The sequence below is a fragment of the Amycolatopsis silviterrae genome (assembly GCF_042684085.1).
Taxonomy (GTDB): domain Bacteria; phylum Actinomycetota; class Actinomycetes; order Mycobacteriales; family Pseudonocardiaceae; genus Amycolatopsis; species Amycolatopsis silviterrae.
Window position 1 is genome coordinate 1 of the sequence record NZ_JBHUKS010000026.1, and the last position, 113,541, is coordinate 113,541.

Sequence of the window (113,541 nt, forward strand, 5' to 3'; positions counted from 1 at the left end):
ATACAACCAACACACTCCCCGCCAGCCGGAACCAGATTCCCAGTCCAACTTCCGGGGCGCAGTTCATTCCCTCAGGGTTCCCCTCACGTACCTTGGCGCCCGGCTGTCGGGCTGGGCCGCTGACGGGACGGGTTTCCGTTCCCCGAATTGCCGCTTCGGAGATTCCGAATTGATTCCCGCCGGGTGACCTGCCTAGCATCGAAACCGCAGCAAGAAATCTGTGACTTCGCATTTCACGGCACTCGCGAGTGCTGTTTCGTGCTGCCGGAAACAGGAGGCCGAAAACGATGAACGCACATCGGGGTGCGGTGGTCGGGTGCTGACCCGCGGAGCGGTGCTGCGGGAAACGCCGGGCCGGTACGAGGTCGTGGAGCTGGAGGTCGAGGACCCGCGACAGGGCGAGCTGCGGGTGCAGATGGTCGCGAGCGGCCTGTGCCACTCCGACGACCATTTCGCGACCGGCGACCAGACCCCGCCGATCCTGCCGTTCGCCGGCGGGCACGAAGGGGCCGGAATCGTCGAGGCGGTCGGGCCGGGAACGACGGGCTTCGCCGAGGGCGACCACGTCGTGTTCTCCTTCCTCCCGGTCTGCGGCCGGTGCCGGTTCTGCGCCCGCGGCCTGCAGAACCTCTGCGACCTCGGCGCCTCGCTCGGCACCGGCGCGCGGCCGGAGGACCCGGCGTCATTCCGGCTCTCCCTCGACGGGCAGCCGGTCGGCCAGATGGCCGGGCTCTCGACCTACTGCGAGCACACCACGGTCTCCACCTCGTCGGTGATCAAGATCGATCCGGACATCCCGCTCGAGGTCGCGTGCCTGACCGGCTGCGGCGTCGGCACCGGATGGGGAGCGGCGGTCAACTCCGCTGCTGTCCGCCCCGGGCACGTCGTGATCGTGATGGGCATCGGCGGCATCGGGATCAACGCCGTTCAGGGTGCCGCGCACGCCGGCGCCGCCGCCGTGATCGCGGTCGATCCCGTTGCGTTCAAAAGGGAATCCGCGCTGAAGCTCGGTGCGGCCCACGCGGTCGCGGACATGGACGAGGCCACCGAACTGGCCCGGTCGATGACCAACGGGCAAGGCGCCGATGCGGCGATCGTCACCGTCGGCGTCGTGACCGGCCGGCACCTCGGCGAGGGACTCGAAGCGGTCCGCAAGGCCGGCACATGCGTCGCGGTCGGGCTGGGCGAGAGCTTCGTCCGCGACGGCGATTTCAACCTGCACGAACTCGTCCTCTACCAAAAGCGTCTGCAAGGTTCGCTGTTCGGCGCGAGTTCGCCGACTGCGGACATCCCGGCGCAGCTGGAGATGTACCGCCAGGGCGCGCTGAAGCTCGAAGAACTGATCACCACCCGCTACGCCCTCGACGACGTCGCCGCCGGGTTCGACGACCTGAAAGCGGGCCGGAACCTCCGCGGCGTCATCGTCCACTCCGCCTGACGAACGAAAGGACAACGATGTCCGCACAGGTTTCGCCCCGGGAAACGATCGCCGTCGGCGACATCAGCATCACCTACCTGCCCGACGGAGAGGCCAGCGTCTCGGAGACCGCGCTGTTCCCGGCCGGCACTCCGGAGCTGTGGAACGCGCACCGGGAACTCTTCGACGCCGACGGCAAGCTCCTGCTCTCCCTCGGCACGTTCCTGATCCGCACGGGCGATCGCAAGATCCTCGTCGACCTCGGGTTCGGCGACCACACCGTCGACTTCCCCGCCGCGGACGGCGTGTTCCGCTCCGGGCGGCTGCTCACCAGCCTCCGCGAGGAGGGTTTGGCTCCCGAAGACATCGACACGGTTTTCTACACGCACCTGCACATCGACCACGTCGGCTGGACCGCTCAGGACGGGAAACTGACCTTCGGCAACGCACGCCACCTCGTCGGCGAACGCGAAGTCGAGTACTGGCAGTCCCTCGGCGACCACCCGATGGCGGCAGTCGGCCCGGGCGGCGCGCTGGATGCGCTCGAAGGACGGGTCGACGCGGTTTCGGACGGCAGTGTCGTCGCGCCCGGCGTATCCGTTGTCGCGACGCCCGGCCACACCCCGGGCCACTGCTCGCTGGTGGTGTCGTCGGGACACCAGCGCGCGATGATCCTCGGCGACGTGCTGCACTGCCCGGCGCAGCTCACCGACAACGAGGTTTCCTTGGTCTTCGAGGTGGACGCCGAACTGGGCGTCCGCACCCGCGACCGGATCATGGGCGAACTGGAGGGCGACCCCGACGCGGTCGCCGCGCAATGCCATCTCACCGGCTCGGCGTTCGGCCGGGTGCTGCGCGGCCGAACGCACCGTACGTGGACCGCGCTGAACGCCCAGGGAGTCTCGTGACGATGCCCGCCGAGTACTTCGAGATCGACTCGGCCGCGGTCGGCGCCCGGTTCGCGGTGAGCGTCTTCTTGCCGCGCGGTTACGACCGCGGCGGGGATCGGCCGCTGGTGTACGCCACGGACGGCAACATCGTCGGGCCGCTCACCGAAGGCCTGCGCGGCGCGCTCGCCGACCGGCAACAGGCGCGCCCGGTCGAGCCGTATGTCCAGGTGAACGTCGGCTATGTCGCGGAGGACGCGCCGAATCAGCTGGTCTTGCGCAACCGCGACCTGGTTCCCCCGGGCGAGGGCGTGCCGGACTTCATGCGCGCGCACATCCGAGGCCGGCTCGGCGTCGACTCGGGCGCGGTGCCGGAATCGGTGTGCGACGACTTTTTCGCGCAGCAGAAGAACGCTCGCGCGGACAACTTCCTCGCGTTCCTGGAGACCGAACTGCATCCGGAGATCAAGTCCCGTTACCGGTTCCGCCCCGACGACGTCGGACTGTTCGGCTACTCCTACGGCGGTCTGTTCACCCTGTTCGCCTTGACCTCGGGTTCCGCCCTCTTCACCCGGTTCGGCGCCAGCAGCCCCGGAGTAGTCGTGCCGGACAGCCGTATCTACGAACGCTACGAAAACCTGCACCGGCTGCCCCGGGAAACGTTCCTGCACCTGACCGTCAACGCGTACGAAATGCTCGGCCCCAGCCAGTTCTACCGGCACCTGGCGATCGAATTCCTGCGCTTCCTCGACGTGGTGACCGAGCGCCCGCTGCCGGGTCTGCGAGTAAGCACCGAGCTGATCGCGGGCGAATCGCACAGTACCGGAATGGCTGACGCGTACCGGAGTTTCCTGCGTGCTTGCTACCCCGGAGGTGCTTCATGAAGACGACTGCCGCGCTGCTGTGGGAGGCGCCGGGGACGTGGGACGTGCGCGAGGTCGACCTGGATCCGCCGAAGGCGGGCGAAGTCCTCGTGCAGATGATGGCGTCCGGTCTGTGCCACTCCGACGATCACTTCGCCCAGGGCGACATCCCGTTCCACTCCTATCCTGCCTGCGGCGGCCACGAGGGCGCGGGCATCGTCCGCGAAGTCGGGCCAGGTGTCACCCGGGTCGCGCCGGGCGACCACATCGTCACGTCGTTCATCCCGGCGTGCGGGCACTGCCGGATGTGCGTGGCCGGGCGGCAGAACCTCTGCGACAACGGGGCGCTGATCACCGTCGGCACGCAACTCGACGGCACGTTCCGGATGCACGCCGACGGTCGCGGCGTGGCACAGAACGCGTGCCTCTCCACGTTCTCCGAATGGACCGTCATCCCCGAGGTGTCCGCGACGCCGATCCGCCGAGACATCCCGTTCGAGGTCGCCGCGATCGTCGGCTGCGCGGTCCCGACCGGCTGGGGCTCCGCGGTGCGCGCGGCCGGGATCGCGGCCGGGGACGTGGTGATCGTGATGGGCACCGGCGGCATCGGGATGAATGCGGTACAGGGCGCGCGGTACGTCGGGGCCGAGCACGTCCTCGCAGTCGATCCGCTGGCGATGAAACGCGAACTCGCGCTGAAACTCGGGGCGACGGAGGCGTTCGCGGACATCGGCGAGGCGACCGAACGAGCCCGTTCGCTGACGAACGGCCAGGGCGCGGACTCGGCGATCGTGTGCGTCGGCGTGCTCGCCACCGAGCACCTCGCGCAGGCGTACGCGGCGATCCGCAAGGGCGGCACGCTCGTGGTGACCAGCGCGGCGAAGCACGATCTCACCGGGATTCCGGTGCCGCTGCTCGAATTCACCATGTCGGAAAAGCGGATCCAGGGCGCGCTCTACGGAATGGGCGGCCCGGCCCGGGAGATCCCGCTCATGCTGGACCTGTACCGGAACGGCTCGCTGAAACTGGAGGAGCTGATCACCCGGACCTACGACCTCGAACAGGTCAACGAAGCGTACGTGGACCTGCACGACGGGCTGAACGTGCGCGGAGTGGTGAGTTTCGCGAACCGGCACGGAGGATCCTGATGACCACGTTGGACGGAAAAGTCGCCCTGATCACCGGTGGCACCGGCGGGATCGGCCGCGGCGTCGCGCGTCGGCTGGCCGCCGCCGGGGCGACGGTGGTGCTGAACGGGCGGGACGAGCGCAAAGCCGAGGCCGTGCTGGCCGAGTTGGACGGCAAAGGCCATTTCGTGGCAGGCGATGTCCGGTCCGCCAAGGACATGGCCGCGGTGGCGGCCGAAACGGCCGAACGATTCGGCGGCATCGACATCGTCGTGCCCAGCGCGGGCGGCAACGACGACGAGGCCCGCACCACCGCGGTGCGCGGGCCGTTCGCGGACATCGATCTGGAACGCGCCACCGCGTTCATCGGTTCGGCGGTCGCGGCGAAGCTCAACGTCGTGCAGGCGGCTGTGCCGTACCTGCGGGAGCGGGGCGGCGGCAGTGTCGTCTTCGTGACGTCGGAGGGCGGCCGGGTCCCGACGCCCGGCCAGACCGCCATCGCCACCTTCTCCGGCGGCTTGATCATGGCGAGCAAGGTGCTGTCGAAAGAGCTTGCGCGCGACCGGATCCGGGTGAACTGCGTCTGCGTCACGGTGGTCCGCGACTCTCCGTCGTGGACTGCCGCGTTCGAATCGGAAGGCGCGGTGAGCGACCGGCACCGCAGGCAGTACGAGAAGATCATCGAACGCAGCCCGCTCGGGGTCGCGGCTCCCGACGACATCGGCGACGTCGTCGCGTTTCTGGCTTCCGGAGAGTCCCGGTACCTCACCGGCCTGGTCGCCAGCCCGACCGGCGGCCTCACCATCCACTGAGGAGGTCCCGTGATGCTGCCGGACGCGCTGAGCGGGCGCTGGTACAACTCGCGGACGTTCGATCCGGACGATCCGTGGGCCGATTTCGCCCCGCGCACGACGGCGGTGGTGCTGGTCGACCTGATCAACTGGCAGGCGCACCGCGACGGGTTCAGCGCGAGGGTGGCCTCCGGCGATTACAAGACAGCGCGGTGCGAGGAGGTCGTGGTCCCGGCGCTCTCGCGGGTGCTGGCCGCGGCCAGGGATGCGGGCGCGGTGATCGTCCATTCGAAACTGGCCAGCCGGGCTGCCGATTGCGCGGACATCGTCCCGGCGTTGCGGGCGTATGTGCGGGCGGCGGAGGCGTGGGAAGGAAACTGGGCCGCGGAACCTCTCGACGGCCTTCACGCGCCGGGAGACCTGCTGGTCACGAAGTCCGGCTCGGGTGCGTTCGGCAGCTCGGATCTCGACCAGGTGCTGCGGAACCTCGGCGTGCGGACGGTGCTCTACGCCGGCGTGGTGACCGACCGGTGCGTCCTGCTCACCGCCGCGGCCGGGTTCGACCTCGGCTATCAGCAGTACCTGCTGACCGACTGCACGGCCGCCTCGACCGCCGGGGACCAGGCCGCGGCGGAGCGGCTGATCAGCGGGTACCTGGCGCGGCCGGTCACCTCGGCCGAGGCGGTCAGGGCGTTCGAGGCGGGCTGACGGACGGGTCCGCGGCGGGTTCCGCGTGGGTCTTGGCCCAGCTGGCGAGCAGAAGGAGGGCGTCGTGGGCGGTGTGGTCGCCGGGCGGGGCGAGGTAGCTGTAGAGGCTGAGCCCGTCGGTGCCCGGGATCGCGAACCCTTCGTAGCGCAGGGTCAGGTCGCCGACCACCGGATGCCGGAACTGCTTCTCGCCGCGGTCGTGGGTCCGGACGTCGTGGCGGGCCCAGCGGGTCTTGAACTCGTCGCTGCGGGTGGCCAGCTCGCCGATCAGTTCGGTGAGCTTCCGGTGGTAGGGCGCGCGTCCGGCTTCGGCGCGCAGCAGGCAGACCGCGTAGTCGGCGATCAGGCCCCAGTCCGGGAAGAACTCGGCCGAGCGGTCGTCGAAGAACACGTACCGGGCGAGGTTGGGCGTGCCGGGGGAACGGTCGTAGACGTCCGAGTACAGCGCGCGGCCGAGGTCGTTGGCGGCGACCAGGTCGAGGCGGCCGTTCTGCACCAGCATGGGCAGGTCGGGCACGCTGTCGAGCATCGTGCGCACGCCTTCGGGGACGCGGTCGGGGGCGCGCTGGGCGCCGGTGCGGGGCCGGGCGCGGGCGAGGCCGAACAGGTGCGCCGTCTCGACGTCGTTCAGCAGCAGTGCCCTGGAGATCGCGTAGAGCACCTCGTCGGAGATGTCGCCGGCGCGGCCGCGTTCGATCTGGACGTAGTAGTCCGGGCTGACCCCGGCCAGCGTCGCGACCTCCTCGCGCCGGAGCCCGGGCACCCGGCGGCGTCCGGACGAGGGCAGCCCGACCTGGTCAGGCGTCACTTTCGCCCGCCGGGAGACCAGGAAGTCCTTGAGGTCGCTCGCCACGCTCACCCTCCACACGGTAGGCGGCCCGGCCGGTCCGGGGGAGGGGACGGCAGCACCCCCTCCGGACCGGCGGCGGGTCAGAGGTTCTCGCGGTAGAACGGCACGAGCCGCTCGAGCGCGATCTTCACCGGTTCGGGCTTGTCGTAGAGGTCGTAGTGCGACCAGCCCTCGGCGACGACGAGTTCCTTCTTCGCCGACCGGGCGCGGCGGACGATCTCCAGGCCGTCCCGGTAGGACCCGAACGCCCCCGGCTTGTCGCCGACGACGACCATCAGCGGCTGGGTCAGCAGCACCTCCGCGCGGTTGAACGCGTCCCAGCCGACCGCGGTCGCCTGGTGCGAGAACAGCGCCCGGTTGAGCCCGTGCGGCTTGCGGCCGCGGTCGCTGCGGTAGTACTCGGTGGCCTCGTACACGTCGATCTCGGTCAGACCGAGTTCCTGGGCCTTCTCCGGCGACGGCGGCAGCAGGTCGTCCACGCGCAGTTCCGCGCCGCGGGCTTCGGCGGTGCGCTGCGCGGCCATCGCCTCCAGCGCGGCGATCGGGTCGTAGTTCGTGAACGACTCGTGCATCAGCCGTCCGTAGTTCGCGCCGGCGACGGTGCCGAGCGCCTTGATCCGGCGTTCGGTCATGGTCGCGTTCACCGAGTAGCCGCCCGCGCCGCAGATCCCCAGCACACCGATCCGGTCCTCGTCCACATAGGACTGATTGACCAGGTAGTCGATGACGTAGCTGAAGTCCTGCACGCGCAGCGTCGGGTCTTCGATGAACCGCGGTTCGCCGCCGCTGGCGCCCTGGAAGCTCGCGTCGAAGGCGACGGCGACGAAACCCGCGTCGGCGAGCGCGGTTCCGTAGACATTGCCGGAGGTCTGCTCCTTGCAGCTGCCGATCGGATGCGCGGTGATGACGACGGGGTATTTCTTGGTTTCGTCGAACTCCGGTGGGAAGTACACGTCTGCCGCGATGTCCCAGTAGAGCGCTTTCACGCTGACTTGCTCGATTTTGCCCGGCACAGTCTCTCTCGCTTCCTTGGTCGGTTCCCTTCGGTGCTTCCCACGCTACGAACCTCGGCGGCGGTGAGGGAGGGGCTGAGAGCACCCCTTGCGCGCCCGCTGGCCAGCCTGCCGCCGAGGCGGGGGAACCGAATCGGCCTGGCACCAGGGAGATTGCCACGATGAGCGACCACCGCGACCACCACATCGGCGGGGCGTCGGGCCAGCGTCGGCGGCACCGCTCCGGCTGCGGATTCAGCCACCCAACGGGGTTGCCTTCTCCGGCGTGAATCTCCGGGGCAGGCGGAGGCTGTTGAAGGATCGTCAGCACCGGCAGGCCACCTGCGCGGCGACCGAGCTGGGCTCGGCCATCGCGCGGATTGCGCCGCGGGTGCGCGAACGGCGTGACGCGCTGAGCGCAACAACCCGTCCATGACAACGGTGCAGCGGAGGCTTGGGCGGACCTTCACTCGGGAGTGTCAGCGATGGCGATCGCACACGACGTCAGGCTGAGCGCATCGCATCCACGTCTGGAGGCTCCTGTGCGGTCGGCGAGGCCGATCGTTTCCAGGGTGGTGTCGCGGTGAGCGGAGACGGTCCCACCCAGTCGCCGGTCACCTTGTCTCTGGGGGCCGTCCCGAGTAAAGCGCGGAAGCCTGCTTCGGTTGCGCATTCGCGGGCAAGTTTGGCGATGTAGGCCTCGGTGTAGCCGTAATCGCCGTGTGGCTCGTCGTAGAGACAGTAGCTTTCGATCGTCCTCTCGGGATGCGGATCTCCGACCAACGGTCGCACACCGAGCTTCTTCCAGGCTGTGGTGAATAGATTTGTGTTGAATATGAACGGTATCCGGTCCTGGATCGCTCGTGCGGCCTGTGCCGGCCGGAGCAACCCGTGTCCGACGACGGGTCGTTTGTGTTCGCGGACGACGACGTAGCCTCTTCTGCCGATCGCCTCGACGGTGGCTCGTTGTTCCTCAGTGAGGTCGTCGTAGCGGGTGAACTGGACCGCGAGTGCGTCCGGGTCTTTGGGCGCGAGTTCCTGGAGCACTCGCAGCCGGAAGTCGTATCGCGGGTCCTGAGTGACGGAGGCATCGAGGCCGGCGTCATAGTCGGCGATGAAGGTCCGCAGTGGTGCGGGCAGCCGCGAGCGCAGCCGTCGCAGGGTACGCTCGCCCTCGTCAGTGAAGCTTCCGACAAAGACCGGGAACCGCAGGCGGGTGGCGAGGGACGAGCCGGTTCCGAATTGGCCAGTGAGCTCCTGCTCGTAGTTGAGCAGAAGCGCTTGGCTCTGGCCGCTCACGGAGACCGCGAGCGCTTGCTGTTCGCGGGCGTACCGGTGTTCGATCTTGTTGCGCAGGGCGACGAAGAATTCCAGGTTGGCCCGTTCCGGAGCGGCTTTGTCAGGCCAGCGGTGCCGCACACAGGTGGCCAGCTCCCAGCGCTTCGGTTCACCGTCGACCCGTTCCAGCCGTTTTGCCCGTCCCCGCATGCGCCAATACCGGAAGTCGATGCTGTCCCGGGTGAGTTCGGCGTGCAGGAGGTAAAGCCAGGCAAGGTGCATGTGAACGACGAAGCCTTCGAAGGAACGGACCTCCGAGGAGTCGTTGTACAAGCGCACGGCGAGCTGGGCTTCATCGCGAGAAGCGTCGACCATGTGCAGGTATCGCGGTCGCGGTGGCATGCGATGAAGGTCGGGATTGTGTCACCGGCTGTTACTGGGCTGCCGTATTCGTGGCCCGACGCGGCCGGCTGGCTGGGTCAGGCGACCTGCCGTCCGTTGGGCCGGTTGAGTTCCCAGTCGTCAGGGTCGTGGTTGACCCAGACCGTGGTGTCCGGCCTGCTGGCGAGCAGTTTCAGCTTGCGCAGGCCGGTTTCCTTGTCGGGGTTGGAGACGTCCAGCGGCATGCCGGTGGTCTGGTCGATGTTGCTGCGCAGGTGGGCGGCGTCGCTGCTCAAGACCATCTGCTTGCCGTCGGGCAACCGCACTTGCAAGCCGAGCGTGCCGGGGGTGTGGCCGGGCAGGGACAGGATTGTCACGCTGCCGTCGCCGAAGACGTCGTGGTCGTAGCCGCGGGGGACTTCGAGCCAGTCGATCCGGCTCGCCGCGTCTAGGTCGTGTTCTCGGAACATGGCGGCGTCGAGTGCGCGTGGCGTGCGGGCGTAGCGCAGTTCGTCGGCTCCGAGGAAGCCTTGCGCGCCGGGGAACAGGTCGAGGCCGCCGGTGTGGTCGAAATGCAGGTGCGAGATGACGACCTGCCGCACGTCCTTCGTGGTGAAACCGATCGACTCCAGCTGGGTGTCCAGCCGATGGTCTTTGGGGAATCGGATGTCGAAGGCTTCGGCGAGGGGGCCGTAGGCGCGGGCGGGGTCACCGGCGGCGGTGCTGTCTAGTCCGGAGTCGAACATGAGCAGGCCGAGGTCGTGCTCGATCAGGAACGTCGGGATCGGTACGGCGAGCGGGGCGCCGCCGGTGCCGAGCTGGAACAGGCCGCAGTCGGTGGCGATGGTCGGGGCGTCGAGCGCCCAGAGGTGTTTGACGGTGCCGGACACGGAGGTCTCCTTCGGGCTGTTCAGGCGAGGACGACGGCGCGGGCGCCTTGTTCCGCGGCGCAGTAGTCGACGGCTTTGGCGATGTCGGTGAAGGCGAAGGTCTCGGTGACCAGCTGGTCGAGGAGCAGGGCACCGCTGCGGTAAAGCTCGACCAGGCGCGGGATGTCGCGTTTGACGTGCGCTGAGCCGTACAGGCAGCCCTTCACCGTCTTGCCCGCCATCACGACGTTGCCGAAGACCTCGTCGATGCCAACGCCTGGTCCGGCGCCGACGAGAACCGTCGTGCCGCCGCGGCGGGACATGGCGATCGCCTGCTGCACGGTTTCCGGTCGTCCGGCCACCTCGATGACGACGTCCGCGCCGCGACGTCCGGTGAGGGCTTGCACCTGCTTGACGACGTCGGGGCCCGCGGTCAGGGTGTGGGTGGCGCCGAGTTCGGAGGCCAGCGCCAGGCGGTCTGCGTGCACGTCGATCGCGATGATGGTGGTGGCTCCGGCGATTCGGGCGCCTTGCACCGCGTTGAGGCCGACACCGCCACAGCCGACAACGGCGACGGTGTCGCCCACACGCACTTCGCCAGTGTGCACGGCGGCGCCGAATCCGGTGAGGACACCGCAGCCGAGCAGGGCGGCGGAGGCGATCGGGATGTCGTCGGGGATCTTGATCGCGGCTCCGGCGGGCACGACGGTCCGTTGCGAGAAGCTGCCCAACCCGCAGAACTGGCGGACGGCGGTGCCGTCAAGGCTCATCCGCGTGCTTCCATCGACCATGGTGTGCGCGCCGAGCATGGTGCGGGGACGGCCGCACAGGTGCTGTTCGGCTCGCTGGCAATAGAAACAGCTGCCGCAGCTGGCCAGCCAGGACAGCACTACGTGGTCACCGGCTTTCAGGTCCTCGACGCCGGCACCGACCTCGACGACCACGCCCGCGCCTTCGTGGCCGAGGACCAGCGGTACCGGCGCGGGGAGCTTTCCGGTGAAGACGCCCACGTCGGATTGGCACACGCCGGTGGCGCGTACTTCGACGACGACCTCTCCGGGGCCTGGATCGGCCAGCGTGATTTCGGTGATCCGGAGGGCGGAGCCCGCCTTCTCGAGCAGCGCGGCTTCAGTCATTTCGCTTGCCTCCATAAGTTGTGCGGAGAACGCTCTTGAGGACCTTCCCGCTGGCGTTGCGCGGCAGGTCGTCCACGAAGTGGAAGTGTTTGGGGACCTTGTATTTGGCCAGTCGTTCCGCCAGCCACCGGCGTACGTGCTCGGCGTCGACCGGGCGGCCTTCGGCGGGCACGATGATCGCGGCCCCGGTCTCGACGTACCGGGGGTCGGGGACGCCGATCACCGCGGCGTCGGCGACATCGCGGTGTCCGGTCAGGACCATCTCGACTTCGGCCGGATACACGTTCTCGCCGCCGCTGCGGTACATGTCCTTGGCCCGTCCGGCGATCGTCAGGAAGCCGTCTTCGTCGATGCTGCCCAGATCGCCGGTGTGGCACCACCCGTCGACGAAGGTTGCTTCGGTGGCGTCCGGAAGGTTCCAGTACCCGATGCTCACCCCGCCGCTGCGGACGCAGATCTCGCCGACTTCTCCGCTGCCGGTGGGAGTTCCGTCCGGCCTGATCACCTTCACCTCGGTCATGGCCTGCGGGCGGCCGATGCTGCTTTCGCGGCCGCGCGCCACCGCGAATTCCAGGCTGGTGCTCACGGCGCCGCCTTCGGTGAGGCTGTAGGACTGCACCAGTTCGACGCCGGGGAGCCGACGTTCCATTTCGTCGTAGATCCACGGCATGACGACGTCGCCGCCGGTGACGATCCGGCGGAGGGCGGCGGGGACGAGAGTTTCGATCGCGTCCATGTGCAGCAGGTCGGCGAGCATGAAGGGGTAGAGGAGCATGGACGTGGTGCCGTTGTGCCGGGCGACTTCAAGGAACCGTTCGCAGGTGAAGTTGCCGGAGGGGAAGGTGACCGCCGTGCCGTGCGCGAGCAGCGCGGGCAGCAGCAGCACTTCGAAGCCGCCCGCGTGGAAGAGCGGTCCGCTGGTCTGTGCGACGGTGCGCTCGTCGATGCGCCACCGCTGCGCCTGGACGGAGCCGATCCACAACGCGTTGCCGTGGGAGAACAGCACACCCTTCGGCCGCCCTGTCGTACCAGACGAGTACATCAGCGAGACAGGGTCGTCGGCGTTCAGTTCGGGGAAACCGGAGGCGTCGGACTCCTCGGCGGCGAACATCGGCAGGGGAGTGGCCCAGTCCGGGCCAGCGCCGGTCGAGGAGCGCGAAACATAAGTGGTGACCGCGATGCCGTCGCGGATGTTCTCGATCACCGGCGCGAACTCGGCGTCGAACAGCAGCAGGCTCGCGCTCGAATCGCTCAAGGCGAACTCGAGTTCCGGGCCGGTCAACCGCCAGTTGAGGCGAACGGCGATGCCGCCCACCCGGCCGATCGCGAGGTACAGCGCGATGTAGTCGGCACAGTTGCGCAGCAGGAGCGCGACCCGGTCGCCTTTCCGCACGCCCGCTCGTTGCAAGGCACGGGCATAGCGCAGTTCCCTCGCCCGCAGTTCCGTCCAGGACACCGCGGGTTCGCCGCCCAGGACGACGGCCGGGCGGCCGGGGTCGATCGGCGGCAGTTGGCCCGCGATCGAATCGGTGACGTAGTTGAGGCTCATCCCCATCGATGACTCCCGTGTCTCGCGTCGGACGGCTAAACGATCGCTCCGGATGCCCGCAAAGCGGTCACCTCTTCCGCGGTGAGGCCCCAGTCGAGCAATGCGGTGCCGGTGTCGGCCCCCGCGGGAACCGCCGGGCCTTGGACCGCGCCCGGGGTTCGGCTGAACCGCGGCGCAGGGGCGGGCTGCAGCACGCCGTCGACCGGAACGAAGCTCTTCCTGGCCGCCGCGTGTTCGTGACGCAGCGCCTCGTCCAGTTCGAGGACCGGTGTCGTGCACGCTTCCCGGCCTTCGAACCGGGCTTCCCACTCGGTGCGCGAACGAGTGCGGAAGACAGCGGCGATCGTCGCGTGCAGCGACGGCCATTCGGCGCGGTTCCATTGGCGCGCGGCGAGTTCCGGTGCCAGCTCGAGGACAGCGAGCAGCTCGGCGAAGAACTTGGCCTCGATCGCGGCGACAGCCATCCAGCCGCGGTCGGCGGTCTCGTAGACGGTGTAGAACGGCGCCCCGCCGTCGAGAGTGTTGCTGCCTCGCCCGGGCGTGAGCATCCCGGCTTGGTGCTGTCCGTAGAAGACGCCGCCGAGCAGGGCGATTCCGTCCAGCATCGACGCGTCGACGACCTGGCCGGGTCCGCCGTCGCGGGCTTCCCACAGGGCGGCCACCAGGCCCATGGCGAGCATCAGCCCGCCGCCGGCGTAGTCGCCGAGCAGGTTGAGCGGGATCGCCGGCGGTCCGCCCGCTGGTCCCATCGTCGCGAGCAGGCCGGACGTCGCGAGGTAGTTGAGGTCGTGTCCGGCGGTCTGGCTCAGGGGACCCTCCTGGCCCCAGCCCGTGGCCCGCCCGTAGACCAGGCTGGGGTTGCGGGCGAAGCAGTCCTGCGGGCCCACGCCAAGCCGCTCGGCGACTCCCGGGCGGTTGCCCTCGATGAGGACGTCGGCCTGTTCAACCAGCCGTAGCACCACATCGACGCCTTCGGGGTGCTTGAGGTCGACCGCGATCGAGCGCCGCCCGCGGTCGTTGACGAAAGCCGGTTCCCGCCCGTTGGCGGCGCCCAGATCGGTGCGCATCGTGCCCACGGCAGCCGGCCGGTCCACCCGCAGCACTTCGGCGCCGAGGTCGCTGAGCAGCATGCCGCACCACGGACCCGGCCCGATCCCGGCGAGTTCGATGACTTTCAGCCCCGCCAGCGGTCCCGCCCTCACGCGGCACCGACGAGGATCTGCTTGAGCTCGGTGAAACCGAGAATCCCTTCGGGGCCGGACTCACGACCCCAGCCCGAGGCCCCGACCCCGCCGAACGGAGCGCTCATCGCCGGACCGAAGGAATTGACCGCCACCGCCCCGGCGCGAATCCGGCCCGCGATTTCGATCCCTGCCTCGATGTCAGCGGTGTACACCGCACCCGACAGCCCGAAATCGGTGGCGTTGGCCAGCCGGACGGCGTCGTCGATGTCGCGGTACACCTGCACCGCGGTCACCGGCCCGAACACCTCGCGCCGCACCAGTTCGGCGTCCTCGGCGACGTCGGTGAAGATCGTGGGCTGGTGGAACCACCCGGTCTCCAGTCCGGCGGGCCGTCCGCCGCCGGTGACGAGCCGGGCGCCGTCCTGTCGCGCGCGGGCGACGAAACCTTCGGTGCGGCGCAGAGCAGCCTCGTTGACCAGCGGGCCGATGTGCGTCGCCCGATCGAGCGGATCACCGATGACGAGGCCTTCCCAGGCGGACTTCAGCCGCGCGACGACCTCGTCGTGCCGACGTTCGGAAACCAGGATCCGGGACAGCAGCGCGCACACCTGGCCCGCCCCGTTGGTGGCGCCGGGCACGAGCGCCCGGAGCACCTTGTCCAGCGGCGCGTCGTCCAGGATCACCGCCGGCGACTTCCCGCCCAGTTCCAGTTGAGTGCGCGCGTACCGGCCGTTCGTGCTCGCGAGGACGTCCTGCGCCGCCGCGTGCCCGCCGGTCAGCGAAACCAGATCCACCCGGGAGTCCCGCGTCAGTGCCTGCCCGACGGTGACCGGTCCCGACACGAAGTTCACCACTCCGGCGGGAAAACCGGCCTGCTGGGCGCATTCCGCCACTAACGCCATCGTCAACACTGATTCCGGTGCTGCCTTGACGATCACGGGGCACCCGGCGAGCAACGCCGGAACGACCTTGGACGCCACCGTCACCACCGGACCGTTGTAGGGCAGCATCGCCGCCACGACACCGGCGGGCTCCCGCCGCAGGAGGACATCGCCGAGTTCCGAGGGCCGGCGTCGTTCCCGCAGCATCTCCTCGGCGCCGTCGAGCGCGGACCGCCACGAGGCGAGAGTCCCGAACCGGTGCAGCGCCTTGCCATGCCGCAACGGCATTCCCGCCTCGACAGCCCAGGTCACGTCCAGATCGGCCGCACGCCGGTCGACGTTGTCCAGCCAGTGGGCACACGTCGCGACCCGGTCGGCCAGGGGAGTGGCGGCCCACGCTCCACGGGCGGAGAAGGCGGCATCGACCGCCGCGGTCGCGTCCTCCTCGGAAGCCTGTCGTGCCGTGCCGACCGGCTTCGCGTCCGAAGGTGACACGATGGTGTGCCCGTCTCCGGTCGCCGGCCTCCATTCGCCGCCGACGAAGACGTCGTCGGTGTGCGGTACCCGTACGCCTGCCGCTTCCACGATTCTCCTGACCGCTAGATTCCCTACGAATGAATAGATAATATATTGTGCGTTCAGATCGGGCAAGCGAGGAGGCCGGGTGAAGGACGCGAGCGGCGCCGAGACCCGCGCGACGCGCAAACGCGCCGAGCGGGTCCGGCTCATCGAGCACACCGCGGCCCGGCTTTTCGCCGAGCGCGGCTACGAGGCGACCAACTTCGAGGACATCGGCGCGGCCTTGGATCTGCGCGGACCCAGCCTCTACCACTACTTCTCGTCGAAGGAAGAGCTGTTCCTCAGGTGCATGGAGCACGCCGCCGCGGAGGTGTTCCCCCGGCTCGTCGCGATCGCGGAGTCGGAACACCCGCCGCGGGAAAGGCTGCGGCTGATGTTCCGGGAGGAAGCCGTGATCGCTCTTCGCGAGTACCCGGAGTTCATTCCGCTCTTCCTCAAGGTGCGCGTCCCGGTCGCGGCGCTGGAGTCCCGTCGCGACGAACTCCGGCGCGAGCAGACCATGATCTTCCGGGCCGTGGCGGACGAGCTGGCCGAGGACCTGCACCTGACCTTGAATCTGGCGCTGGGCGGACTGGCGCTCATCGGCGAATGGTTCGACCCGGAAGACCGGCTCGGCGTGGACGAGTTCGCCGAGTCGGTGTCCCGCACTCTCGTCGGGCTGTTCGGGGGCGATGGGTGAGCCGCGTCAGGCAGCCTGCCCCAAGTGCTTGCGGTAGAACGGGATCAGCGCGTCGAGCGCGATCTTGACCGGCTCGGGCTGGTCGTAAAGGTCGTAGTGCGAGTAGCCCTCGGCCACGACGAGCTGGCGGTCCCGCGATGCCGCGATCCGGCCGTACAGCTCCGTCCCGTCGCGGTAGGAACCGAACGCACCCGGCTGGTCTCCGACGACGATCAGCGCCGGCTGCGTCAGCATCGTCTCGGCGCGAAGGAACGCGTCCCAGTTCAGTGCCTGGTTCAACGAGCCGAAGTTCATCCGGGCGACGCCGTTGGGCTTCCCGCCCCGCCCGGTCTTGTAGTAGTCCGTGGCTTCGACGACGTCCCGGTCCGTAGCGCCTGCTTCGCGAGCCGCTTCAGGGGAGGCCGGCAGCAGTTCATTGACCTGGACGTCGCCGCCGCGGGCCTCCTTGGTGCGCTGTTCGCCGACCTGTTCGAGCAGCTTGACCGGGTCGAACTCGCTGAAGCCCTCCTGCATGAGACGGCCGTAGTTCACCGGCACGACCGCGCCGAGCGCCTTGATCCGGCGTTCGAGCATCGTCGCGTTCGTGGCATACCCGCCACCGCCGCAGATGCCGAGGACGCCGATCCGGTCCGCGTCGACGTAGTCCAGCGTCACGAGGTAGTCGACGACGTGGGAGAAGTCGGCCACGCGCTGGGTCGGGTCCTCGGTCCAGCGCGGCTCGCCGCCGCTGTCGCCTTGGAAGCTCGCGTCGAAGGCGATGACGACGAAGCCTTCTCGCGCCAGCACCGGGCCGTAGACATTCCCGGCGGTCTGTTCCTTGCAGCTGCCGATCGGGTGGGCACTGATGACGGCAGGGTAGGTTTTGCTCGCGTCGAAGTCCGCCGGCAGCAACAGGTTCGCCGCGATGTCCCAGTACGGGGCTTTGACGATGACTTGGCGGGTCTCGATCTCGCTCATGAGCCTCTTCTCCTCGGCAGTGGCTTCCGTGAGTTCGAGCTTGCCCGGACTCGCCTCGCTGAGGCAGATGCTCCTGTCAGGGGGTACTGGCGACCCCTGGCTGAGAGTGCGGCTACAGGATCAGATCGCCGCCGTTGATGTCCACCGTGGCCCCGGTGATGTAGTCCGACTTCGGGGAAAGCAGGAACAGCACCAGTTCGGCGATGTCGGAGGTCGTGCCGATGCGCCGCAGCGGAGTGGCCGCACGGGCTGCTTCCCGTTTCCGCTCGTCGACGGAACCGCTCAGCATCGGGGTTTCCACCAGCCCGGGTGCGATCGCGTTGACGTGCACGTTGTCCGGTGCCGCTTCCAGCGCGACTTGGCGGGTGAGGCCGAGCAACGCGGCTTTGGACGCGGAATAGTGCGCGCCGGCGAAGTTGGCGAGGGTCCGCCCGGCTCGCGAGGAGACGTTGACGATCTTGCCGGATCGCCGCGCCTTCATTCCGGGCAGTGTCTCGCGCATCCAGTGGAACGCGCCGGTGACGTTCACCCCCATCAGCCGTGCCCAGTCGTCGTCGGAGATGGTCTCGACCGGCCGGGTGACGCTCACCAATCCCGCGCCGTTGACGAGCAGATCGATCTGCCCGGCGTCCGCGACGACGGAGGCGGCTGCGGCGCGCACGGAGCGGGGGTCGGCGACGTCGCACTGGACCGGGACGATGCCCGGCGCGGATTCCGAAGCCGGTTTGAGGTCGACCGCGAAGACGGACGCTCCCGCCTGGGCGAGCCGGGACGAGATTTCCGCGCCCATGCCCCGGCCCGCTCCGGTGATCACGGCGACTTTGCCCGCGAATTCTTCTGTCATGAGTCCGTCAGTCTTCCGGTGTCAGGGGCAGCAGCAAGGCCGCCATCACGTCGTCGACCTTTTCCAGCGCCAGAACATCTTGGATCATCCGGTCAGCCGTCGCATCCTCGAGCGGCAGCACCGAGAACGGCAGGCACATCCGGAACTTGTCGATGAAGTCCTGTTCGCTGAAGGGGTTCTTCGGATGCCCCTTCACATAGACGTGTTCGGTGGCGATCACCCGCCCGTCGCGCAGAGTCGTGGTCAGCCGGGCGCCCCAGTCGGAAACGGACGGATCCTCGACGGCGGAGATCCGGGTCATCAGCTCGCGCACCTCCGGACGCCGCCGCGCTTCGTCCGAATAGGACTGCACGAACACCCGTCGGTCGAAGGCGGCAGTGGCCACGGCGTAGGGAAGGCTGAACTGGCATTCCGGGACGGTTTGCGGATCCCACTTCTTCTCGGTCGGCTCGCAGACCGCCCGCCAGCCCGAGGTCGAGACTGCGATGTGGACGCTCGCGATGTCGGCGGCGGCGAACTCGTGCGTGCGCATCTGCTCGATGATGCCGTCGATCGAAGAGTGCGAGAAATAGCAGGCGCTGTAGCCCTTGGTGGTGATCTGAGTCGCCGTCCAGTCCTTTCCGAGACCGCGGGTCAGCGCGTCCGGATCGGTTTCCCAGCGCGCCGTGCGCAGAAAACCGTTGGGTCCGGTCAGCACTTCCTGCCGGGGTCCGGTGATGCCGCGGCGAGCGAGCAGGCACGCGGTGATCGCGGATTGGCACACGAGCCCGTGGTGCACGCGCACCATCAGCGTCGCCGGTGCGTAGATGCCCATCGTGTGCGGCTGCGTCATCGTGCGGGCGATGCCCTGGGCGTTCTCCAGCTCCTCCTGGGAGAATCCGAGCAGACTGCCGACCGCGGCGACAGCTCCGAAGATGTAGTGCCCGCCGCAGTCGTTGTCCTTCACCGCTTTGCTGATCACCCGGTACGCCGATCCGATGCGGATCAAGGTCTCCTGGCCGATCACCAGCGCGGTCAAGAACTCCGCGCCCGTGACGTCCGACCGCAGCCCGGTGGCGGCGAGCAAGCTCGCGACGATGTACTCGCTGACGTGCCCGGCTTCCTCGTGCAGATCGCCGCAGTCCATCGCCCTCGGCATCGGGCCGATGGCCAGCGCGGCTTCGGCGGCGGGCACGCGTCCGCCGTAGAACGGCAGGGGCGTTTCCGGTTTGCCGCCCTTGTCCCGCACCAAGTCCGCGATGGCCGGGATGCCGTCCATTCCGGACCCGCCGATCAGGACCGCCATGCAGTCGAGCAGGGTATGTTTCGCGTGCCGGACGACGTCTTCGGGAAGGTCGGCGTAGGTCGTCCGCGCTGCGAACCGGCACAGCGCGCGCATGGGGTCCTCGGTCATTTCAGCGTCTGCCCCGCGTCGATCTTCAGCTCGAGCCCGGTCACGTAGCGCGCTTCGTCGGAAGCGAGGAAGGCCACCGCGTTGGCGACGTCCTCAGGTTCGACCCATGGCACGTCCATCACCGGGATAGTCGCGAACCGGTCCTTGACCCGGTCGGCGGTGCGTTCCGCTTCCGGGAGGTCCGGTGCGAACAGCGCGTACGTTTGGTCGTTGTGGATCAGTTTCGTGTTGACCGATGTCGGCGCCACGCAGTTGACCCGGATCCCGAACGGGGCCAGCTCCAGTGCTTGCGTCTTCATCAGGCCGACCACGCCGTGTTTGGCCGCGACGTACGGCGAAAGGTTCTGCATTCCCTTGATCGCCATGGTCGAGCTGGTGAAGATCATCGATCCTCCCGAGCCCTGGTCCTTGAGGATCGGGATCGCCGCTTTCGCGGTGTGCCACACGCCTTTTAGGACCACGTCCTGAGTGGTCTGCCATTCGAGGTCGGAGATCTCTTCGCTCAGCCCGTACGACCAGATCCCGGCGTTCGCGACCACCACGTCGAGGCGTCCGAGCTGTCGCACCCCGTCCTCCAGCGCGGCCTTCAGCGCGGCGTAGTCGCGCACGTCGACCTGCGCGGTGACCACCGAGCGTCCCAGACCTTTCACCCCGCGCGCGGTTTCTTCGAGGTCCGCGGGCGTCGCTGGCGGCGCCACGTTCGTCTCCACCGGTGCGGCGATGTCCACGGCGATGATGTCCGCGCCGTCCCGCGCCAACCGCAGCGCTTCGGCGCGGCCTTGCCCGCGCGCCGCTCCGGTGACGAACGCGACCTTGCCTGCGAGTTTTCCTGGCATGCGCCCAGCTCCGTTCTCGACTCCGTTGTCCGGCCCCGAGATTCGTCCGGTTCGGCCGATGCGGGAAGGGTGTTTCTCGGCTGCCGAGAAACAGCCGGTGCGATGAGTCTCAGCCGAGTTCGACGGCTCGCCGGATCTGGCGCAGGAGCGAAGCGATCCGCGGGTCGGGCGAGTGGAGCCGGTACGCGCGGGAGATGCCGCGGGCAGTGGTGTGCAGCGCGGGCAGCAGTTCGGCGGCCGCGTCGGCGGCGAACGGGACGGTGACGGACAGCGCGGCGAGCGCGGTGCGGTCGTCGGCGAGGATCGGGACGGCGATGCCGGTGGAGTCAAGGGAGATCCAGCGGCGCGCGACGACGTGCCCGACCCGGCGGGCCTCGTGCACGATCCGGGCCACCTCGGCGCGGTCGACGACGCTGTGCTCGGTGAAGCGGACGATCTTGGCGGAAGAGAGGATCTCGTCGCGCACGCTCGGCGGGGCGAACGCGACGAGCACGATGCCGGGCGACGAGGACAGCGCGGGCAGCCGGACGCCGGGCTGGGTGACGTTGGTGGCGCCGGCCTGGCGCGCGGACAGGGTGTCGACGTTGAGCACGTCGTTGTGGTCCAGTACCGAAAGCAGCGTCGGCGCCTGGACGACGGCGCGCAGATCCTCCAGGTAGGGGAGAGCGCTCTCGCGCAGCGTCGGCAGCCCGGCCGAGCGGGCCGCGATCTCCCACAGCCGCACTCCGATCCGGATCCGCCGGTCGGCGTCGCGCTCGAGGATTCCCAGCCGGGTCAGTTCCGCCACGATGCGGTGCGCGGAAGGCACCGGAATGCCGGTGCACCGGGCGATCTCGGACGCGGTGCGCGCGCTGCTCGTGTCTTTGACAGCCTCGAGCACGCGCACGACCCGCTCGATCATCGACTCGCCGCGCGGAGACATCCGCCCCGCCTCCTTCCGTGCGCGGGGGCCGGGCGCGCTGGTCCGACGGCGACCGGGGTCATTCGTCGGCCCAGGTCACCACTTCCTCCAGCGGCGCGCGAGCGGTGCGGTAGCTGTTCGTCGGATGGTCCTCGTCGGGGTAGCCGAACGAGATGCCGAGCAGGATCTTCCGGTCGTCCGGGATGTCGAAGTGCTGCCGGATCAGCGTGGCGTGCCCGGCGAGGGCGGCCTGCGGGATCGCGCCCAGCCCGAGGCTTTGCGCCGCCAGCAGGAAGGTTCCGACGTACAGCCCGCTGTCGACGGCGCCGTAGAGGTCGTGCACGGCGTCGGTGGTGACGATCGCGACGTGCGGGGCGCCGAAGAAGCGGAAGTTCTCGAACGCTTGCCGGGCGGATGCTTCCCGGTCGCCGCGTTCGATGCCGACGGCTTCGTACAGCTGCCAGCCGCTGGCGCGGCGCCGGTCGCGGTACACGCCGCGGTATTCGGCGGGCGGGGCGAAGTCGAACTCGGCCGGGTTCTCCCGCGCCCACTCGGTCATCGCTTTCCGGAACCGTTCGGTCGCCGCGCCGCTGGTGACGATCACCTGCCAGGGCTGGGTGTTGCACCACGACGCCGTCCGCTGCGCGAGCGACAGCAGTCGCTCGACGACCGGCCGGGGCACCTGCCGGTCCTGGTAGGCGCGACAGCTCCACCGTGTGACCAGCAGATTCTCGAGTGCCTCGTCAGGGGTCATGCCCACCAGTCTAGCAATAATATAAAAAATATTTCCAGCTCGGCGCAGAGTGCGATGCGGTGCCGGGCTCGATCGGAGAGTGCGGGCGGTCGAACGGTTCGCGCCGCCCGGCGGACGGGCGGCAAGGCGGTCATCGAGTCCTGCGGCAGGCAAGCGAAAAGCGGCGGCGGAGGCCCGCCGCCGCTTTTCGCCGATTCAGGCCCGCAGCAGCTTGGCGAACTCGGCGGCCGGCTGGTCGAGATCGCCGTCCTTGATCGCGTGCAGCAGTGCGGCCCGCTGGTCCTCGCTCAGCGCCGAGGACAGCACGTCGTGGAACTTCGCGTCCAGATCCGCCTGCGACATCGGGTTTTCCGCCGTCCCGGCGGGGTTGTCCACGAACACGTGCTCGCCGGTGCCGTCCTGATAGGTCACCGTCAGGTCCGCGACCCAGCGCCCGGGGTACTGCTCGTCCAGGTCCGGCCGCACCTCGATTTTCACCTTCCGGGCCAGCGCGGCGACGTCGCTGTCTTCGCCGAGGTCCAGTTTCCCGGCCAGGTACGCCTGATGCGTCGAGAACCCGTTGCCGCGCCCCAGCGCCGACAGCGCGAACTGGAACGGCAGGCTGTACTGGAGGTGTTCGATGATCTTCGGCGCGTACGCGTTGCGGTTCTGGTTGCCGATCACCACGTCCCCGCCGGTCTGGATGCCCAGCAGCACCGACTCGATCCGGTCCGCGTCTCCGGTCAGCTGCCGGGCGCCGTCGATGTAGGCGTGGTTGATCCCGCAGCAGCAGTAGGGCTTGAGCCAGATGCGGGAGATCTCGAAGGTCTCGCCGAGCCCGAAGGCGGCCGCGTCCTCGTCGCCGACCTCCACCGCGGCGAAGGTGCGGAGGAAGCCCTTCGAGCCGGTCAGGAAGGTGGTCGGCCCGGTGATCCCGGCCCCGGCGAGTTCCGCCGCGCGGATGCCGCCGCGGGTCCCGATGCCCGAGTGCACGCGTTTGATCGAACCGCCGCCGGAGGTGTACTCGGTGGTGCCGGAAGCGTGGCTGAGCGCGATCGAGAGCGCGTGCCCGGTGGTCTCCAGGTCGAATCCGCGCAGTTTGGCGACCACCGCGGCGGCGCCGAAGGTCGACAGCAGGCCGTGCGGGTGGAACCCGCGCACGAGGAGGTCGGGGTTCGCCAGCTTGCCGATCCGGGTGTAGACCTCGTATCCCGCGACGATGGCGGTGAGCACGTCGCGCAGGTCGGAGCCGAGTTCTTCGCCGACGGCCAGCGCCGCGGAGATCACGCAGCTGCCCGGATGCGCGGAACTGGACCGGTGCGCGTCGTCGTACTCGAAGCCGTGGCCGAAGGTGGCGTTGAGGAACGCCGCGTCGGCCGCGCTCATCGCGTCGCCGGTCGCGACGACGTGCGCGTTTCCGGGGACGTGTGCCGCCCTGGTCATTTCGAGCACGGTTTGGCTCCACGGCAGTGCCGCGCTGCCCACCTGGAGGGCGAGCTGGTCCTGCAGCAGCCGACGGGTCCCGGCGACGGCTTCGGCCGGGATCGCGTCGAAGGTCAGGTCGGTGACGAGCCGCGCCGCGGCTTCTTCGACGGGGGAGAAGGTACCCACAATGGTTGCCTTTCCGATCAGGAGAGAGGGAGGCCGTAGGACTTGAGCTCGACGTAGGCGTCGAAGCCCTCGGGGCCCGCTTCGCGGCCGATGCCGCTGTTCTTGAATCCGCCGATCGGCGCGGTGAAGCCGACCGGGTTGCCGTTGACCTCAACGGTGCCGGTGCGGATCCGCCGGGCGACCGCCAGCGCGTGCTCCGGGTCGGCGGAGAACACCGAACCGTTGAGGCCGTAGTCCGAGTTGTTGGCGATGGCGACCGCCTCGTCCTCGGTGTCGAAGGTGTGCACGGTCAGGACCGGGCCGAAGATCTCCTCCTGGGCGATCTTCGCGCCCGGATCGACGTCGGCGAACACGGTGGGGGAGACGTACCAGCCGCGCTCCAGCCCGTCCGGCCGTCCGCCGCCGATCAGCAGCGAAGCGCCGGATGCCTTGCCGTCGGCGAGATAGCCCTCGACCCGGGTGCGCTGCGCCGCGCTGGCAAGGGGGCCGATCTCGGTCGCCGGGTCGAACGGATCGCCGACCGGCATCGACCCGATCAGCTCCACCAGCCGGTCGTGGAGTTCGTCGCGGCGCGAGCGGGAGACCACGATGCGGGTCTTGTTGCTGCACACCTGGCCGGTGTTGCGCAGCGACACGGCGCGGACGGCGGCGATCGCGGCGTCCAGGTCGGCGTCGTCGAGCAGTACCGCCGCGGACTTGCCGCCCAGTTCGAGTGTGCAGCGGCGCAGGTCCTGGCCGCACAACGCGCCGATCCGCCGCCCGGCCGCGGTGGAGCCGGTGAACGACACCTTGTCCACGCCGCGATGCCGGACGAGGTATTCGCTGACTTCCCGCCCCGCCGGAACGATGTTGACCACTCCGTCGGGCAGCCCGATTTCTTCCAGCAGGTGGCCGAGGAGGTAGGCGTCGAGCGGGGTTTCCGGCGAGGGCTTGAGCACCATGGTGCAGCCGGCCAGCAGGGCGGGCGCGAGCTTGATCATGGTGATCAGCAACGGCGCGTTCCACGGCACGATCGCGGCGACCACCCCGACGGGCTCCCGCGTGACGAGCGCGTGCCCGGTCGCGGACCGGCGGGTGCCCTGCCACGGGTAGTCCGGCGCGAGATCGAGGAACGCGTCGAGCAGCAGCCGCGGCCCGATCGCCTGCATCTTCGTCGACAGCGTGATCGGGCAGCCCATCTCGGCGCTGACCAGCTGCGCGATGTCGGTTTCGCGCTCGGCCAGAGCGGCGCTGAGCTTGCGCAGCACGGCGATCCGCTCTTCGAGCGGCAGGCGGGGCCACGGGCCGTGGTCGAACGCATGGCGCGCCGCGGCGACTGCCGCGTCCATGTCCGATTCGACGCCCTCGGCCACCCGAGCGAGGACTTCCTCCGTGGAAGGGGAAACCACGTCGAAGCACCGGCCGGACGCCGGGGCCGTCCACCGCCCGCCGAGGAAAAGCTTGTCGTAGTGGCCTTGCCACAGCTGGGGCTGTGCGGGCATCGGGGCACGCTCCTTGGTCGTCCGGTGGAGGGCTGAGTCAGCATACAGAATATAAAATATCTGGACCAGGGCAAGAAGCGAACGGACGCGCCTTGACTCGCCTCGGGCTAGATAATATAAAATATTATCGCAGTGCACCCTCAGCGAAGGCGGGCGACATGCAGCACAAGCCACTCGACGGCATCCGGATCCTGGAGATCGGGGGCTACATCTCGCTCCCGTTCGGGACCTCGATGCTGTGCGGCCTCGGCGCCGAGGTGGTGAAGGTGGAGAAGCCGGTGGTCGGCGAGGACTTCCGGCGCCGGATGAACAACGAAAGCCCGTACTTCCGCCAGTACAACGCCGGCAAGCGCAGCCTTTCGGTCGACCTCAAGACCGCCGAAGGGATCGGCCTGATCAAGGCGCTGGTGCCGCGCTTCGACGTGGTGCTCGAGAATCTCCGCCCGGGCAAGCTCGCCGCCATGGGGCTCGGTCCCGAGGAGTGCCGGGCGCTGCGCCCGGACGTCGTCTACGGCTCGGTCACCGGGTTCGGCTCCACCGGCCCGCTGGCCGATCGGCCCGCCTACGACACGATCGGGCACGCGTTCGGCGGGCTGTACTCGCTCTTCAGCGACGACGGGCGGCCGCAGCTCGCGGGCGGGCTGAGCGCGGACCTGGTGACCGGGCTGACGACGGCGGCGGGCGTACTCGCCGCGCTGGTCGGCAAGCTGAAGACCGGGCAGCCGCAGCGGATGGAGACCTCGATCATGGAGGCGGTCAGCGTGCTCACCGCCGACGGCATCACGCAGGCCTTCGAACTCGGCCGCGATCCCAGCCGCACCAGCAGGCACCCGCAGGCGCAGAACTTCTGCGTGCCGACCTCCACGGGCGAGTACCTCGCGGTGCACCTGTCGTCGTCGCAGAAGTTCTGGCAGGCGCTGTGCCGCGCGCTGGAGCGCACCGATCTGCTCGAGGACCCGCGCTTCGCCGAGTACCGCCCGCGCGAGGCGAACTACTTCGAGCTGGTGCCGATCGTCGAGGCGGAGTTCGCGCGCAAACCCAAGGAATACTGGGAGCGCGTGCTCACCGAACACGACGTGCCGTTCGCGCCGGTGCTGTCCATGACCGGCTACCTCGACCACCCGCAGGTGCGGCACCTGGACATCGCCGACCATCAGCCGGACGGTCTCGCGCTGCTCCGTCCGCCGTGGACGTTCGACGGCGTGCGCCCGGACCGGTCTTCGGTCGCGGCGACGGTGGGCGCCGACTCTCGTGCGGTCGCGAGCGAGGTGCTGGCGGCCGAAGACGTCGAAAAGCTGTTCGCGACCGGCGTCCTGTACGAATCCTGAACGATTACTGGAGAACTTCGATGAAGCCGTACCGTTCCATGCTCTTCGTCCCCGGCCACAAGGCTTCATGGGCCGACAAGGGCCTCGCATCCGGTGCCGACGCGCTGATCCTCGACCTCGAAGACTCCGTCCCGGTCGTGGAAAAGGAGAGTGCGCGCCCGGTCGTCGCGGAGACGATCGACCGGCTGCACGCGCAGGGCGTGCGTCCCGACGTGTGGGTGCGGCCCAACGCGTCGGTCAGCGGCATCCAGGGCGCGGACCTCGAAGCGGTCATCCGGCCCGGACTGGCCGGGCTGTTCCTGCCGAAGGTGTTCGACGCCGAGGAACTGATCCGCATCGACGCGGTCGTGTCGCACATCGAGGCGCGCGAGGGACTCGAAGCGGGCAGCGTCGGGCTGATCGTGAGCTTCGAGACCGCCGTGTCGATGGCGCACTGCGAGGAGATCGCCGCCGCGACGCCTCGGGTGTCCAGCCTGCTCGGCGCGACCGGCCCGAGCGCCGACGTCGGCCGCGAGCTGGGCTTCGAGTTCACCCCGGCCGGCCTGGAGACGCTGTACCTGCGCAGCAGGCTCGTGCTCGCCGCCCGCGCGGCCGGACTGCACCACCCGGTGGCCGGGGTGTGGCAGGACATCCGCGATCTCGACGGCGCGCGCCAGTTCTGCGCGGACAACAAGCAGCTGGGCTACCGCGGCATGGTGTGCATCCACCCGTCGCATGTGGCGATCGCCAACGAGGTGTTCACGCCGGCACCGGAGGCGGTCGATCACTCCCGACGGCTGATCGAGGCGTTCCGCGCGGCGGAGGCGGCGGGCAGCGCGGCGGTGGACTTCGAGGGCCAGCACGTCGACATCGCGCACGTGAAGACAGCGGAGGGGATCGTCGCGCAGGCGGACGCGATCGCGGCGAACGCTTGATCTGTTCCCGGCTGCTTCCGGGGCGGTCCGCCTCGGCCGTTTCGAGGATTGTCGTGCGGGCGGAGACTAGCGCGGCGAATGCCCGAAAAGCACCAATGCCAGGAACTCAAGGCGGCGCTGCGGGTGCCTTCGAGCCGCGTCCGCCCAGGTCGATAGTGTCGCCTGGCCTGGGATGCGGGGCGTGCGGTCCGTGAGGGGAACCCTGAGGGAATCTGATTCCTTCAGGGTGGCCCTCACGGACCGCAAGACATGGTCAGGCGGGGAGGAATCGGGCATTTCGGTGGCGGTGGCGTCTCTTGTAGACGGTCAGCGAGACTGAGACCACGCGGCTTAAGTTCCTGGCATTGCCGAAAAGCACCGGCTGGGTCACCTCGATCGAGGTGACCCAGCCGGTTTGTTCTGTCAGCGGCGGGCCGCTCAGTCGCCGTCCGGTGTGGACTATTCCGTCTCTTCCGCCCAGAGACCGCGCTCCTCGAGCATCCGGACGACGTTGTCGGCTCCGTCGAGGATGTGCCGTTCGGCGATCGTGCGCGCCTTGCGGGCGTGGCGGCCGCGCAATGCCTGCAGCAGTTCGGCGTGGTCGGCGAGGGTGTGCTCGACGTGGCCTTCGATCGTCGCGTAGAAGCGGTTCGGCAGGTGCTTGACCACGGAGCTGAGCAGCAGCGTCAACCGGTGGGAGTCGGCGGCCAGGTTGAGCTGGCGGTGGAACTCGTGGCCGAGCCGGGTGATCGCTTCCTGGTCCCCGGCTCCGGCGGCCTTCTCGAAATCCTCGTTGATCGCTTCGAGGCGCGCGACCTGCTCCGGCGTGATCTTCTTGGCGGCGCGCGCGGCCAGTTCGGCGGAGAACTGGGCCTGCGCCCAGAACAGGTCCCGCACGTCCTGGCGCGACACGGGGGCCACGACGAACCCGCGGCGCGGCACGAGTTCCACGAAACCCTCGCTGCGCAACGAGAGCAGCCCTTCGCGCACGGGCGTGTTGCTGACCCCGACCGCCTCGGCGATGGGTTCGGTGCGCAGGAATTCGCCCGGCTTGACGTCGCCGGACATGATCAGCTCACGGACGTACGTCGCGACTTCCTCGGGCAGCTGCTGACGGCGGTCGCCGCTGCGCAGCCGGGCCAGTTCGTCGGCCACGGGCCACCTCCCCAACGCCTCGAAGCGGTTTCGAGGATCTGATGTTCAGCAAAGAACATGATATATCGACGGCAGGAGATTATGGCACGGCCGGCAGGCTCCCGGGCGCGCCGACCCGCCGGGGATCCACCGGCGCGGCGGCGAGCAGCGCGGTTCCGCTGACCGTGCCGAGGGGCCCTTCGCGGTCGAACACGGTCGCGGTCGTGACCGCGACGCCGTCGTGCTCGACGCGGTGGTCGGCGGCGAGGCCCAGCTGCAGGTCGCTCGCGGGCACGCGGCCGAGGGTGAGCGTGAGGTCGGCGTTGATGAACTCCAGGCCGGCGTCGCCCCAGTTGGTCACGAGGTTGACCAGGTCCGCGGCGGTCGCGGCGTGCTGGAACGGCGTGGGCCGCTCGCCGCGCACGATGTCCTGCGGGAACACCCAGACTGTCTTGCGCGAGGCGTTCTGGTGCGGTTCGGGCGATCCGGTCCAGCCGACGCCCTCGCTGTGGAACACGCGCGGCTCTTCGGTCTCGGGGAGCACGTCGGGCGGCGGGGGCACGGGGAAACCGGACGGGGCCCAGGCGCTGCCGACAGCGGGGGAGCCGGCGGCGAGGAACAGTCCGGAGCCCTTGCCGACAAGGGTTTCCCCTTGCCAGAGCGTCGCCTCGACGAGGCAGAGGCGACGTCCGCGGCGCACTACCTCCGTCCGTACGGCCGAGGGCGCGAACGCCGCCGGGCGCAGCAGATCGACAGTCCAGCGGGCCGGGCGGAACACCTCCGTCCCGGCCGCCCGCTCCGCGGCGCGAGCGAGCGCTCCGCTGGTCGCCATGCCGCGCAGCTGCTTGCCGTCGCTCCAGCTCGCCCGTGCTTCCGGCAGCGGGTGCAGGAGTTCGCCGTCCGGGCCCGGCGCCGCGGTGAAAAAGGCCATCGTCACCTCCCGAATATAACATTTTATATGTCATAGGAAGGAGGCGGCCGCGGTCGGCGTCGTCAGTTTTCGGCGGGCATCGGCAGCACTTCGTCGTTGTGCTGCCCGACTTCCGGCGCGGGGCACGGGGCGAGCCGGGCCCCGTCCACTTGGATCGGCGACTTCGGAGCCTGATGCGGGCCCGCGCCGGGCTGGTCGACCTCTCCGAACAGCGCCAGTTCGCGCAGCGCGGCCCCGCCGTCGCGGCCGAGTTCGGCGAAACTGCGGTAGCGCTCCCACAGAATCCGGTGCCGTGTCAGCGTTTCCGCCGCTTCGGCGTACGGCGTCCGCCTGAACCACCTCGCGAGCAGCGGCGTGATCACGTCGCGGTGCCGGTAGCGGTCGGACTCGGTGGCGAACGAGATGCCCAGCGCCTCGGCCAATCCGGCGAAGGCGGCCGCCAATCCGGTCGCGGCGAGCATTTTCGCCCAGTGCCGTTCGGTGAGCAGTACGATCATCACCCGGACGCCGTCGGCGGTCACGAAATCGTGGCCGTAGGTGCCGTAGACGTCGTTGCCCGACTTCGTCCGCTCGTGGCCGGTGAGCTGTGCTTCGGCGAGGTAGCCGAGGTTCCCGGCGGTGGCGAGGGCGACGTCTTCGAGCGCGACCCGGATCGACCGGCCCCGGCCGGTGACCTGGCGGTGCCGTTCGGCGGCCAGCAGCCCGACCGCGAGGTACAGCCCGGCGCAGACGTCCCACGCGGGCACCACGTGGTTGACCGGCGCGGGCGTCTCGGGGGCACCGGTGAGCATCGGGAATCCGGTCGCGGCCTGGACCGTGTAGTCGACCGCCGCGCCGCCGTCCGCACGCCCGGACAGCAGCACGTGGATCAGGTCCGGCCGCCGCGCGCTGAGTGTTTCGTATCCGAGGTCGGCGTGCCGTTCGGTGTTCGTCACGACGACGCACGGGCCGCCGCCGACGATCAGGTCCGCGACCCGCGAACGGTCCTCTTCGGACTCGAGATCGAGCGCGATCGCCCGTTTTCCCTTGTTCAGCCCGGACCAGTAGAGGCTGGTGCCGTCGTCGGACAAGGGCCAGCGGGTGCGGTCGGGTGCGCCCCCGAGCGGTTCGACGCGGATCACGTCCGCGCCGAGCTGGGCGAGGGTGAGCCCGCACAGCGGGGTCGCGACATAGGCGGACAGCTCGACGACCCGCAGCCCCGCCAGCAGGGCCGGACCGGTCACGAGTCCTTCTCGTGCACCCGGGAGAAGTCCGGCTGGCGGCGTTCGCGGTGCGAGGCGAGGCCTTCGTGCACCTCGGGCCCGCCGAAGCCGTAGAACTCCAAAGCGAGCGAGGAATCGAAGATGGCACCGGCGAGCTGGCGGTACCAGAGGTTGAGGCTCTGCTTGGTCCAGCGGATCGCGGTGGGCGCGCCGTTCGCGAGTTCGTGCGCGATCTCGCGGGCGGTGGGCAGCAGCTCGGCTTCCTCGTCCACACACAGCGACACCAGGCCGATCCGTTCGGCCTCGGCTCCGTTCAGCGGGCGGCAGGTCATGAGGTAGTACTTGGCCTTGGCCATCCCGCACAGCAAAGGCCAGCACACCGCTGCGTGGTCGCCCGCCGCGACGCCCAGCCGGGTGTGGCCGTCGATGATCTTCGCGTTGGCGGTGACCACGGAGACGTCCGCGAGCACTCCGGCGACGAGCCCGGCACCGACGGCTGGGCCGTGGATCGCCGAGACAATCGGCTTCGAGCAGTCGATCACGTTGTAGACCAGGTCCCGCGCCTCCCGCATGGTGCGGGAGCGCGCTTCGAAGTCGGTGGCCAGCTTCTCGACCAGGTCGAACGACCCGCCAGCGGAGAAACCCTTGCCTTCGCCGCGCAGCAGAACGGCTTTCACCCAAGGGTCGCGGTCGAATTCGCGCCAGACGTCGGCGAGATCAGCGTGCGCGGCTTCGCTCACCGCGTTGAGGTTCGGGGCGTCGAGGACCAGTTCGAGGACGCCGTCCTCGTCCGGTCCGTCGATCCGCAGGTTCTCGAATCGTGCGTAGCGGCTCATGCCGCTCCCTTCTTGCCGTCGCGGAGGAACAAGCCCTCGCGGTCGTACTTTCGCAGCTGTCGTACGTCTTCTTCGGTCACCTCGGGCAGTTCGCGCAGGTCGTCCGCGACGGTGAGGTCCCAGCCGCACCGCGACCGGACGTAGGCGATGCGTTCGGCCAGTGGTTCCGGCCCGGGTGCGATCGCGGTGAGCACGAGTTCGCCGTCGCGCTGGGTCAGGACGCCGAGGTCGGTGACCACTGCCCGCACCCGTGCGCCGGGGCTGGTGACGTAGCTGCAGTTTTCGATGAACCGCCGCGGGCTCATCGTCCCGACGACGTACGTCTCGTCGGCACCGGTCACGACGTCGTTCCCACCGCCGGAACCGACGAGATACGGGCCGCCCGCGATCCGGGTGGTGTTGATGTTGCCGTGACGGTCGATTTCCGCCGCCCCGACGCAGGCGATCGAGCGCGTCGCCGGGCCGTTCACGAGATGCCCCAGCGCCTGTTCGGTGTCGAGCAGCATCGAGGACGACGAGAAGTTGGCGAAGCTGAAGATGAACGGGTCGCCAGGCGTCGGCGAGTAGTCCCACAGGCCGAGTTCGGCCGCCAGCGCGACCTCGTGCCCGTCCGCCTTGGCCTGTTCGACGGCCACCCAGGCGGCGAGGTTCGCCAGCCCGGCACCGGCGAGCACGCCGTCGGCACCGGTTTCCGCGATCCGCGACCGGACCAGCGCGGCGAGCCAGGTCGCCGCCCGTTCCGGGCGGGTCACTGGCCCGGTGTGTTCGCCGCGGCCGGTGGGCGGAGTCGGCTGCCCCAGTGTGCGGGTCAGGTTGCTGAGCCGCGCTTCGCCGAGTTTCGCCAGGTACGTGTCGTGGTCGACGAGGATCCATTCGCGGATCCAGTCGTCGAAGTCCGCCGAGCGGCTGGCTTCCCGTGCGGCGATCCAGAACTCCACGTCCTCGGCGTAGCCGTCAACCGGCAGCCGCGCGCCCTCGGTGCCGGGGAAGACCCCGCCGGGATGGGCACCGAACGGAGCCTCGACCACGGCCAGCACCCGGTGCGCCGGGACGCGGACGAACGACGCCCACGGACGCAGGTCGTCCACGACTTTCTCCACCGTCGCCAGCACTCCGCGCCGGGCGGCGAACGCGCCGATCGAGCCTTCGAACATCGGCGGTGCGATCGCCAGATTGCCCTGCCGGTCGGCGACCGCGGCGTGCAGGATCGCGACGTCCGGGGTGAGCGGCGCGACCAGTCCGACCTGGCCGAACGGCGTGTCGACCTCCGCGTAGCCGGGGTTTTCGGTCATGGACGAGTCGCGCACCGAGCCGGTGACCACGGCGGGCACGCCGGTCGCGGCGGCGCGCAGGCCTTGGATGTAGCTGAGGAACGACCAGTTCTCGACCTCGACCGTGCCGTCCGCGTAGGACTGCTGGAACACCGGATTCGGGGTGAACACGGGAAAGGAGTCGCCCGAGTAGACGGTCACGACCTTCTCCAGGCATCCGGAGCGGAACAGCGCCGCGCCGAGCGACGAGAGGCTGGCCATGATCAGCGTGAACCGCGACGGCCGGTGCCAGTGCTGCCGCGCGATCTCGCGCACGAGCGCGCTCCAGCGGCTGTGTCCCAGGATGACGTGCAGCCCGTCGCCCTCGCGGACATGGCGGGCGACGGCTTCGTCGAGGCGGCAGAACTCGGTCATCCGGCCACGACCACCAAGGTTTCGGCGACACACGCCGGCTTCGCCGCGCCTTCGAGTTCCACGGTGTACCGCGTGGTGACGGTGACCCCGGCGGCGCTGTCTTTCGCCTCGGCGAACGTCGCACGGGCGCGCAGCCGGGACCCGACCGGGACCGGGGACGGGAAGCGGACCTTGCCCAGCCCGTAGTTGATCCGCGCGGACCCGAAGTCCAGCCGGACGAGCTGCGCGCTGAAGTACGGGATCAGTGACAGGGTGAGGAAGCCGTGCGCGATAGTCGCCCCGAATGGCCCGTTCGCGGCCCGTTCGGGATCGGTGTGGATCCACTGGCGGTCGCCGGTGGCCTCGGCGAACGCGTCGATCCGCGCCTGGTCCACGGCGAACCAGTCGGTCGGCCCGATTTCCTCGCCGATCGCGGCCCGGACTTCGTCGGCCGAGCTGAATACGCGGGTCATGCAGTCACCCGCTCGAAGACTGCGGCGAGGCCTTGCCCGCCGCCGATGCACATGGTTTCGAGTCCGTAGCGGGCTTCGCGGCGCTGCATTTCGCGGGCCATTGTGGCGAGGATGCGGGTGCCGGTGGCGCCGACGGGGTGGCCGAGGGAGATGCCGGAGCCGTGGACGTTGAGCCGGTCGAAATCCTTTTCGCCGAAGCCCCATTCCCGCGTGCACGCCAGTGCTTGCGCGGCGAATGCCTCGTTGAGTTCGATGAGGTCGATGTCGGAGATCTTGAGTCCGGCGCGTTCCAGCGCGAGCGCGGAGGCGGGCACAGGTCCGATGCCCATGATCTTCGGCTCGACTCCGGCGACGCCGTGGGAGACCAGCCGTACGAGGGGGCGGAGGCCGAGTTGGTCGGCGCGTTCGCGGGTGGTGACGATGCAGACGGCGGCGGCGTCGTTCTGGCCGCTGGCGTTGCCTGCGGTGACGGTGGCTTCCGGGTCTTGTTTGCCCAGTACCGGTCGCAGCTTGGCGAGCGTTTCGACGGTGGTGTCGGGCCGGGGGTGTTCGTCGGTGTCGACGACGGTGGTGCCTTTGCGGGTCTCGACCGGCACCGGGATGATCTCCTCGGCGAAGACCCCGGATTGCTGGGCGGCGACGGCCCGTCGGTGTGATTCGGCGGCGAGCCGGTCCTGCTCTTCCCGGCTGATGTTGTACTGGCGGCGGAGGTTTTCGGCGGTTTCGAGCATTCCGCCGGGGACGGGGTAGTGCTTGCCGCCGGGGGTTTGGCGGCCGCGGGTGAGGGAGTCGTGGAGGTGGACGCCTGCGCCGGTGGCTCCCCAGCGGATGTCGTTGGCGTAGAAGACGGTGTTGGACATGCTTTCCGCGCCGCCCGCGACGATCAGTTCGCTCGCGCCCGCCTGCACCTGCAGTGCGGCCAGCAGCACCGACTGCAGCCCGGAACCGCACCGCCGGTCGACCTGCATGCCCGGCACGGTGACCGGCAACCCCGCGTCGAGCGCGACGACGCGGCCGATGGCGGGGGCTTCGGCGGTGGGGTAGCAGTGGCCGAGGATGACGTCGTCGATCGCGTCGGCGGGCAGGCCGGTGCGTTCCAGCAGGCCTGTGAGGGCGATGGTGGCGAGGTCGGCTGCGGGGACGGTCTTGAGCGCTCCGCCGAAGCGGCCGATCGGCGTGCGGACGGGTTCGCAGATGACGGCGTCACGCATGGGGAGTGCCTTCCTCGTGGTAGTCGGCTTCGAGGCTGGTGCGCGGTCCGGCGGCACCGATGAGGGTCAGGGTCGCGCCGCCGGGCCGGGGCTCGGTGCGCAGCTGCGCGGGCTGGCCGCAGAACAGCGGGGCCAGGTTGCGGTGCGCCAGCCGCGTGACCCGCGCGCTGGGGGAGTCCAGGCGCAGCACTTCGGCCAGTGCGAGAGACATCAACGGGCCGTGCACGACCAAGCCCGGGTAGCCCTCGACCCGCGTCGCGTAGGGCCAGTCGTAGTGGATGCGGTGCGCGTTCGCGGTGGCCGCGGAGAAGCGCATCAGCAGGGTGGGGTCGGTGGCGAAGCCCCAGCCGTTTTCGCTCCGGCGGAACGGGGCGCCTGCCAGGTCGACGGGTTCCACCGGAGGCGCTTCGGAACTCCCGCCTGCCTCGCGGTAGATGAGGTCCTGCCGTTCCTCGACGAGCGGTGAACCGTCCACACCGGACAGCACGGTCCGCACCACGACGATCACCAGCTTCCCGGAGCGACCGGATTTCTCCGTCACCGAGTCCACAATGGACCGGCGGGTGACCGTCTCGTCGATCTTCGGCGGCCGGTGCACAGTCACCTCTCCACCAGCGAACATCCGGCGCGGCAGGTCGGTCGGCGGCAGGAAGGTGCCGCGCGCCGGGTGCCCGTCGGGGCCGAGTTCGGCGGAACCAGGCCAGCGGGGGAGTGCGACCCAGTGCCACAGCGGCGGCAGATCCTCGCCCGGCCGCGGTGCGGGAAGTCCGTTGTCGAAGAGCGCGGCCAGTGCCGCGACCGGGGCGGGGTCGACCAGTTCCGCAGTGGTGACGGCGTGCGGTTCCCAGCCGGTCACATGAACCGTCCGCCGGTGACTTCGAGCACCGTGCCGGTCATGTACGACGAGAGGTCGGAGGCGAGGAACAGGGCCACCGAAGCGATTTCGCCGACCTCGCCCGCCCGGTGCATCGGGATCTCGGCCATCTTCTGGTCCCAGGCTTTCTGCGGCATGGCTTCGGTCATGGCGGTGCGGATCAGGCCCGGCTGGATCGCGTTCACGCGGACGCCGTGGTGCGCCATCTCCTTCGCCGCGGCTTTGGTGAGCCCGACGATCCCGGCTTTGGCGGCGGAGTAGTTGGTCTGCCCGACCATGCCGACCTTGCCCGACAGCGACGACAGGTTCACGATCGCCCCGCTCTTGCGTTCGCGCATGATCGCGGCGGCTTTGCGGGTGCCGTTCCAGGTGCCTTTGAGGTGCACGTCGATGACCTGGTCGAAGTCGTCCTCGGTCATGGTCCGCATGGTCGCGTCGCGGGTGATGCCCGCGTTGTTGACGAACACGTCGACCGGGGAAAACGCGTCGGCAGCGGCGGTCAGGAGAGCGTCCACATCGGATGCTGTGGTGACGTCGCAGCGGACGCCGATGGCGTCGCCGTTGAGGCTGTGCGCGGCTTTCTCGGCGGCGTCGGCGTCCAGGTCGCCGATCACCACTCGCGCTCCGTGGGCGGCGAACAGTTCGGCGATGGCGAGTCCGATGCCTTGGGCGGCTCCCGTGATGACGGCGGTCCGGCCGGTGAGCAGAGTCATGGGGTTCCCTCAGATCTTGTTGCGGGCGACGAGTTGGGCGGCGATGACGTTGCGCTGGATTTCGTTGGTGCCTTCGCCGACGATCATCAAGGGGGCGTCACGGAAATACCGTTCGACGTCGTACTCCCGGGAGTAGCCGTAGCCGCCGTGCACGCGGATGGCGTCGAGCGCGACCTGCATCGCGGTCTCGGACGCGAACAGTTTCGCCATCCCGGCTTCCATGTCGGCCCGTTCGCCCGCGTCGAGTTTTTCGGCGGCGTCGAGGGTGAGCAGCCGGGCGGCGCGCATTTTGGTGGCCATGTCGGCGAGGAGGTTGCCGACGGATTGGTGTTTCCAGATGGGTTTGCCGAAGGATTCGCGTTCCTGGGCGTAGCGGACGGCGTCGTTGAGCGCGGCCTGTCCGACGCCGAGCGCGCGGGAGGCGACCTGGATCCGGCCGACTTCCAGCCCGCGCATCATGTGCGACCAGCCCTGGTTCGGTTCGCCGCCGAGCACCGCGTCCGCAGGAACCTGCTGTCCGTCGAAGACGAGTTCACACGCTTCGACCCCGCGGTAGCCGAGTTTGGGCAGTTTCTTGGAGACGATGAGGCCGTCGCCGGGTTCGACCAGCAGCACGCTCATCCCGCGGTGCGCGGGTTTCGCGTCGCGGTCGGTGATGCACAGCAGCCCGATCAGGCCGGAGTGCGCGGCGTTGGAGATCCACGTTTTCGACCCGGTGATCGTGTAGCCCTCGTCGCCGGGAACGGCCTGGGTGCGCATCGCCTGCAGGTCGCTGCCGCCGCCGGGCTCGGTCAACGCCATCGTCGCCCGGATCCGCCCCTCGGCCATCGCGGGCAAGTACTTCTCACGCTGCTCCGGGGTGCCGAACGTTTTGATCAGGTACGTGATGACGGAGTGCCCGCCGATCGCCCCGGCCAGGCTCATCCAGCCGCGGGCGAGTTCTTCGGTGACGCGGGCGAAACAGGCGGTGCTGACGTCCACCCCGCCGTACTCGGCCGGGGCGAGCAGTCCGAAGAACCCGAGCTTCTTCATCTCCTCGATGAACTCGGCCGGGTAGACGTCGTCGGCCTCGAATTCGCGGACTCGGGGCCGGACCCGTTCGTCCACGAACTCCGCGACCAGGGCGACCATCTGCTGTTCGTCGTCGGTGAGCGTCATCGCCCGTTCCCTTCCCGTGCCTGCCGGAGGACGCGCTGGGCACGCTCCAGCACCGGCTTGTCGACCATCTGCCCGCCCACCGCGACCGCGCCGCCCGCACCGGCGGAGTCGAGGATCGAGTGCGCCCAGCGGACTTCCTCGCGCGTCGGGCGCAGTGCAGCAGCGGCGACGGGTACTTGTTTCGGGTGCACGCACAGCTTTCCGGTGAATCCGAGCCGCCGTGCGTAGCGGACTTCGTCGGTGAGGTGCAGCTCATTGTCGAGATCCGCGGTGACGCCGTCGATCGGCCCGGGCAGCCCGGCCGCCGCCGACGCGAGCACGAGTGCGCCCCGCGCGGCGACGAACGCGTCCCGATCGGCCGGATCGGCACCCAGCTCCGCGGCCAGATCGAAGCTGCCGAACGCCAGACGCTGCACGTTCGGCACGGCTGCGGTCTCCCGCGCGTCCAGGATGCCTCGTGCGGTCTCGACCAGCGCGATCACCACCGGCAAGACCCCGAGCTGTTCGCCCGCGGCACGCGTCGTGACCGGTTCGGCTTTCGGCAGCATCACGGTGCACCGGCGCCGCCTGAGCACGGCGAGGTCTTCGTCGTGCCACGGGGTGCCGGCGGCGTTCACCCGCACCGCGCACTCGGGGTTCTCCTCGAGCCACGCGACGACCTGTTCCCGCGCGTACTCCTTGCGCTCCGGCGCGACGGCATCCTCCAGATCCAGCACGACCAGGCTCGGCTTGGCGGCCATCGCCTTGCCGAACCGCTCCGGCCGGTCGCCCGGGACGAACAGGAGGGTCGCCGCTTCCCTCGCCCGGTTGGTCATTTCTTCGCCTGGCGCACGAGGCCGCCGCCGATGATCAGCCGCTGGATCTCGCTGGTGCCTTCGTAGAGCCGCAGGAGCCGGATGTCGCGGTAGATCCGTTCGACGGGGACGTCGCGCATGTAGCCGGTGCCGCCGTGGATCTGCACCGCGAGGTCGGCGACCTTGCCCGCCATCTCCGTGCAGTACAGCTTCGCGGCCGACGGCCCGATCCGCCGGTCTTCACCGGATACGTAACGCGCCGCGGTCTCCCGCACCAGCGCGCGTCCGGCCATCACACCGGTCTGCTGATCAGCCAGCATTGCTTGCACCAGCTGGAAATCGCCGATCGGCTGACCGCCCTGGGTCGCCGAAGCGGCGTACGTGACGGACTCGTCCAGCGCCCGCTGCGCCGAACCTACAGCCAGCGCGGCGATATGCACGCGACCCCGCGCGAGGGAGGTCATCGCGGCGCGATACCCGTCGTCCTCGTTGCCGCCGACAAGAGCGGACGCAGGCACCCGGACGTTGCTGAAGGTGACGTCCGCGGTCCAGGCGCCTTCCTGGCCCATCTTCTTGTCCTTGGGCCCGACCTCCAGCCCCGGCGTGTCCGCGGGCACGAGGAACACCGCGATGCCCGGCCCGGAGTCGTCTGCGGGACGGGTGCGGGCGAACACGACGAACAGATCCGCGATCGGCGCGTTGGTGATGAACCGTTTCTGCCCGTCGAGCACCCACTCGTCCCCGTCGCGCACCGCCTTGGTGCGCAGTCCCGCAGGATTGGACCCGGCACCGGGCTCGGTCAGCGCGAACGACGCGACGACCTCGCCCGAGGCGATGCGCTCCAGCCACTGGCTCTTCTGCTCGTCGGTGCCGAAGCCGACCAGCACCTGTCCGGCGATGCCGTTGTTGGTCCCGAACATCGACCGCAGCGCCAGCGACGTGTAACCGAACTCCATCGCCAGCTCGACATCCTGCGTCAGATCAAGACCCAGCCCGCCCCACTCCTGCGGGATCGCGTACCCGAACAGGCCCATCTCCGCCGCCTGCGCCCGCAGGTCGTCGGGGATGGCGTCGCCGTCCATGATCTCCTGCTCGCGCGGAACGACCTTCGCCCGGACGAAGTCGCGCACCAGCTCCAGAATCGGCCGGAAGTCCTCGGGAGTAACCGCTGCTGCCATGCCGTCCACTATGACCCAGACCGCCGACGCAGGAAATACTTTATCAGAAATCATCGAATGGCTCACACTGCCGGGCGACGCTCGAGACACATGATGTCGCAGGTCAAAGGCAGGTTCTGGACGCGGCAGACGGTTCCGGCAGGAGCGACGCGGCCGCCGGAACGTGCCTCGGTCGTGTAATACTTCATCCGATACGTCGCCGACGCACGGATCGGAGAGAGTCGTGGCGATGCCCGAAACCGCGAGTGCCGGACCGCGCCGCACCGGCCCGGCGAACCTCAACGCGATGGCCGCCCAGGAGATCCGCCGCCGGGTCTTCTCCGGCCAGCTGCGCGCCGGGGCGAAAATCGACCAGGAAGCCCTCGCCGACGAACTCGGCATCAGCAAACTCCCGATCCGCGAAGCGCTGATCACCCTCGACCACGAGGGCGTGGTCGAGCACATCGCCCGCCGCGGCGCGTTCGTCGCGCAGTTGACCCGCGACGACATCCGCGACCACTACCGGGTGTTCGGCGTCGTGTCCGGACTGGCCGCCGAACGAGCAGCGAAGAATCTGTCGCCGGCAAGCCTTCAGGCGCTGGAAGATCTCGCCGACCGGATGGAACAGGAGCCGGATCGGGCGGAGCTGGAACGGCTGAACTTCGAGTTCCATCGCCGGATCAACCACGCCTCGGGCTCGCGCCGGCTGGTCTCGATCCTGGCGATCCTGGTGAAGACCGTGTCGCACGGGTTCTACGAGGCGCATCCGGACTGGCCGGACAAGGCGGCCGGCGACCACCGGCGGATCCTGCGCGCGCTGAGCAGCCGTTCGGGCGCTCGGGCGCGGACGCTCGTGGAAAAGCACTTCGCGGACGGAAGCGAGCGCGCGGTGGCTTTGCTGGAGCGGCAAGGGTTCTGGGCGAACTGACCGGTCGCGACGGGGCAACGCCCTTGCTTGAGCCGACCCATAGTATATAATATTTAATAATCTCTGCCGTGATTCTTGCGACTGCCGAGGAGCGCCGATGACCACCGAGACGGCCCGGACCGGACCGCTGGCCGGAGTACGGGCGGCGGTGCTCGCCGGGATGGGCCCGACGCCGTTCGCGAGCATGCTGCTGGCCGACTTGGGCGCGGAAGTCGTGCGTGTGACGCGACCGGCGCGCAGGCGGGGCCGGGCGCTCGGCCAGACCGAGGGCATGGCCGCCCGCCACGATCTCGCCAACCGGGGCGTCGGGACGGTCGAGGCCGATCTCAAGTCTCCGGAGGGCGTTCGCGCGGTGCGGCGGCTCGCCGAAGCGGCCGACGTGTTCGTCGAGGGTTACCGCCCGGGTGTCGCGGAGCGGCTCGGGCTCGGGCCGGAGGTCCTGCTGTCCGGGAACCCCGCGCTGGTCTACGCGCGGCTCACTGGATACGGCCAGTCGGGTCCGCTCGCGCAGCAGGCCGGCCACGACATCAACTACGTCGCGCAAACCGGTGCGCTGCACGCGATGGCCCGGGCGGGGGAGGCGCCGCGGCCGCCGATCAATCTGCTTGGCGACTACGCCGGCGGAGGCCTCATCGCGGCCTTCGGCATCGTGAGCGCGCTGCTGGAAGCCCGCACGTCGGGCCGGGGCCAGGTGCTCGACGCGGCGATGATCGACGGCGTCGCGTTGCTGACGGCCAAGCTCCAAGGCTTGCGGGCCGCCGGTCGGTACTCCGACGAACCCGGTACGAACTACCTTGACTCCGGCGCTCCGTTCTACGACACCTACCGCTGCGCGGACGGCCGGTACGTCGCGGTCGGCGCGCTGGAGCCGGATTTCTACCGCGAGTTCGTCTCCCGGCTCGGCGTCGATCCGAGCGGCTGGCCGGACCAGGACGACCGTGCGGGATGGCCCCGGCTGCGCACGCTCATCGCGGCGGCGCTCGCCGGGAAGGACCGCGACGAATGGGCCCGGATCTACGCGGGCACCGACGCTTGCGTCACGCCGGTGCTCACCTTCGACGAAGCGGCCGAGCATCCGCACAACGCCGAACGGCACGTATTCGAGCGCGTTGGCGGTGTGCTCCACCCGCGGCCCGCCCCGCGCTTCAGCCGTACTCCGGTGCGCGAACCGTCCGCGCCCGACGCCGGGGTGCTGGACCTGGACCGGCTGCTGACGGCGTGGACCGCGTCCGCCGAGCCTCGCGAACAGTCGGCCTGAGCCCTGGAAGCCGCCTGTCAGCCGCACCGGCGGGCGGTTGCCGACGGCAGCACCCCGAACCGTTCGCGGTACTGGTGCGCGAATCGTCCGGGATGGAAGAAGCCCCAGCGCGCCGCGACATCGGTGACTGAGTCGGGGCCGCCGGAGAGCAGTTCGCGGTGCACCCGGTCCAGCCGGACGGCGCGCAGGTAGGCCATCGGCGATTTTCCGACCTCCTCGCGGAAACCCGCTTGCAGGGCGCGCGGGCTGATCGAGGCCATCGCGGCCAGGTCGGCGGTGGTGACGGTCTCCTCGGGGTGCCGGTCGAGGTAGTCGACGATCTCGCGGATGCGGGAACCCCGGGTGTGCGCGGGGCGGCTGTGCAGCCGGTCGCTGAGCCGGCTGGGCAGGGTCAGCAGCAGCTGGGTCATCAGCGCCGACTCGAACTCGTGGCACGCGGCCGGAACCGTCGCCAGGCCTCCGTCCCGGTTCAGTTCCGCGTACAGGAAGCTCACGGTCGCGAGAAACGCCTGCGCGGCGGGCGAACGGAGCGAAAAGGTCAGGTCGAAGTCGATCTCTTCGCGGATCGGCTGCCCGATCAGCTTCGCCGCGTGCGCCTCGAGCAGATCCTTGGGCAGCTTGACGTGGTACTGCCAGGAGTCCGCGCTCCACTGCACCAGCACCGGGGACTGCGGCACGAAGGCGACGCCCGCCTCGCCCGCGGCGAAGGTGCGGCGGACGCCGTGCTGCTCCACCGTGCTGGTGCCGGTGGCGGGCAGGTTCACGTGGTAGCACAACCGCATCGGCGGGCCGACGATCGTCGTGTCCGCCCCGTAGGCCATCCGCCCGATCGTGAGATGCGGGGACGGCGCGAGATCGAGCCGGAACCGCATTCCCGCGCGGTCGGCCACGTGCACCTCGTGGCTCGCGAAGGTTCGCGTCACCTGCTCGCGGGCCGTGTCGAGGTCCGCGGTGCGGAAGGTGACCGGGCCGGGCCGCGCGGCGAGCTGCTGGTCCTCGGACATGGGCTCCTCCTCGTCTCCAGCGCCGTCGGGGAGTACGCAGAATATATGATATTCACCTCGCGGCTGGACGGGCCAGAGGGATGAGTATATATTTTATATTCAACTCAGGGCAGGGTGCGGCCGAGGAGCCGGCCCGGAGCCCGGGGACGCATCAAACCGTGACTACAGGCGCCGCGACCAGCGCGGCGGGGAGAGGACACCGGATGGCAGGCCTGTACTTCGAGGAGTTCGAACCGGGGATGGTCATCGACCACCCGACCCGCCGCACGGTCACCGAGGCCGACAACACGCTGTTCAGCGTCATGACGCTGAACCTGGCTCCGCTGCACCTCGACGCCGAGTACAGCAAGAACAGCATCTACGGCCAGCGCCTGGTGAACAGCTTGTTCATCCTCGGCCTCGTGTCCGGGGTGACGGTGCCGGAGACGACGCAGGGCACCACGCTGGGCAACCTCGGTTTCGAGAAGATCACCTTCCCCAAGCCGGTGTTCCACGGCGACACCATCCACGTGCGCACCGAGATCGTCAGCAAGCGCGAGTCCAAGAGCCGCGGCGATTCCGGCATCGTGATGTTCCGGCACCTCGGGATCAACCAGCGCGACGAGATCGTGTGCGACGCCCTGCGCGCCGGTCTGATGCTCAAGCGGTCCGCCGACCAGGCAGCCGCACAGGCCTGAGCAGCGGTTCGGGAAAGGAAGTGGCCATGGCCGAGGACGCAGCAGGCCCTGCCTGGATGCCGCCGCGGGAGGTGCGGGACCGCAGCAGGTACCTCGCCGCCGTGCGGAAGTGGGGAGCGTCCGCCGACGCGGCGGGCGTCGCGGAGGTGAACCGGCGGGCGATCGCCGACCCGGAGTGGTTCTGGCGCGCCGTCGTCGACGACCTCGACGTCGCCTTCGCCGAACCGTTCACCCGGGTGCTGGACGAATCCGAAGGAAAGCCGTTTCCCCGCTGGTTCCCCGGCGGCCGGATCAACGTCGCCGAACTGTGCGCGCACCGCCACGCCCGCGGCGAACTCGCCGGCAAGACCGCGGTGGTCTACGAGGGCGATTCCGGGCAGCGGCGGACGCTGACTTTCGGCGAACTGGACGAGCAGGTGCGCCGGTTCGCCGCGAACCTGGCCGCCGCCGGCGTCGTGCGAAGCGATCGGGTCGTGTTGTTCATGCCGGTCGTGCCCGAGGCGGTCGTGGCGTTCCTCGCGATCGCGATGCTCGGCGCGATCGCGGTCCCGACGTTCAGCGGCTACGCGGCCGACGCGCTCGCCACCCGGTTGCAGGATTCGGAAGCGGTCGCGCTGATCACCGCGGACGGGACCACCCGGCGGGGCAAGGAAGTCCCGCTGAAACCGGTCGCCGACGCGGCGCTGGCGGACGCGCCGTCCGTGCGCACCGTCGTCGTGGTCCGCCACCTCGGGACCGACGTGGCGATGCGGCCTGGCCGCGACGTCTATTACGACGAGCTGGATCCGTCGCCCGCGCCGGTGGACACCGCGTCGACCGAGGCGAACGACCCGCTCACCGTCGTCTACACCTCGGGCACGACCGGCCGGCCGAAGGGGATCGTGCACTCCCACGGCGGATTCGCGGTGAAGACCGCGGTCGATTTCGCCTACGGGTTCGACGTGCACGCCGACGACGTCGTCTGCTGGATCACCGATCTCGGCTGGCTCGTCGGTCCGATGCTGATGACCGGACCGCTGCAGCTCGGCGCGACCATCGTGATGATCGAAGGCCTGCCGACGCATCCCGCCCCCGACCGGATGTGGGACGTCGTCGAGCGCAACGGCGTTACCGTGCAAGGGATCGCGCCGACTGCGGCCCGTGCGTTGCGCGCCGCGCAGGAGAAGCCGGAGCACGCGCTGGCCACGCTGCGGTCGTTCGTCTCCACCGGAGAGGCGTGGGACGAGCCGACCTGGTGGTGGCTGTTCGACCAGGTCGGCAAGCGCCGGGTGCCGATCGTCAACTACAGCGGCGGCACCGAGGTCGGCGGCGGGCTGATCGTCGGTTATCCGTTCCTGCCGGGCGAAGCTGCGGCGTTCACCGGTCCGCTGCCCGGAGTGGACGCAGTGGTGCTCGACGACGCTGGGCAGGCGGTCGTCGGCGCGATCGGCGAACTGGCCGTGCGCAACACTTTCCCCGGCATGACGCACGCGTTCTGGCACGACCGCGAGCGCTACCTCGAGACCTACTGGGCGCGGTTCGACGGCATTTGGGTGCACGGCGACCTGTCCAGTGTGGACGAGCACGGCCAATGGCGGATCCACGGCCGCTCCGACGACACGCTCAAGCTGGCCGGGCGGCGTGTCGGTCCGGCCGAGATCGAGGCTGCGCTGCTGCGCGACGAGCGGATCGCCGAGGTGGCCGTGATCGGCGCCCCGGACGCACTGCGCGGCCAGCGGGCGGTGGCGTTCGCGGTGCTGCGCGCACCGGGGGCCGACCGCGGCGACCTGGCGGCGACCGCGCTCGAAAACGCGGGGAAGTCGTTCGCCCCGCAGCTGTACGTCGTGCCGACGCTGCCCAAGACCAAGAACGGCAAGATCATGCGGCGCGCCATCCGGGCGCGGTTCGTCGGGACGCCGGTCGGCGACCTGTCGTCGCTGGACCCGGCCACGCCGCTGGAAGACATCCCGGTACTCGCGGAGGAGAACGCGCAATGACCGACCAGGAAAGCAACGTCGAGATCGTCCGGAAAGCGACGCGGGAGCTGGCCCGGAAGTTCGACCACGACTACTGGCTGGACAAGGACCGCAATCACCAGTACCCGTGGGAGTTCGTGAAGGCGTTCGCCGCGGGCGGCTGGCTGGGCGCGATGATCCCGGAGGAGTACGGCGGCATCGGCCTGGGCCTGGAAGAGGCCGCGGTGATGATGGGGGAGATCTCGGCGTCGGGCGCCGGGATGGCCGGTGGCTCGGCGATCCACTTCTACGTGTTCCCGCCTGCCCCGGTCGTGAAATACGGCTCCGAGGAGATGAAGCGGGAGTACCTGCCCAAGCTGGCAGCGGGCGAGCTGCTGATGGCGTTCGGCGTGACCGAGCCGGACGCCGGGGTGGACACGTCGCGGATCAAGACCAAGGCGACGAAGGTCGAGGGCGGCTGGAAGGTCAACGGCAAGAAGGTCTTCATCACCAACGCGCAGAACGCGCAGAAGATCCTGCTGCTGGCCCGCACCTCGCCGCGTCGGGAGGACAAGCCGCTCTACGGCATGTCGCTGTTCTTGGCGGACATGGACCGCGACGCGATCACGGTGCGGGAGATCGAGAAGCTGGGCCGCGCGGCGATCGACACGAACGAACTGTTCATCGACGACCTGTTCGTGCCGGAGGACCGGCTGGTCGGCGAGGTGGACAAGGGCTTCTACTACCTGCTGGACGGGCTGAACCCGGAACGCATCGTGGTCGGCATGGAAGGCATCGGCCTGGGGCGGGCAGCGCTGGACATCGCATCGGAGTACGCCAAGAACCGGGTGGTGTTCGACCGTCCGATCGGGCAGAACCAGGCGGTCGCCCACCCGCTGGCGGATTCGTGGATCCGGCTGGAGGCCGCCGAGGGCATGGTCATGCGGGCTGCGCGGCTGTTCGACGAGGGCAAGCCGTGCGGGCCGGAGGCGGCCGCGGCGAAGTATCTGGGCGCCGAGGGCGGTTTCGAGGCGTGCGACCGGGCGTTCTCGACGCTGGGCGGCTACGCGTATGCGAAGGAGTACCACGTCGAGCGGTTGTGGCGCGAGGTCCGGTTGCTGCGCAACGCGCCGTTCTCGCAGGAGATGGTGCGGAATTACATCTCGCAGCAGGTGCTCGGGCTGCCGCGCTCGTACTGAGACAGAGTGTTGTGGCGGGAAACGGCGGTACCTTCGGCGCTTAGCTGAGGGCCTCGCCGTTTCCCGCTGCTCACTGTGCCGGGCCGCTGGGAAGGCGGCGTTTGAACCCTCGCCCTTCGGCGCATATATTATGCATAACACGGCGGCGATGCCGTGCCTCGGAAGTACCAGAGGTGGCCGATGGACGTGGAGAACACGGTCTCGGAGGCCGCGCGGTACCGGGACTTGTGCGTGGACGTCGGGGCCGCGCTGGGGCTCGACGTGCCGGTGCCGCGGCTCGACGGTCCTTGGGCCGACGAAGCGGCCAGCGTGCTCGGGCGGCTGTGGAACGCGGTGCTGGCCGAAACGCTGCACACTGCCGAGGAAGCGGGGGTGTCCGGAACACGGCGGCGTGAGCTGGCCGAGTTGCTGGCTCGGATCCGCGCGGTCGAGGCCGAACTAGCGGAAGCGCGGCTCGCCGACCGGCATGTGCTGCTGCGCCAGGTGGCCGCGTCGCTCGCGTCGGTCCGGGACGCGCAGTCCGTGGACGAATTCCTCGGCCGGGTCCCGGAGGCGGGCTGCAGGCTCGGCTTCGACCGGGTCCTGGTCTCCCGGGTGGTGGATTCCGTGTGGCGGCTGCACACGATGTGCGTCGTGCGCGAGCCGCGGTGGGCGGACGAGATCGTCGCCGTCGGGAAAGCGTCGCCGCCCGCCTTGCGCGGCGGGCTGATCGAGGCCGACGTGGTCGACCGGGCCGAAACCCGGCTCATCTTCGACACCCAGCACAGCCGGCGCGTGGACCGCGACCTGATCCGCGTCACGAAGTCCACTTCGTACGGAATCGCGCCGTTGACGGTGCAGGGCCAGGTCGTCGGGCTGCTGCACGGCGATCGCTACCACCAAGGCCGCGACGTCGACGAAACCGACCGTGCGCTGCTCACGCTGATGGCCGAGGCGCTGAGCCATACCCTCGGCCGCCTCACGATGCTGGAGGGCCTGGCGTTCCTGCGCGACACCGCCGACGGGTTGATGACGCGTCCGGCGGCTCTCCCCGCACCGGTCGCCCCCTCCGCGCCGAGTCCGCAGATCCCGTTGACCGCAAGGGAAAACGAGGTGATGGAGCTGCTCGCGGCAGGCCGGTCCAACCGGCACATCGCGCGCGAGCTGGCGATCACCGAACGCACCGCGAAATCCCACGTCACGCAGATTCTGCGCAAGCTCGGCGTCGCCAGCCGCACGGAGGCGATCGCGCTCTGGCTGCGCGGCGGGGGACTGTCCTAAGGTACGAGTCCGTCTCGCACCCTTGTCCGATGTGACCGCAGTCGCACCGGCCACAGAATCACCTCACACACCACGACCCGTGGAGGCATGAGGTGACTGAGCAACGAGGCTCGGCAGGCTGGCTGGTCGGCATCGACGTCGGCGGGACCTTCACCGACATCATCGGGCTTGACCGCGCCACCGGGGAAATCCGGGACGGCAAGGTGCTGTCCACAAAGGAGCAGGAACACGGCGTCCTCGAGGCGCTCGCCGCGATCGGCGTCGAACCGGCCGAGGTCGCGGAGATCGTGCACGGGCACACCGTCGGCATCAACGCGCTGCTGAGCCGCGCGGGCGCGAAGACCGCGCTGCTGGCCACGCGCGGGCACCGGGACCTGCTCGACATCGGCCGGATGCACCGCGAGTTCGGCGACCGGTTCTACGACCCGACCTGGCTGCGCCCGCACCAGGAGCGGCCGATCGTGCACCGGCGCGACCGGATCGGCATCCCGGAGCGGATCGGCTACGACGGCACCGAGTTGCTGGCTCTGGACGAGGACGCCGTCCGCGCCGCCGGTCGCGATTTCGCCGCACAGGGTGTCGAGGCGGTCGCCGTGTGTTTCATGAATTCCTACCGGGAACGCGGCCACGAACGGCGCGCTGCGGAAATTCTCGCCGAGGAAATTCCGCACGCCTATGTGCAGACCTCGGACCTGTATCCGGTCACGAAGGAGCACGAACGGACCACGACCGTCGCGCTGGACGCGTACGTCGGCCCGGCCGTGGTCGGGTATCTGCGGCGGCTCACCGTCGCGCTGGAGGAGCGGCGGTTCGGCGGCACGCTCTGGATCATGACGACCAACGGCGGCGTCGCGACTGTGCAGGACGCGGGCAAAGCCCCGGTCTTCCAGCTCGTGTCCGGGCCGGTCGGCGGTGTGACCGGCAGTCTTCAGCTGGCGCGCGAATCGGGCAAGCGCAACCTGCTGACCATGGACGTCGGCGGCACGAGCACCGACGTCGCGGCGATCGTCGACGCGCAGACTCCGCTCACCGATCTGTGGACCCTCGAGACCGGTCTGACGCTGACGTTGCCGCTGGTCGATGTGGAGAGCGTCGGCTCGGGCGCGGGCAGCATCATCGGCCCGAACGCGCTCGGACAGGTCGCGGTCGGCCCGAAATCGGCGGGCTCCAACCCCGGCCCAGCGTGTTACGGACGAGGCGGCACCGAGGCAACGCTCACCGACGCCTGCCTGCTGCTCGGGGTGCTGCAACCCGATCTGTTCGCGAACGGCCGGATCTCGCTGGACGTCGAGGCCGCGCGCGCCGCGCTGGCCCGGACCGGCGAGCAGTGGGGGCTTTCCGCGCTGGAGCTGGCCGAGGCTGCCTACCAGATCGCGTGCGAGGACATCGCGGCGAAGATCCGCACCATCTCGGTCTACCGCGGGCTGGACGTCCGGGAGTTCGCGTTGCTGCCGTTCGGTTCGGCTGGCCCGATGCTCGCCGACCGGGTCGCGCGGATCCTCGGGCTGCACACGGTTGTCGTACCGTCGACGCCGGGCCAGTTCTCCGCACTCGGGCTGTTGCAGAGCGACCTGCGGATCACTCGGGCGCAGTCGCTGATGGTCCCGCTCACCGTCGATAACGCCGAGACGGTCGAAGCGGAATTCGCCGCCATGGAACAGAGCCTCACCGAGGAACTGGCCGCGCAGGGCGTGGAACTGGACGGGCTGGCGTTCGACCGCGCGATCTTCGCCATGTACCGCGGGCAGACCTGGGACAACCGGCTTCCGCTCGCTCCCGGCCCGCTGACGGAAGACCGCGTGCCCGGCGTGGTCGCCGACTTCCACGCGTTCTACCAGGATTCCTACGGTTTCTCCGCGGCCGAGATCCCCGTCGTCGTCTCGACGCTGGAAGTGACCGCGGTGATCCCGAGGCCGAACAAGGTGCCGTCCACCGCGGCCGAGCAAGGCGAATCCCTGCTCGGCGAACGGGACTTGCGCGTGCCCGGGTCCGGGGAGACCACGAGCGTCCCGGTGCATGTCCGCGAACGGCTCGCCGCGGGCGAGGTTGTCAACGGACCGGCGATCGTCTCGGAGAAGTTCGCCACCACGGTCGTGCTCCCGGGCCGCCGCGCCCGCGTGGACGCCGACCGTCTCCTGATCATCGAAAACCAGGACTAGGAGCGCAGCCATGACGATTTCCGCGGAACCCGCCGCCGGCACGGCCGAGTTCGAACTCGACATCCTGCGCTACGGCCTGATCGAGGTCGCCCGCGAGATGAACGAGGCGCTGATGCGCAGCGCGTTCTCCCCGGTGTGCCGCGACATTCTCGACTGCACCACTGCCATCCACGTCCGCAGCGGCGACGGATGGGAGACCGTGGCGCAGTGGGAAGGCTGCATGCAGCACGCTTTCACCTCGCCGCACATCGTGAACTTCGTGATGGACGAGTTCGACCTGGACTCGCTGCAGCCCGGCGACGTCATCTTCGTCAACGACCCGTGGCGCGGCACCATCCACCAGTCCGACGTGAACTTGCTGCGGCCGGTTTTCGTGGACGGCCGGGTCGAGTTCATGCTGCATTCGACCTCGCATCTGGTCGACCTCGGCGGCCCGATCCCCGGCGGGTTCTCCAACGGCACCCAGACGTCGTTCGAGGAACAGATCAAGCTGCCGCCGTCGCTGCTGTACGCCAACGACGTCCCGGTGCGGCCGCTGTTCAACTTCATCCTGGAGAACAACCGGGTGCCGCACCTCGTCCTCGGCGACTTGCGCGCGTTGCACGGCTGCCTGGTGGTGGGGGAGCGGCAGTTGCAGGCGCTCGTCGCGCGCGGCGGCCTGGAGAAGGTGAAGGAAGCCGGGCGGTACGCGATCGAGGCCACCGAAGCGAGCATGCGCCGTGGCATCGCGGACATCCCGGACGGCGACTACACCGTGGAGGATTTCCTCGACGAGGACGGCGTCACCGACGAACCGATCCCGGTGCGCGTGACGGTCAAGGTGCGCGGCGACAGCATGGAGATCGACTTCTCCGGCTCCGGCCGGCAGCCGCTCGGCAACTGCGGCACGGCGTGGTGCGAGGCGGTGCGGTGCATCGAAGCGGTCAAGCTGATGGTCGACCCGAGCACGCCGGTCAACAGCGGCACCCTCCGTCCTGTCGAGACACTTCTGCCGCAGGGCAGCGTGGTGTGCGTGCTGCCGCCGTCGAGCTGCTCGAACCATGCCGACATCGGAGCCCGCGGCATCAACGCCGTCGCCAGCGCGCTGAGCCAAGCCGTCGGCGACCGCGCGATCGCGTGCGACACCGGTACCGCGCTGGTGGTCAGCCTTGGCGGGATCGACACTCGCGCCGGGCACGAGGGCATGCCGTGGGGCGCGTTCGCCCTCGCCGGCGGCGGGTGGGGCGGAACGTGGAAGGAAGACGGGATTTCCTTCTGCGTCACGCCGATCGGCAACTGCCGGACCTCGGTGCAGGAGCACGTCGAGATCGAAAGCCCGTTGATCGTGGCGCAGCACGAGATGGTGCTCGACACCGCCGGAGCGGGCGAGTACCGCGGCGGGCTCGGCTCGGTGTACACGCTCACCGCGCAGTCGGACACGATGGTCACGATCACCTGCGACCGGGTGCGCGTCGGTGCGCCTGGTGCTGCCGGGGCTGGTCCGGGTGCGCCCGCGTTCGGCTGGTACATCGAGAACTTCGACCTGGCACAGCACGCGGATCCGCTCGACCTTCGCGGTGCCGAACCGTTGTTCGGCATGTTCGACGACGACGGCCGCCCGGACCCGAACAACGGCGGGTTCTGCCGGGGCGCGCGGTACCAGACCGGCAAGTTCTCCGGGCTGGTGCTGAAAGCGGGCGACGCGATCCGCTTCCTGATCGGCGGAGGCGGCGGCTGGGGCGATCCGCTCGCCCGGGACCTCGACCGGCTCGGCCGCGACCTCGCCGACGGGCTGTACAGCGAGGAATTCGCCGCCGAGGCGTTCGGTGCCGTGCTGCGCGACGGCCGGATCGACGAGACCGCGACCGCCGGGCGCCGCGCCGATCTCGCCGCCCGGCGCGACGCGGGCACCTGGTCGGTGCCGGTCGCCACGCCCGTCAACTGGATCCTGGGATAGGAGCACTCATGTCTGTCGACCGACTTCTCTTCCCCCGTCCGGAAACCCCGCGCGTGTCCGTCGAGCGGACGCCGGTGGACGCCACCTGCCCGTCGTGCGGGAGCACGGACGTCAAGCGGTACCCGGTGGCCAACTATCTCGGCCCGCGCATGGTCGTGAAGTGCCAGGATTGCTTCACGCATCTGTCGGTGACCCGGCCGGAGCCCGAGGACCACTGGCCCGCGTGGCGCTCGCCGACGCGCGACTGGGCGCCCTCGCGGCTGGGGTGACACACATGTCCCCGACCCCACTGGCCCGGCTGTACACCCAGGCGTACGCCGAGTTCGCCGACCGGCCCGCGATCCGGGACTCCCGGCGCGAGCTGACCTACGGCGAACTCGGCAGCCGCGCCCGGCGGATCGCCCAGGCGTTCCGGGCGCTCGGCGCGGAACGCGGCACCCGCGCGGTGCTGCTCGGGCCGAACAGCTGCGAATGGGCCGAGGCGTACCACGGGCTCGTCCTCGGCGGCGGAGTCCGCGTGGGGCTGCTGCCCCGGCTGCACCCTGCCGAACTGGCCCAGATCGCCGCGGACGCGGAGCCGGCGTTCGTGCTCGTCGACGGCGAGTGGCTCGCCGAGAACGGCACAGCGTGGATTCCGCCGCAGGTCAAGGAAGTCATCGTGCTCGGCGAAGGAGCCGAGGGCATTCCGTTCGAGGAGTTCGTCGCCTCCGGCTCGGACGACGAGTTGCCGGTGCCCGATGCCGAGGACGATGCCTGGCTGCTCTACACGTCCGGCTCGACCGGACAGCCCAAGGGCGTGCGGGTGCCGCACCGGACGGTCGGTGCGCTCGTGCGCAACGCCCGCGAGGTCCTGCCGCCGCTCGGTCTCGGCGACGCGGCCCTGCACACCGCGCCGATCAGCCACTTCAGCGGCGGGATCGCGGACGTGCTCACCGCGAGCGGCGGGCTGAACGTTTACGCGCCGAAGTTCGACGCGGCGGAGGTCGCGGACGCAGCGGCAGGCGGTGAAGTGACTGTGCTGCCGCTGGTCCCGACGATGATCACCATGCTGCTGGAGGAGTTGGCCCGGCGCGGCGCTCCGGCTGGTCGCGTCGGCAACGTCCGGATCCTGCCGTACGCAGGTTCGGCGATCCAGCCGGGCCGGGCTGCCAAAGCGCGCGCGTACTTCGGCGAGGCGATGCAGCAGCTGTACGGCGCGAGCGAAGCGCAGTTGCCGATCGCGACGCTTCGTCCGGAGGACCACGTCGAAACGCTCAACGAGCGCGGTCTGCCCCGGCTGGCCTCTGCGGGCCGGGCGACCGCGCACGTCGAGGTCGAGATCGTGGACGCGGACCGCCGCCCCGTCCCGCCCGGGACGACCGGCGAGATCCGGACCCGCGGCGCGCACGTGAGCGCCGGGTACTGGCGGAAGCCAGAGTCGACGGCGGAGACCTTTGTGGACGGCTGGGTGCACACCGGCGACGTCGGCTGCCTCGACGAGCACGGGTACTTGTTCATCCTCGACCGGCGCAAGGACATGATCATCACCGGCGGGTTCAACGTGTACCCGCGCGAGATCGAGAACGTCGTCTCCGAGTTGCCCGGGATCCGGGAAGTCGCCGTCGTCGGCGCGCCGGACGAGCGGTGGGGCGAGGCGATCACCGCGTTCGTCTCGGCCGAACCCGGGAACGCCGTGTCCGCGGACGGGGTGCTCGCGCATTGCCGGGCCCGGCTCGGCGGCTACAAGGTGCCGAAGAAGGTGGTCTTCGTCGAGGACCTGCCGAAGACCGGCACCGGGAAGATCCAGAAACAGATCCTGCGCGAGAAATTGTGGACCGGCCTGCAGCGCCGGGTCTGAATTCCGCGTGACACAAGGGAGAGAACACATGGCGGCGCCGACCTTCGACAGCCGGAGTCTGTTCTTCGCGTGGAGCACGTACAGCACGGACTACGGGACCTACGCGAAGTGGTACGACGACGAGCACATTCCGCAGGTGATGGACGTGCCGGGAATGGCGGGGGCGCAACGGTTCCTGCTCGCGGACACCAAACCGCTGCCGGGCGTGCGCGCGCTCGATTTCGGGCACCTCGCGATCTACGAGATGGAGGGCTCGGCGCAGCCGTTCCGCGAGGAGGTCAAGCGGAAGCTGATCTCCGGGGAAATGGTGCTGCCGGACTTCATGAACCGGCCGTTCCAGGCGTTGTTCCTCGACGCGGTGAGCGAACCGTTCCTCGCTGACGGGTTCGCGGCGGCGGAGAACCTGGACGACCGGCATCTGTTCTTCGCGTGGAGCCGCCACAGCGGCGACGACGCGACGTTCGGGAAGTGGTACGACGAGGAGCACATCCTGCAGATCATGTCCGCGCCGGGAATGCTGCGCGCCCAGCGGTTCGAGATGTCGGACCTGAAGCCGCTGCCCGGCGTCGAAACCCCGGATCTCGGTCATCTCGCGATCTATGAGATCTCCGGAGACCTCGAAGGCTTCCGCACCGAGGTGAAGCGGCAGTTGATCTCCGGAGAGATGGTGCTACCGGACTTCATGATCCCGCCGTTCGCGGCGATGTTCCTGAAACCGGTCAGCCCGTTCTTCCCGGCCGCGAACTGATCGGGAGTCGCACATGAGCTATCCACCACGGCGCGCCAAGCCGGAACTCGCGCTGATCGCTGGAGCTGCGGGCGGCGTCGGCTCCGCCACCGCTCGGCGGCTCGCCGAAGGCGGTACCAAGCTGGTCGTCACCGATATCGACGAGGACCGGCTGGCGAAGGTCGCGAGCGACACCGGCGCGATCGCTGTCCCGGCAGACGGCACCGACCGCGAAGCCGTCCGGGCCTTGGTCGCGCGAGCGGTCGAGGAATTGGGCGGCCTGGACACGGTGATCGCGACCCAGGGCGCGGCGATCGGCGGGGGAGCGCACCCCAAACACGTCGACTCGTACCACCGCGCGCTCGACGTCAATCTGCACGGATCCTTCTACCTGGCCGGGGAAGTCCTCCCGCACCTGGCGGCCAGCGAAGGCTCCCTGGTGCTGTTCGCCTCGACCGCAGGATTGATCGCCGGTCCGCCGGGAGCGGCGGGCTACACCGCGGCGAAAGCGGCGATCATCGGCCTCACCCGCTGGCTGGCCCGCGATTACGGGCCGAAAGGCGTGCGCGTCAACGCCGTCTGCCCGGGGTTCGTCCGGACCGCGCTCGCCGCGGGCAGCATGGCCCACCTCGCCGAACGCGAAGGCATCAGCCTGGAAGAGGCTTACTTCCTGAGCGCGGCACACGTCCCGCTGCGCCGGGTCGCGGAGCCGGAGGAAATCGCGGCCTGCTGCGCGTTCCTGGCTTCGGGCGAGGCCTCGATGGTCACCGGGCACGTGCTGGTCGCCGACGGCGGCGGCGCGGCGGTGGACGCTTCGACGGTGGCTTTCGACAGCTGAAGTGTCCAAGTATTCGGACAGCTGAGCGGCCGGCTGACCCCGGGGACGTGATAGATATTATATATTTCATGCGCACCGTGCGCGGCGGCCGAGCTGACATCAACGAGGAGCAGGCATGGCGACGATCATCGAGAAGCTCGCGGGATTCGCCGCGGGCGCGGACGCCCGGGAATTCCCCGACGAGGTGATCCGCGAATCCCAGCGGATCCTGCTCGACTCGCTGGGCTGCGCGGTGGCGTCCCTCGGCGACGAAGGCGCGCAGCGGGGCGTCGACTACGCGCGGTACCTCGGTGGCACCGAGGGGACCGCGTCGATCCTCGGCACCGGCACAAAAACTTCGATCCCTGCCGCCGCGTTCGCCAACGCCGAACTGATCAACGCACTCGACCAGGATGCGGTCCTGCCGCCCGGACACGTCACGCCGTACGTGCTGCCCGGTGCGCTGGCCACGGCCGAGTCGTTGCGGACGTCCGGCACGAAGCTGCTCGAAGCGATCGCGGTGGCCCACGAAATGTCGTACCGGATCGGGAAGGCGACCGACTATCTGCGCGACATCAAGGACGGCGTCGTCACCATCCCGGACGTCATCGGCTACAGCAGCACGCTCTTCGGTGCCGCCGCCGCAGTGGGTGTCGCGAAAGGGCTGGAGCGGGAGACCCTCGCGGACGCGCTCGGCATCATGGGCTCGACGGCTCCGACGAACACCCAGCGCGCGTGGATGATGCACGCGCCGTCGACCACGATCAAATACCAGCTCGCCGGCGGGCTTGCGCTGTCCGCGGTCACCGCAGCCAACCTCGCCGAACGCGGTCACACCGGCGACCGGCAGATGCTCGACGACCGCGAATACGGCTTCCCGCGCTTCATCGGCACCTCCCGCTGGGAACCGGCGCCGATCACTGCCGGACTGGGCACGGAATGGACGTTCACGCCGTTCCAGTCCTTCAAGCCGTACCCGCATTGCCGGGTCATGCACGCACTGTTCGACGCGCTGACCGAGATCGTCGAAACGCACGACATCCGGCCGGGCGAGATCGACGCGATCACCGCCTGGGGTGAGAGCTTCGTGCTGCAGCCGGTGTGGCAGAACGAAACCATCCGCAATCCGCGCGACGCGCAGTTCAGCATGACCCATGGTCTCGCCCTCGCCGCGCACCGGATCCCGCCCGGCAGGGACTGGCAGACGCCCGAGGCCGTGCTGGATCCGTCGGTGCTCGACCTGACCAAGAAGGCGTCGTTCCAGGCGCACCCCGACTACACCGAGGCGTTGAAGAGCAATCCGGCTGCTCGCCGGTCGCGCGTCGAGGTTCAGGCACGCGGCACGACGTACCGCGGCGAGCGGGCTTATCCGAAGGGCAGCCCGTCACCCGATCCGGCCACCTATCTGACCGACGACGAGCTGGCCGCCAAATTCCGGCACAACGTCGAAGGCGTCGTGCCGGACCCGGACGCGATCGTCCAAGCGGTGTTCGACCTGCAGAACATCGAGGACGTCGCTGAGCTGCTGAACCAGCTGAAGCCGGGGGTGGCGGCATGATCGCGGTGACGAATCCGGCCACCGAAGAGATCATCGGATCCATTGTGGACAGCGACGCGGCGGCTGTCGACGCGGCGGTGTCCGCGGCGGCCGGGGCGCTCGGCCCGTGGTCGGCGCTGTCGCCCGCCACCCGTGCCGGTTACCTGCGGGTGCTCGCGGACGAGTTCGAGAAGCGGTCGGACGAGATCTCGGAGCTGGTCACGCGGCAGAACGGCACTCCGATCAGCATTGCCCGCGCGATGCAGAGCCAGGTGCCGGTCTGCTATCGGTACTTCGCTTCGCTGGCGGAGAAGCTCTCGGTGGAGGAACACGTCGAGACTGCGAGCGGCGACGCGATCGTGTTGCGTGAACCGGTCGGCGTGGTCGCGGCCATCACTCCGTGGAACGGCCCGCAGCCGCTGATCGCGTGGAAGCTCGGCCCCGCACTGGCGGCCGGTTGCACCGCGGTGATCAAGCCAGCTCCGGAGACGTCGCTGGACGCGTTCGTCTTCGCGGAAATCGTCGCCGCCGCGGGAATCCCCGAAGGCGTGGTGAACATCGTGACCGGCGGGCGCGAGACTGGCGCGGCCCTGGTCGCGCACCCTGGCGTGCGCAAGGTGGCCTTCACCGGTTCGACCGTGGCGGGCAAAGCGATCGCCGCCGAGTGCGCGAAGCAGCTGAAGCACGTCACGCTGGAGCTGGGCGGCAAGTCCGCGGGCATCCTGCTCGACGACGTCGACCTCGACGCGTTCCGGCCGCTGGTGCTTTCCGCCTGCTCGCCGAACACCGGGCAGACCTGCCGGGCATTGACCCGGGTGCTGGCTCCGGCGTCGCGCTACGACGAGGTCGTGGACCTGCTCGCGGCCACGATGACCGCGATCCCGCAGGGAGATCCGCTCGACCCGACAGTGTTCTTCGGCCCGCTGGTGAACGCGACGCAGCGGGAACGAGTGGAGTCCTACATCGAACTCGGCAAGGCGGAGGGCGCCGAGCTGGTGATCGGCGGCGGCCGTCCGTTCGAACGCGGCTACTACGTCGCGCCGACGATCTTCTGCGGTGTCACGAACGACATGCGCATCGCCCGCGAGGAGATCTTCGGTCCGGTACTCACCGTGATGCCGTATCGGACAGTGGACGAAGCGGTCGCCATCGCGAACGACTCGGAGTACGGCCTCGGCGGCGGAGTGTTTTCCCCGGATCGCGAGCGCGCGACGGAGGTGGCTCGCCGGATCGTGACCGGGAGCGTCGGGGTGAACACCTCGACCCTGCCGATCGAGACGCCGTTCGGCGGGGTGAAGAACAGCGGGATCGGCCGGGAACTCGGGCCGCGGAGCGTGGACGCGTACCTGGAGTACAAGACGATTTTCCGGGCGTAGCGACGAGTCGCGGAGTCCGGAGGAGACAGCCCGGGCCGGTCACTGCGATGATCGGCGGTCGCGTGACCGCCGGAACCGCTGGTTTCGCGTCGCCAGCGGAGCGGTTCGAGTCCTGTGCGGAGCTGGACCGGGTGGACGGTGCGCCGTTTCGGGCCGCCCGCTGGACATGCGGCCGCACACCCGGGCTCTCCCTCGTTCGGTCGCCGCGCTCTGGCCGAGCCCGAGACCCGACCGTCAGCGGCCCACGGGCGCCGCTTTTACTCCGCCGCCGAACCAGGATCCGGTTCCTTGTGATCAAGGATTGAATATTTTATATTTCACTGCCCGTCGACCACTGTCGGGTGAACACCGGCTCCGGGATGAGGACGACATGAGCGTACAAGGACGTATCGCACCGGCTGAGGCGGCGACGAAACGCCGCGGGAAAGTGCTGACGGCCGCCATCGCGGCGCAGTCTCTGGAGTACTACGACTTCTTGATCTACGGAACCGCGGCCTCGCTGGTCTTCAACCACGCGTTCTTCCCGTCGACGAGCGCGGTGGCCGGGGTGCTGGCCGCGTTCGCGACCTTCGCGGTCGGGTTCGCGGGCCGCCCGGTGGGCGCTGCTGTCTTCGGGCACATCGGCGACCGGTTCGGGCGCAAACCCGCGCTCGTGGCGTCGACGCTGTCCATGGCGGTGGCGACCACGTTGGTCGGGCTGCTGCCCACGTTCTCCTCGATCGGCGCGCTGGCCCCGGTGCTGCTGGTGATCCTGCGCGTCGCGCAAGGGATCGCGGTCGGCGGGGTGTGGGGCGGGTCGACCCTGCTCGCGGTCGAGCACGCTCCGCCGAACCGCCGGGGGCTGCACGGCTCGCTGCCGCAACTCGGCATCTTCGCCGGGATGGTGCTCGGCACCCTGGTCTTCGTCGTGCTGTCCGGTGCGCTCACCGCGGACCAGTTCGCCGCGTGGGGCTGGCGGATTCCGTTCCTCCTCGGGATCGTGATGATCCCGGTCGTGTTCTACATCCACCGCTACCTCGAAGACTCTCCGGATTTCCGCGCGGTGGAGGAGAAACTCGCCGCGGCGCCGAAGCGCTCGTCGGTCGTGCAGGTGCTGCGCCGGCCGAAGAATCTGCTGCTGGTCGTGTTCATCTTCCTGCCCGCGACGATCATGTTCTACGCGACCGTGACCGGCCTGCTGGACTACGGCGTGCGGGAGCTGAAGATCGCCAAGGGCACCATGCTCACCGCGGTGATGTTCTCGATGATCGCGACCGGGGTGAGCACGGTGCTGTGCGGGCGGCTGTCGGACACCGTCGGGAGGCGCCCGGTGTACGCCGGCGGCGTGGTGCTCGCGGGAATCTGGGGCTTCGCGCTCTTCCCGCTGGCCGACACCCGCAACTTCTGGGCGATCCTGCTGGCGATCGTGGTCGGGCAGATCTCGGTCGGCGCGATGTTCGGCCCCGGCGTCACGATGTTCGCCGAGATGTTCCCTCCGTCCGTGCGGTTCTCCGGTGCGTCGATGGGGTACCAGTTGGCGAATATCATCGGCGGGGGACTGGCCCCGTTCGTGATGGCGGCGCTGATCGCCGCGACGCACACGACGGTGTCCGTGTCGGTCTACATCCTCGCGGCCTGCCTGATCAGCCTGGTCCCGCTCGCGCTGCTGGGCCGCCGGGCCTTGACTTCAGCCGCAGTCGAAGGATAATATAAAATATTATTTCGACGAAGAGGAGGTGCGCGATGGCGCCTCGAACCGATTCCGAGCTGAGCTGCCGGGAACGGGCCCTCCTCCGCGTCGTGGCCGCCGGGCGGGCCGAGATCACCTGCAGCAGCGAGCCGGACATGTTTGTCGACGGCGTGGCGTGCTGCGACCAGTACACCGCGCACACGCTGGCCCACCGGGGCTTGATCGTCCAAACCGGACCGGCGGGTCTCGGGAAGCGCGTTCGCGCACGCCTCACCCCGGTCGGCGCGGCAGTCCTGGGCGGCATCGGCGAGGCGGCCTGAACGAGAGCGACGGGCGGTGCGACGGCCGAGGAGGCTGCCGCACCGCCCGTAACCATGTTCCTGCCGGGGAATCCGCGGGCCAGTCCGTCCCCAACGGATCGACCTTCGGGCGAGGCGTGCTTCGTTTTGCGGACTCGGCCGTGCGGTGCGCGGCTGTTGCCCCGGTCTCGTCCGGCCTACCGTTCGGTGTGAGGTGGCGCACCAGCGCCGGCCGAATCGAGCCAACAGTGGAGTTGCGCCGAAATGAGCCAGGAACCGAACCCGCCGTCCCTCGAGCGGGAACCAGTCGAGGGAACCTGCCCGCGCTGCGGCGCCGCCGAGCTGTTCCGCTACCCGGTCAATTCCGAGGGCGGCTGGTTCGACGTCGTGAAATGCCGGTCGTGCCTGTTTTCGGTCAGCCGGGACCCCGGTCCGCGGCTCGGACCGGTCCAGCTGCTCTCCGATCTCCTGTAGCGAAAGGATCAATGATGATCGCAGTCGACGTGGGCGGCACCTTCACCGACGTGGTCGCCTTGCGGGACGGGGAGATCCGCACCGCGAAGGTCTCCACCGACTACACCGACGTGACCCGTCCGGTGCTCGAGGGCGCCGCGCTGCTCGGCGTCGCGGGCGCACCGGTGTTCAACCACGCCAGCACCCACGGGCTGAACGCGGTGATCACCCGCACTGTGCCGAAGATCGGGTTTCTCGCCACCGAGGGGCATCGCGACATCCTCGACATGGGCCGGGTCTGGCGGCCCGCGGAGGCCATTCTGGACCCGGGCTGGCGGCGAAGCTTCGGCGACGCCGCACGGCCGCTGGTGCCGAGGTATCTGCGCAGGGGGATCCGGGAACGGCTCACCGCTTCCGGTGATGTCCTGTTCGCATTGGACGAAGCCCAGGCGCGGGCCGAGCTCGAAGTCCTGCGCAAGTGCGGCGTGGCCGGCGTGGCGATCTGCCTGATCAACGCTTACGTGAACCCGGCTCACGAGCTCCGGCTGCGCGAACTGGTCCGCGAGGTCCTCGGCGACGTGCCGTGCTCGCTGTCCAGCGAGGTCTCCCCGCTGGCCAAGGAATACGCACGGGCCTCGACGACGATGGTCGACGCGCTGATGAAACTGATCTACGCCGACTACACCGCGCGGCTGGAGAAGGGCCTGGCCGAACTCGGCTTCACCGGGCAGCTGAACTTCGCCGACTGCGCCGCGACGCTCGTGCCGTCGCATCGGGCGATGGAGCAGCCGTTCCGCATCGTGTTCTCCGGCCCCGCCGCGGGCACGGTCGCCAGCGCCCACTTCGGTTCGCTGATCGGGGAGTCGCAGCTGCTGTGCGCGGACGTCGGCGGCACGTCGTGCGACATCAGCGTCGTCACCGGCGGCGAACCGTTCGTGGACACGACCTTCGAACTGGAGCACGACCTCGTCGTCAACGCACTGGCGAACGACGTCAGCGCGATCGGTGCCGGTGGCGGAAGCCTGGTGACGATCGGCGCCACCGGCGAGATCCAGGTCGGCCCCGGCAGCGCCGGTTCGACGCCCGGCCCGGCCTGCTACGGCCGCGGCGGCACGCAGCCGACCACAACGGACACTTGCCTGCTGATCGGGATCATCGACCCGGGCACGTTCGCCGGCGGCGAGCTGGCGCTGGACCCGGAACTGGCCCGCCAGGCGTTCGAGAACCTCGAATCGGACTTCACGCTCGCCCAGCGCGTCCGGTACGCGTACGAGATGGCGGTGCACAACATCGCCGAGGGCGTGTTCAACGTGGCGATCAAGAACGGCGTCGACCCGCGCGACTACAGCCTGATCGCGTACGGCGCGGCCGGACCGATGCTGCTGCCCGCGGCGATGGACGCGGTGCACTGCAAGCAGGTCGTCGTGCCGCCGAACCCGGGCTTGTTCTCCGCGCTTGGCCTGCTCTCGGCCGACCAGGTGTTCACCGTGAACCGCAGCGCCTACACCGTGCTCACGCCGGACGTCGCGGAGCGGATCGACACGCTGTTCGCCGAGATGGAGGCGCAGTTGCGCGAGCGGCTGAGCGCCGACGCCGCGGTGACTTTCGAGCGCAGTTACGACGGGCATCTGGTCGGGCAGAGCTGGGACACGCCGTTCGTGCCCGTCCCGGACGGAACGATCGACGAGCCGGCCGTCGCCGCGATGATCGCGTCGTTCCACGACACCTACCAGGAGCGGTCGGGCAACCGCTTCGAGATGGTCCCGGTCGAGGGCGTCACGTTCCGGGTCCGCGCGGTGCTGGACACGCCGAAGGTCGAGTACCCACAGCTGCCCGCGCGCGCGGAGGACGAGCCGCTCACTCCGGTTCGCACCACGACCCTGCGGTACCTGGGCGAAGGGGCCGAGGGCCAGGAAGCGCCGGTGTACGAACGCACCGCGCTCCGGGCGGGCGACGAGTTCGACGGTCCGGCGATCGTCCACGAAGGACTGTCCACCACCCACGTCGGCACCGGCCAGCATCTGGTCGTCGGCCAGTACGGCGAACTCGTCATCCGGAAGAAGTGAGCGCCATGACCACTCTCGACACTCCGTCCGCGCGCATCCGGGATCTCACCGACGACGAGTTCCGGGCGGCCTATCACGCCGACCGGTTCACCGGGTCGGTGATCGTGAACCGGCTGAAGTACGCGGTGGGGCACATGAGCACCGCCTTCCTGCGGGAAGCGTTCTCGCCGATCATCCGCGACTGGTACGACTTCGCGTGCACGATCAGCGGCCCGCCCGCGCAGGACTACCGGATGGCCGTGGTCAGCAACAGCCTGACCCCGTTCCTCGGGACGATGCCCGACGCCACCCGCAACGCGGTGGAGGAGTTCGGGCCGGAGAACCTGTCCCCGGGCGACGTGCTGATCTGCAACGACCCGTACCGCGGCGGGCGGCACGTGAACGACGTGCTGTTCACCCGGCCGGTGTTCGTGGCCGGCGAGATCGTCTCGTTCGTGACGATGTGCGCGCACCAGCTGGACATGGGCGGCACGGTGCCCGGCGGGTTCTCCGCGACCAAGACGAACGTCTACGAGAACGGCCTCGTGCTGCCGCCGATGCTGCTGTGGGCGAAGGACCAGCCGGTGCGGTCCACGTTCAGCCTGATCTTCGACAACACCCGCTGGGGCGGTCTGCTGCTGCCGGACTTCCAGAGCATGCACCAGCAGTTGCAGCTCGGCGAGCGGCTGGTGCGGGAGAACATCGAACGCTACGGCCTCGACGCGTTCCTCGGCTCCCTCGCCTACGCCTGCGACACGTCCGCCGAGCAGATGCGCGAAGCGATCGCCCGGATCCCGGACGGGGACTACTCCGGGAGCGCGCTGATCGATGCCGACGGCCTCGACGACACCGTCGACTACCGGGTGCGCGTGACGCTGCGCAAACGCGGGCACGACATCGAGGCCGATCTCTCCGGGACCTCGGCGCAAGCCCGGACCTGCATCAACTGCGGCGTCCTCGACGCGAAAACCGCGCTGGGCGTGGCGTTGACGATGCTGCTCGACCCGGCGATCCCGTTCACCTCCGGGACTTGGCGCAACGTCGACCTGGTCGCGCCGCCGGGAACGCTCTTGAGCGCGCTGCCGCCGGAGGGCGCACCGATGATGTTCTGGGAACCCTCCGGCGCGCTGATCTCCGCGATCTTTGAAGCGCTGAACCCGGTGCTGGGCGAACGCGCGGTCGGCGGGGACTACGGCTCCACCAACACGCACAACGCGAGCGGAGTGCGGGACGACGGCACGCCCTGGACGAGCGCGACGCAATGCGGCGGCGAGCACGGGCCGTGGGGTGCCACCAAAGAGGGCGACGGCGACAGCTACACCGTGCTGTACAACCTCAACAACCTCGATCCGGCGACGGAGACGATCGAGCACGACTCGCCGGTGGTGATGCTGCGCAAGGAGCACGCGATAGACACCGGCGGGCCGGGCAAGCACCGCGGCGGCGCGGCGAACCTCAAGGACACGCTCTGGCTGACTGCCGCCGCCCAGCATCTGTCGCCGTTCCGGACCAAAGAGCCCAGCGGCGTCGGCGCCGACGGCGGGAAGCCGGGTCCAACCGGGGCGATGTGGATTTTCCCGCCGGGAGAAGGGACTTCCGGACCGGACGGACTGCTGGGCGTCTCGAGCGACGACTACGCCCGGAGTACCCCCGTGGCCGGTGTCTTGGACCCGGAGACCAAGGCACTGGACCCGGAAAAGGGCGTCTACCACTACTTCGCGAGCCAGAAGGCGTGGCTGACCGAACCCGGTTCGGTCCTGCGCTGCCTGACGAACGGCGGCGGGGGATGGGGCCCGCCGTTCGAGCGCGAACCGGCCAAGGTGCTCGCCGATGTGCGCGACGAGTACGTCAGTGTCGAAGGGGCGGCCCGGGATTACGGAGTGGTCGTCGTCGGCGACCCGCACTACGACCCGGAGGGTCTGCGGGTCGACGAAGAAGCAACAACTCGGCTGCGTTCCGGCCGGTCGAACGAACGAGGAGTGAGCTGATGGTTTCCGCCAAGGTCCCGGTTTTCGGGGATCGGAACCTGTTTTTCGCGTGGAGCACCTACACCACGGACTACGGCACCTACGCGAAGTGGTACGACGACGAGCACATCCCGCAGGTGATGGACGCGCCAGGGATGGCCGGGGCGCAGCGGTTCCTGCTCGCGGACACCAAACCGCTGCCGGGCGTGCGCTCGCTGGACTTCGGCCACCTCGCACTGTACGAAATGGACGGCAGCCCGCAGGGGTTCCGGGACGAGGTCAAGCGGAAGCTGATCTCCGGGGACATGGTGCTGCCGGACTACATGGTGCAGCCGTTCCAGGCGCTGTTCGCCAAGCCGGTCAGCGAACCCTTCCACACCGAGCGGTTCGCCGAGGCGGAGAACCTGGACGACCGGCATCTGTTCTTCGCGTGGAGCCGCCACAGCGGCGACGACGCGACGTTCGGGAAGTGGTACGACGAGGAGCACATTCCGCAGATCATGTCCGCGCCGGGAATGCTTCGGGCACAACGGTTCGAGGTGTCGGACGTCAAGCCGCTCCCCGGTGTCAGCCCGGTCGACGAAGGGCACCTGGCGATCTACGAAACCGCTGGCGACCTCGAAGGCTTCCGCGCGGAAGTCAAGCGGCAGCTGATGTCCGGGGAGATGGTGCTGCCGGACTTCATGATCCCGCCGTTCGCGACCATGTTCCTCAAGCCCGCCAGCCCGTTCTTCCTCTCGGATCGCGGGGCATGATGCGCGAGATCGCCGGTGTCCCGGTGCCTCGCCTCAACTCGGTCTACGTAGCCGGGGAGTGGGTGCCTGCTACCGGACCGGCGTACGAGATCGTTTCGCCGTCGACCGAGGAAACCGTCGCCGAAGTCGTGCTGCCGTCCGTAACGGAAGCGGACGCGGCCCTCACTGCGGCGACGGACTCCAAGTGGGGTCGGCTGCCGGTCGAGCAGCGAGCCGAGATCTGTGCGAGGTTCTGCGCGTCGCTGGAGGCCCGGTTCCCGGACCTGGGCACGGTCTGGGCCGCGGAAGCGGGCATGCCGGTGCGATACAGCGCGACGCTGCACAAATACGGCGCGGCGGGGGCGTGGAACTCCGCGCTGGCGAGTGCGGCGGACGCTCTGCGCGACGACCACCGCAGCTCCTTGCTCGGCGACGTCGTGGTGCGCCGCGAACCGGCAGGGGTCGTCGTCGCGATCCTGGCCTACAACGGACCGGTCGTCACGATGGCCACGAAGGTCGTGCCCGCCTTGCTCGCGGGCTGCCCGGTGGTGGTGAAGGCGGCTCCCGAATCGCAGCTGATCATGCGGCTGGTGGCCGAATCCGCCGCGGCAGCGGGTTTTCCGGCCGGTGCGCTGAGCATCCTGTGCGGCGACGTCGAGGTGGCCCGGCAACTGACCGCGGACCCGCGCGCCGACCTGGTCTCGCTGACCGGAGGCCGGGTCGCCGCGCAGGAGATCATCGAGGCGACGCGGGGACGGTTCGCCCGCACGCACCTCGAACTCGGCGGAAAGTCCCCGGCCCTGATCCTCGACGACGCGCCGCTCGACCGGGTGCTGAAGTCGCTGGTGCCCGGAGCGACGGGCGGCGGCGGGCAGGTGTGCGCCGCGTTGTCCCGGGTGCTGATCTCGAGGCGGCGCCACGACGAACTCATAGACCGGCTCCGCACCGCCTGGCAAGGACTGCGGATCGGCGATCCGTTCGACCGGGAGACGGCGATCGGGCCGCTGGTGAACCCGGCGGCGTTGCGGCGGACCGAGGGCTTTGTGGACCGTGCGCGCGCTGCCGGGGGCGAAGTCGTCGCGGGAGGACGGCGGCCGGAGGGATTCGCCGCCGGGCACTACTACGAGCCGACGCTGATCACCGGGGTCGCCCGGGACGCCGATCTGGCGCAGAATGAGGTGTTCGGGCCGGTCACCGTCGTGCAGACCTACGACGACCTGGCCGACGGGCTGCGGCTGGCCAACGACACGAGCTTCGGCCTCGCCGCGAGCGTCTACACCGCTGACCGTGCTCTTGCCGCGGAAGCCGCTTCCGCCATCGCCGCGGGCTCGGTCGCGATCAATACGTTCGGGCCCGCCGTGAGCGCTCCGTTCGGCGGGGTGAAGGGCTCGGGCTGGGGCCGCGAGTCCGGGCCCGAGGGCATCCAGGAGTTCACCGAGCTGAAGCAGATCGTCTTCGGACCGGGCGTGTGAGACAGGAGGGCAGGTCATGACGTTCACCAGACTGCTCGACGCGGTGGCCGACCAGCTCCCGCCGCCCGGCCACGACGGCATCGCGGTCAGCTTCGACGGCCGCGAACGGCTCACCTACGCGCAGCTGCGGGACAAATCGCTGCGCTACGCGACTGCGTTGCGGGAACTCGGCCTGAACAAGGGCGACCGGCTCGGCCTCATGCTCTTCAACGACGCCGAGTACCTGCCGCTGTGCTTCGCCGCGATGCACCTCGGCGTGGTCGCGGTCCGGCTCAACTTCCGGCTCGCGCCGGCCGAGCTGAAGTTCATCCTCGCCGACTCCGGCTGCAAGGCGGTGATCGTGCACAGCAGCCTGCTGGACCGGGTCGAGCCGGTGCGCGCGGAAACCGGCGTCGAAACCTTCGTGGTCCGGCCGGACACCGCGGACCCAGTCCCGGACTGGGCGCTTCCGTTCGACGTCCTGCTCGGCCGCGAACCGCTGGCTGACGTGCCGGAAGTGCGCGACGCGGACCCGATGTCGCTGCTGTACACCTCGGGCACGACCGGCCTGCCCAAAGGCGCGGTGTGGACGCACGCCAACACCGTGAGCACGGCGACCACGCAGGCGCTGCGCTGGCGGTTCTCGCCGGAAACCGTCGCGCTGGTGCCGGGCCCGCTCTACCACGCAGGGGCGTTCGAGGCGGTGACCGCGCCGACGTTCCTGATGCACGGCACCGTGGTGTGCCTGCGGTCGGGGAACTTCACCGTCGAGCGGCTGCTGGAGGTGCTCGAAGCCGAGCAGGTGACCGATTGCCTGCTGTTCTCGTTCATGCTGCACGACCTGCTGCGCGTGGACGGGATCGAGGACCGGCTGCCGAAATCGGTCACGCACTTCGTCATCGGCGGGGACACGATGATGCCGTGGGTCGTCGATCAGGTGCGGCGGAAACTGCCGTGGGTGCGGCTGACCCAGGTCTACGGGCTGACCGAGGGCGGCGCGATCGCGACGACGCTGGACGACGGGGACTTCGACGCCCAGCCGAAAAGCGTCGGCCGCCCGGTGCCGCTCACCGAGGTCCGGGTCGCCGGGGACGGGCTCGAACCGGCCGCGCCCGGCGAGGTGGGCGAGATCCTCGTCCGCGGGCCCGCGGTCTGCGCCGGGTACTGGCAGCGGCCGGAGGCGAACCGGGACACCTTCGTGGACGGCTGGTGCCGCACCGGGGACCTCGGCTTCGTCAACGCCGACGGTTTCCTCGTGCTCGCCGGCCGGGCGAAGGACATGATCCGCAGCGGCGGGGAGAACGTGTACCCGGCCGAGATCGAGCGGGTGCTGACGCAGCATCCGGCGGTGCTGGACGCGGCCGTGGTCGCGGTGCCGGACCCGAAGTACCTCGAAGTCGGCTGCGCGGTCGTGGTGCTGGCGGAAGGCATCGCGCTCGACGAAGCGGAACTGCGGGCCTATTGCCGGGAGAACCTGGCGACGTACAAGGTGCCCCGGTATTTCGCCGCGCAGCCGGAACTGCCGCGCAACGCGTCGGGGAAGATCCTCAAGTTCACCCTGCGCGAGAAGTACGGAAAGCTCTGCACCCCAACGGATTCCGGCGCGTCCGAGGCGGCGCGGCCGGGAGAGGAAGGCGCACGATGAACGACCCGGTCCGGCGGCGCAAGCCCGAATTGGCACTGGTGACGGGCGCGGCGGGCGGAGTCGGCTCGGCCACCGCGCGAAGGCTGGCCGAGGACGGTGCGAAGGTCGCGGTCACGGACCTGAAGGCCGAACGGCTCAAGGAACTGGCGGACGAACTCGGCGCGGTCGCGCTGCCCGCCGACGGCACCGACCGCGCCGCGATCCACGACGTGGTCGAGCAGGCTGTCGCGAGTCTGGGCGGCCTGGACACGGTGATCGCGACGCAGGGCGCGGCAGTGTCGGGCACCGCGCGGCCCGAGCACGTGGAGGCGTATCAGCGGGCGTTGGACGTGAACCTGCACGGTTCGTTCTACCTGGCCGGGGAAGTGCTGCCGCATCTGGTGGAGCGGCAGGGCTCGCTGGTGCTGTTCGCGTCGACCGCCGGGCTGATCGCCGGTCCGCCCGGGACTGTCGGCTACACCGCGGCCAAGGCGGGGATCATCGGCATCACCCGCTGGCTCGCGCGGGACTACGGGCCGAAGGGGGTCCGGGTGAACGCCGTCTGCCCGGGCTGGATCCGGACTCCGCTCGGCGAGGGCGCGATGGCCTACCTGGCGAAGCGCGAGGGCATCACACTCGACGAGGCGTATGCGCTGACGACGAAACACGTGCCGCTGCGCCGCGCCGCGGAACCGGAGGAGATCGCGTCGGTGTGCGCGTTCCTCGCCTCGGGCGACGCGTCGATGGTGACCGGCCATGTCCTGGTCGCGGACGGCGGCGGCGCGGCGGTCGATTCGTCCACCTTGGAGTTCGACGCGCCGTGACCGGCGACGCGGGCGTGGGAGGGGGCTGACAGCACCTCCCACGCCCGTCCGCGAGCGCCTAGCGTACGAAGCGAAGCGTCCCGTTTTCGTCGTGAAGGAGCCAGCTATGTCGTTCGACCCCGAGATCCGCGACCGGATCGGCGCCGCGTCGGAGATCCAGATCAGCAGCTACCGCCGCGACGGTTCACTCCGCCGGTGGACCCCGATCTGGGTGGTCCGCTCCGGCGACGAGCTGTACATCCGGTCGGCGTTCGGCACGGAGGGCGGCTGGTACCGCTGGGCCGCGGCCAAGCAGCTGGCCCGGGTGCGAGTGGACGGAGTGGAGACCGACGTGTCTCTGCACCTCGAGGCGGACGCCGACACGAACGCCGCTGTCGACGCCGCGTACACGGAGAAGTACCGCAGCATGCCGAGCGCGCTGGCGCCCATGGTCGCCGAGACCGCCGCCGCCACCACGACCCGGCTGGAGCCGGTGCCCGCCTGAGCCGCGGTCCGGCTCAGTTCCGCAGCCAGTACGCGACCGCCTCCGCCCGGTTCGCCGCGTCGAGCTTGCGCAGGATGTGCGTGATGTGCGTCTTCACGGTCCCCTCCGAGATCGACAGCTTCCGCGCGATCGCCCGGTTCGCGTCGCCGCGCGCCATCAGTTCGATCACCTCCGCCTCCCGCGCCGACAGCAGCGGATGCCGCGTCAGGCCCGGCTCGAGCGGGGGAGCGATGCGCACGTCCGCGGCCAGCCGGGTCATTCCCGCCTGGAGCGAGGCGAGTCCTTCGAGGACGGACACCCGCGCCAGCGTCTCGCTCACGCCCTCCGCGTAAAGGTTCAGGACGGCTCGGTCGGTGACGTCGACCTCCCGGCAGGGCGAGTAGTAGCTGTCCGCGTGCAGCAGTCCGACGACTTTCCCGTACGCCCGCAACGGCGCGATGGCGTAGGACGTGCAGCCGGACAGCGAGACCAGCTGCCGGTTGACGCGCGGGTTCTCCTGCACGTCGTACACGAGACCCGCACGAGCGTGCCGGACGACATCGGATTCGACCAGCGAGCCGTCGAGCCGCGGCGGGGCCTCGCGGCCGGCAGCGAGCATTTCGTCGGCCAGCCGGGGATCCTGTTCGATCACCATGCGCCGCAGCACCCAGGTCGCATCGTCCACAGTGGAGACGAGCACGCGGTCGAACCCGATCGTGCAGGCCTCCTCGGCGGCGCGGGAGAGGAGTTCCTCGGCGGTCGACGAGGCGTGCAAACGGGTCAGCGCGCGGCGGACGCGGCGCATCGTCGCGACGCCGTCGGCGACCCTGGCATCGTCCACCCGGGACTCCAGCTCGCGGACCCGGCCCAGCAGCGCGGTCAGGCCGGGCAGCCGGTCCGGTGCGGGAGCCGAGCCCAGCTCGGCCATCGCGGCGTCCCAGACCTGGCCGAGCAGCCGTTTGGCGGGCAGCACCTCGGCACAGCGGCCGACCGGCAGCATCCGGTCCAGCGCGGTGCACGCGTCCAGGCCCAGTTCCCGGACCTGATCGGCCAGATCGGCGCTCAGCCGGACGCTGTCGAGCCGCGGAAAGCCGGTCGCGTTCATGGGCAGCTCCCTTGCGGAAATTCCGAACATTATATATCCGCGACGAGGCTGGGGCCAGTCGTCGCATCGGCCGTACGGGGTAACGGAATACGACCGGCGGCAGATGCGGCGACCCGGTGACGGCCGACACACTGGCCGCGCTGTCCCACCCATCGAACCGGGAATCCCATGACTACCGCATCAGTGGCAACGAAGCCACGCGTGTCGCTCCGGGCACGCCTCGGCGGCTTCGACCAGACCTACCTGGTACTCGTCGTCACCGTGCTGCTCGCCCTTGCCGCGGGGGCCACGACGACGAATTTCCTCACCGCAGGCAATTTCGGCAGCATCCTCAACCTGTCCGCCGCGTTCGGCATCCTCGCGATCGGCGAGGCGATCGTCGTCCTCGGCAAGGGGCTGGACCTTTCGGTGGCCGGGATCGGGCTCGGCTGCGCGCAGGCGACGCTCGCGTTCATCAGCGAGGGCATGCCCGAATGGCAGGCGATCGCGATGATGACCGCGCTCGCGCTGGCAATCGGGCTGGTCAACGGCATCCTCGTCGCCGTCTTCGAGGTGCCCGCGCTGTTCGTGACGCTCGCGACCGGCATGCTCGCGATCGGCGGGATCGACATCCTGTTCCTCAGCCAGAACGTCTACGGCGTGCCGGCCGGATCGTTCCTGTCCCACCTCAGCGGCGGGTCGGTGCTCGGTGTGCCGAGGCCGGTGCTGATCGCGGGCGGGGCGTTCCTGCTCGCCGGGCTGTTCGTGGCCTTCACCTCGTCCGGGCGGCTGATCCGGGCGATGGGCGACAACTTCGAGACCGCCCGGTCGACCGGTGCTCCGGTGCGGCCGCTGCAGATCCTCACCTACGTGCTGTCCGCGCTGCTCGCCGCGGTGGCCGGCTTCGTGACGGTGTCGATCCAGGGCAGCGTGCAGACGACCGTGACGTCCTTCGACCCGCTCCTGTTCACCGCGCTGACCGTGGTGGTGATCGGCGGCGTCTCGCTGTCCGGTGGGCGCGGCACGATCCTGGGCGTCCTCGTCGGCGCGCTGTTCGTGGGCGTGCTCAACAACTTGCTGGTGTTGCACGGGCTGAGCACGGCCGTGCAGGACCTGATCCGCGGCGGGGTGCTGGCCGCCGCGATCGCGTTCGACGCGTGGCTGCGCCCGCGCAACGAAGAAACCGAGAAATCCGGCGAACTGTGACCGGCAACGACGCCGGGGAACGGAAGTAGGAAGCACATGAAGATCACCAGGAAGCTCCTCGTGCTCGCCGCGTCGGCGGCGCTGGGCGGCGCCGGCCTTTCGGGCTGTTCGGTCGGCGGCGGGTCGTCGGACTCGGCGGCCGCCGCCACGAACGCCGTGTTCGGCGCGAACGAACAGCTGATGCCGATGCGGCAGAAGGCGCACGACGCGATGAAGGGCAAGCGGATCGCCTTCGTCCCGATTCTCTACAAGGGCTACAAGCTCACCGAGAACTGGGGCACCACCATGCAGCGCACGTTCGACAGCGCCGGGGCCGAGTTCAAGGTCTACGACTCGAACTTCAGCAGCGACCGGATGATCAGCACGATCAACGACCTCATCGCGCGCAAGGCCGCCGACGTGCTCGTGCTGCAGAACCAGGACCTGGGCCTGCTCGACAACGCGATTGACCGCGCGCAGAAGGCGGGCATCTACACCGTGGTGCTCAACATGCCCTCCACCAAGCTCGGCGACGCGTTCGTCGGCGTCGACGTCTACGGCGCGGCGCAGTCGATCGCCAAGCGCGCGGTCTCGGACTGCAACTCCCGCAACGCTCCCAAGACGATCTCCATCATCGACGGCCCCGGCAACGACCCGGCCTCGATCCTGTGGGACCAGGGCATCAAGGACGTCGTGGAGAAGGAGGGCTACCAGACGCTCGTCGCGCACTCGCAGTTCCAGAACGCCCAGGCGCAGGCCGCCGCGGAATCCGTGCTGCAGCAGCGACAGGGCAAGGTGTGCGGCTTCATGGTGACCTTCGACCTGAACTCGATCACCGTCGGGCAGACCGTCAAGGCGGCGGAAGGCCGCGGCCAGGTGGCTCCGGGTTCGGTGGGCGTCTACACGCTCGACGCGGACAAGGACTGGTGCAACGCCCTCAAGCAAGGCACGGTGACCGCTTCGGCCGCCTACGACGTCCAGGGCATCGGCGCCGCCGGTGCGGTGGCGGTGCAGAACCTGCTCACCAACGGGGCGAAGCCGGGCAGCGCGCATTCGGTCGGGTACGTGTCGAGCACGGTGGTGGACAAGTCGAACATCGACCAGACCACCATCGCGTGCTACCAGAGCAAGTGAGCGGGGCCCGATGACTACGTCTCCGCTGCGACGCGGGCTGGACGCGTTCGGCATGACCGGCGGCCGGCGCACGGAAAGAATCGCCCGCTACCGCACCGTCTCGGATCTGTTCGAGAAACGGTGGATGGAAGGCGCGGTGCCGCTCGTGCTGGCGCTCGCGCTGTGCGGGTACGTGCTCGCCACGACCAACGTCGGAGCGGCCAACGCGCCGCTCGTGCTGGACGAGGTGTCCGAGTACGGCCTGCTCGCGATCGGGCTGACCGTCGTGCTCGTCGGCGGCGGCATCGACCTGTCGGTCGGCTCCGTCGTCGGGTTCTGCGGGCTGGGCGCGATGGTCGCGGACCGGGTGTGGCTGTGGCCGACGGCGCTGGTCGTCCCGGCCGCGATCGTCGCGGGTGCGGTGCTCGGGGCGGTGAACGGGTTCCTCATCGCGATCCTGCGGATGCGCCCGTTCATCACGACCCTGGTCACGCTGATCGCCTTCGGCGGCGCGGCCTCGGTGCTGCAGAACGCGAACAGCACGCAGATCGGCGTCACGAAACCGTCGCTCGTCTGGGATTTCCTCAGCGAGGGCCGCGTGCTGGGCATCCCGACCGCGTGGTTCCTCTTCGCGGTGGTGCTGATCGTGGTCCACCTGGCGCTCACCCGGTCCCGCTGGGGCTGGTGGGTCACCGCGACCGGTTCGGACCGGCGTTCCGCGCGGCGCAACGGCATTCCGGTCACCGCCGTGACGTTCTGGACCTACGTCCTGTCCGGCGCGCTGGCGGGCACCGCGGCGATCCTCACGTCGGCGCGGCTGGCCCGGACCGACCCCAACGTCGGCAACAGCTGGGAGATCATCGCGCTGACCGCGGTGGTCCTGGGCGGCGTCAGCATCAAGGGCGGCCGCGGTTCGGTGCTCCGCGCGGCGGTCGGCGTGGCGGTGGTGACGATCATCGAGCAGGCGACCGTCTCGGACGGCGCGCAGGGCTCGTACTACACCGTCATCCTCGCCGCGGTGCTCCTCGTGTTCACGGTGCTGGACCTCAAATGGGGCAAGTACCGGCAGCGCGCGGTGGAGAAGCTGAAGATCGACCCGGCGCGGCTGCGGCTCGGCCCGCTGGTCGACGTCACGAAGCCGGGCACGGTCTGGTCCCTCAACCGCCGGCTCACCGACGCGCCTCCGGTCGGGCTCGGCAAGATCCGCGGCGCGGAGGACTGCGCGGTGGACGCCGAGGGCAACGTCTACTGCGGCGACCAGCGCGGCTGGGTGTGGCGGTTCCGCGGCCTGGACGACACCGAAGGCGAGATCTTCTCGCGCACCGGCGGATTCCCGTGCGGACACGCCTGGGACGCCGAAGGGCGGCTGGTCGTCGCGGTCGGCGGCATGGGCATCTATCGCATCGGCGCCGGCGGCGAGCCCGAACTGGTCGCGAACAAGGTCAAGCGCAGCCCGCTGTCGCTGATCGACGATTCGGGGCTGCGCGCGATCGACGACCTGGACATCGCCCCGGACGGCTCGATCTACGCCTCGGACTTCTCCACCCGCACGAACACCGCGGACTTCCTGCTGGAACTGGTGGAATTCCGCCCGAACGGCCGGGTGATCCGGGTGACGCCGGGCGGCAAGACCGAGGTCGTGGTGTCGAACTACGTGTTCCCCAACGGCATCTGCACCGCGCACGACGGCGAGTCGATCCTGATCTCCAGCACCGGGCTGTGCCGCGTCGACCGGCTCTGGATCGCCGGGCCGAAGAAGGGACAGCTGGAACCGGTGCTGGAGAACCTGCCCGGCTATCCGGACAACATCAACCGGTCCTCCGACGGCAACTACTGGATGCCGTTGTGCGCCATGCGGACGCAGATGTCCGACCTGCTCGGCCGCTACCCGGCGGTGCGGCGGCGGATGACCCGCGAGGCGGCGGTGGACAACTGGGTGGTGCCGCAGCTGAACACGTCGTGCGCGATCAAGTTCAGCGACCGCGGCGAGATCCTCTCCGTGCTGTGGGACGAAACGATGGAGAACTACCCGATGGTGACCGCGGCGAAGGAACGCGACGGGCAGCTGTACCTGTGCGGCGTCAGCAACAACCGGATCGGCAGGCTCGAACTGGACCCGAGCGAGATCGGCGAGATCGACCCGGCTGCCGTGCCGGGGACGGCCAGTGCTCGCCGGGCGGCGGAGGCAGTGCGATGAGCCCGGTACTGGACACCGTGAAGGAATGGATCAACCCGAACTGGGGCCGTGCGCGCACGGTGCCCCCGATGGACACCGGACTGCGGCCGAACCTCCGGCTCGACGGAGCGGCGGAACTGCTGCCCGCGGGCGAGTACGAGCCGGACGACGTGGTTGTGACCGCCACGGGGTTGGTGTTCAGCAGCGGCAATCAGGTCTTCTCGGTGCGCGAGGACGAGGTGGCGCGGCTGGCTTCGTTCGGCAGCCCGGTGACGGCGCTGACCGTGCGGGACGGCCAGGTCGTCGCGGCGGTCGAAGGGCGTGGCCTGGTCTCGGTGTCGCAGTCCGGCGAGACCGAGGACTTGTGCACCGACGCGCCCGTCGCCAGGTGCGTGACTGCGCTCGCGACGGACGGGTCCGCGTTGCTGGCGACTGTCGGCTCGACGAAGGCCGCGGAGTGGCCGCGAGCGCTGGTCACCGGCGACCGGTCCGGGCTGCTCGTGCGGGTCGACGGCGCGCAGGCCGAAGTGGTCGCGGAGCGCCTCGCGTGGCCGTCGGGCGTCGGCGTCGCCGGGGACGAAGTGCTGCTGTCGCTGAGCCTGGACCATCGGGTTGAAGCCCGATCCGCGCCGGGCAAGCGAGGCCGGGTGCTGAGCGCGAACCTGCCCGTCTATCCGGGGCGGGTGTATGTCGGCGAGGACGGCTGGTGGTTTGCCGCGCCCCGCATCCGCAACCGAGTCACCGAGCTGCTGCTGGACGAGCCCGCGCTGCTGGCGGAGATGACGGAGACGATCAGCCCGGACGAATGGTTCGTCCCGCGCCTGCGCGCGGGCGACCCCTTCACCGACACGATGCAGATGGGGCAGCTGCGCGTGCTCGGCGTGGTCAAGAGCTGGGCCCCGGCCCGGTCGTGCGGCCTGGTGTTCCGGATGGATCCCACCGGCCGCGTCGCCGAGAGCGCGCACGCCCGGGTCGACAGTCCGCGGCACGGCGTCACCGGGCTGACCGTCCACAACGGACACGTGGTCGCTGCCGCGCGCGGCGGCCGGAACCTGCTGCGGCTGGAGGACGCATGAGCACGGTGCTGCGGCTGACGAACATCAGCAAGCGCTACAGCGGAACGTACGCGTTGGACGGGGTCGACTTCGACGTGCGGCCGGGCGAAATCCACGCGCTGCTCGGCGAAAACGGCGCCGGGAAGTCCACGATGGTCAAGATCGTCTCCGGGGCGGTCGCGCACGATTCGGGCACGTTGGAGGTCGACGGCGTCGCTCGGGCGTTCACGACCCCGCGCGAATCGGTCGAGGCCGGGGTGGCGATGGTTTACCAGGAGGGCTCGCTGGTCGAGTCGATGACCGTCGCGCAGAACCTCTTCATGGGCGACGAGAAGGTGTTCAACAACCTCGGCCACCTGAACGTGGTAGCGCGGGAACTGCTGGAATCGCACAACTTCCACATCCGGCCGGACGTTCCGGCCGGCGCGCTCGGTGTCGGGCAGAAGCAGATGGTGGAGATCGCCCGCGCGGTGCACCGCAACGCGAAACTGGTGATCCTCGACGAGCCGACGTCGTCGGTGACCCCGGAGGAACGGCTCCAGCTGTTCCTGTCGATGCAACAGCTCAAGAAGCGCGGGATCGGCGTCATCTTCATCACGCACATGCTCGACGAAGCGTTCGAACAGGCGGACCGGATCACCGTGCTGCGCGACGGCGTCGTCCAGGGGACGCTGGAGCGGCCGGAGTTCAGCCGCGATCGCGTGGTGAAGATGATGGTCGGCCGCACCGTCGAGATGGGGCGGGTGGAGCCGAACCGCGCGCCCGAGCCGACACCGACGCTGCAGGTCGAGGACGTGACGCTGCTGCCGGTGGTGCGCAACATGGCGTTTTCCGCCTACGCCGGGGAAATCGTCGGTATCTACGGCCTGGTCGGCGCGGGCCGCAGCGAGACCGCGATGATCGTCAGCGGGATCCTGAAACGCCGTCGGCTGCGCGGCGGCAGGGTGCGGCTGAACGGCGAGCCGGTGCGGTTCCGCACGCCCCGGCAGGCGCGCAAGGCCGGGATCGTCTACCTCACCGAGGACCGGAAAGCCTCCGGGTTCTTCAGCCACCTGACGATCGCCGACAACATCTACCTCGGGCACCTGTGCGGTGCGTGGCGCTTGCCGTTCCTCTTCCGGCCCGGTGCGCGCAAATCGGTCGCGAAACGGTTCGTCGAACAGTTCCAGGTCCGCACGCTGCGGCCGACGAAGGCGACCGTCGAGGAGCTGAGCGGCGGGAACCAGCAGAAGATCGTGCTGGCCAAGGGCCTGACCCGGAAGCCGCTCGTCGCGATCATCGACGAGCCGACCCGCGGCGTGGACCTCGGCACGATCCCGGAAATCCACGCGATGATCCGAGCGCTGGCCGACGACGGGGTCGCGGTCGTGGTGATCTCGTCGTACCTGCCGGAGATCCAGGCGCTGTCCGACCGCGTGCTCGTGGCGCGCGCGGGCAGTATCGCCGCGGAGTTCTCGCCGGAGGAAGCCGACGAGGAAAGCCTGATGTTCGCCGCTGTGCACTGACAAGGACGGAAATCTCATGCGCGGAGTCATTTTCAAGGGCGACCGGGTGCTCGAAATCCAGGAGTTCGCCGATCCCGAACCGGGACCGGACGAGGTGGTGCTGGAGATGAAGGCGTCCGGCATGTGCGGCAGCGATCTGCACTTCTACCGGGCTCCCGCCGGGCAGGCGCTGGCCGCGTTCGGGATGACCGGCGACGACGCCGGATTCATCGGCGGGCACGAGCCGTGCGGCGTCGTCGCCGCGATCGGCTCGGCGGTCGACCCGCGCGCGGTGAAGGTGGGGGACCGGATGATGGTCCACCACTACGACGGCTGCGGATTCTGCGACCTGTGCCGGACCGGCTGGCCGCAGATGTGCGAACGCGGCAACGTCATCTACGGCGCGACCGCGCACGGCGGGCACGCCGACTACCTCAAGGTGCCCGCACGGACGCTCGTGCTGCTGCCGGACGAGCTGAGTTTCGCCGCCGGCGCGGCGATTTCGTGCGGCACCGGCACCGCGTACGGAGCGCTGACCCGGCTTGACGTCAACGCGCGCGACACGCTGGCGGTCTTCGGCCAAGGCCCGGTTGGTCAGGCCGCAGTGCAACTCGCCGCGGCGATGGGCGCGGAGGTCGTCGCAGTGGACATCGCGGCGGAACGCGTGGCGCGGGCGAAGGACTTCGGCGCGGCGCACGCGATCGACTCGACGTCGGCCGATCCGGTCGAAGCCATCCGGGAACTGACCGGTGGCAAGGGCGTGACCAAAGCGCTCGACTGCTCCGGCGCACCGCCGGCGCGGGCCGCGGCGGTGAAGTCCGCGGCGAAATGGGGCACTGTCGCGTTTGTCGGCGAAGGCTCGACGGTGACGCTCGACGTCAGCCCGGACCTGATCCGCAAACAGCTGACAGTGGTCGGCTCGTACACCTTCTCCCCGGTGGGCCAGGCGGACTGCGCCCGGTTCATCGCCCGGCACGGGGTTCAGGCGGACCTGGTCTTCACCGACCGCTGGCGGCTGGACGACGCGGTGGCGGCCTATGCCGCCTTCGACAAGCAGACCGGCGGCAAGGCGGTCATCGAGTTCTGAGGCCGGGAAGCGCCGGTGGATCCGAGACCCACCGGCGCTGCATCCGGAACGAGACGACCAGTTCGCTAGGCTTGAGCCCGGCGGTCGTCGCCCGCTGTCTCGTGCCCCGCGGAGCGCACCTCCGGTCCGGCTGCCTCGCTCGCGGTCCAACTGGACAGCAACTGCAGCGCCTCGGCAGAAGGGGAGCCGGGTTCGGCGGTGTAGCCGATCAGGGTGAGGCCGGGCGCGGAGGCGACCTGCAGGCCTTCGAACCGCAGTGTCAGTTCGCCGACGACCGGGTGGCGGAACAGTTTCGTCCCGCGCTGGTGCGCCTTCACGTCGTGCGCTGCCCACCGGGTGCGGAACGCTTCGCTGCGGGTCGCGAGATCTCCGATGAGCCCGGTGACCGCTTTCGAATACGGTGCGCGGGCCGCTTCGACGTGCAGCAGGGCCACCGCGTCGTCGGCGGCCTTCTTCCAGTCCGGGAAGACCTCTTCGGCGCGGTCGTCGAGGAAGATGAACCGGGCGAGGTTCGGCGGGTGCGGGGCGCGCTCGTAGACGACGCCGTAGAGGGCGCGGCCGAGCGCGTTCGCCGCGACCACGTCGAGGTGTCCGTTCTGGACGATCGCGGGGGCGTTGACCATCGTGTCGATCAGCGCTTGCACCCCCTCCGGCACCGGCTGCCGGAGGGTGCGGCCGGGGCCGGACCGTTTCCCGGCGGCGCGCGCGAGGTCGAACAGGTGTGTGGTTTCGGTGTCGTCCAGCTGCAGTGCGGTGGCGATGGCGTGCAGGACCTCGTCGGAGACTCCGGACACGCGGCCGCGTTCGATCTGCACGTAGTACTCAGTGCTGACTCCGGCGAGCCGGGCGACTTCCTCGCGGCGCAGCCCGCTGACCCGCCGCCGCCCGCCCGCGATGATTCCCGCCTGCTCAGGCGTGATTTTCGCGCGGCGGGTCATCAGGAATTCCCTGAGGTCGTTGGCGATCTCCATGCCTTGAGGGTAAACGCGGAACGCCGGCGGAAGGAGGGGCTGCCGGTACCCCCGACAAGCGGCATCTGCCACGCCCGCGCGAACCGCCGCAGAGTGGGTATCAGCAGCCCGGGCCGCCTGGTTCGGGACACCGAAGACGTGCAAGGAGTGAGTGCAGTGACGTCTGTGGAGGCAGTTACCTTCCCGAACGACTCGATCACCATGGCGGGAAACCTGTACCTGCCGGACGGGTTCGACCCCAAGGGCAGCTACCCGGCGGTCGTGACCGTGCACCCGGGCGGCGGCGTGAAGGAGCAGACCGCGGGCCTGTACGCGGAGAAACTGGCCGGGCAGGGCTTCGTCACGCTCGCGTTCGACGCCTCCTTCCAGGGCGACAGCGGCGGCGAGCCGCACCACCTGGAGGACCCGGCCGCGCGCGTGGACGACGTCCGGGCGGCGGTCGACTACCTGCAGACCCTCGGCTATGTCGACGTCGAGCAGATCGGCGGCCTCGGCGTCTGCGCCGGCGGCGGCTACCTGGTCAACGCCGCGTTGACGGACTACCGGATCAAGGCCCTCACCACGGTCAGCGCGGTGAACATCGGCACGTCGTTCCGCCGCAACTGGTACGGCACCGACTCCGACGCGGCCGCGGTCCCGACGCTGCAGGCCGTGGCGCAGCAGCGCACGGCCGAGGCGAAAGGCGCCGAGGCGGCGTACCTGCCCTACGTGCCGGCCGAGCCGGACGAGAACACCCCGCGCGACATGGTCGAAGCGAGCGAGTACTACCTGACCCCGCGCGCTCAGCACCCGAACGCGAAGAACAAGTTCCTGTTCACCAAGAGCGTGTCAAGGATCTTCACCTTCGACGCGTTCCACATGGTCGAGGACCTGCTGCAGCAGCCGCTCCTGGTGGTCGCGGGCAGCGACGCCGGTTCGCTGTGGATGTCCGCCGAGCTGTACGGCCGCGCCCGCAGCCCGAAGAAGCTCGTCGTGGTCGAGGGCGGCGCGCACATGGACTTCTACGACGTGCCGAAGTACGTCGACCGCGCGGTCGCCGAAGCGGTCCCGTTCTTCCGGGAAAACCTCGCCGCCACCCGCGGCGAGTAAACCGGTAGAGGCGGTCCTGCCGGACACACCGGCGGGACCGCCGTCCGCGGCGTTCGGAAGTGAAGTCCCGGCGGAGCCGAGCTCCGCCGGGACTTCGGTTTCTCCGCAGGGGAATTACTTTCCGACGGCGGAAAGGTCCTGCTTGTCGATCGTGGCGAACGGGGTGTGGGTGGCGGGGTCGAGGATCTGGTCGATGTGCTGCTGCACCAGTTCCGGCGTCAGGTCCTTGCTCGCGAACCCCTGGTTGAAGCCGAGCACGAGGCGTTGTACCTCGCCGCCCTGCGCCTGCAGCACTTCGCCGTTGACCGCGCAGTCCTCGTGGGCGAGGTAGGCGACGACCGGGCTCACCAGCGAGGCGGGCAGGTTGTCGCGCATGAACTGCTTGAAGTCGTCGGGCAGGTCCGCCTCGTCCGACATGCGGGTCGCGGCGGTCGGCGCGATGGCGTTCACCTTGATCCCTGCTTCCTGGGCCTCGAAGGCCAGCGTCCGGGTGAATCCGAAGATCGCGCCCTTCGCCGAGACGTACGGGGTCTGTTGCGGGAACCCGATGAGGGTGGGAGAGGTGGTGTTGACGACGCGGCCCGATCCGCTCCGGATCAGATGAGGCCACGCCGCGGCGGTCACCCCTGCCATGCCGAAGAAGTGGACCTCCATGTGCCGGCGGAGCGATTCCATGACGTCAGTGCCGAACTGGTGCACCTGATTGATGCCGGCGTTGTTGACCACGATGTCGAGGCGGCCGAACGCCTCGATCGCGGAGGCGACGATCCTCTCGGGATTCTCGGAGACGGAATCGAAGTTCGCCACCGCGCGGCCGCCCGCCGCCGCGATCTCCGCGACGACTTCCTCGGCGGGCGCCGCGCTCGAACCCGGGCCCGCCGCCGATCCTCCGAGGTCGTTGACGACGACGGCGGCGCCTCGCGCCGCGAGCAGTTTGGCGTGCGAAGCCCCGAGACCGCGGCCAGCACCGGTGACGATCGCGACACGATCGGTGAAATTCAACATGACCGTTCCCCTCGTGCAGGCTACTGGCGGCCTGGGTACATGACGGCCACCATGGTGACCGGCTTGCCGGTCTTGTTGCTCCACGCGTGCTTGATTCCCCGGTTGATCACCGTGTCGCCCGCTCGCAGGAGCACCTCGCCGGTTTCGTAGACGGCGTGGATCTCGCCGTCGAGGATCGTCGCGACATCGATCGTCGGGGTTTCGTGCAGGCCAGCCACCACTCGGCGAGCCGTCTTGTCCAGATGGTTGCCGCTCATCACGATCTCCCGACCTGTTGTTCTGCGCGCGACAGCTATCGCGCCGTGTTGCATTATATATTATATGAGTTGTCAAACCGATCGGTGACGGCGGAGATGCGGCCGTTGATCGTGGGCGGGCCGATCACCGTGGTGACGGCGGAGTCGTCGCGGAGTCGGCGGGGGAGCGGTCGGTGGCTCGGGCGGGCGGCACCGGCTCAGATCCTCGACGCTTTCTGCGGCGACAAGGTCGGATTCGCTGCCTCGGACGAGTGGCGTGCCGGTTGTCCCGCAGCCGGATGTTCTTGCGGAGGCTGTCGAGCTTGCGCGGGCAGCCGCCGCGGGCATGGACGGCGTCCGCGGCTTCGTCCGGCGAGACCGTGCGGGCGCTCGCCAGGCAATCCACGCTGCGGGCCAGCCCTCGGCGGAAATCCTCGGCGCGCCGTGGATCGGCACGAGTCTCGCCGCACCCTGCCTCGGCGAGGAGCGGTCCGTCACTCCCGGCACCGCATCAGCGACACCATCTCCCCGGCCTGGACCACCGTGTCCTCTTGGTTCACCACTTCCACGCGCTGGACCACGACGCCTCGGCTCGGGTTGGAAGTCCGGCGGGCCTCGGTGACTTCGTTGCGGGCCCGGATGGTGTCGCCGATGCGGACCGGGGCCAGGAACTGCCACGAGCGGATCTCGAGGAAGGCCAGCAGGGTGTCGTCGAAATAGCCGGTCCGGGCGCGCAGTCCGACGGCCATCGACAGCACCAGCGCGCCATGGGCGATGCGCTCGCCGAACGGTGTCGCGCGGGCGTGTTCGGCGTCGGTGTGCAAGGCGTGTACGTCCCAGGACAAGCCGGAGAACGCGACCAGATCAGTCTCGGTGACGGTGCGGGCCGGGGTCTCGAACGCGTGTCCGGCAGGGAGGTCTTCGAACCATTTTCCCATGCGGTGCCTGCTCCTTTGGTCGGCTGCGGGGAACCCGTGCTATGTTCATACTAACCGGTCGGTACTTGAAGGCAAGCGGGAACGGAGGCACGGCATGGTGGACGCATTCGCACCCGAGCGCGGCGAGATCGCGTTCGACACGGTGGCCGCGGCGGTCGCCGCCGTTCGCGCGGGGCGGCCGGTGGTGGTCCTCGACGACGAGAACCGGGAGAACGAGGGCGATCTCGTCTTCGCCGCCGAATTGGCGACGCCGGAGTTGCTGCACTTCACCGTCCGTTACACGTCGGGATTCGTCTGCGCCGCGCTGCCGGGCGCCGACTTGGATCGGCTCGACTTGCCGCCGATGACTCCTGTCAACCAGGATCCTCGTGGCACGGCGTACGCCGTGACGGTCGATGCGAAGAACGGCGTGTCCACCGGAATTTCAGCGCGGGACCGGGCGCGCACGATCCGGTTGCTCGCGGATCCGGAGACCGTTCCGGCCGACCTGTCGCGGCCGGGGCATGTCGTCCCGCTGCGCGCCGTCGCCGGGGGAGTGCTGCGGCGCGGCGGGCACACCGAGGCATCGGTGGACCTGGCCCGGCTGGCCGGGCTGGCGCCTGCCGGGGCGTTGTGCGAGCTGGTCAACGACGACGGGACCATGATGCGCGCGCCGGAATGCCGCCGGTTCGCCGACGAACACGGGCTCGCGATGATCTCGATCGCCGACCTGGTGGCGTACCGGCACCGGACGGAAACGCAGGTCGAGCGAGTCGCGGACACGCGCATGCCGACCGCGTCCGGGATGTTCCGGGCGGTCGGGTACCGATCGGCCCTCGACGGCCGGGAGCACGTCGCGTTGGTGTTCGGGGACCTCGGCGACGGCGAGGACGTGCTGGTCCGGGTGCATTCGGAATGCCTGACCGGGGACGTCTTCACGTCGCTGCGCTGCGATTGCGGGACGCAGCTGCAGGCGTCGTTGCAGACCGTCGCCCGGGCCGGCCGGGGAGTGGTGGTGTACGTCCGCGGGCACGAGGGCCGCGGAATCGGCCTCCTCGACAAGTTGCGCGCGTACGAACTGCAGGACGCCGGAGCGGACACAGTGGACGCGAATGTCCAGTTGGGTTTCCCGGCCGACGCCCGCGACTACTCCGCCTGCGCGCACATCCTGGCCGATCTCGGAGTGCGGTCGATGCGGCTGCTCACCAACAACCCGGCCAAGCTCGCCGGGCTCGCGGGCTGCGGGCTGTCCGTGCTCGACCGGGTCCCGCTGGAAATCCCGGCCACCGCCGACAACGTCGCCTACCTCCGGACCAAGCGCGACCGGATGGGACACACGCTGCGGCTCGGCGAAATGTGCGTCTGACCCCGCGGGAGGAGCGGTCGTGCCGGACGAATGGTTCGTGACCGCGGACGGACGGCGCCGCTGGGGCAGGCACGGCGCGGCGGGCATCCTGGTCGTGACCCGGCCGCCGCGCCGGATGCTGCTCGTGCGCCGGGCCGGCTGGGTGCACGGCGGCCGCGGCCAGTGGTCGATCCCGGGCGGGGCGCTGCTGGCGGGGGAGACTGCGGACGAGGCCGCGGTGCGGGAATTCGCCGAGGAGATGGGCGGGCTTCCGGGCGGATGGCGGCCGCTCGCGCGGTACGTGGACGAAGTTGTGCCCGGCGAATGGAGCTACACCACCATTCTCGCCGAGGCGTCCGAAGCGCCGGACTACTCGGCGACGCTGTCCGACGAGCACGACGCGCACGTGTGGGCCGCGGTCGAGGACGCGCGCCGGATGAACCTGTTCGCCCCGTTCGCCCGGGTTCTCCCGCGTCTGCTCGAAGCACTGGAATAGCAGGTCAGCGGACTCTTCCGCGCTACGTACGCAGGGCAGGATACGTAGCGGTTGGGTAGTCGCACGAAGGCGCGGCGGCCCGGTCTCGTGAGTGAATCCAGGGTGACGCCGATCACCGACCGTCGTAAGTACCGACTAGTCGGAATTATCAGGCGCCCGCTGGACACGGAGAACGGGAGCGAGCATGGAACTGGATCTGCTCTACGCGCTGACGAACCGCTCGGGCACGCAGGACTGGCACGACATCATGCGCGAAACGCGCCGGCACGCGCGGATGGCCGACGAACTGGGGTACGACCGGATCTGGCTCGGCGAGCACCACTTCGACACCGACGGCAGCGACGCGAGCCCGAACCCGGTCATGCTGGCGACGGACCTGGCCGCGCGGACCGAGCGGATCCGGCTCGGCATGGCGGCGGTCTCGCTCACGCTCTGGCATCCGCTGCGCCTGGCCGAGGACCTCGCCGTCCTCGACCACTTCAGCGAGGGCCGCCTCGACGTCGCGTTCGGCCGCGGCATCCTGCCGATCGAGGTGATGAACCTCAACCCGCAGGCGAACCGGTGGAACGGCTCGGACAACAGCCGCGAGATCTTCGACGAGAACCTCGCGATCGTCCGCGGCATCTGGACCGAGGACCCGTTCAGCTGGAAGGGCAAGCGCTACACGTTCCCGGAGCCGGGCACGAAGTTCATCCACTCGCCGGGCGCGCCCATGCCGCGGGGCTGGGTCGGCGAGAACGACGAACTCGTCGCGTTCGGCATGACGCCGCAGCCGTTCCAGCGGCCGACGCCGCCGCAGTTCGCCGTCACCGAGTCGATGACCGGTTTCGCGCACGCCGCGCGAAACGGTCTGCGGCCGATCACCTGGTACCCCAGCGGCCAGGTGCTGAAGGACCTCTTCGAGACCTACCGCGCCGAGACCGCGGCAACGACCGGGCGGACGCCCGCGCTCGGCGAGGGCTGCGGCGTGCTGCGGCTGTGCTGCATCGCCGAAACCGACGAGGAGGCGCGGCGCATCGCCGAACCGGGCATCGTCGAGTTCTTCGAGTTCCTGTGCCGGGTCCGCGGCATCGGCGTGTGGCTCGACGACGGCGAAGACCCGGAAGATCCGCGTTACCGCGAAATGGATCCGTGGGAGCTGCTGATGGAGCGCGACCACCTGATGATCGGCTCGCCGGACAGCGTCCTGGAGCGGATGACCCGGCTCACCACGTCGCACGGCATCCAGAACTGGCTGCTGCAGATGGGTTTCCCGGGCATCCCGGCTCCGGACGTGGACCGTTCGCTGCAGCTGTTCGCCCGCGAGGTGATGCCGGAGATCCGCAAGCTCGACACCTCGCTGACCACTGCCAGCTGACCGCACCGAGGGAAGGAAGAACCCGTGCCGGAATACCTCAACCCGGAAAACCTGCCCTACCCGCGCTACGGCATGAACCCCGGCGTCGCGACGCGCGATCTCGTCTTCGCGGGCGGAATGGCCCTCGACCTCGAAACGCTGCGGCGCAAGGACGAGGCGAAGTCGATCGCCGACGAGACCAGGATCGCGCTCGACGAGATCAAGGGCGTACTGGAAGCCGCCGGGTGCGGCCTGTCCGACATCGTGAAGACCACCTGCTACCTCGCGGACGACTCCTGTCGCAAGGAGTTCTGGGAGGCCTACACCGAAGTGTTCGCCCCGGGCCCGTTCCCGGCGCGCGCGACGTTCGTGGTCGGGATCGCGGGCGGCTGCCGGGTGGAGATCGAGGCGATCGCCGTCCTCCCGGGCGACGAGGCGGCCTGACATGCCGGATCGTCCGTTCACCGACTGGCACACGCACGTCTACCGGCCCGAGCACCTCGGTCCGGTGTGGACGGAGCGGGGCGTGGAACTGGTGGGACGGCCCGGGTTCGGCGAGGCCGACCTCGACGAGCACAGCCGGGTCATGCGGGCCAGCGGCGCCGACCGGTTCCTCGTGCTGGGTCTCCAGGTCGCCCGGATGGGCATGCACGTGCCGAACGACTACGTGGGCGAGTACTTCGCGGCCAACCGCGACCGGGCGATCGGCGTCGGCAGCGTCGACCCGACCCAGCCGGGCGCGGCCGCCGAACTGCGCCGCGCGGTGGAGACGCACGGACTGCAGGGAGTGAAGCTTTCCCCGCCGTACCAAGGCTTCCACCCGCACTGCGCCGAAGCGTTCGAGGTCTACCGGACGGCCGCGGACCTGGGGATCTTCCTGATGTTCCACCAGGCGAGCGTGTTCGCCCCGGACGGCTGCAACGAATTCGCCTATCCGATGCTGCTGGACAAGGTCGCGCGGGAGTTCCGCGGGACGAAGATCCTGCTCGCCCACTTCGGCAAGCCGTGGACCCACGAAGCGGTCGAACTGATGATGAAGAACCCCAACGTGTACGCGGATGTCTCGACGCTGCCGGTCAAGACCTGGCAGCTGTACAACGGCTTGCGGCTGGCGATCGAGGGCCACGTGACCGACCGGCTCCTCTTCGGCTCGGACTTCCCCTCGTTCGACCCCCGCGAGGCGGCCGATCAGTTCCTCGCCGTCGCCGACCTGGACCTGCCGTTGCCGATCCCGCGGGAGGTGGTGGAAGCCGTCCTGTACGACCGGCCGTTCGACCTGTTGCTCTCTTCATGAGCGGAGAACCAAGCCATGTACGACAACCAAGTCTCGCTGAACGCGCAGGTGCCCACGATCCTCTACGTCGTCGGCCTGATCGCGATCATGTTCGCCGTCGGCGGGGATGTCGATCGCCGGGTTCGCGATCTGGGACACCCAGTTCGCCCAGGCGTTCGGCGTCCCGAATCCGTTCGGGGAGGCGCTGAAATCCTGGTGGCTCGGCGGACCCGGCATCAACACCTATCCGCAGCACCTCGATCCGGCGACGATGCCGGGCGCGGACTCGTTCCAGGCGTTCTTCGCGGTGTTCATCCTGTTCGCCGCGTTCTTCGCGGCTCTGCTCGCGGGCTCGGTGATCGAGCGGGTCAAGACGGCCGGGCTGTCGGCGGTCACGCTGGTGTTCGGCGCGCTCGTGATCCCGTTCGCCGGTTACCTCGTGTACGGTTCGGTCGGGCCGCTGTCGAACGCGGGAACGCACGACTTCGGCGGTGCCTTCTTCTACATCTTGCTCGGGTGCTGGGCGCTCGTGCTGGTGTGGCGGGCGAAGCCGAGGGCCGGCGTGTTCGGCGGCCGGGCGAGCGAGCCGCCGATGCCGCACAACCTGGTCTTCACCGTGGCAGGGCTGTTCCTGTTCCTCGCCGGGCTGTGCGGATACGCGCTGCTCAACGGGTACCTGGTGCCGGGTTCCGGGTATTTCGGCATCACGCTGAACGAGACCGGCATGGGCGTGATCGTCACGAACCTGATGATGGCGTTCGCCTTCGCCGTGCTCGGCGGCCTGCTCGCGTGGAAGGTCGGAAAGAGCCCGTACTTCCTGCTGGTGTCGCCGGTCGCGGGCTGGATCGCGGTGTCCGCGCTGCTCGACGTCGCCAAGCCGTGGCAGGCCGGGCTCACCGCGTTCTTCGCGCCGCTGATCGTGGTCGGCGGGTACCGGCTGATGAACGGCTGGCGCCTCGACGACATCAAGGTAGTCCCGCTGACCCTCGGCCCCGGTGTCTACAGCGCGCTGATGACGGCGGTGTTCGCCTCCGGCGTCAAACAGGGCGGGTACTTCGGCCTCGCCGGGGCGTACGCGCCGCAGCACGCGTCGGTCGGCATCGGGCACCAGGCGCTCGGTGTGCTCGTGTTCCTGGTGCTCGGACTGGCCAGCGCGTTCGTTGTGGTCCTCGCCGTGGAGAAGACGATCGGTTTGCGGGACGAGCGGGTCGACCAGGGGCTGGACAGCGCGCTCGACCACGCCGTCCTCGGCGAAGCCGCCTATCCGGCCTCAGCACAGTCCGAAGTGGAGCAAGCGGCCGTCGCACTGCCGTAACGACCCCGCGATCAACAAGAGAGGAATCCCTGACATGGAATTCGGCATCTTCATCCCCAGCGCCCGCAACGGCTACCTCATGTCCGAGACCGCACCCCAGTACTCGCCGACGTACGACCACATGCGGGAGATCATCACCACCGGCGAGGACAACGGGTTCTCGTTCGCGCTGTCGCTTTCGGCGCTGCGCGGGCACGGCGGCACCACCGGATTCTGGGACGACGCGCTGGAATCGATGACCCAGATGGCCGCGCTCGCCCGGGACACCACCGACATGAAGCTGGTCGGCTCGGTGAACATCCTCGCGATCCACCCGGCGATCGCGGCCCGGATGGCGATGACCATCGACTCGATCTCGGACGGCCGGTTCTCGCTCAACATCGTCCCCGGCGGCTGGCATCCGCGCGAACTGGAGACGATGAAGGTCTGGCCGGGCTACGAGTACAACTCCTACCGCTGGCAGTACGCGGGCGAGTACTGCCAGGTCGTGCGCGAGCTGTGGGAGAAGGGCGTCTCGAACTTCCAGGGCGAGTACTTCCAGTACGAGGACCTGCGGATGGGCCCGAAACCGGACCACCCCATGAACATCGTGTGCGCGGGGACCTCCGACGACGCGATCGAGTTCACCACCCGCTACGCGGACTACTCCTTCCGGCTGGCCTGGGGCGGGCAGGACGCGCTGCGCGAGGTCGTGGACCGGTTCAACGGCCAGATGGACGAGGCGGGGCGCACCATCCGCCCGTACGTGGCGCTTGGCGTCGTCATGGCCGACACCGACGAGGAGGCCGAGGCGAAACTGCAGAACTACGTCGACAACGCCGACATGAAGGCGATCGAGTACATGATCGGCGGCGCGCTCACCGACTCCGCGGAGGGCGGCACCTCGGAGATCCTGGCCAGCATGGACCGCAAGGGTTCGGTGCAGATGTCGACGGACTTCATCACCGGATCGCCGGAGAGCATCGCCCGCCAGCTGGACGAATGGGCCGAGATCGACGTCGCGGGCTACATGCTGATCTTCCCGGACTACGTCGAGGACATCAAGCGCATGGGCCGCGAGGTGTTCCCGCGGATGAAGAACTTCACCGCGCCGCGCAAGACCGCGCAGCCCGCCTGATCCGCCGGGGGCGCGGCAGTTGCCGCGCCCCCGGTTCCCACTGCCGAGAAGGACGGAAACCATGGCGACAACGACTGAAACCCTGCCCGCGTCCCTTCGCACGAATGTCGAAAAGGCTCGCCGGATGCTCATCGGCGGCGACTGGGCCGAGGCGAGTTCCGGGCAGAGCCTCGCGGTGCGCGATCCCTCGACCGGCCAGGCGCTGGTCGACGCCCCGGCGGCGGACGCGTCCGATGTGGACCGCGCGGTCTCGGCGGCCCGCGCCGCGCTGACCGGGCCGTGGCGGCTGATGACGCCGCAGGAGCGAGGTAAGCTGTTGTGGCGCTTGGCGGATCTCGTCGAAGCGCGCGCGGACGAGCTGGCCGCGCTCGAAGCGCTGGACGTCGGGATGCCGATCACCGAGGCGCGCTTCGTGGACGTTCCGTTCTCGGTGGAGATCCTCCGCTACTACGCGGGCTGGCCGACGAAGATCACCGGCGACACCATCCCGGTGTCCTTCCCGACGAATTTCGGCGGCCCGTACCACGCATACACCCGCCGCGAGCCGGTCGGCGTCGTGGGCGCGATCGTGCCGTGGAACCTGCCGTTGATGATGGCGGTCAAGAAGCTCGCTCCGGCGCTGGCGACCGGCAACACCATCGTGGTCAAGCCCGCGGAACAGACGCCGTTGTCGATCGCGCTTTTGGCTGAGCTGGTGCTCGAGGCGGGGATTCCCGAGGGCGTCTTCAACTACGTCAGCGGGTACGGCGAGACAGCCGGGGCGGCGCTGGTCGAGCACCGCGGGGTCGACAAGATCACCTTCACCGGATCCGTGGCCACCGGCAAAGCCATCGCGCGGGCGGCGACGGACACGTTGAAGCGGGTTTCTCTCGAACTGGGCGGGAAATCCCCGAACATCATCTTCGGCGACGCCGACCTGCCCGCCGCGATCGCGACCGCGGGGCTGGCCATTTTCTCCTGCCAGGGCGAAAGCTGCATCGCCGGTTCGCGGCTGTACGCGCACCGCAGCGTGTACGACGACGTCGTGGCGGGCCTGGCCGACCGGGCGCGCAGCATCAAACTCGGCCCGGGACTCGATCCCGCCACCGAGATGGGGCCGATGATCTCGCCCGAGCACCGCGAGAAAGTGCTGGGCTACCTCGGCATCGGGCGGTCCGAAGGCGTCGAGGTCGCGGCAGGCGGGGAAGCCTGGGGCGACCAGGGCTGGTTCGTGCGGCCGACCGTGCTCACGAACGTCGCGCGGGACTCCCGGATCGCGCGCGAGGAGATCTTCGGGCCGGTGCTGACGGTCGTGCCCTTCGACACCGACGAGGAGGTGCTGGACCTGGCCAACGACACCGATTTCGGGCTGGGCGCCGGGGTCTGGACGAAGGACGTCGGACGGGCGCACCAGGTCGCCGCGGCGCTGGAATCGGGGCAGGTCTGGGTGAACTGCTACCAGGCGGTCGACGCCGCGTTGCCGTTCGGCGGGTACAAGCAGTCCGGATGGGGCCGGGAGACCTGCAAGGAGAACCTCGACGAGTACCTGGAACTGAAGACGGTCGTGGTCGGGCTCTGATGGTTTCCTTCGACTACGTGGTGGTCGGCGGCGGCACGGCCGGATGCGTGCTCGCCGCCCGGCTTTCGGAGAACCCGGACGTTTCGGTGCTGCTGCTCGAAGCGGGCGGCGACGAGCGGCGCCCGGACGTCGAGGACCCGGGCGCGTGGCCGGGCCTGCTCGGCGGCGACGCGGACTGGGGCTGGGAAACCACCGTCCAGGCCGCCACCGGGCGAGCTGTCCCGGCCCCGCGTGGCCGCGTGCTCGGCGGATGTGGCTCGATCAACGTCATGGCGCACCTCCGCGGCTGCCGCGGCGACTTCGACCGCTGGGCCGCCGCGGGCGCGGAAGGCTGGGACTACGCCGGGGTGCTGCCGTATTTCCGGCGTTCCGAGGACGTTCCCCGGGGCGATCCCGCATACCGCGGCCGGGGCGGACCGCTCCGGCCGCGGCCGATCGCCGAGCCGCACCCGCTCAGCCTGGCGCACGTGGAGGCCGCGCGCCGGGCGGGGCACCGCGTCGCCGCCGACCTCAACGACGGCGACCTGCTCGGGGCGGGCCTGCACGACCTGCTGATCCAGGACGGACGAAGGCAAAGCGCGGCGACCGCGTACCTGCGGCCCGCGATGGACCGGCCCAACCTGACTGTGCGCACCGGCGCCGAGGTACGGCTGCTGGCCGTCCGGGACGGTCGATGTCTTGGTGTCGAGTACGACTGGGACGGCGCGCCGGAGTGGGCGGGCGCGGGCGGCGAAGTGCTGCTGTGCGCCGGTGCGGTCGGCTCGCCCCGGCTCCTGATGTTGTCCGGCATCGGCCCGGCGGGCGAGCTGGCCGCGCTCGGCGTCGCCGCGTCGGCGGATCTCCCCGGCGTCGGCCGGAACCTTCAGGACCACGTGATGCTGGCCGGGATCAGGATGGCGGCGGAGCGGCCGCTGCCGTCGCCGAGCGGCAACTACGCGGAGGCGACCCTGTTCGCCAAGACCGATTCTGCGCAGGACGGCCCGGAGCTGCAGATCGTGCAGATCCAAGTGGACTACCGCCTGCCGTGGCAGGCGCCGGCGGGCAACAGCTTCGCGTTCGGTATCGGCCACATGCGCCCGCGCAGCCGCGGTTCGGTCCGGCTGGCATCCGCCGATCCCGGCGCGCCGCCGCTGATCGATCCCGGGTACCTGCGCGAGGAGTACGACCTCGACCAGCTGATCGCCGGGGTCGAGGAAGCGGACCGGCTGGTCAGCACCGGAGCGTTCGACGAATGGGGCGGCGAGGCCCGGACCGGCCGGCTGCTGCGGATGGACCGCGCCGAGCTGGAGCGGACGGTGCGCGACGCGGTCGGCAGCTTCTTCCACCTGTCCGGCACCTGCCGGATGGGGACGGACGGCCGCTCCGTGGTCGACCCGGCACTGCGCGTGCACGGCATCGATCGGCTGCGGGTCGCGGACGCTTCGGTGATGCCGGAAATCGTCTCCTGCAATACCAACGCGGCCGTGGCAATGATCGCGGAGAAGGCCGCGGATCTGGTGCTGGGACGGGAAGAACGCTGAGCACAGCGGCGATTCCGCGGCGGACCGTCGCCAACGGCGCGGTTGTGGGGGACACTACCGGGATGGTCCGCCCGACTGGTGATGGAGACGCCGCCGAGCCGGGGGCGCTGCCGCTGGAGCTGACCCGGTTCATCGGCCGGCGGCGGGACCTCGCGCTCGCCCGGCACGCGCTGGAGCGTTCCCGGCTCGTCACGCTCACCGGCACCGGGGGCGTCGGCAAGACCCGGCTGGCGTTCCGGCTCGCCCGCGAAGTGTCCCGGGCGTTCGCGGACGGTGTGCACGTGGTGGCCCTCGCGGACGTGCAGGAGCCCGCGCTGATCGGGCACACCGTGAACACGGCGGTCGGGATCCGCGAGACGTCGGCGCAGTGGCAGCTGGACACGTTGGTCGAGCACCTGCGCGACCGGCAGGCGCTGCTGGTGCTCGACAACTGCGAGCATCTGGTCTCCGCCACCGCCGCGCTGGCCGACGCGTTGCTGCGGGCGTGCGGCCGCCTCACCGTGCTGGCCACGAGCCGGGAGGCGCTGAACGTCGCCGGCGAAGCCGTGGTGCCGGTGCCGCCGCTGTCCACTCCGGACCCGGATCAGGCGCTCACCGCGACGGCCGTCGCGCAGAGCGAAGCGGTGACGCTGTTCGCCGACCGCGCCGCCGCCGCGCTGCCCGGATTCGAGGTGACCGCGGAGAACCAGCGGTCGGTCGCCGACCTCTGCCGGCTGCTCGACGGCATCCCGCTGGCGATCGAACTGGCCGCGGTGCGGCTGCGCGTGCTGCCGTTGCCGGAGCTGCTCGCGCGGATGGGGGACCGGTACCGCCTGCTCACCCAGGGCAGCCGGACGGCCCCGGCCCGGCACCAGACGTTGCGCGCGTCGATCGACTGGACCTACGACCTGTGCTCGCCCGCCGAACGCCTGCTCTGGAGCCGGCTCTCGGTGTTCTCCGGAGGATTCGGCCTGGACGCAGCCGAAGCGGTCGCGGCGGGCGGGGAGATCGACCGCACGGAGGTGCTGGACCTGGTGGCGGCGCTGCTCGACAAGTCTGTGCTGACCCGGGTCGCGGACTCCCGCGAACCGCGCTATCAGATGCTCGAGACGATCCGCCAGTACGGCACGGAACGGCTCGCCGGGGCCGAGTCGGCGGAGCTGGACCGGCGGCACCGAGAGTGGTTCGCGGCGCTCGCGGTGCACGCTGACGCGGACTGGCCCGGCCCGCGGCAGGCGGACTGGCTGGAGCGGCTGCGGCGGGAGCACGCGAACCTGCGCGCCGCGCTGAACTCCTGTCTCGCGCACGACGGGCAGAGCGGGCTGCGGCTGGCCTGGGCGGTCGAAAACTATTGGCTCGCCAGGGGATTCCTCAGCGAGGGCAGGCATTGGCTCGGCCAGCTGCTCGACGCGGCTCCCGAGCCGACCGTCGACCGGGGCCGGGCGCTCCGGCTCGCCGCGTGGCTGGCGATCCTGCAAGGCGACCACGACGTCGTTCCCGCGCTGCTGGAGGAGGGCGAACGGATCGCCGCCGGAACGGGGGACGCGCACCTCGCGGTGTTCGTCGCGCAGACCCGGGGCCTGCTCGCGTTGTTCAGCGGGGACCTGGAATTCGCGATCGAACGGCTCGAGGAGTCGGTCGAGGCGTTCGCCGCGCTGGGGCACCGCACCGGGGAGATCCACTCGATGTTCGAGGCGGGCCTGGCCCTGAGCCTGGCGGGGGAGAGCGAGCGGGCCTCGGCGTGGCACGTGCGGTGCCAGGAAACGACCGCGCCGATCGGCGAAGCGTGGTGGCGCTCGTTCTCGTTGTGGGCGTTCGGGGTGGAGAAGTGGCGGCAGAGCGACTACGCGGCCGCGGCCGAACTGGAGCGCGAAAGCTTGCGGCTCAAGCGCCCGCTGGAGGACCAGCTCGGCCACTCGGTGTGCCTGGAGGCGATGTCGTGGATCGCGGCGTCGGAGGGCGACGCCGAACGCGCGGCCCGCCTGCTCGGCGCCGCGGACGCGTTGCTGCGCAAGGTCGGTTTGGCGCTGGAAGGCATCCCGCGGATGTGGGTGTACCACCTGAAAGGCGAGGGAGACGCTCGCCGCCGCGCGTCCGAGGGCGCGTTCCGTTCGGCCTACGCGTCCGGCGCGGCGATGTCGGTGGACGCTGCGGTCGCGTATGCGCTGGGCGAGGCGGAACCGGCACCCGCTCCGGAACCGGACCGCGCACCGCTGTCCCGGCGGGAACAGGAGGTGAGCGAACTGGTCGCGAAGGGCATGACGAACCGCGAGATCGCCTCGATGCTGGTGATTTCGGTGCGTACGGCGGAGAAGCATGTGGACAACATCTTGTCGAAGCTGGGACTGGCGAATCGCACCCAGCTCGCCGCACACGTCGCTGGACGGGGTTAGCGGCCTTCCCACACTGGTTCGCGTTTCTCCGCGAAGGCGCGGGAGCCCTCCTGCGCGTCACGGGATTCCCGTACCGGCACAGCGATCTCGCGGGAGCGCGGGAACGCTTCCGCCGCCGGCCAGTCTCGTGCTCGGGTCATGATGTGTTTCGTCGCGCGGACGGCCAGCGGAGCGTTGGCGGCGATCGTCCGAGCCAGCTCCAGCGCGGTGGCCATGGCGTGCCCGGGCTCGGTGAGCCGGTTCACCAGACCGGCGTCGGCGGCGCGTTCGGCCGGGATGTGCGCGCCGGTGAGCGCCCATTCCAGCGCCAGGGCGTGCGGGACGCGGTGCGGCAACCGGAGGAGCCCGCCGCCCGCGGCTACGAGGCCGCGCTTGACCTCCGGCAGCCCGAAAACCGCGGTGCGGGACGCGACGAGGAGATCGCAGGCCAAGGCGATCTCGAACCCGCCTGCGAGCGCGTAGCCTTCGACAGCGGCGATGATCGGCTTTTCCGGCGGTGCTTCGACGATCCCGGCGAATCCGCGGTGCGGCACGATCGGACGCTCGCCGGCCAGGAACGCCTTGAGGTCCATGCCCGCGCTGAACGTGCCGCCCGCTCCGGTGAGGACCGCAGCGCTCAGGTCGGTGCGACTGTCCAATTCGGTCATCGCCGCGGCGATCGCTTCGGCGGCGGACAGGTCGATCGCGTTGCGGGCGTCCGGCCGGTCGATGGTGACGACGAGGACGGCACCGGCGGTTTCGGTGCGCACGCCGGTCATCGCGGGGCCATCCGGATCGCGCCGTCGAGCCTGATCGTCTCGCCGTTCAGCATCGGGTTGTCGACGATCGCCAGCGCGAGCCGGGCGAATTCCTCCGGGCGGCCGAGCCGGGCCGGATGCGGCACGGTCGCGGCGAGCTTGTCCCGCACCTCCGGGCCGTGCCGGTCGAAGATCGGCGTGTCGAAGATGCCCGGCGCGATCGAGCAGACCCGCACCAGCTTCCGGGCGAGGTCCCGCGCGGCGACGAGCGTCATGCCGACCACCCCGGCTTTCGCCGAGGCGTAGGGGATCTGGCCGATCTGCCCTTCCCACGCGGCGACGGACGCGGTCAGCACGCAGACGCCGCGTTCGCCGTCGACCGGTTCGTTCCGGGCCATCCTGGCGGCGGCCAGGCGGAGCACGTTGAACGTCCCGATCAGGTTCACTTGGACGATTTCCTCGTAGTCCGCCAGCGACCCGGCGCTGCCGTCCTTTTCGACGACTCGCACCGTCGCGCCTTTGCCCGCGCAGTGGACGACCGCTCGCAGCGGCGCGCGCTGTTCGGCGAGATCGAGAGCGGCGTCGACCGCTTCGGGATCGCGCACGTCGGCGGGAGCGAACCGTACGTTCGGCCCGATTTCGGCGGCGATTTCGGCACCGTGCGACGTGGGCCGGTCGAGGATCACGACTTCCGCGCCGCGTTCGGCCAGTTGCCGGGCGGTCGCCCGGCCGAGTCCCGAAGCGCCTCCGGTGACGAGAGTTGAGGCCGTCTTGAGTTCCATGTCCGGGTTCCCTTCAGCCGAGCCGTTCGAGGACGGTCGCGTTCGCCATGCCGCCCGCCTCGCACATCGTCTGCAGGCCGTACCTGCCGCCGGTCGCTTCGAGGTGGGCCAGCATCGTGGTCATGAGCCGTGCGCCGGACGCGCCGAGCGGGTGCCCGAGCGCGATCGCGCCGCCGCGCGGGTTGAGTTTTTCCTCCGGCACCGGGAATTCGCGGTGCCAAGCCAGCGGGACCGCGGCGAACGCCTCGTTGACCTCGAAGACATCGATGGCTTCCAGGGCGAGCCCGGCCCGGTCGAGCACCCGGTGCGTCGCGGGGATCGGGCCGGTGAGCATCAGTTCCGGATCCGAGCCGCACACCGCCGACGCCACGATGCGGGCTCGCGGCCACAGCCCGAGCGCGGCGGCTTTCTCGTCGCTCATCACCAGCAGTGCGGCCGCGCCGTCGGTGATCTGCGAGGAGTTTCCGGCGGTGACTGACCATGCGACGTGCGGAAAGCGCTGGGCCAGTTCGTCGGTGCGGAACGCGGGGGAGAGGTCAGCCAGCCGCGCCGCCGTCGTTCCGGCACGGATCGATTCGTCCCGGCGCACCAGCGAACCGGATGCCTCGATCGGCACGATCTCTCCGTCGAACGCGCCGCTGCCAGCGGCTTCCGCGGCGCGGGCGTGCGACCGGACCGCGTACTCGTCCTGCTCGGCGCGCGACAGTCCCCATTTCGCCGCGACCAGTTCCGCGGCGACGCCTTGCGGTACGAGATCCGGGAACCGCTCGCGCACCGCCGGGCCGTGCGGGTCCGCTCCCTGGCGGTTCGAGCCGATCGGCACCCGGCTCATCGATTCGACCCCGGCCGCGACCGCGACGTCGTAGAGCCCCGCGGTGACCCCGGCCGCGGCGAACTCCACTGCCTGCTGCCCGGAGCCGCATTTGCGTTCGATCGACACCGCGGGCACCTCGACCGGCCAGCCGGCGGCCAGCACAGCCTGCCTGCCAGGGGTTCCGGCTTGCTCTCCGGACAGGGTCACGCAGCCGACGAGCACGTCGTCGACATCGAGGGGGTCGAGCCGATTGCGCTGGGCCAGGGCAGCGAGGACCTGGCCCAGCAGATCGGCCGGGTGCAGCGCGGCGAGAGCGCCGGAGGTCTTCCCCCGGCCCATCGGCGAGCGGACAGCGTCAACGATCACGGCTTGCGGCAACGGTTTTCGCCTCTCTTCCGGAGCGGCCTTCGTCTGGGCAACATACCGATCGGTCCGAAGAAGGGGAAGTGATCTGGCTCGCCGGTCGACCCGACCAGAGTGCGCGATGCCAAAGAAAGCGTTGATTGCCAACGTGATACGAAAGACTTCAGGAGAAGCTACCCCGTCATTGACGCCCGTTCGCGACAGGCCCTATGGTTCACATACCAACTAGTCGGAATCTATGGGAGCCGAGATGCATACGGGACTGACCCTGGTCTTCCAGAATCTGGGGCGCCGGCGCGCCGACGGCGACGTCTACGCGCACGAGCTGCGCTACGCGGCGAGGGCCGAGGAGCTGGGCTTCGACTCGGTGTGGACGCCGGAACACCACTTCACCGACTACCAGCTGACACCGAACGTGCCGCAGTTCCTGTCCTGGGTCGCCGGGCAGACCAGCAGGCTGCGGCTCGGCACGATGGTGTCGGTGCTGCCGTGGCACGACCCGATCCGCGTCGCGGAGAGCTTCACGATGCTGGACCACCTTTCCGGCGGCCGGTCGCTGCTGGGCATCGGGCGCGGCCTCGGCCGGGCGGAGTTCGACGGTTTCCAAGTCGAAATGGGCAAGTCGCGGAAGCTGTTCACCGAGTACACCGAGGCGATCACGAGTGCGCTGGAGACCGGTGTCCTGGAGTACGGGGGAGAGGTCTACACCCAGCCGCGGGTGGACATCCGGCCGGAGCCGCGCGGGTCGTTCCGCGGCCGGACGTTCGCCTCGGCGGTGTCGCCCGAGTCGATCGACCTGATGGCGCGGCTGGGCATCGGCTTGATGGTTATCGCGCAGAAGCCGTGGGAGACCGTGCGGGCCGAACTGGCTGCCTACCGCAAGCGGTTCTACGAGATCAACGGCCGCGAGGCGCCGAAACCGGTGATCTGCGTGTTCGCCGGGGTGGCGGCGACCGAGCGGGAAGCCCAGGAGCTGCGCGACGTGTATTTGCAGCGGTACGCCCTTTCCACGGTCGAGCACTACGAATTCGACAATGTGGGCTTCGCGGAGATCGAGGGCTACGAGTACTACGCGGGCCTCAGCCGCAACATCGCCCGGCACGGCATCGACAAGTTCAGCGGGTTCCTCGCCGACCTCCAGGTCTGGGGGACGCCGGAACAGGTGGTCGAAAAGCTGCTCGGCTACGTCGAATTCCTCGACGCGGGGGCGGTTCTTCTCGTCCCGGCTTACGGCGGGATGCCGGTCGAGGTCGCGGACGCCAACTTCGACCTGATCGCCCGGGAGGTGCTGCCCGCGCTCAAGGCGCACGACGTCGGCGGCGACATCGGGGTCGGCTACGCCGACGAGCCGGTCCGGGACGAGGCGCAGGCGGCGTTCGGCTGAGCGGGACGCCCGGCGCGCGGGCTCCCGGGATCCCCTGGTCAGCGGTTACCGTCTGCTACAGTCTGAACGGTCGGTATCCACAACCCGCCCGGGTTGGCCAGATGAGGAGCACGGGATGGCTGCCGCTCAGGCGCGCACCGGAAAGCGCGCGGCCGCACAGAGCCGGGCCAGGGCGCCCCGCGATCCGGAGGCCACCCGGAAAGCGCTCGTCGACGCCTCGCTGAAGCTGTTCGAACGGGACGGTTTCCACGCCACTTCGGTGCAGAAGATCGTCGACGAAGCACGCCTCACCAAGGGCGCGTTCTACTACCATTACGAGACCAAAGAAGACGTCCTGCACGAAATCCACGACCAGTTCATCGACTTCCAGCTCAAGCGGCTGCATTCGGTGCTGGACGAGGGCGGCGAGCCGGACGAGGTGCTGCGCCGGATCATGACCGACGTGCTGATCGAGCCGATCAGCATCTACCGCTCCGAGATCTCCATTTTCATGCAGGAGCACCGGTTCTTGTCCAGCAAGACCTTCGCCTCGATCGGGCGCAAGCGCGACGAGTTCGAGCGGCTCGTCACGCAGGTGATCGAGCAGGGGGTCGAGGCGGGGGCGTTCAAGCCGGTCGCCACCCCCCGGGTCCTGGCGTTCGCGGTCATCGGCGTGGCGGCGTGGGCGCACACCTGGCTCGACCCGCGCGGCGCGATGACGCCTCGGCAGATCGGCGAGGCTTTCGGCGAAATCGTGGTCGACGGCTTGCGCCAGGGGTCGTTGCCGAAGGGCAAGAAGCGGGCCTGAAGGCCTGGTCGCTGCGGGCAGTTTCCCTTGTGGTTGACGGGAAGCGGCCTCGCGGCTACCTTCAATACCAACTAGTCGGATTGTTGAATCCGCTGCCTCGAACAGGACGGTGCTCATGACCCCGCCCAGGCTGGTGCCCCCGCCGTCCGGAGACGGCCGCTCGCAGCGGGACCTGCGTGCCGAAGTCAGGGAGTTCCTCGCCGCGCGGCCGGACCGGCCGCGGGTCGATTCGTGGCTGACCGGCTGGGACGAGGAGTTCACCCGGGCGTTGGCGGCCAAGGGCTGGCTCGGGATGACTGTCCCGCCCGAGTACGGCGGGCACGGGCGCAGCCATCTGGAGCGGTTCGTGGTGACCGAGGAACTGCTCGCGGCGGGCGCGCCGGTCGCGGCGCACTGGATCGCGGACCGGCAGATCGTCCCGTCGCTGCTGAAGTACGGCACTGAGGAACAGAAACGCCGCTATCTGCCCGCGATCGCGCGCGGCGAGTGCTTCTTCGGAATCGGGATGAGCGAGCCGGATTCCGGCTCGGATCTCGCAAGCGTGCGAACGAAGGCGGAGCGCGCCGACGGCGGCTGGCGGATCAGCGGGACGAAGGTGTGGACGTCCGGCGCGCACCGTGCCGACGCGTTCATCTGCCTCGCTCGCAGCAGCCCCCGAGACCCGGAGCGCCGGCACGCCGGGCTCAGCCAGTTCATCGTGGACCTGCGGTCGCCGGGCGTCGAGATCCGGCCGATCCTCTCCATGAACGGCGAGCACCATTTCAACGAGGTCCACCTCGACGAGGTGTTCGTCCCGGACGAGCTGGTGTTCGGCACGATCGGCGAGGGCTGGCAGCAGGTGACCTCGGAGCTGGCCTACGAGCGGAGCGGACCGGAACGTTTCTTGTCGACGTTCCCGCTGCTGGCCGAGACTGCCGAGCAGATGCGAGCCGGCGCCGTGCCGCGGCGGCCGGACCTCGGCCGGTATGTCGCCCGGCTGACCGGGCTGCACCAGATGTCGCTGGCCGTCGCGGGTGCGCTTGAACGAGGCGAACCCGCCGACACCGCGGCAGCGGTGGTGAAAGTGCTCGGCACCACGACCGAGGGCGACATCGCCGACTTCGCCGATCTTCTCGCGGAGCCGGATTCGCCGCCGGAGTTCCGGGAACTGGTCGACGAGGCTGTGGTCCAACGTCCCGGGTTCACCCTGCGCGGCGGGACGAACGAGGTATTGCGCGGCGTGATCGCGCGCGGATTGGGGATGCGCTGATGGCGGTCGACCAGTCCGTGACGGAGCTGATGGCGACAGTGTTCGCGGATTACCGGGCCGAGCACGCCGAACCGGTGCCGGGCGATCCGGAGCTGTGGCGCACGCTGGAGGAGCTTGGTCTCGTCCGGTTGACCGGCAGCGCATCGCGCGGCGGCAGCGGAGCCGGGTGGCCGGAGGCTGCCGAACTGCTGCGGGCCGCGGCCTCGCACGGGGTGCGGGCGCCGCTGGCCGAACACGATCTGCTGGCGTGCTGGCTGCTGGACGAGGTCGGCATCGAGCCGGACGGAGCGCGGCGCACGGTCTGCCTGCTTGACGACGATGCCACGGCGGCCGCCGTCCCGTGGCTCTCGCAGTGCGACCGCGCGGTGCTGGTGTGGCGGCGCGGTGGGAAGTGGCGCGTCACCGATGCCGCCGTGGCCAACTTGACCGTCGAACCGGGCGAGAACCTCGCGGGGGAGCCGCGCGACCGGGTGACGGCTGACCTGGGGATCTTCCCCGGAGTGTCCGCGTCGGACGAACTGATCGACCGCCTCCTGCTCCGCGGTGCGCTCGCGCGTGCGGTGCAGGTGTGCGCGGTGCTCGACCGGATTGTCGAGCTGACCGTGCAGCACGCGGGCGAGCGCACCCAATTCGGTCGTCCGCTGACGAAGTTCCAAGCGGTGCAGCACCTTGTCGTCGATGCCGCGGCGGAAGCCGGACTGGCGCGGGCCGCGACCGACGCCGCGTTGACGGAGGCTGTGCGTACCGGATGGGCTGACCCGCGGCTGGAATTCCGTGTCGCCGCTGCTCGTTCGTGCGCTGGACACGCAGTGTCCACTGTGGTGCGGAACGCGCATCAAGTGCACGGCGCGATCGGGACTACCCGCGAGCACCGATTGCACGAATTCACTGCCGCGGCGCTGGCGTGGCGCTCGGAGTTCGGGTCCGTCCGGCATTGGGACGAACTGCTCACCGACCTCGCGACGGGCGCCGGGCGGCGCGAGCTGTGGCCGCTCGTGTGCTCGTGACCGGCGAAAGGACCTCCGCATGGCTGACCTCGAGTACACAGTGGACGACGGGATCGCCACGATCCTGCTGAACCGCCCGCACCGCAAGAACGCCTTCACGCTCGCGATGCTCGACGCCTGGGCCGAAGCGCTCCGGTCCGCTCACGCTGACCCCGCCGTGCGCGTCGTCCTGGTCACCGGTGCGGGAGACGCGTTCTGCGCGGGCGTCGATCTGGACGACTTCGCCGAGATCACCTCGACCCTGGCGCGGCAGGAAGTGCTCGCCCAGCGCGTGCACCGGGTCGCTGCCGCAGCGCTGGAACTCGACAAGCCGTTGATCGCGGCCGTCGACGGGGTCGCGGTGGGAGCGGGCATGGACATGGCGCTCGCGTGCGACATCCGGCTGGCTTCCGACCGGGCGAGGTTCTCCGAGGCGTATGTGCGCGTCGGGCTGATACCCGGGGACGGCGGTGCGCATCTGCTGCCCCGGATCGTCGGCCGGGCACGGGCGCTGGAGTTGTTGTGGACGGGCCGGTTCGTCGAGGCGGACGAGGCGCTGGAGCTGGGTTTGGTGCTGTCCGTGCACAGTCCGGAGGCACTGGCCGAGGAGGCGGCGCGGCTGTGCCGGCGGCTGGCGGACGGGCCGCCGGTGGCGATCCGGGCGATCAAGCGCCTGGTGCGCGACGGCGAGCACCTCGACTTCCGGACCTCGCTGTCGATGGTCGCGGCCGAGCAGGCGGTAGTGCAGTCCACTCAGGACTCCGCGGAGGCGATGGCCGCGTTCCGCGAGAAGCGGAAGCCGCGTTTCGTCGGCGCGTAGCGGGAAGGGGCACGATGACGCCGGACGACCAGGCACTGGGGCCGGAAGACTACGAACGGGCCGCGCAGCTGTGGCCGAGCGAGCTGCTGAAGCGAGCCACGAACCTGCTCATCGTCCCGACCTGGCTGCCAGGGGAAGACCGGTTCTGGTTCCGGCACGAGCACCGCGACGGCCACGAGTTCCTGCTGGTCGACGCTGCGACCGGCGCGCGCTGTCCGGCATTCGACCACGAACTGGCGGCGCGGGCGCTGGGCGGGGATCCGACGCGGTTGCCGGTCGAGGGGGTCGAGTACGACGGGGATTCCGTCATCCTGTCCGTCGACGGCGCCCGGCTGCGGATCGAGCCCCGCGACGGCAGCAGCACCGAACTGCCGGTCCCGGACCTGAACGGTTTCCTCGGCCCGCGTGGCGAAGAACTGTTCGTTCGGGACCACAACCTCTGGGTTCGCACCCCGTCCGGCACCGAACGGCAGTTGACCACCGACGGCGAAGAGCACTACGGCTGGGCAGAGGCCCCGGACGCCTCCGACGACCGAATCGACCGCGACCGCACCGGCAGGCCGCCCGGCACGATCGGCTGCTTCTGGAACCCCGACGGGACCCGTGCGCTCGTGCCGCGCGTCGATGAACGCGCGGTGACGGCGTACCCGTTCGTCGAGAACATCCCGCACGACGGCGACGTCCTGCCCAAGGTGCGTTACGTGCGCGGGAAAATGAGCGGCGACGCCGAGGACTCCCGGTGGGAGTGGTATCTGCTCGACGTGGCGGACGGTTCGCGCGTGCGCGTCGGTTCGCTTCCCGGAGAACTGCGGATTCTTCCTTGGCACGCGTGGTGGACCGCGCGCGGCACGATCGTCGCGCTGGCGTCCACGACCGCGCAGGACCAGGCCGCGGCCGTCGAGATCGACGCCACGACCGGCGCGGCGCGCGTGGTCTACCTCGAGTACGACCACATGTTCCGGTTCAACAACGTGTGGTTCCACGACGACAACGTCCGGTATCTGCCCGAGCGGCACGAACTGCTCTGGTTCACCTTCGCTTCCGGCTGGCCGCATCTGTGGCTGATCGACCTCGCGACGGGCGCGGCGCGGCAGGTGACCGACGGCGACTGGGTCGTCCAAGACGTCGTCCGCACGGTCGGCCGCCAGGTCTTCTTCACCGCGGGCGGGGTCGAACCCGGGCGAAACCCTTACCTGCGCGCGCTGTACCGCGTCGACCTGGACGGTACGGAACCCAACGCCGGATTGAAGTGCCTGACGCCGGAGGACGCCGACCACGCGTTCCCGGCAGTCCCGTTCGGCGCCGTGACCCGGGACAGCGGGCAGTCCGCGGATCTGCGCTCCTGCCTGGCTCCGTCCGGAAAGTACTTCGTGGACAACATCTCCCGCGTAGATCTGCCGCCGGTGATCATGCTCCGCGACGCCGACGGCAAGGACGTCTGCGAACTCGCGCGCGCCGACACCAGCGGGCTAGACGAGATCGGCTGGACGCCTCCCGAGGTGTTCCGTGCCAAGGCCGCCGACGGCGAGACCGACGTCTGGGGCGTCCTCGTCAAGCCACGCCGGTTCGCCGAACGGGACAGCTGGCCGGTGCTGGAGCGCATCTACGGTGGTCACCAGGTGCTGGCGCAGCCGCGCAGCTTCCTCGAAGGCCTCAACGGCATGTTCATGTTCGGCCTGCACTCGCTGGCCGAGATGGGCTTCGCCGTCGTTCTGCTCGACGGCCCCGGCACGCCGATCCGCTCGCGGGCGTTCCGAGATCTGACCTGGGGCGAGCGCGACCGGTTCGGGATCAAGCACCACCGCGCAGCGATCGAAGACGCCGCCCGCACCCGGCCCTGGATGGACCTGACACGCGTCGGCGTGAGCGGGCATTCCTCCGGCGGTTACGGCACGGTGATGGCGATGCTGCTCGAACCGGACTTCTACGCGGTCGGTTTCGCCAGCTCGCCCGCTCTCGACCCGAGCGTCTCCTCGGCTTACGTCCCCGAACCGCATTTCGGCAAACCCGACTACGGCGACGGCCGTTCCGCGAGACGGACCCCGGACGAGATCGCGCCGAATTACGCGCGCCTGTCGCCGAGCACCTACGCGGCACGGCTGTCCGGGCGACTGGCGATCGTCTACGGCGATCTCGACGAACAGGTCGAGCCCCCCGGGGTGCTGCGGTTCACGGCGGCGCTGATCGACGCGGGCAAGGACTTCGACGTGCTGCCGCTGCCCGGCCGCGACCACCACTACACGACCGAGCCGTACTACCAGAAGCGGCTCTGGGACTACTTCGTCGAGCACGTGCAAGGCCGTGCACCGCTTCGGCACCACCGGCTGGACGTCGCGCCCGGCGAACGCCTGCACGTCACCTGAGCCGGGAACCATCCGAAACTCCGAGCAGGAGGCGAAATGCCCGAGTCGATCCGTCAGCTCAAGTCCGATACCGAGAAGGCGGAGGTGCTGCGGGGGCCGTTCGATCCCGGCGGCCAGCCCGACCTCTCCGGCGACCATCCGCTGCACCTGTCTCTGTTCGCCTGGAACGTGCGGTCGGGCCTGTCGGCCACCAAAGCGGTGCTGAGCGACCCGGCGCGGCTGCGCGATTTCTGGGAATGGCCGTCGGCCTCGAAACTGCTGAAAGGGGCCGAGGCCGCGGGCTTCGACAGCCAGCTGCAATACGGGATGTGGAGCGGGTTCGGCGGCGAGATCGGCTGGAACGACTCGGCGCTGGACTTCGCCACCGCGCCCGCCGCCGCGGCGGCGATCACCGAACGTCTCGGCCTGCTGACGACGTTCCACGTCGGCTACGGCGTCCATCCGCTCTGGCTCGCGAAGATCACCTCGGCCACTGACCACGTCGCCGGCGGGCGGCTGGGCGTCAACATCATCGCGTCCACGAACGCCAACGACTACGCGCAGTTCGGCATCGGCGACAAGCCGTCCCGCGAGCAGAAGTACGAAATCGCCGACGAGTTCACCACGCTGCTGAAGTACCTGTGGACCTCGGACCACCCGATTGATTTCGAAGGCAAGTACTTCCAGGCCTACGGAGCCCAAGTGAGCCCGCGGCCGAAGTCCTCGCCGCGTCCGCTGCTGATGAGCGCGGCGCAGTCGGACATCGGGTTCGACTACGCCGCCCGGCAATGCGATCTGATGTTCATCGCGAGCAACGTCACCGGCGGCAGCCTGGACGAGTACCGCACCAAGGCGGAGAAGATCCACGCCGCGGCCGCCCAGTACGGGCGCAAGATCCGGATCTGCGCGATGTGTTACGTGGTGATGGAGGAGACGGACGCCGAGGCGGAGAAGAAGGTCCGCTGGATGGCCGACGAGATCGACCGGGAAGCGTTGCGGAACCACATCATCCGCACCGGGCTCGGTCCCGAGGCCGACCTCGAAGACCGGTACCTCGGTCTGGGGGAGGACCGCTACACGCAGTTCGGCCTCGGCATGCACGGCTACCAGCTGTTCGGTTCCTACGACACGGTTGCGGACAAACTGGCGGGCCTGCACGAAGCGGGGGTCGGGCAGGTCGCGCTGTGCTTCTTCGATCCGCACCGGGGCGTCGAGCAGATGCGGGACCACCTGATGCCGCGGCTGCGCGAACGCGGGCTGCGCAACGACTGACCGGAGGGTCGTGAAGGACCCCTTGAGGGAATCCCGGCAATGCCAGGGAGTTGAGCGGTGCGGCCTCCCCGGCTGCTGAGCGTCCACAAAGGACGCCAAGCCCGACGCGCCACCATTTGACTGGTTCTTGTTGTCCGTGAGGGGACCCCTAAGGGAATCAGATTCCCTCAGGGAGTCCCTCACAGCCCCGCGCACCCGGTCACATGGGTATCAATCGGGCATTTAGCCAGTATTGGTGTCCTTTATGGACGGTCAACAGGCGCGGTGCCACGCGGCTTAAGTTCCTGGCATTGAATCTGCTCAGGGGTCCCCTCACGGACAACGACCCGCGCACGGCCGGGAACTACGGCGCGAGCAGGAATTTCTCCACCGCGTCCGCGGTTTCGTCGAACGCCGTGGTCAGGATCTGGTGCAGCCCGGGCACCTCGACGACCTGCTCCAGGTACGGCCGGTAAGCCTCAAGCTGTTCCGGGGTGACCAGCCCGAACGCGGGCGCGTACAGGAGCATGGCCGGGACGCGGAGCGTTTCCGGCGGCGGGGCCGGCGCGGCGAACTCGCTGAAGATGGACACGACGGCCGCCTGGCTGGTGCGCCGCTTGAGCCGCCCGTCCGGGAGGGTGTCGAACTCGTCGGCCAGCTCCGCCTTGAACTTCTCGACATCGACGTCCGGGCCGAGGTTTTCTCGGCTGGCGACGAACTGTTCGAACGAATCCCATTCCCCGCCGGTCAATTCCTGTTCGGCGCGGTGCCTTGCCAGTTCGGCCGGGATCTGCACGACCGGTTCCAGCAGCGCGAGCCGGCGGATCCGCTCAGGGGCGCGGGCCGCGAGGTCGAGCATCAGCCTGCCGCCGAAGGACCGCCCGACCCAGTCCGGCCGGTCGAGCCCGAGCGCGTCGACCGATTCGAGCAGGTCGTCCACATAGGTGGCGTGCGTCCACGGCGGTTCCCATCCGGAGCTGCCGTGCCCGCGCAGATCGAACGCGATGATCCGGAACCGTTTTCCCCAGCGCTCGTCGACGACCTTGCGCCAGCTCCCGGCGTGCGAGCCCACGCCGTGCACCAGGACGACCGGCGGGCCGTCGGGATTTCCCCATTCGCAGGTTTCCAGCAGCATGCAGAGCCCTTCCTCGTCGCTAGTGCCGGGCGGTCACGCCGCGGCGGTGACCTCGACCTGGATCCGGCAGTCGCCGGCCAGTCCCAGCAGGACCGTGCAGCGAGCGGGCAAATCCTGGGAGGCGAAGATTTCCCGGTACGCTTGTTCGAATTCCTCGAGGTAGGACTCGTCGCGCACGTATGTCGTCGTCTTGACGATGTCCTTCACGGACAGTCCGGCGGCATCGAGTTGCTTCCCGATGCGCTGGAAGACCACCGCTGTCTCACCGGCGATCGTGGCGGCCTCCGGTACCCGGCGCATGGTCGCGACGTCGATCGCGAGGCTGGACGCGTAGACGAAAGGCGCGACCGGAGCGGCATTCGGTTGTGCGGCAACGACATCGATCGCCACGCGGCCACCGCCGGCGACTCCGGCGGCCAGGATCGTCAGCACCGCACGGCAATCGGGTCCCAGCGCCGCGCGATATGCGGCTGCGACATCGTCGTGGAAGGCCTCGTCGGCGATCCAGATGTTCGCCTTGACGACGTTCGCCAGCCCGCGTCCGGCCGAGGCGAGCGTCGCGGCGATCTGCTCGACACAGGCGCGGGCTTCGTCCGCGGTCGTGCCTGGGTGCGGGCCGCTCGCGGAAGCGAAGACGAAACCGCTGCTCGCCGCGCCTGAATCTGGGGGAGTGAGGAATTGCGTCACGATCGGGCTCCTTGCCGGGTCGTCGGGAGGACGGCTAGCGAAAACCGCGCGGGCCGGTCCTTGCCGAGCACCCTATGCAACCGACCGGACGGTATGCAAGGCTTGCGGAGCGGCCTTGACTTCGAGCGTGTTGCCTCTCTAACGTCATACCGACTAGTCGGAACTAGCTTCGTCAGCCAGACAGGGCGGTCTCCATGCACACGGGTCTTTCACTGATCTTCCAGAATCTCGGGCGAAGCCGGACCGACGCCGAGGTCTACCGGCACGAGACGCGCTACGCCCTGGAGGCGGAGGCGGCGGGCTTCGACTCGGTGTGGACTCCGGAACACCACTTCACCGACTACGACATGACTCCGAACGTTCCCCAGTTCCTCTCGTGGCTGGCCGGGCAGACGTCGCGGCTGCGCCTGGGCACGATGGTGTCGGTGCTGCCGTGGAACGACCCGGTCCGGGTCGCGGAAAGCTTCACCCTGCTCGACCATCTCTCCGGCGGCCGGTCGCTGCTCGGCATCGGGCGCGGGCTCGGCCGGACGGAGTTCGAGGGTCTCCGGGTCGAGATGGGGCATTCGCGCCGGCTGTTCACCGAGTACGCCGAAGCGGTCACCGCCGGACTCGAAACCGGGGTGATGGAGTACGACGGGGAGCTGTACCGGCAGCCGCGCGTCGAGATCCGGCCCGAGCCGTACGCGAGCTTCCGCGGCCGGACCTTCGCCTCGGCGATCTCCCCGGAATCGATCGACCTGGTCGCCCGGCTCGGCGTCGGCATCATGGTGATCGCGCAGAAGCCGTGGCACACCGTCGAGCGGGAACTGGAGAACTACCGGCGCCGGTTCGCCGAGATCAACGGGACGCAGCCGCCCAAGCCGATTATCGCGTTGTTCGTCGGCGCGGCGCCCACAGAGGAGAAGGCGCAGCACATTCGCGAGCATTATCTGCAGAATTACGCGCTTTCGACGGTGAAGCACTACGAGTTCGACAATGTGGGTTTCGCCGACATCGAGGGCTACGAGTACTACGCGGGGCTAAGCCGCAACATCGCCAAACACGGCATCGAGGGCTTCAGCAGCTTCCTCGCCGATCTGCAGGTGTGGGGAACGCCGGACCAGGTCACGGCGCAAGTGCTCGAATACGTGGACCGGCTGAACGCGGGCGGGGTCCTGATGGTCCCGGCCTACGGCGGCATGCCGGAAGACATCGCCGACGCCAATTTCTCGCTCCTTTCCAAAGAGGTGCTGCCCGCGCTGAAGGAGTACGACGTCGGCGGCGATCTGGGGGTCACCTACGACATGGGGCCGCCGCGGGAACCCGCCGCGGCGGCCGACGAAGAAGACGAGGGCGCGCCCGGCATCGGATTGCTGCCGTGAGCGCGGGGAATGAACCCAACACCGTGGCAGTGAGGGATGGTCGGTATGCGGTTTGACGTGTTCTACGTGCTCGCGAATCAGGGGCGGGGACGCGCGTGGTCGGATTTGCTGGACGAGGTCCGCCGCCGGGTCGTGCTCGCCGACGAACTGGGTTTCGACGGGATGTGGCTCGGCGAGCACCATTTCGACGCCGAGGGCACCGACCAGTTGCCCAACCCGGTGCTGCTGTGCGCGGACCTGGCCGCCCGGACGTCGCGGATCCGGCTCGGGATGGCGGCGGTGACGCTGCCGCTGTGGCACCCGATCCGGCTGGCCGAGGACCTCGCGATGCTCGACCACTTCAGCGGAGGCCGGGTCGATGTCGCGTTCTCGCGCGGCATTCTCGCCGGGGAGATCGTGAACCTGAATCCGGATGCCGACCGGGCCGACGAAGCGCGGTCCCGGGCGATCTTCGACGAGCACCTGGCCATGGTCCGGGCGGCGTGGACGGAGGATCCGTTCAGCTGGCAGTCGGAGCGCTACCAGATCCCGCGGCCGAAGATGAAATGGCCGGCCAAGGCGTACGAGTCCTATCACGACAGTGACGGCTATCTGGCCGGGCTGGCCGTGCTCCCGCAGCCGGTGCAGTCGCCGACGCCGCCGCTTTACGCGGTGTCGCAAGGACTCGAAGGCTTCCGGTCCGCGGCACGGCAGGGGCTGGGAATCATCACCTCGCATTCGACTCCCCGGCGCGCGCAGAAACTGGGCGCGGCCTACGCCGAGGTCGCCGCACAGCACGGCGGCCCGCCCTCCTACATGCCTGGTCCCTGCGTGCTGGTGCGCGACACCTGCGTAGCAGCCACGGACGCGGAGGCCCGCGAAATGATGGAAGAGCAGGTCGCGGTCCGGTTCAACCTGATCAAACGGGTGCGCGGACTGGGGGAGTGGCTGGAGGAGGACGAGGATCCGAGCGATCCGGCGTTCGAGTCGATGAAGCCGTTCGACCTGATGATGGACCGCGACTACCTCCTCGTGGGCTCGCCGGACACGGTGGCCGAACGGATGATCCGGATGCACCGCGACTACGGCATCGAGCACTGGTCGCTGGCGCTCGGCCGGGTCTCCGACGACCAACTGGAGACGACTCTGCGGCTGCTGGCCGACGAGGTCCTCCCCGCGGTGCGCAAGGCGGCCGCCGAACTCAAGGACGCATCATGACTGCTTTCCTCGACAGCGACGGCTCGGCGGCAGTGCTCGCCGGCGGGCTCGTCTTCGCGACCGCTTCCGCGGCAAGCGCCGGGACCGTCGCCGACGAGACCGCGAAGTGTCTCGACGAACTGGAGAAGACGTTGGGACAGCTGGGGTGCGGCCTCGGCGATCTCGTGAAGGTGAACTGCTACCTCTCCGACGACGGCTACCGGGGCGAGTTCTGGCAGACCTGGGACGCGCGGTTCGCCTCGCTGGACGTTCGGCTGGTGCGCATCACCCAGGTCGTCGGCATCCCCGGCGAACACCGCGTCCACCTTGACGCCACCGCGGTCCGGCCGGAGGGCCGCGCATGACCGCGACAGCGATTTCCGTCCACGCCGGACCGATCATCGGCGGCAGGCCGGTCGAGTCGGCCGGGGCCGAACGGCAGGACGCCGTCAGCCCGGCTACCGGCGAACTCCTCGGCAGCTTCGCGCTTGGCGCCCCGGCGGATGTCGAGACCGCGGTCGCGGCCGCCGGGGACGCGTTCGAGGCATGGGCGGCGACGTCGGTCTTCGAGCGCATCAAGTTCCTGGAGCGCGCGATCGTAGTGATTTCCGAGCGCCGCGAAGACCTCGGCCGGCTGCTGGCCTCTGAGCAGGGCAAGCCTTACCGCGTCGAGGCGCTCGGCGAGGTCGACGAGACGATCGAGTATTTCCAGAGCGCCATTGAATGCGCCAAGCGCCTCGACGGAATTCTCCCGCCGCTCGCCGACACCGCGAAACGAGTGCTCATCTCTCGCGTGCCGAGGGGAGTCGTGGCCGCGATCGGGCCGTGGAACTTCCCGCTCGGCACCATGGCGGGCCAGGTCGCCCCGGCTCTCGCGTCCGGGAACACCGTCGTGGCACTGCCCGCGCCGACCACGACGCTGACGTGCTATGAGTTCGCCCGGTGCCTGATCGACGCCGGGTTGCCCGAGGGCGTGTTCAACCTGGTGACCGGGCAGGGCGCGGTCGTCGGCGACGCGCTGAGCGGGCATCCGGACGTGCAGGTGGTGGCGTTCACCGGCTCCGTGCCGACCGGCCTCCGGGTCGCGCAGCGCGCGGCGGGCAAGGCACAGCTGATCGAACTCGGCGGCAACGGCCCGACTGTGCTGCTCGACGACGCCGACCTAGCCCTCGCGATCCCCGGCTCGGTGTCCTCGACCTACTACTGCGCCGGGCAGAACTGCATCGCGGCTGGACGGTTCCTGGTCCACGAGGCGATCTACGACGAATTCGCCGAAGCCTTCACCGCGGCCGTGCGCCGGGAGATCAAGCTGGGCGATCCGTTCGCCGAGGACACGACGATGGGTCCGGTGAACAACGCCGTCCTCGCCGGAAAGATCGACCAGCACGTGCGTTCCGCGGTCGCCGACGGCGCGAAGGTGCTGCTCGGCGGCGAGCGGGCGGCGGGATTCCCGACCGACCTGTACTGGCAGCCCACGGTTCTCGCCGACGTGACCGAGTCGATGGCAGTCGCGGTTGAGGAGACATTCGGACCGGTGGCCCCGCTGCAGCGGATCAGCTCGGAAACCGAAGCGCTGCAGATCATGCAGGCCTCGCCATACGGGCTGTCCGCGGCTGTGTACACCAAGGACTTGGCCAGGGGCCTCCGGTTCGCCGAGAAGGCCCCGGCCGGGACGGTGAACGTCAACACGAGCACGTCCAGCGCCGAGGTGCACCTGCCGTACGGCGGTCGCGCGGGGAAGCTCAGCGGCCTCGGCCGCACCCAGGGCCGGTACCCAATGGAAGACGTTTACACCGAACTCAAGACCGTCATCGCGCACGTGGGCTGAACGGGCCCGCCGGATCGGCGAGGAGCGAAATGATCGACCTGACGACGTTCAAAACGATTATGGCGGCCGCGCCAGGGCCAGCGGCCGTGGTCACCGCGATGGGCGCGGACGGACAGCCCTACGGCCTGACCGTTTCGGCGGTCTGTTCGGTCTCGCTGGAACCGTCGCTCGCACTGGCGTGCATCGACCGCGGCTCGAACACCCTGGCGGCGATCAAAGAAACCAACGCCTTCACCATCAACTACCTCGGCACCGGATGCGAACCGGTGGCGATGCGCTTCGCGACCAAATCCGACCGCAAGTTCGAGGACCAGCGATGGACGCTCCCGGCGGCCGGCGGCGGGCCGATCCTGCTCGACGCGGCCGCCGCGCACGTGGTGTGCCGGGTCGAACAGGCCGTTCCGGCGGGCGATCACATCATTTTCGTCGGCGCGGTCGTCGAGGGCTCCGCTGACGACGGTTCGCACGCTCTGGCCTATGCCCGCCGGAAATTCTTCACCGGCGAGCACCTTGAGTCCGGCGCCGCGGCGCGCTGAACGGAGCTGCCCGATGCCCGCCCGAGCCCGCAAGAAGACGCCTCCGGTGCGCGATCCGGACGGCACGCGCCAGCTCCTGCTCGACAGCGCGGT

Annotated in this window: 102 protein-coding genes (1 of these 102 only partly in view); 63 read left to right on the forward strand and 39 right to left on the reverse strand. The window is 69.5% G+C overall.

The features are described from left to right. Positions 1 to 316: 316 nt before the first annotated feature. Genes ACFSVL_RS31495 through ACFSVL_RS31520 form a run of 6 tightly spaced genes read left to right on the forward strand, consistent with a single transcriptional unit; the run spans position 317 to position 5,793 of the window. On the forward strand, positions 317 to 1,438 hold the full coding sequence (locus tag ACFSVL_RS31495; protein WP_378309250.1) for an NDMA-dependent alcohol dehydrogenase: 1,122 nt from the start codon (positions 317 to 319) through the stop codon (positions 1,436 to 1,438). 17 nt (positions 1,439 to 1,455) lie between these two features. Further along, positions 1,456 to 2,325: an MBL fold metallo-hydrolase gene (locus ACFSVL_RS31500; protein WP_378309251.1), complete on the forward strand. Its 870-nt coding sequence runs from the start codon at positions 1,456 to 1,458 to the stop codon at positions 2,323 to 2,325. Between the two features lie 2 nt (positions 2,326 to 2,327). Beyond that, on the forward strand, positions 2,328 to 3,188 hold the full coding sequence (locus ACFSVL_RS31505; RefSeq protein WP_378310097.1) for an alpha/beta hydrolase: 861 nt from the start codon (positions 2,328 to 2,330) through the stop codon (positions 3,186 to 3,188). Beyond that, a complete protein-coding gene (locus ACFSVL_RS31510) occupies positions 3,185 to 4,315 on the forward strand; it encodes an NDMA-dependent alcohol dehydrogenase (protein WP_378309252.1) in 1,131 nt (376 codons plus the stop codon). Before ACFSVL_RS31505 ends, ACFSVL_RS31510 begins: the two co-directional genes overlap by 4 nt. Then, the gene (locus ACFSVL_RS31515; protein WP_378309253.1) at positions 4,315 to 5,106 is read left to right on the forward strand and encodes an SDR family NAD(P)-dependent oxidoreductase; all 792 of its coding nucleotides are present in this window, start codon (positions 4,315 to 4,317) and stop codon (positions 5,104 to 5,106) included. Before ACFSVL_RS31510 ends, ACFSVL_RS31515 begins: the two co-directional genes overlap by 1 nt. Positions 5,107 to 5,118: 12 nt before the next feature. After that, on the forward strand, positions 5,119 to 5,793 hold the full coding sequence (locus tag ACFSVL_RS31520) for a cysteine hydrolase family protein (protein ID WP_378310099.1): 675 nt from the start codon (positions 5,119 to 5,121) through the stop codon (positions 5,791 to 5,793). Here ACFSVL_RS31520 and ACFSVL_RS31525 read toward each other — a convergent pair. From ACFSVL_RS31525 to ACFSVL_RS31560, 8 genes are all read right to left on the reverse strand, one after another. Next, the gene (locus ACFSVL_RS31525; RefSeq protein ID WP_378309255.1) at positions 5,771 to 6,652 is read right to left on the reverse strand and encodes a helix-turn-helix domain-containing protein; all 882 of its coding nucleotides are present in this window, start codon (positions 6,650 to 6,652) and stop codon (positions 5,771 to 5,773) included. The two genes, ACFSVL_RS31520 and ACFSVL_RS31525, sit on opposite strands and share 23 nt — an antisense overlap. Positions 6,653 to 6,723: 71 nt before the next feature. Further along, positions 6,724 to 7,656 (reverse strand): alpha/beta hydrolase, encoded by a 933-nt coding sequence (locus ACFSVL_RS31530; RefSeq protein WP_378309257.1) that lies wholly within the window; start codon positions 7,654 to 7,656, stop codon positions 6,724 to 6,726. Between the two features lie 483 nt (positions 7,657 to 8,139). Next, the gene (locus ACFSVL_RS31535) at positions 8,140 to 9,288 is read right to left on the reverse strand and encodes a DUF3644 domain-containing protein (protein WP_378309259.1); all 1,149 of its coding nucleotides are present in this window, start codon (positions 9,286 to 9,288) and stop codon (positions 8,140 to 8,142) included. Positions 9,289 to 9,392: 104 nt separating this feature from the next. Beyond that, a complete protein-coding gene (locus ACFSVL_RS31540; protein ID WP_378309261.1) occupies positions 9,393 to 10,184 on the reverse strand; it encodes an N-acyl homoserine lactonase family protein in 792 nt (263 codons plus the stop codon). 20 nt (positions 10,185 to 10,204) lie between these two features. Continuing rightward, positions 10,205 to 11,299, reverse strand: coding sequence for a zinc-binding dehydrogenase (locus ACFSVL_RS31545; RefSeq protein WP_378309263.1), 1,095 nt, complete (start codon positions 11,297 to 11,299; stop codon positions 10,205 to 10,207). Beyond that, positions 11,292 to 12,854 (reverse strand): class I adenylate-forming enzyme family protein, encoded by a 1,563-nt coding sequence (locus tag ACFSVL_RS31550; protein WP_378309264.1) that lies wholly within the window; start codon positions 12,852 to 12,854, stop codon positions 11,292 to 11,294. Before ACFSVL_RS31550 ends, ACFSVL_RS31545 begins: the two co-directional genes overlap by 8 nt. Before the next feature lie 29 nt (positions 12,855 to 12,883). Further along, positions 12,884 to 14,050: a CaiB/BaiF CoA transferase family protein gene (locus ACFSVL_RS31555; RefSeq protein WP_378309265.1), complete on the reverse strand. Its 1,167-nt coding sequence runs from the start codon at positions 14,048 to 14,050 to the stop codon at positions 12,884 to 12,886. Beyond that, positions 14,047 to 15,498: an aldehyde dehydrogenase family protein gene (locus ACFSVL_RS31560; RefSeq protein ID WP_378309266.1), complete on the reverse strand. Its 1,452-nt coding sequence runs from the start codon at positions 15,496 to 15,498 to the stop codon at positions 14,047 to 14,049. The genes ACFSVL_RS31555 and ACFSVL_RS31560 overlap by 4 nt, the downstream gene beginning before the upstream one ends. Before the next feature lie 79 nt (positions 15,499 to 15,577). Between ACFSVL_RS31560 and ACFSVL_RS31565 the strand changes: the two genes are divergently transcribed. Then, positions 15,578 to 16,171: a TetR/AcrR family transcriptional regulator gene (locus ACFSVL_RS31565; RefSeq protein ID WP_378309268.1), complete on the forward strand. Its 594-nt coding sequence runs from the start codon at positions 15,578 to 15,580 to the stop codon at positions 16,169 to 16,171. A gap of 6 nt (positions 16,172 to 16,177) precedes the next feature. Here ACFSVL_RS31565 and ACFSVL_RS31570 read toward each other — a convergent pair whose 3' ends face one another. From ACFSVL_RS31570 to ACFSVL_RS31605, 8 genes are all read right to left on the reverse strand, one after another. After that, on the reverse strand, positions 16,178 to 17,128 hold the full coding sequence (locus tag ACFSVL_RS31570) for an alpha/beta hydrolase (protein WP_378309270.1): 951 nt from the start codon (positions 17,126 to 17,128) through the stop codon (positions 16,178 to 16,180). Positions 17,129 to 17,240: 112 nt separating this feature from the next. Next, positions 17,241 to 17,972: an SDR family NAD(P)-dependent oxidoreductase gene (locus ACFSVL_RS31575; protein WP_378309271.1), complete on the reverse strand. Its 732-nt coding sequence runs from the start codon at positions 17,970 to 17,972 to the stop codon at positions 17,241 to 17,243. A gap of 7 nt (positions 17,973 to 17,979) precedes the next feature. Beyond that, complete coding sequence (locus ACFSVL_RS31580) at positions 17,980 to 19,365, reverse strand: MmgE/PrpD family protein (RefSeq protein ID WP_378309273.1); 1,386 nt, start codon at positions 19,363 to 19,365, stop codon at positions 17,980 to 17,982. Continuing rightward, positions 19,362 to 20,201, reverse strand: coding sequence for a mycofactocin-coupled SDR family oxidoreductase (locus tag ACFSVL_RS31585; protein WP_378309275.1), 840 nt, complete (start codon positions 20,199 to 20,201; stop codon positions 19,362 to 19,364). Before ACFSVL_RS31585 ends, ACFSVL_RS31580 begins: the two co-directional genes overlap by 4 nt. 109 nt (positions 20,202 to 20,310) lie before the next feature. Continuing rightward, entirely contained in the window at positions 20,311 to 21,123 is an 813-nt protein-coding gene (locus ACFSVL_RS31590) for an IclR family transcriptional regulator (RefSeq protein ID WP_378309277.1), read from the reverse strand. Positions 21,124 to 21,181: 58 nt separating this feature from the next. Then, on the reverse strand, positions 21,182 to 21,856 hold the full coding sequence (locus tag ACFSVL_RS31595) for a nitroreductase (RefSeq protein ID WP_354741174.1): 675 nt from the start codon (positions 21,854 to 21,856) through the stop codon (positions 21,182 to 21,184). Positions 21,857 to 22,051: 195 nt separating this feature from the next. Further along, positions 22,052 to 23,446: an MmgE/PrpD family protein gene (locus tag ACFSVL_RS31600; protein ID WP_378309279.1), complete on the reverse strand. Its 1,395-nt coding sequence runs from the start codon at positions 23,444 to 23,446 to the stop codon at positions 22,052 to 22,054. A 17-nt stretch (positions 23,447 to 23,463) separates the two neighbouring features. After that, positions 23,464 to 24,927 (reverse strand): aldehyde dehydrogenase, encoded by a 1,464-nt coding sequence (locus ACFSVL_RS31605; protein ID WP_378309281.1) that lies wholly within the window; start codon positions 24,925 to 24,927, stop codon positions 23,464 to 23,466. A 158-nt stretch (positions 24,928 to 25,085) separates the two neighbouring features. Here ACFSVL_RS31605 and ACFSVL_RS31610 point away from each other — a divergent pair, with 158 nt between their 5' ends. Together ACFSVL_RS31610 and ACFSVL_RS31615 are read left to right on the forward strand one after the other, a co-directional pair. Next, complete coding sequence (locus ACFSVL_RS31610) at positions 25,086 to 26,255, forward strand: CaiB/BaiF CoA transferase family protein (RefSeq protein ID WP_378309283.1); 1,170 nt, start codon at positions 25,086 to 25,088, stop codon at positions 26,253 to 26,255. Between the two features lie 20 nt (positions 26,256 to 26,275). Continuing rightward, positions 26,276 to 27,169 (forward strand): HpcH/HpaI aldolase/citrate lyase family protein, encoded by an 894-nt coding sequence (locus ACFSVL_RS31615; protein ID WP_378309285.1) that lies wholly within the window; start codon positions 26,276 to 26,278, stop codon positions 27,167 to 27,169. 438 nt (positions 27,170 to 27,607) lie between these two features. Here ACFSVL_RS31615 and ACFSVL_RS31620 read toward each other — a convergent pair whose 3' ends face one another. The 12 genes from ACFSVL_RS31620 to ACFSVL_RS31675 form a co-directional block, all read right to left on the reverse strand. Then, positions 27,608 to 28,303, reverse strand: coding sequence for a GntR family transcriptional regulator (locus ACFSVL_RS31620; RefSeq protein ID WP_378309287.1), 696 nt, complete (start codon positions 28,301 to 28,303; stop codon positions 27,608 to 27,610). A 79-nt stretch (positions 28,304 to 28,382) separates the two neighbouring features. Further along, entirely contained in the window at positions 28,383 to 29,213 is an 831-nt protein-coding gene (locus tag ACFSVL_RS31625; protein WP_378310101.1) for an acyl-CoA thioesterase domain-containing protein, read from the reverse strand. A gap of 62 nt (positions 29,214 to 29,275) precedes the next feature. Next, the gene (locus ACFSVL_RS31630; protein WP_378309289.1) at positions 29,276 to 30,436 is read right to left on the reverse strand and encodes a CoA transferase; all 1,161 of its coding nucleotides are present in this window, start codon (positions 30,434 to 30,436) and stop codon (positions 29,276 to 29,278) included. After that, complete coding sequence (locus tag ACFSVL_RS31635; RefSeq protein ID WP_378309291.1) at positions 30,433 to 31,251, reverse strand: enoyl-CoA hydratase/isomerase family protein; 819 nt, start codon at positions 31,249 to 31,251, stop codon at positions 30,433 to 30,435. The genes ACFSVL_RS31630 and ACFSVL_RS31635 overlap by 4 nt, the downstream gene beginning before the upstream one ends. Then, positions 31,248 to 32,936, reverse strand: a complete 1,689-nt coding sequence (locus ACFSVL_RS31640; RefSeq protein ID WP_378309293.1) for a CoA-transferase — start codon at positions 32,934 to 32,936, stop codon at positions 31,248 to 31,250. The genes ACFSVL_RS31635 and ACFSVL_RS31640 overlap by 4 nt, the downstream gene beginning before the upstream one ends. After that, on the reverse strand, positions 32,933 to 33,388 hold the full coding sequence (locus ACFSVL_RS31645) for a MaoC family dehydratase (RefSeq protein WP_378309294.1): 456 nt from the start codon (positions 33,386 to 33,388) through the stop codon (positions 32,933 to 32,935). Before ACFSVL_RS31645 ends, ACFSVL_RS31640 begins: the two co-directional genes overlap by 4 nt. Further along, positions 33,385 to 34,599: an acetyl-CoA C-acetyltransferase gene (locus tag ACFSVL_RS31650; protein ID WP_378309295.1), complete on the reverse strand. Its 1,215-nt coding sequence runs from the start codon at positions 34,597 to 34,599 to the stop codon at positions 33,385 to 33,387. Before ACFSVL_RS31650 ends, ACFSVL_RS31645 begins: the two co-directional genes overlap by 4 nt. Next, entirely contained in the window at positions 34,592 to 35,455 is an 864-nt protein-coding gene (locus tag ACFSVL_RS31655) for an FAS1-like dehydratase domain-containing protein (protein ID WP_378309297.1), read from the reverse strand. The genes ACFSVL_RS31650 and ACFSVL_RS31655 overlap by 8 nt, the downstream gene beginning before the upstream one ends. Further along, positions 35,452 to 36,186, reverse strand: a complete 735-nt coding sequence (fabG, locus tag ACFSVL_RS31660) for a 3-oxoacyl-ACP reductase FabG (RefSeq protein ID WP_378309299.1) — start codon at positions 36,184 to 36,186, stop codon at positions 35,452 to 35,454. Before fabG ends, ACFSVL_RS31655 begins: the two co-directional genes overlap by 4 nt. 9 nt (positions 36,187 to 36,195) lie before the next feature. Further along, positions 36,196 to 37,344, reverse strand: a complete 1,149-nt coding sequence (locus ACFSVL_RS31665) for an acyl-CoA dehydrogenase family protein (RefSeq protein WP_378309300.1) — start codon at positions 37,342 to 37,344, stop codon at positions 36,196 to 36,198. Beyond that, positions 37,341 to 38,159 (reverse strand): HpcH/HpaI aldolase/citrate lyase family protein, encoded by an 819-nt coding sequence (locus tag ACFSVL_RS31670; RefSeq protein WP_378309302.1) that lies wholly within the window; start codon positions 38,157 to 38,159, stop codon positions 37,341 to 37,343. Before ACFSVL_RS31670 ends, ACFSVL_RS31665 begins: the two co-directional genes overlap by 4 nt. After that, positions 38,156 to 39,316, reverse strand: coding sequence for an acyl-CoA dehydrogenase family protein (locus ACFSVL_RS31675; protein ID WP_378309303.1), 1,161 nt, complete (start codon positions 39,314 to 39,316; stop codon positions 38,156 to 38,158). Before ACFSVL_RS31675 ends, ACFSVL_RS31670 begins: the two co-directional genes overlap by 4 nt. Before the next feature lie 229 nt (positions 39,317 to 39,545). Here ACFSVL_RS31675 and ACFSVL_RS31680 point away from each other — a divergent pair, with 229 nt between their 5' ends. Together ACFSVL_RS31680 and ACFSVL_RS31685 are read left to right on the forward strand one after the other, a co-directional pair. Beyond that, positions 39,546 to 40,223, forward strand: coding sequence for a GntR family transcriptional regulator (locus ACFSVL_RS31680; RefSeq protein WP_378309304.1), 678 nt, complete (start codon positions 39,546 to 39,548; stop codon positions 40,221 to 40,223). A gap of 97 nt (positions 40,224 to 40,320) precedes the next feature. Beyond that, positions 40,321 to 41,481: a CaiB/BaiF CoA transferase family protein gene (locus ACFSVL_RS31685; RefSeq protein WP_378309305.1), complete on the forward strand. Its 1,161-nt coding sequence runs from the start codon at positions 40,321 to 40,323 to the stop codon at positions 41,479 to 41,481. A 17-nt stretch (positions 41,482 to 41,498) separates the two neighbouring features. On the opposite strand, the gene ACFSVL_RS31690 is transcribed toward ACFSVL_RS31685, so the two are convergent. Beyond that, a complete protein-coding gene (locus ACFSVL_RS31690; protein ID WP_378309307.1) occupies positions 41,499 to 42,485 on the reverse strand; it encodes an AraC family transcriptional regulator in 987 nt (328 codons plus the stop codon). Between the two features lie 203 nt (positions 42,486 to 42,688). Between ACFSVL_RS31690 and ACFSVL_RS31695 the strand changes: the two genes are divergently transcribed. From ACFSVL_RS31695 to ACFSVL_RS31800, 22 genes are all read left to right on the forward strand, one after another. Continuing rightward, entirely contained in the window at positions 42,689 to 43,162 is a 474-nt protein-coding gene (locus ACFSVL_RS31695; protein ID WP_093574833.1) for a MaoC family dehydratase, read from the forward strand. Positions 43,163 to 43,188: 26 nt separating this feature from the next. Then, positions 43,189 to 45,138, forward strand: a complete 1,950-nt coding sequence (locus ACFSVL_RS31700; RefSeq protein WP_378309310.1) for an AMP-binding protein — start codon at positions 43,189 to 43,191, stop codon at positions 45,136 to 45,138. Continuing rightward, positions 45,135 to 46,295: an acyl-CoA dehydrogenase family protein gene (locus ACFSVL_RS31705; RefSeq protein ID WP_378309312.1), complete on the forward strand. Its 1,161-nt coding sequence runs from the start codon at positions 45,135 to 45,137 to the stop codon at positions 46,293 to 46,295. The genes ACFSVL_RS31700 and ACFSVL_RS31705 overlap by 4 nt, the downstream gene beginning before the upstream one ends. A gap of 180 nt (positions 46,296 to 46,475) precedes the next feature. Further along, complete coding sequence (locus tag ACFSVL_RS31710; RefSeq protein WP_378309314.1) at positions 46,476 to 47,555, forward strand: helix-turn-helix transcriptional regulator; 1,080 nt, start codon at positions 46,476 to 46,478, stop codon at positions 47,553 to 47,555. A 92-nt stretch (positions 47,556 to 47,647) separates the two neighbouring features. After that, a complete protein-coding gene (locus tag ACFSVL_RS31715) occupies positions 47,648 to 49,714 on the forward strand; it encodes a hydantoinase/oxoprolinase family protein (RefSeq protein WP_378309315.1) in 2,067 nt (688 codons plus the stop codon). Between the two features lie 10 nt (positions 49,715 to 49,724). Continuing rightward, positions 49,725 to 51,650, forward strand: a complete 1,926-nt coding sequence (locus ACFSVL_RS31720; protein WP_378309317.1) for a hydantoinase B/oxoprolinase family protein — start codon at positions 49,725 to 49,727, stop codon at positions 51,648 to 51,650. A gap of 8 nt (positions 51,651 to 51,658) precedes the next feature. Further along, positions 51,659 to 51,919, forward strand: coding sequence for a hypothetical protein (locus ACFSVL_RS31725; protein WP_237599758.1), 261 nt, complete (start codon positions 51,659 to 51,661; stop codon positions 51,917 to 51,919). Positions 51,920 to 51,924: 5 nt separating this feature from the next. Then, complete coding sequence (locus tag ACFSVL_RS31730; RefSeq protein WP_378309320.1) at positions 51,925 to 53,487, forward strand: class I adenylate-forming enzyme family protein; 1,563 nt, start codon at positions 51,925 to 51,927, stop codon at positions 53,485 to 53,487. Positions 53,488 to 53,515: 28 nt separating this feature from the next. Continuing rightward, positions 53,516 to 54,235 (forward strand): hypothetical protein, encoded by a 720-nt coding sequence (locus ACFSVL_RS31735; protein ID WP_378309322.1) that lies wholly within the window; start codon positions 53,516 to 53,518, stop codon positions 54,233 to 54,235. Positions 54,236 to 54,248: 13 nt separating this feature from the next. Beyond that, complete coding sequence (locus ACFSVL_RS31740; RefSeq protein ID WP_378309323.1) at positions 54,249 to 55,052, forward strand: SDR family NAD(P)-dependent oxidoreductase; 804 nt, start codon at positions 54,249 to 54,251, stop codon at positions 55,050 to 55,052. 115 nt (positions 55,053 to 55,167) lie between these two features. After that, positions 55,168 to 56,589: an MmgE/PrpD family protein gene (locus tag ACFSVL_RS31745; protein WP_378309325.1), complete on the forward strand. Its 1,422-nt coding sequence runs from the start codon at positions 55,168 to 55,170 to the stop codon at positions 56,587 to 56,589. Further along, positions 56,586 to 57,944, forward strand: a complete 1,359-nt coding sequence (locus tag ACFSVL_RS31750) for an aldehyde dehydrogenase (RefSeq protein ID WP_378309327.1) — start codon at positions 56,586 to 56,588, stop codon at positions 57,942 to 57,944. The genes ACFSVL_RS31745 and ACFSVL_RS31750 overlap by 4 nt, the downstream gene beginning before the upstream one ends. A 370-nt stretch (positions 57,945 to 58,314) precedes the next feature. Further along, the gene (locus ACFSVL_RS31755; protein WP_378309328.1) at positions 58,315 to 59,631 is read left to right on the forward strand and encodes an MFS transporter; all 1,317 of its coding nucleotides are present in this window, start codon (positions 58,315 to 58,317) and stop codon (positions 59,629 to 59,631) included. 35 nt (positions 59,632 to 59,666) lie between these two features. Further along, positions 59,667 to 59,933 (forward strand): hypothetical protein, encoded by a 267-nt coding sequence (locus ACFSVL_RS31760; protein WP_378309330.1) that lies wholly within the window; start codon positions 59,667 to 59,669, stop codon positions 59,931 to 59,933. A gap of 243 nt (positions 59,934 to 60,176) precedes the next feature. Beyond that, positions 60,177 to 60,386: a hypothetical protein gene (locus tag ACFSVL_RS31765; protein ID WP_378309332.1), complete on the forward strand. Its 210-nt coding sequence runs from the start codon at positions 60,177 to 60,179 to the stop codon at positions 60,384 to 60,386. A gap of 14 nt (positions 60,387 to 60,400) precedes the next feature. Continuing rightward, positions 60,401 to 62,431, forward strand: a complete 2,031-nt coding sequence (locus tag ACFSVL_RS31770) for a hydantoinase/oxoprolinase family protein (RefSeq protein ID WP_378309333.1) — start codon at positions 60,401 to 60,403, stop codon at positions 62,429 to 62,431. A 5-nt stretch (positions 62,432 to 62,436) separates the two neighbouring features. Continuing rightward, on the forward strand, positions 62,437 to 64,398 hold the full coding sequence (locus tag ACFSVL_RS31775; RefSeq protein WP_378309335.1) for a hydantoinase B/oxoprolinase family protein: 1,962 nt from the start codon (positions 62,437 to 62,439) through the stop codon (positions 64,396 to 64,398). Continuing rightward, the gene (locus ACFSVL_RS31780; RefSeq protein ID WP_378309337.1) at positions 64,398 to 65,132 is read left to right on the forward strand and encodes a hypothetical protein; all 735 of its coding nucleotides are present in this window, start codon (positions 64,398 to 64,400) and stop codon (positions 65,130 to 65,132) included. The genes ACFSVL_RS31775 and ACFSVL_RS31780 overlap by 1 nt, the downstream gene beginning before the upstream one ends. Beyond that, a complete protein-coding gene (locus ACFSVL_RS31785; RefSeq protein WP_378309339.1) occupies positions 65,129 to 66,583 on the forward strand; it encodes an aldehyde dehydrogenase family protein in 1,455 nt (484 codons plus the stop codon). Before ACFSVL_RS31780 ends, ACFSVL_RS31785 begins: the two co-directional genes overlap by 4 nt. Positions 66,584 to 66,599: 16 nt before the next feature. Then, positions 66,600 to 68,207: a class I adenylate-forming enzyme family protein gene (locus tag ACFSVL_RS31790; RefSeq protein ID WP_378309341.1), complete on the forward strand. Its 1,608-nt coding sequence runs from the start codon at positions 66,600 to 66,602 to the stop codon at positions 68,205 to 68,207. Continuing rightward, the gene (locus ACFSVL_RS31795) at positions 68,204 to 69,010 is read left to right on the forward strand and encodes an SDR family NAD(P)-dependent oxidoreductase (RefSeq protein ID WP_378309343.1); all 807 of its coding nucleotides are present in this window, start codon (positions 68,204 to 68,206) and stop codon (positions 69,008 to 69,010) included. The genes ACFSVL_RS31790 and ACFSVL_RS31795 overlap by 4 nt, the downstream gene beginning before the upstream one ends. 106 nt (positions 69,011 to 69,116) lie before the next feature. Further along, positions 69,117 to 69,494, forward strand: coding sequence for a DUF2255 family protein (locus ACFSVL_RS31800; protein ID WP_378309344.1), 378 nt, complete (start codon positions 69,117 to 69,119; stop codon positions 69,492 to 69,494). Positions 69,495 to 69,507: 13 nt separating this feature from the next. On the opposite strand, the gene ACFSVL_RS31805 is transcribed toward ACFSVL_RS31800, so the two are convergent. Then, positions 69,508 to 70,578 (reverse strand): LuxR C-terminal-related transcriptional regulator, encoded by a 1,071-nt coding sequence (locus tag ACFSVL_RS31805; protein ID WP_378309346.1) that lies wholly within the window; start codon positions 70,576 to 70,578, stop codon positions 69,508 to 69,510. Between the two features lie 201 nt (positions 70,579 to 70,779). On the opposite strand from ACFSVL_RS31805, the gene ACFSVL_RS31810 reads away from it, so the two are divergent. Genes ACFSVL_RS31810 through ACFSVL_RS31835 form a run of 6 tightly spaced genes read left to right on the forward strand, consistent with a single transcriptional unit; the run spans position 70,780 to position 78,657 of the window. Beyond that, the gene (locus tag ACFSVL_RS31810) at positions 70,780 to 71,763 is read left to right on the forward strand and encodes an ABC transporter permease (protein WP_378309348.1); all 984 of its coding nucleotides are present in this window, start codon (positions 70,780 to 70,782) and stop codon (positions 71,761 to 71,763) included. 36 nt (positions 71,764 to 71,799) lie between these two features. Continuing rightward, complete coding sequence (locus ACFSVL_RS31815) at positions 71,800 to 72,876, forward strand: sugar ABC transporter substrate-binding protein (RefSeq protein WP_378309351.1); 1,077 nt, start codon at positions 71,800 to 71,802, stop codon at positions 72,874 to 72,876. A 10-nt stretch (positions 72,877 to 72,886) separates the two neighbouring features. Next, positions 72,887 to 75,052 (forward strand): ABC transporter permease, encoded by a 2,166-nt coding sequence (locus ACFSVL_RS31820; RefSeq protein ID WP_378309353.1) that lies wholly within the window; start codon positions 72,887 to 72,889, stop codon positions 75,050 to 75,052. Then, positions 75,049 to 76,107 carry a hypothetical protein gene (locus ACFSVL_RS31825; protein ID WP_378309354.1) on the forward strand — a complete coding sequence of 353 codons (1,059 nt, stop codon included), beginning with the start codon at positions 75,049 to 75,051 and terminating at the stop codon, positions 76,105 to 76,107. The genes ACFSVL_RS31820 and ACFSVL_RS31825 overlap by 4 nt, the downstream gene beginning before the upstream one ends. After that, positions 76,104 to 77,591: a sugar ABC transporter ATP-binding protein gene (locus ACFSVL_RS31830; RefSeq protein ID WP_378309356.1), complete on the forward strand. Its 1,488-nt coding sequence runs from the start codon at positions 76,104 to 76,106 to the stop codon at positions 77,589 to 77,591. Before ACFSVL_RS31825 ends, ACFSVL_RS31830 begins: the two co-directional genes overlap by 4 nt. Before the next feature lie 16 nt (positions 77,592 to 77,607). After that, the gene (locus ACFSVL_RS31835; protein WP_378309358.1) at positions 77,608 to 78,657 is read left to right on the forward strand and encodes a zinc-dependent alcohol dehydrogenase family protein; all 1,050 of its coding nucleotides are present in this window, start codon (positions 77,608 to 77,610) and stop codon (positions 78,655 to 78,657) included. A gap of 65 nt (positions 78,658 to 78,722) precedes the next feature. Here ACFSVL_RS31835 and ACFSVL_RS31840 read toward each other — a convergent pair whose 3' ends face one another. Beyond that, on the reverse strand, positions 78,723 to 79,628 hold the full coding sequence (locus ACFSVL_RS31840; protein ID WP_378309360.1) for a helix-turn-helix domain-containing protein: 906 nt from the start codon (positions 79,626 to 79,628) through the stop codon (positions 78,723 to 78,725). Positions 79,629 to 79,784: 156 nt separating this feature from the next. Here ACFSVL_RS31840 and ACFSVL_RS31845 point away from each other — a divergent pair, with 156 nt between their 5' ends. Then, complete coding sequence (locus ACFSVL_RS31845) at positions 79,785 to 80,717, forward strand: alpha/beta hydrolase (RefSeq protein ID WP_378309362.1); 933 nt, start codon at positions 79,785 to 79,787, stop codon at positions 80,715 to 80,717. 114 nt (positions 80,718 to 80,831) lie between these two features. Here the strand turns inward: ACFSVL_RS31845 and ACFSVL_RS31850 are convergent, their stop codons facing one another. From ACFSVL_RS31850 to ACFSVL_RS31860, 3 genes are all read right to left on the reverse strand, one after another. Further along, entirely contained in the window at positions 80,832 to 81,722 is an 891-nt protein-coding gene (locus ACFSVL_RS31850; RefSeq protein ID WP_378309364.1) for an SDR family NAD(P)-dependent oxidoreductase, read from the reverse strand. A 20-nt stretch (positions 81,723 to 81,742) separates the two neighbouring features. Beyond that, positions 81,743 to 81,979, reverse strand: a complete 237-nt coding sequence (locus ACFSVL_RS31855) for a cupin domain-containing protein (RefSeq protein WP_378309365.1) — start codon at positions 81,977 to 81,979, stop codon at positions 81,743 to 81,745. Between the two features lie 473 nt (positions 81,980 to 82,452). Further along, complete coding sequence (locus tag ACFSVL_RS31860) at positions 82,453 to 82,896, reverse strand: MaoC/PaaZ C-terminal domain-containing protein (RefSeq protein WP_378309367.1); 444 nt, start codon at positions 82,894 to 82,896, stop codon at positions 82,453 to 82,455. A gap of 94 nt (positions 82,897 to 82,990) precedes the next feature. Here ACFSVL_RS31860 and ACFSVL_RS31865 point away from each other — a divergent pair, with 94 nt between their 5' ends. The 10 genes from ACFSVL_RS31865 (at position 82,991) to ACFSVL_RS31910 (ending at position 95,207) form a co-directional block, all read left to right on the forward strand. Next, the gene (locus tag ACFSVL_RS31865) at positions 82,991 to 84,241 is read left to right on the forward strand and encodes a bifunctional 3,4-dihydroxy-2-butanone-4-phosphate synthase/GTP cyclohydrolase II (RefSeq protein WP_378309369.1); all 1,251 of its coding nucleotides are present in this window, start codon (positions 82,991 to 82,993) and stop codon (positions 84,239 to 84,241) included. Between the two features lie 19 nt (positions 84,242 to 84,260). Next, complete coding sequence (locus tag ACFSVL_RS31870; RefSeq protein ID WP_378309371.1) at positions 84,261 to 84,716, forward strand: NUDIX domain-containing protein; 456 nt, start codon at positions 84,261 to 84,263, stop codon at positions 84,714 to 84,716. Between the two features lie 184 nt (positions 84,717 to 84,900). After that, positions 84,901 to 86,073 (forward strand): LLM class flavin-dependent oxidoreductase, encoded by a 1,173-nt coding sequence (locus ACFSVL_RS31875; RefSeq protein ID WP_378309373.1) that lies wholly within the window; start codon positions 84,901 to 84,903, stop codon positions 86,071 to 86,073. A gap of 24 nt (positions 86,074 to 86,097) precedes the next feature. Beyond that, on the forward strand, positions 86,098 to 86,496 hold the full coding sequence (locus ACFSVL_RS31880) for a RidA family protein (protein WP_378309375.1): 399 nt from the start codon (positions 86,098 to 86,100) through the stop codon (positions 86,494 to 86,496). 1 nt (position 86,497) lies between these two features. Beyond that, positions 86,498 to 87,346, forward strand: coding sequence for an amidohydrolase family protein (locus ACFSVL_RS31885; protein WP_354741970.1), 849 nt, complete (start codon positions 86,498 to 86,500; stop codon positions 87,344 to 87,346). A 106-nt stretch (positions 87,347 to 87,452) separates the two neighbouring features. Then, the gene (locus ACFSVL_RS31890) at positions 87,453 to 88,640 is read left to right on the forward strand and encodes a hypothetical protein (RefSeq protein ID WP_378309377.1); all 1,188 of its coding nucleotides are present in this window, start codon (positions 87,453 to 87,455) and stop codon (positions 88,638 to 88,640) included. A gap of 34 nt (positions 88,641 to 88,674) precedes the next feature. Further along, a complete protein-coding gene (locus tag ACFSVL_RS31895) occupies positions 88,675 to 89,757 on the forward strand; it encodes an LLM class flavin-dependent oxidoreductase (protein ID WP_378309378.1) in 1,083 nt (360 codons plus the stop codon). 61 nt (positions 89,758 to 89,818) lie between these two features. Further along, positions 89,819 to 91,315 carry an aldehyde dehydrogenase family protein gene (locus tag ACFSVL_RS31900; protein WP_378309380.1) on the forward strand — a complete coding sequence of 499 codons (1,497 nt, stop codon included), beginning with the start codon at positions 89,819 to 89,821 and terminating at the stop codon, positions 91,313 to 91,315. After that, positions 91,315 to 92,835 carry a GMC family oxidoreductase gene (locus ACFSVL_RS31905; protein WP_378309381.1) on the forward strand — a complete coding sequence of 507 codons (1,521 nt, stop codon included), beginning with the start codon at positions 91,315 to 91,317 and terminating at the stop codon, positions 92,833 to 92,835. The genes ACFSVL_RS31900 and ACFSVL_RS31905 overlap by 1 nt, the downstream gene beginning before the upstream one ends. A 62-nt stretch (positions 92,836 to 92,897) precedes the next feature. Next, positions 92,898 to 95,207 (forward strand): ATP-binding protein, encoded by a 2,310-nt coding sequence (locus tag ACFSVL_RS31910; RefSeq protein WP_378309382.1) that lies wholly within the window; start codon positions 92,898 to 92,900, stop codon positions 95,205 to 95,207. Here the strand turns inward: ACFSVL_RS31910 and ACFSVL_RS31915 are convergent. The 3 genes from ACFSVL_RS31915 to ACFSVL_RS31925 are packed head-to-tail and all read right to left on the reverse strand — an operon-like array spanning position 95,204 to position 97,918. Continuing rightward, a complete protein-coding gene (locus tag ACFSVL_RS31915) occupies positions 95,204 to 95,965 on the reverse strand; it encodes a crotonase/enoyl-CoA hydratase family protein (RefSeq protein WP_378309384.1) in 762 nt (253 codons plus the stop codon). The genes ACFSVL_RS31910 and ACFSVL_RS31915 overlap by 4 nt on opposite strands. Next, a complete protein-coding gene (locus ACFSVL_RS31920; protein WP_378309386.1) occupies positions 95,962 to 96,726 on the reverse strand; it encodes an SDR family NAD(P)-dependent oxidoreductase in 765 nt (254 codons plus the stop codon). Before ACFSVL_RS31920 ends, ACFSVL_RS31915 begins: the two co-directional genes overlap by 4 nt. A 13-nt stretch (positions 96,727 to 96,739) precedes the next feature. Then, entirely contained in the window at positions 96,740 to 97,918 is a 1,179-nt protein-coding gene (locus ACFSVL_RS31925; RefSeq protein ID WP_378309388.1) for a thiolase family protein, read from the reverse strand. A gap of 235 nt (positions 97,919 to 98,153) precedes the next feature. Here ACFSVL_RS31925 and ACFSVL_RS31930 point away from each other — a divergent pair, with 235 nt between their 5' ends. From ACFSVL_RS31930 to ACFSVL_RS31960, 7 genes are all read left to right on the forward strand, one after another. Further along, entirely contained in the window at positions 98,154 to 99,287 is a 1,134-nt protein-coding gene (locus ACFSVL_RS31930; RefSeq protein WP_378309390.1) for an LLM class flavin-dependent oxidoreductase, read from the forward strand. Positions 99,288 to 99,402: 115 nt separating this feature from the next. Beyond that, positions 99,403 to 100,074: a TetR family transcriptional regulator gene (locus ACFSVL_RS31935; protein WP_378309392.1), complete on the forward strand. Its 672-nt coding sequence runs from the start codon at positions 99,403 to 99,405 to the stop codon at positions 100,072 to 100,074. A gap of 115 nt (positions 100,075 to 100,189) precedes the next feature. Then, complete coding sequence (locus ACFSVL_RS31940; protein ID WP_378309394.1) at positions 100,190 to 101,323, forward strand: acyl-CoA dehydrogenase family protein; 1,134 nt, start codon at positions 100,190 to 100,192, stop codon at positions 101,321 to 101,323. After that, positions 101,323 to 102,330, forward strand: a complete 1,008-nt coding sequence (locus ACFSVL_RS31945) for an acyl-CoA dehydrogenase family protein (protein WP_378309396.1) — start codon at positions 101,323 to 101,325, stop codon at positions 102,328 to 102,330. The genes ACFSVL_RS31940 and ACFSVL_RS31945 overlap by 1 nt, the downstream gene beginning before the upstream one ends. A 19-nt stretch (positions 102,331 to 102,349) precedes the next feature. Beyond that, entirely contained in the window at positions 102,350 to 103,129 is a 780-nt protein-coding gene (locus ACFSVL_RS31950) for an enoyl-CoA hydratase/isomerase family protein (RefSeq protein WP_378309398.1), read from the forward strand. A 14-nt stretch (positions 103,130 to 103,143) separates the two neighbouring features. After that, on the forward strand, positions 103,144 to 105,492 hold the full coding sequence (locus ACFSVL_RS31955; protein WP_378309400.1) for a S9 family peptidase: 2,349 nt from the start codon (positions 103,144 to 103,146) through the stop codon (positions 105,490 to 105,492). 36 nt (positions 105,493 to 105,528) lie between these two features. Beyond that, positions 105,529 to 106,743: an LLM class flavin-dependent oxidoreductase gene (locus ACFSVL_RS31960; protein ID WP_378309401.1), complete on the forward strand. Its 1,215-nt coding sequence runs from the start codon at positions 105,529 to 105,531 to the stop codon at positions 106,741 to 106,743. A gap of 343 nt (positions 106,744 to 107,086) precedes the next feature. On the opposite strand, the gene ACFSVL_RS31965 is transcribed toward ACFSVL_RS31960, so the two are convergent. Next, the gene (locus ACFSVL_RS31965) at positions 107,087 to 107,857 is read right to left on the reverse strand and encodes an alpha/beta fold hydrolase (RefSeq protein WP_378309403.1); all 771 of its coding nucleotides are present in this window, start codon (positions 107,855 to 107,857) and stop codon (positions 107,087 to 107,089) included. Between the two features lie 33 nt (positions 107,858 to 107,890). Beyond that, positions 107,891 to 108,544, reverse strand: coding sequence for a RidA family protein (locus tag ACFSVL_RS31970; protein ID WP_378309405.1), 654 nt, complete (start codon positions 108,542 to 108,544; stop codon positions 107,891 to 107,893). 194 nt (positions 108,545 to 108,738) lie between these two features. Between ACFSVL_RS31970 and ACFSVL_RS31975 the strand changes: the two genes are divergently transcribed. The 6 genes in view from ACFSVL_RS31975 to ACFSVL_RS32000 are tightly spaced (at most 45 nt apart) and all read left to right on the forward strand, a layout consistent with a single transcriptional unit that may run on beyond the window. After that, a complete protein-coding gene (locus tag ACFSVL_RS31975) occupies positions 108,739 to 109,908 on the forward strand; it encodes an LLM class flavin-dependent oxidoreductase (protein ID WP_378309406.1) in 1,170 nt (389 codons plus the stop codon). A 45-nt stretch (positions 109,909 to 109,953) separates the two neighbouring features. Beyond that, a complete protein-coding gene (locus tag ACFSVL_RS31980; protein WP_378309408.1) occupies positions 109,954 to 111,105 on the forward strand; it encodes an LLM class flavin-dependent oxidoreductase in 1,152 nt (383 codons plus the stop codon). After that, positions 111,102 to 111,449 (forward strand): RidA family protein, encoded by a 348-nt coding sequence (locus ACFSVL_RS31985; RefSeq protein ID WP_378309409.1) that lies wholly within the window; start codon positions 111,102 to 111,104, stop codon positions 111,447 to 111,449. The genes ACFSVL_RS31980 and ACFSVL_RS31985 overlap by 4 nt, the downstream gene beginning before the upstream one ends. Then, complete coding sequence (locus tag ACFSVL_RS31990) at positions 111,446 to 112,912, forward strand: aldehyde dehydrogenase family protein (protein WP_378309411.1); 1,467 nt, start codon at positions 111,446 to 111,448, stop codon at positions 112,910 to 112,912. The genes ACFSVL_RS31985 and ACFSVL_RS31990 overlap by 4 nt, the downstream gene beginning before the upstream one ends. 29 nt (positions 112,913 to 112,941) lie before the next feature. After that, complete coding sequence (locus ACFSVL_RS31995; RefSeq protein WP_378309413.1) at positions 112,942 to 113,448, forward strand: flavin reductase family protein; 507 nt, start codon at positions 112,942 to 112,944, stop codon at positions 113,446 to 113,448. A 13-nt stretch (positions 113,449 to 113,461) separates the two neighbouring features. Then, positions 113,462 to 113,541, forward strand: the 5' portion of a protein-coding gene (locus ACFSVL_RS32000; protein WP_378309415.1) for a TetR/AcrR family transcriptional regulator. Its footprint extends 565 nt past the window's final position; 80 of the gene's 645 nt are visible here — the first part of the coding sequence; the start codon lies at positions 113,462 to 113,464; the stop codon falls past the right edge of the window.

Bases quoted from the DNA above. Each gene is read 5' to 3' on its own strand.
- ACFSVL_RS31500 (WP_378309251.1), top strand. From the start codon at position 1,456: ATGTCCGCACAGGTTTCGCCCCGGGAAACGATCGCCGTCGGCGACATC.
- ACFSVL_RS31505 (WP_378310097.1), top strand. From the start codon at position 2,328: ATGCCCGCCGAGTACTTCGAGATCGACTCGGCCGCGGTCGGCGCCCGG.
- ACFSVL_RS31510 (WP_378309252.1), top strand. From the start codon at position 3,185: ATGAAGACGACTGCCGCGCTGCTGTGGGAGGCGCCGGGGACGTGGGAC.
- ACFSVL_RS31515 (WP_378309253.1), top strand. From the start codon at position 4,315: ATGACCACGTTGGACGGAAAAGTCGCCCTGATCACCGGTGGCACCGGC.
- ACFSVL_RS31520 (WP_378310099.1), top strand. From the start codon at position 5,119: ATGCTGCCGGACGCGCTGAGCGGGCGCTGGTACAACTCGCGGACGTTC.
- ACFSVL_RS31535 (WP_378309259.1), bottom strand. From the start codon at position 9,288: ATGGTCGACGCTTCTCGCGATGAAGCCCAGCTCGCCGTGCGCTTGTAC.
- ACFSVL_RS31545 (WP_378309263.1), bottom strand. From the start codon at position 11,299: ATGACTGAAGCCGCGCTGCTCGAGAAGGCGGGCTCCGCCCTCCGGATC.
- ACFSVL_RS31550 (WP_378309264.1), bottom strand. From the start codon at position 12,854: ATGGGGATGAGCCTCAACTACGTCACCGATTCGATCGCGGGCCAACTG.
- ACFSVL_RS31570 (WP_378309270.1), bottom strand. From the start codon at position 17,128: ATGAGCGAGATCGAGACCCGCCAAGTCATCGTCAAAGCCCCGTACTGG.
- ACFSVL_RS31575 (WP_378309271.1), bottom strand. From the start codon at position 17,972: ATGACAGAAGAATTCGCGGGCAAAGTCGCCGTGATCACCGGAGCGGGC.
- ACFSVL_RS31580 (WP_378309273.1), bottom strand. From the start codon at position 19,365: ATGACCGAGGACCCCATGCGCGCGCTGTGCCGGTTCGCAGCGCGGACG.
- ACFSVL_RS31585 (WP_378309275.1), bottom strand. From the start codon at position 20,201: ATGCCAGGAAAACTCGCAGGCAAGGTCGCGTTCGTCACCGGAGCGGCG.
- ACFSVL_RS31590 (WP_378309277.1), bottom strand. From the start codon at position 21,123: ATGTCTCCGCGCGGCGAGTCGATGATCGAGCGGGTCGTGCGCGTGCTC.
- ACFSVL_RS31595 (WP_354741174.1), bottom strand. From the start codon at position 21,856: ATGACCCCTGACGAGGCACTCGAGAATCTGCTGGTCACACGGTGGAGC.
- ACFSVL_RS31605 (WP_378309281.1), bottom strand. From the start codon at position 24,927: ATGCCCGCACAGCCCCAGCTGTGGCAAGGCCACTACGACAAGCTTTTC.
- ACFSVL_RS31610 (WP_378309283.1), top strand. From the start codon at position 25,086: ATGCAGCACAAGCCACTCGACGGCATCCGGATCCTGGAGATCGGGGGC.
- ACFSVL_RS31615 (WP_378309285.1), top strand. From the start codon at position 26,276: ATGAAGCCGTACCGTTCCATGCTCTTCGTCCCCGGCCACAAGGCTTCA.
- ACFSVL_RS31625 (WP_378310101.1), bottom strand. From the start codon at position 29,213: ATGGCCTTTTTCACCGCGGCGCCGGGCCCGGACGGCGAACTCCTGCAC.
- ACFSVL_RS31635 (WP_378309291.1), bottom strand. From the start codon at position 31,251: ATGAGCCGCTACGCACGATTCGAGAACCTGCGGATCGACGGACCGGAC.
- ACFSVL_RS31640 (WP_378309293.1), bottom strand. From the start codon at position 32,936: ATGACCGAGTTCTGCCGCCTCGACGAAGCCGTCGCCCGCCATGTCCGC.
- ACFSVL_RS31645 (WP_378309294.1), bottom strand. From the start codon at position 33,388: ATGACCCGCGTATTCAGCTCGGCCGACGAAGTCCGGGCCGCGATCGGC.
- ACFSVL_RS31650 (WP_378309295.1), bottom strand. From the start codon at position 34,599: ATGCGTGACGCCGTCATCTGCGAACCCGTCCGCACGCCGATCGGCCGC.
- fabG (WP_378309299.1), bottom strand. From the start codon at position 36,186: ATGACTCTGCTCACCGGCCGGACCGCCGTCATCACGGGAGCCGCCCAA.
- ACFSVL_RS31665 (WP_378309300.1), bottom strand. From the start codon at position 37,344: ATGACGCTCACCGACGACGAACAGCAGATGGTCGCCCTGGTCGCGGAG.
- ACFSVL_RS31670 (WP_378309302.1), bottom strand. From the start codon at position 38,159: ATGACCAACCGGGCGAGGGAAGCGGCGACCCTCCTGTTCGTCCCGGGC.
- ACFSVL_RS31675 (WP_378309303.1), bottom strand. From the start codon at position 39,316: ATGGCAGCAGCGGTTACTCCCGAGGACTTCCGGCCGATTCTGGAGCTG.
- ACFSVL_RS31680 (WP_378309304.1), top strand. From the start codon at position 39,546: ATGCCCGAAACCGCGAGTGCCGGACCGCGCCGCACCGGCCCGGCGAAC.
- ACFSVL_RS31685 (WP_378309305.1), top strand. From the start codon at position 40,321: ATGACCACCGAGACGGCCCGGACCGGACCGCTGGCCGGAGTACGGGCG.
- ACFSVL_RS31690 (WP_378309307.1), bottom strand. From the start codon at position 42,485: ATGTCCGAGGACCAGCAGCTCGCCGCGCGGCCCGGCCCGGTCACCTTC.
- ACFSVL_RS31695 (WP_093574833.1), top strand. From the start codon at position 42,689: ATGGCAGGCCTGTACTTCGAGGAGTTCGAACCGGGGATGGTCATCGAC.
- ACFSVL_RS31700 (WP_378309310.1), top strand. From the start codon at position 43,189: ATGGCCGAGGACGCAGCAGGCCCTGCCTGGATGCCGCCGCGGGAGGTG.
- ACFSVL_RS31705 (WP_378309312.1), top strand. From the start codon at position 45,135: ATGACCGACCAGGAAAGCAACGTCGAGATCGTCCGGAAAGCGACGCGG.
- ACFSVL_RS31710 (WP_378309314.1), top strand. From the start codon at position 46,476: ATGGACGTGGAGAACACGGTCTCGGAGGCCGCGCGGTACCGGGACTTG.
- ACFSVL_RS31720 (WP_378309317.1), top strand. From the start codon at position 49,725: ATGACGATTTCCGCGGAACCCGCCGCCGGCACGGCCGAGTTCGAACTC.
- ACFSVL_RS31725 (WP_237599758.1), top strand. From the start codon at position 51,659: ATGTCTGTCGACCGACTTCTCTTCCCCCGTCCGGAAACCCCGCGCGTG.
- ACFSVL_RS31730 (WP_378309320.1), top strand. From the start codon at position 51,925: ATGTCCCCGACCCCACTGGCCCGGCTGTACACCCAGGCGTACGCCGAG.
- ACFSVL_RS31735 (WP_378309322.1), top strand. From the start codon at position 53,516: ATGGCGGCGCCGACCTTCGACAGCCGGAGTCTGTTCTTCGCGTGGAGC.
- ACFSVL_RS31740 (WP_378309323.1), top strand. From the start codon at position 54,249: ATGAGCTATCCACCACGGCGCGCCAAGCCGGAACTCGCGCTGATCGCT.
- ACFSVL_RS31745 (WP_378309325.1), top strand. From the start codon at position 55,168: ATGGCGACGATCATCGAGAAGCTCGCGGGATTCGCCGCGGGCGCGGAC.
- ACFSVL_RS31750 (WP_378309327.1), top strand. From the start codon at position 56,586: ATGATCGCGGTGACGAATCCGGCCACCGAAGAGATCATCGGATCCATT.
- ACFSVL_RS31755 (WP_378309328.1), top strand. From the start codon at position 58,315: ATGAGCGTACAAGGACGTATCGCACCGGCTGAGGCGGCGACGAAACGC.
- ACFSVL_RS31760 (WP_378309330.1), top strand. From the start codon at position 59,667: ATGGCGCCTCGAACCGATTCCGAGCTGAGCTGCCGGGAACGGGCCCTC.
- ACFSVL_RS31765 (WP_378309332.1), top strand. From the start codon at position 60,177: ATGAGCCAGGAACCGAACCCGCCGTCCCTCGAGCGGGAACCAGTCGAG.
- ACFSVL_RS31770 (WP_378309333.1), top strand. From the start codon at position 60,401: ATGATCGCAGTCGACGTGGGCGGCACCTTCACCGACGTGGTCGCCTTG.
- ACFSVL_RS31775 (WP_378309335.1), top strand. From the start codon at position 62,437: ATGACCACTCTCGACACTCCGTCCGCGCGCATCCGGGATCTCACCGAC.
- ACFSVL_RS31780 (WP_378309337.1), top strand. From the start codon at position 64,398: ATGGTTTCCGCCAAGGTCCCGGTTTTCGGGGATCGGAACCTGTTTTTC.
- ACFSVL_RS31785 (WP_378309339.1), top strand. From the start codon at position 65,129: ATGATGCGCGAGATCGCCGGTGTCCCGGTGCCTCGCCTCAACTCGGTC.
- ACFSVL_RS31790 (WP_378309341.1), top strand. From the start codon at position 66,600: ATGACGTTCACCAGACTGCTCGACGCGGTGGCCGACCAGCTCCCGCCG.
- ACFSVL_RS31795 (WP_378309343.1), top strand. From the start codon at position 68,204: ATGAACGACCCGGTCCGGCGGCGCAAGCCCGAATTGGCACTGGTGACG.
- ACFSVL_RS31800 (WP_378309344.1), top strand. From the start codon at position 69,117: ATGTCGTTCGACCCCGAGATCCGCGACCGGATCGGCGCCGCGTCGGAG.
- ACFSVL_RS31805 (WP_378309346.1), bottom strand. From the start codon at position 70,578: ATGAACGCGACCGGCTTTCCGCGGCTCGACAGCGTCCGGCTGAGCGCC.
- ACFSVL_RS31815 (WP_378309351.1), top strand. From the start codon at position 71,800: ATGAAGATCACCAGGAAGCTCCTCGTGCTCGCCGCGTCGGCGGCGCTG.
- ACFSVL_RS31820 (WP_378309353.1), top strand. From the start codon at position 72,887: ATGACTACGTCTCCGCTGCGACGCGGGCTGGACGCGTTCGGCATGACC.
- ACFSVL_RS31825 (WP_378309354.1), top strand. From the start codon at position 75,049: ATGAGCCCGGTACTGGACACCGTGAAGGAATGGATCAACCCGAACTGG.
- ACFSVL_RS31830 (WP_378309356.1), top strand. From the start codon at position 76,104: ATGAGCACGGTGCTGCGGCTGACGAACATCAGCAAGCGCTACAGCGGA.
- ACFSVL_RS31835 (WP_378309358.1), top strand. From the start codon at position 77,608: ATGCGCGGAGTCATTTTCAAGGGCGACCGGGTGCTCGAAATCCAGGAG.
- ACFSVL_RS31840 (WP_378309360.1), bottom strand. From the start codon at position 79,628: ATGGAGATCGCCAACGACCTCAGGGAATTCCTGATGACCCGCCGCGCG.
- ACFSVL_RS31850 (WP_378309364.1), bottom strand. From the start codon at position 81,722: ATGTTGAATTTCACCGATCGTGTCGCGATCGTCACCGGTGCTGGCCGC.
- ACFSVL_RS31855 (WP_378309365.1), bottom strand. From the start codon at position 81,979: ATGAGCGGCAACCATCTGGACAAGACGGCTCGCCGAGTGGTGGCTGGC.
- ACFSVL_RS31860 (WP_378309367.1), bottom strand. From the start codon at position 82,896: ATGGGAAAATGGTTCGAAGACCTCCCTGCCGGACACGCGTTCGAGACC.
- ACFSVL_RS31865 (WP_378309369.1), top strand. From the start codon at position 82,991: ATGGTGGACGCATTCGCACCCGAGCGCGGCGAGATCGCGTTCGACACG.
- ACFSVL_RS31875 (WP_378309373.1), top strand. From the start codon at position 84,901: ATGGAACTGGATCTGCTCTACGCGCTGACGAACCGCTCGGGCACGCAG.
- ACFSVL_RS31885 (WP_354741970.1), top strand. From the start codon at position 86,498: ATGCCGGATCGTCCGTTCACCGACTGGCACACGCACGTCTACCGGCCC.
- ACFSVL_RS31890 (WP_378309377.1), top strand. From the start codon at position 87,453: ATGTCGATCGCCGGGTTCGCGATCTGGGACACCCAGTTCGCCCAGGCG.
- ACFSVL_RS31895 (WP_378309378.1), top strand. From the start codon at position 88,675: ATGGAATTCGGCATCTTCATCCCCAGCGCCCGCAACGGCTACCTCATG.
- ACFSVL_RS31900 (WP_378309380.1), top strand. From the start codon at position 89,819: ATGGCGACAACGACTGAAACCCTGCCCGCGTCCCTTCGCACGAATGTC.
- ACFSVL_RS31905 (WP_378309381.1), top strand. From the start codon at position 91,315: ATGGTTTCCTTCGACTACGTGGTGGTCGGCGGCGGCACGGCCGGATGC.
- ACFSVL_RS31910 (WP_378309382.1), top strand. From the start codon at position 92,898: ATGGTCCGCCCGACTGGTGATGGAGACGCCGCCGAGCCGGGGGCGCTG.
- ACFSVL_RS31915 (WP_378309384.1), bottom strand. From the start codon at position 95,965: ATGACCGGCGTGCGCACCGAAACCGCCGGTGCCGTCCTCGTCGTCACC.
- ACFSVL_RS31920 (WP_378309386.1), bottom strand. From the start codon at position 96,726: ATGGAACTCAAGACGGCCTCAACTCTCGTCACCGGAGGCGCTTCGGGA.
- ACFSVL_RS31930 (WP_378309390.1), top strand. From the start codon at position 98,154: ATGCATACGGGACTGACCCTGGTCTTCCAGAATCTGGGGCGCCGGCGC.
- ACFSVL_RS31935 (WP_378309392.1), top strand. From the start codon at position 99,403: ATGGCTGCCGCTCAGGCGCGCACCGGAAAGCGCGCGGCCGCACAGAGC.
- ACFSVL_RS31940 (WP_378309394.1), top strand. From the start codon at position 100,190: ATGACCCCGCCCAGGCTGGTGCCCCCGCCGTCCGGAGACGGCCGCTCG.
- ACFSVL_RS31945 (WP_378309396.1), top strand. From the start codon at position 101,323: ATGGCGGTCGACCAGTCCGTGACGGAGCTGATGGCGACAGTGTTCGCG.
- ACFSVL_RS31950 (WP_378309398.1), top strand. From the start codon at position 102,350: ATGGCTGACCTCGAGTACACAGTGGACGACGGGATCGCCACGATCCTG.
- ACFSVL_RS31955 (WP_378309400.1), top strand. From the start codon at position 103,144: ATGACGCCGGACGACCAGGCACTGGGGCCGGAAGACTACGAACGGGCC.
- ACFSVL_RS31960 (WP_378309401.1), top strand. From the start codon at position 105,529: ATGCCCGAGTCGATCCGTCAGCTCAAGTCCGATACCGAGAAGGCGGAG.
- ACFSVL_RS31965 (WP_378309403.1), bottom strand. From the start codon at position 107,857: ATGCTGCTGGAAACCTGCGAATGGGGAAATCCCGACGGCCCGCCGGTC.
- ACFSVL_RS31975 (WP_378309406.1), top strand. From the start codon at position 108,739: ATGCACACGGGTCTTTCACTGATCTTCCAGAATCTCGGGCGAAGCCGG.
- ACFSVL_RS31980 (WP_378309408.1), top strand. From the start codon at position 109,954: ATGCGGTTTGACGTGTTCTACGTGCTCGCGAATCAGGGGCGGGGACGC.
- ACFSVL_RS31985 (WP_378309409.1), top strand. From the start codon at position 111,102: ATGACTGCTTTCCTCGACAGCGACGGCTCGGCGGCAGTGCTCGCCGGC.
- ACFSVL_RS31990 (WP_378309411.1), top strand. From the start codon at position 111,446: ATGACCGCGACAGCGATTTCCGTCCACGCCGGACCGATCATCGGCGGC.
- ACFSVL_RS31995 (WP_378309413.1), top strand. From the start codon at position 112,942: ATGATCGACCTGACGACGTTCAAAACGATTATGGCGGCCGCGCCAGGG.